This window comes from Anaerotignum faecicola, assembly GCA_024460105.1.
Classification (GTDB): domain Bacteria; phylum Bacillota; class Clostridia; order Lachnospirales; family Anaerotignaceae; genus JANFXS01.
In genome coordinates, this window is the sequence record JANFXS010000003.1 from 57,672 (window position 1) to 173,014 (window position 115,343).

General features: G+C 37.0%; 105 protein-coding genes (2 of these 105 cut by a window edge). 21 read left to right on the plus strand and 84 right to left on the minus strand.

Annotated features, from left to right (window positions below):
• The 4 genes from NE664_05270 to NE664_05285 form a co-directional block, all read right to left on the minus strand.
• Nucleotides 1–147 carry the 5' portion of a MobA/MobL family protein gene (locus NE664_05270; GenBank protein MCQ4726069.1) on the minus strand. The gene continues 1,575 nt to the left of window position 1, outside the view, so only the first 147 of its 1,722 coding nucleotides appear in the window; it begins with the start codon at nt 145–147; its stop codon lies off the left edge, out of view.
• A complete protein-coding gene (locus NE664_05275; protein MCQ4726070.1) occupies nt 123–428 on the minus strand; it encodes a hypothetical protein in 306 nt (101 codons plus the stop codon). The genes NE664_05270 and NE664_05275 overlap by 25 nt, the downstream gene beginning before the upstream one ends.
• Nucleotides 428–742 (minus strand): DUF3847 domain-containing protein, encoded by a 315-nt coding sequence (locus tag NE664_05280; protein ID MCQ4726071.1) that lies wholly within the window; start codon nt 740–742, stop codon nt 428–430. The genes NE664_05275 and NE664_05280 overlap by 1 nt, the downstream gene beginning before the upstream one ends.
• A 263-nt stretch (nt 743–1,005) precedes the next feature.
• Nucleotides 1,006–1,236, minus strand: a complete 231-nt coding sequence (locus tag NE664_05285) for a helix-turn-helix domain-containing protein (protein MCQ4726072.1) — start codon at nt 1,234–1,236, stop codon at nt 1,006–1,008.
• 174 nt (nt 1,237–1,410) lie between these two features.
• On the opposite strand from NE664_05285, the gene NE664_05290 reads away from it, so the two are divergent.
• Both NE664_05290 and NE664_05295 read left to right on the plus strand, forming a co-directional pair.
• Nucleotides 1,411–2,040: a helix-turn-helix domain-containing protein gene (locus NE664_05290; protein MCQ4726073.1), complete on the plus strand. Its 630-nt coding sequence runs from the start codon at nt 1,411–1,413 to the stop codon at nt 2,038–2,040.
• Nucleotides 2,041–2,126: 86 nt separating this feature from the next.
• A complete protein-coding gene (locus tag NE664_05295; protein MCQ4726074.1) occupies nt 2,127–3,422 on the plus strand; it encodes a site-specific integrase in 1,296 nt (431 codons plus the stop codon).
• Nucleotides 3,423–3,463: 41 nt separating this feature from the next.
• Here NE664_05295 and NE664_05300 read toward each other — a convergent pair whose 3' ends face one another.
• Entirely contained in the window at nt 3,464–3,859 is a 396-nt protein-coding gene (locus NE664_05300) for a hypothetical protein (GenBank protein MCQ4726075.1), read from the minus strand.
• A 377-nt stretch (nt 3,860–4,236) separates the two neighbouring features.
• Here NE664_05300 and yajC point away from each other — a divergent pair, with 377 nt between their 5' ends.
• Complete coding sequence (yajC, locus tag NE664_05305) at nt 4,237–4,707, plus strand: preprotein translocase subunit YajC (protein MCQ4726076.1); 471 nt, start codon at nt 4,237–4,239, stop codon at nt 4,705–4,707.
• Nucleotides 4,708–4,802: 95 nt separating this feature from the next.
• On the opposite strand, the gene NE664_05310 is transcribed toward yajC, so the two are convergent.
• The 4 genes from NE664_05310 to NE664_05325 form a co-directional block, all read right to left on the minus strand.
• Nucleotides 4,803–5,012, minus strand: coding sequence for an alpha/beta-type small acid-soluble spore protein (locus tag NE664_05310; protein MCQ4726077.1), 210 nt, complete (start codon nt 5,010–5,012; stop codon nt 4,803–4,805).
• Nucleotides 5,013–5,184: 172 nt separating this feature from the next.
• Nucleotides 5,185–5,529 (minus strand): phBC6A51 family helix-turn-helix protein, encoded by a 345-nt coding sequence (locus NE664_05315; GenBank protein ID MCQ4726078.1) that lies wholly within the window; start codon nt 5,527–5,529, stop codon nt 5,185–5,187.
• Nucleotides 5,530–5,587: 58 nt separating this feature from the next.
• A complete protein-coding gene (locus NE664_05320) occupies nt 5,588–5,992 on the minus strand; it encodes a hypothetical protein (GenBank protein ID MCQ4726079.1) in 405 nt (134 codons plus the stop codon).
• Between the two features lie 19 nt (nt 5,993–6,011).
• Nucleotides 6,012–6,296 (minus strand): helix-turn-helix domain-containing protein, encoded by a 285-nt coding sequence (locus NE664_05325; protein MCQ4726080.1) that lies wholly within the window; start codon nt 6,294–6,296, stop codon nt 6,012–6,014.
• A 179-nt stretch (nt 6,297–6,475) separates the two neighbouring features.
• Here NE664_05325 and NE664_05330 point away from each other — a divergent pair, with 179 nt between their 5' ends.
• Nucleotides 6,476–6,847 carry a helix-turn-helix domain-containing protein gene (locus NE664_05330; GenBank protein MCQ4726081.1) on the plus strand — a complete coding sequence of 124 codons (372 nt, stop codon included), beginning with the start codon at nt 6,476–6,478 and terminating at the stop codon, nt 6,845–6,847.
• A 30-nt stretch (nt 6,848–6,877) separates the two neighbouring features.
• Here NE664_05330 and NE664_05335 read toward each other — a convergent pair whose 3' ends face one another.
• The 5 genes from NE664_05335 to NE664_05355 form a co-directional block, all read right to left on the minus strand.
• The gene (locus NE664_05335) at nt 6,878–7,447 is read right to left on the minus strand and encodes a nitroreductase family protein (protein ID MCQ4726082.1); all 570 of its coding nucleotides are present in this window, start codon (nt 7,445–7,447) and stop codon (nt 6,878–6,880) included.
• Nucleotides 7,448–7,466: 19 nt separating this feature from the next.
• Nucleotides 7,467–9,086, minus strand: a complete 1,620-nt coding sequence (locus NE664_05340; GenBank protein ID MCQ4726083.1) for an ATP-binding cassette domain-containing protein — start codon at nt 9,084–9,086, stop codon at nt 7,467–7,469.
• Nucleotides 9,087–9,312: 226 nt separating this feature from the next.
• Complete coding sequence (gene nrdR, locus NE664_05345) at nt 9,313–9,777, minus strand: transcriptional regulator NrdR (protein MCQ4726084.1); 465 nt, start codon at nt 9,775–9,777, stop codon at nt 9,313–9,315.
• 228 nt (nt 9,778–10,005) lie between these two features.
• Nucleotides 10,006–10,311 carry an NAD(P)H-dependent oxidoreductase gene (locus tag NE664_05350; protein MCQ4726085.1) on the minus strand — a complete coding sequence of 102 codons (306 nt, stop codon included), beginning with the start codon at nt 10,309–10,311 and terminating at the stop codon, nt 10,006–10,008.
• Nucleotides 10,312–10,456: 145 nt separating this feature from the next.
• Complete coding sequence (locus tag NE664_05355) at nt 10,457–10,717, minus strand: YlmC/YmxH family sporulation protein (GenBank protein ID MCQ4726086.1); 261 nt, start codon at nt 10,715–10,717, stop codon at nt 10,457–10,459.
• Between the two features lie 199 nt (nt 10,718–10,916).
• On the opposite strand from NE664_05355, the gene NE664_05360 reads away from it, so the two are divergent.
• Together NE664_05360 and nrdG are read left to right on the plus strand one after the other, a co-directional pair.
• Entirely contained in the window at nt 10,917–13,247 is a 2,331-nt protein-coding gene (locus NE664_05360; protein MCQ4726087.1) for an anaerobic ribonucleoside triphosphate reductase, read from the plus strand.
• Nucleotides 13,247–13,744, plus strand: a complete 498-nt coding sequence (nrdG, locus tag NE664_05365) for an anaerobic ribonucleoside-triphosphate reductase activating protein (protein MCQ4726088.1) — start codon at nt 13,247–13,249, stop codon at nt 13,742–13,744. The genes NE664_05360 and nrdG overlap by 1 nt, the downstream gene beginning before the upstream one ends.
• Before the next feature lie 58 nt (nt 13,745–13,802).
• On the opposite strand, the gene NE664_05370 is transcribed toward nrdG, so the two are convergent.
• Together NE664_05370 and NE664_05375 are read right to left on the minus strand one after the other, a co-directional pair.
• The gene (locus NE664_05370; GenBank protein ID MCQ4726089.1) at nt 13,803–14,543 is read right to left on the minus strand and encodes a DUF2161 family putative PD-(D/E)XK-type phosphodiesterase; all 741 of its coding nucleotides are present in this window, start codon (nt 14,541–14,543) and stop codon (nt 13,803–13,805) included.
• Nucleotides 14,533–15,756: an aminopeptidase P family protein gene (locus NE664_05375; protein MCQ4726090.1), complete on the minus strand. Its 1,224-nt coding sequence runs from the start codon at nt 15,754–15,756 to the stop codon at nt 14,533–14,535. Before NE664_05375 ends, NE664_05370 begins: the two co-directional genes overlap by 11 nt.
• Before the next feature lie 158 nt (nt 15,757–15,914).
• Between NE664_05375 and NE664_05380 the strand changes: the two genes are divergently transcribed.
• Entirely contained in the window at nt 15,915–17,018 is a 1,104-nt protein-coding gene (locus tag NE664_05380; protein ID MCQ4726091.1) for a DUF362 domain-containing protein, read from the plus strand.
• A gap of 143 nt (nt 17,019–17,161) precedes the next feature.
• Here the strand turns inward: NE664_05380 and dnaJ are convergent, their stop codons facing one another.
• From dnaJ to NE664_05410, 6 genes are all read right to left on the minus strand, one after another.
• Nucleotides 17,162–18,289 carry a molecular chaperone DnaJ gene (dnaJ, locus tag NE664_05385; GenBank protein MCQ4726092.1) on the minus strand — a complete coding sequence of 376 codons (1,128 nt, stop codon included), beginning with the start codon at nt 18,287–18,289 and terminating at the stop codon, nt 17,162–17,164.
• 97 nt (nt 18,290–18,386) lie between these two features.
• Complete coding sequence (gene dnaK, locus NE664_05390) at nt 18,387–20,225, minus strand: molecular chaperone DnaK (protein ID MCQ4726093.1); 1,839 nt, start codon at nt 20,223–20,225, stop codon at nt 18,387–18,389.
• Nucleotides 20,226–20,299: 74 nt separating this feature from the next.
• The gene (gene grpE, locus NE664_05395; protein ID MCQ4726094.1) at nt 20,300–20,854 is read right to left on the minus strand and encodes a nucleotide exchange factor GrpE; all 555 of its coding nucleotides are present in this window, start codon (nt 20,852–20,854) and stop codon (nt 20,300–20,302) included.
• Nucleotides 20,855–20,894: 40 nt separating this feature from the next.
• Entirely contained in the window at nt 20,895–21,971 is a 1,077-nt protein-coding gene (gene hrcA, locus NE664_05400; GenBank protein ID MCQ4726095.1) for a heat-inducible transcriptional repressor HrcA, read from the minus strand.
• A 128-nt stretch (nt 21,972–22,099) separates the two neighbouring features.
• Nucleotides 22,100–23,236 (minus strand): radical SAM family heme chaperone HemW, encoded by a 1,137-nt coding sequence (gene hemW / locus NE664_05405; GenBank protein ID MCQ4726096.1) that lies wholly within the window; start codon nt 23,234–23,236, stop codon nt 22,100–22,102.
• A gap of 454 nt (nt 23,237–23,690) precedes the next feature.
• Nucleotides 23,691–25,457 carry a FapA family protein gene (locus tag NE664_05410; protein ID MCQ4726097.1) on the minus strand — a complete coding sequence of 589 codons (1,767 nt, stop codon included), beginning with the start codon at nt 25,455–25,457 and terminating at the stop codon, nt 23,691–23,693.
• A gap of 203 nt (nt 25,458–25,660) precedes the next feature.
• Between NE664_05410 and NE664_05415 the strand changes: the two genes are divergently transcribed.
• Together NE664_05415 and NE664_05420 are read left to right on the plus strand one after the other, a co-directional pair.
• Nucleotides 25,661–26,110: a chemotaxis protein CheX gene (locus tag NE664_05415; protein MCQ4726098.1), complete on the plus strand. Its 450-nt coding sequence runs from the start codon at nt 25,661–25,663 to the stop codon at nt 26,108–26,110.
• 35 nt (nt 26,111–26,145) lie between these two features.
• Nucleotides 26,146–26,508, plus strand: a complete 363-nt coding sequence (locus NE664_05420) for a response regulator (GenBank protein ID MCQ4726099.1) — start codon at nt 26,146–26,148, stop codon at nt 26,506–26,508.
• A gap of 193 nt (nt 26,509–26,701) precedes the next feature.
• Here the strand turns inward: NE664_05420 and NE664_05425 are convergent, their stop codons facing one another.
• The 3 genes from NE664_05425 to yaaA all read right to left on the minus strand — a co-directional run bounded on the left by NE664_05425 (nt 26,702) and on the right by yaaA (nt 32,485).
• Nucleotides 26,702–30,889 (minus strand): S-layer homology domain-containing protein, encoded by a 4,188-nt coding sequence (locus NE664_05425; protein ID MCQ4726100.1) that lies wholly within the window; start codon nt 30,887–30,889, stop codon nt 26,702–26,704.
• A gap of 386 nt (nt 30,890–31,275) precedes the next feature.
• Nucleotides 31,276–31,734 carry a thioredoxin-dependent thiol peroxidase gene (bcp, locus tag NE664_05430; protein ID MCQ4726101.1) on the minus strand — a complete coding sequence of 153 codons (459 nt, stop codon included), beginning with the start codon at nt 31,732–31,734 and terminating at the stop codon, nt 31,276–31,278.
• Nucleotides 31,727–32,485 carry a peroxide stress protein YaaA gene (gene yaaA / locus NE664_05435; GenBank protein MCQ4726102.1) on the minus strand — a complete coding sequence of 253 codons (759 nt, stop codon included), beginning with the start codon at nt 32,483–32,485 and terminating at the stop codon, nt 31,727–31,729. Before yaaA ends, bcp begins: the two co-directional genes overlap by 8 nt.
• A gap of 301 nt (nt 32,486–32,786) precedes the next feature.
• Between yaaA and NE664_05440 the strand changes: the two genes are divergently transcribed.
• Both NE664_05440 and NE664_05445 read left to right on the plus strand, forming a co-directional pair.
• Complete coding sequence (locus tag NE664_05440) at nt 32,787–34,754, plus strand: methyl-accepting chemotaxis protein (GenBank protein MCQ4726103.1); 1,968 nt, start codon at nt 32,787–32,789, stop codon at nt 34,752–34,754.
• Between the two features lie 63 nt (nt 34,755–34,817).
• Nucleotides 34,818–35,255: an FMN-binding protein gene (locus tag NE664_05445; protein MCQ4726104.1), complete on the plus strand. Its 438-nt coding sequence runs from the start codon at nt 34,818–34,820 to the stop codon at nt 35,253–35,255.
• Between the two features lie 87 nt (nt 35,256–35,342).
• On the opposite strand, the gene NE664_05450 is transcribed toward NE664_05445, so the two are convergent.
• From NE664_05450 to mltG, 12 genes are all read right to left on the minus strand, one after another.
• A complete protein-coding gene (locus NE664_05450; protein MCQ4726105.1) occupies nt 35,343–36,110 on the minus strand; it encodes a phosphonoacetaldehyde hydrolase in 768 nt (255 codons plus the stop codon).
• Nucleotides 36,110–37,204, minus strand: coding sequence for a 2-aminoethylphosphonate--pyruvate transaminase (phnW, locus tag NE664_05455; GenBank protein MCQ4726106.1), 1,095 nt, complete (start codon nt 37,202–37,204; stop codon nt 36,110–36,112). Before phnW ends, NE664_05450 begins: the two co-directional genes overlap by 1 nt.
• Before the next feature lie 31 nt (nt 37,205–37,235).
• The gene (locus NE664_05460) at nt 37,236–38,243 is read right to left on the minus strand and encodes an extracellular solute-binding protein (protein ID MCQ4726107.1); all 1,008 of its coding nucleotides are present in this window, start codon (nt 38,241–38,243) and stop codon (nt 37,236–37,238) included.
• Complete coding sequence (locus tag NE664_05465) at nt 38,230–39,879, minus strand: ABC transporter permease subunit (GenBank protein ID MCQ4726108.1); 1,650 nt, start codon at nt 39,877–39,879, stop codon at nt 38,230–38,232. The genes NE664_05460 and NE664_05465 overlap by 14 nt, the downstream gene beginning before the upstream one ends.
• A gap of 2 nt (nt 39,880–39,881) precedes the next feature.
• Nucleotides 39,882–40,649: an ABC transporter ATP-binding protein gene (locus NE664_05470; protein ID MCQ4726109.1), complete on the minus strand. Its 768-nt coding sequence runs from the start codon at nt 40,647–40,649 to the stop codon at nt 39,882–39,884.
• A 678-nt stretch (nt 40,650–41,327) separates the two neighbouring features.
• Nucleotides 41,328–42,293 (minus strand): succinylglutamate desuccinylase/aspartoacylase family protein, encoded by a 966-nt coding sequence (locus tag NE664_05475; protein MCQ4726110.1) that lies wholly within the window; start codon nt 42,291–42,293, stop codon nt 41,328–41,330.
• A gap of 628 nt (nt 42,294–42,921) precedes the next feature.
• Nucleotides 42,922–44,958 carry a thioredoxin domain-containing protein gene (locus NE664_05480; protein MCQ4726111.1) on the minus strand — a complete coding sequence of 679 codons (2,037 nt, stop codon included), beginning with the start codon at nt 44,956–44,958 and terminating at the stop codon, nt 42,922–42,924.
• A gap of 211 nt (nt 44,959–45,169) precedes the next feature.
• Nucleotides 45,170–46,282: a copper amine oxidase N-terminal domain-containing protein gene (locus NE664_05485; protein MCQ4726112.1), complete on the minus strand. Its 1,113-nt coding sequence runs from the start codon at nt 46,280–46,282 to the stop codon at nt 45,170–45,172.
• 113 nt (nt 46,283–46,395) lie between these two features.
• Entirely contained in the window at nt 46,396–46,566 is a 171-nt protein-coding gene (locus NE664_05490) for a hypothetical protein (protein ID MCQ4726113.1), read from the minus strand.
• A 113-nt stretch (nt 46,567–46,679) separates the two neighbouring features.
• A complete protein-coding gene (locus tag NE664_05495; protein ID MCQ4726114.1) occupies nt 46,680–47,918 on the minus strand; it encodes a U32 family peptidase in 1,239 nt (412 codons plus the stop codon).
• Entirely contained in the window at nt 47,911–48,597 is a 687-nt protein-coding gene (locus NE664_05500) for an O-methyltransferase (protein MCQ4726115.1), read from the minus strand. Before NE664_05500 ends, NE664_05495 begins: the two co-directional genes overlap by 8 nt.
• Before the next feature lie 13 nt (nt 48,598–48,610).
• The gene (gene mltG, locus NE664_05505) at nt 48,611–49,702 is read right to left on the minus strand and encodes an endolytic transglycosylase MltG (protein ID MCQ4726116.1); all 1,092 of its coding nucleotides are present in this window, start codon (nt 49,700–49,702) and stop codon (nt 48,611–48,613) included.
• Nucleotides 49,703–49,879: 177 nt separating this feature from the next.
• Here mltG and NE664_05510 point away from each other — a divergent pair, with 177 nt between their 5' ends.
• Nucleotides 49,880–51,316, plus strand: a complete 1,437-nt coding sequence (locus NE664_05510) for an MATE family efflux transporter (protein ID MCQ4726117.1) — start codon at nt 49,880–49,882, stop codon at nt 51,314–51,316.
• A gap of 152 nt (nt 51,317–51,468) precedes the next feature.
• On the opposite strand, the gene NE664_05515 is transcribed toward NE664_05510, so the two are convergent.
• Nucleotides 51,469–52,050: a TerD family protein gene (locus NE664_05515; protein ID MCQ4726118.1), complete on the minus strand. Its 582-nt coding sequence runs from the start codon at nt 52,048–52,050 to the stop codon at nt 51,469–51,471.
• A 164-nt stretch (nt 52,051–52,214) separates the two neighbouring features.
• Nucleotides 52,215–53,552: an MATE family efflux transporter gene (locus NE664_05520; GenBank protein MCQ4726119.1), complete on the minus strand. Its 1,338-nt coding sequence runs from the start codon at nt 53,550–53,552 to the stop codon at nt 52,215–52,217.
• Between the two features lie 412 nt (nt 53,553–53,964).
• Between NE664_05520 and NE664_05525 the strand changes: the two genes are divergently transcribed.
• Nucleotides 53,965–54,423, plus strand: a complete 459-nt coding sequence (locus tag NE664_05525) for an Lrp/AsnC family transcriptional regulator (GenBank protein MCQ4726120.1) — start codon at nt 53,965–53,967, stop codon at nt 54,421–54,423.
• Nucleotides 54,424–54,563: 140 nt separating this feature from the next.
• On the opposite strand, the gene NE664_05530 is transcribed toward NE664_05525, so the two are convergent.
• Both NE664_05530 and NE664_05535 read right to left on the minus strand, forming a co-directional pair.
• Complete coding sequence (locus NE664_05530; protein MCQ4726121.1) at nt 54,564–55,550, minus strand: diaminopimelate dehydrogenase; 987 nt, start codon at nt 55,548–55,550, stop codon at nt 54,564–54,566.
• Between the two features lie 478 nt (nt 55,551–56,028).
• On the minus strand, nt 56,029–56,688 hold the full coding sequence (locus NE664_05535) for a hemolysin III family protein (GenBank protein ID MCQ4726122.1): 660 nt from the start codon (nt 56,686–56,688) through the stop codon (nt 56,029–56,031).
• A 180-nt stretch (nt 56,689–56,868) separates the two neighbouring features.
• Between NE664_05535 and NE664_05540 the strand changes: the two genes are divergently transcribed.
• Nucleotides 56,869–57,015, plus strand: coding sequence for a hypothetical protein (locus NE664_05540; GenBank protein MCQ4726123.1), 147 nt, complete (start codon nt 56,869–56,871; stop codon nt 57,013–57,015).
• Nucleotides 57,015–57,596, plus strand: coding sequence for a DUF1836 domain-containing protein (locus tag NE664_05545; GenBank protein MCQ4726124.1), 582 nt, complete (start codon nt 57,015–57,017; stop codon nt 57,594–57,596). Before NE664_05540 ends, NE664_05545 begins: the two co-directional genes overlap by 1 nt.
• Nucleotides 57,597–57,693: 97 nt before the next feature.
• On the opposite strand, the gene pyrE is transcribed toward NE664_05545, so the two are convergent.
• The 8 genes from pyrE to NE664_05585 are packed head-to-tail and all read right to left on the minus strand — an operon-like array spanning nt 57,694 to nt 67,467.
• Complete coding sequence (pyrE, locus tag NE664_05550) at nt 57,694–58,356, minus strand: orotate phosphoribosyltransferase (GenBank protein ID MCQ4726125.1); 663 nt, start codon at nt 58,354–58,356, stop codon at nt 57,694–57,696.
• A gap of 12 nt (nt 58,357–58,368) precedes the next feature.
• On the minus strand, nt 58,369–59,280 hold the full coding sequence (locus NE664_05555; protein MCQ4726126.1) for a dihydroorotate dehydrogenase: 912 nt from the start codon (nt 59,278–59,280) through the stop codon (nt 58,369–58,371).
• Nucleotides 59,273–60,046: a dihydroorotate dehydrogenase electron transfer subunit gene (locus NE664_05560; protein ID MCQ4726127.1), complete on the minus strand. Its 774-nt coding sequence runs from the start codon at nt 60,044–60,046 to the stop codon at nt 59,273–59,275. The genes NE664_05555 and NE664_05560 overlap by 8 nt, the downstream gene beginning before the upstream one ends.
• A complete protein-coding gene (gene carB / locus NE664_05565) occupies nt 60,043–63,258 on the minus strand; it encodes a carbamoyl-phosphate synthase large subunit (GenBank protein ID MCQ4726128.1) in 3,216 nt (1,071 codons plus the stop codon). The genes NE664_05560 and carB overlap by 4 nt, the downstream gene beginning before the upstream one ends.
• Complete coding sequence (gene carA / locus NE664_05570) at nt 63,251–64,324, minus strand: glutamine-hydrolyzing carbamoyl-phosphate synthase small subunit (protein MCQ4726129.1); 1,074 nt, start codon at nt 64,322–64,324, stop codon at nt 63,251–63,253. Before carA ends, carB begins: the two co-directional genes overlap by 8 nt.
• 11 nt (nt 64,325–64,335) lie before the next feature.
• Entirely contained in the window at nt 64,336–65,259 is a 924-nt protein-coding gene (gene pyrF, locus NE664_05575; GenBank protein MCQ4726130.1) for an orotidine-5'-phosphate decarboxylase, read from the minus strand.
• Nucleotides 65,249–66,547 carry a dihydroorotase gene (locus tag NE664_05580; protein ID MCQ4726131.1) on the minus strand — a complete coding sequence of 433 codons (1,299 nt, stop codon included), beginning with the start codon at nt 66,545–66,547 and terminating at the stop codon, nt 65,249–65,251. The genes pyrF and NE664_05580 overlap by 11 nt, the downstream gene beginning before the upstream one ends.
• Nucleotides 66,547–67,467, minus strand: a complete 921-nt coding sequence (locus NE664_05585) for an aspartate carbamoyltransferase catalytic subunit (protein ID MCQ4726132.1) — start codon at nt 67,465–67,467, stop codon at nt 66,547–66,549. The genes NE664_05580 and NE664_05585 overlap by 1 nt, the downstream gene beginning before the upstream one ends.
• A 512-nt stretch (nt 67,468–67,979) precedes the next feature.
• Between NE664_05585 and NE664_05590 the strand changes: the two genes are divergently transcribed.
• Nucleotides 67,980–69,566, plus strand: coding sequence for a peptide chain release factor 3 (locus NE664_05590; protein ID MCQ4726133.1), 1,587 nt, complete (start codon nt 67,980–67,982; stop codon nt 69,564–69,566).
• Between the two features lie 3 nt (nt 69,567–69,569).
• Complete coding sequence (locus NE664_05595; GenBank protein MCQ4726134.1) at nt 69,570–69,986, plus strand: DUF523 domain-containing protein; 417 nt, start codon at nt 69,570–69,572, stop codon at nt 69,984–69,986.
• A 68-nt stretch (nt 69,987–70,054) separates the two neighbouring features.
• On the opposite strand, the gene NE664_05600 is transcribed toward NE664_05595, so the two are convergent.
• The 25 genes from NE664_05600 to tgt all read right to left on the minus strand — a co-directional run bounded on the left by NE664_05600 (nt 70,055) and on the right by tgt (nt 98,860).
• Nucleotides 70,055–70,648 carry a DedA family protein gene (locus tag NE664_05600; protein MCQ4726135.1) on the minus strand — a complete coding sequence of 198 codons (594 nt, stop codon included), beginning with the start codon at nt 70,646–70,648 and terminating at the stop codon, nt 70,055–70,057.
• A 47-nt stretch (nt 70,649–70,695) separates the two neighbouring features.
• Nucleotides 70,696–72,225 carry a YifB family Mg chelatase-like AAA ATPase gene (locus tag NE664_05605; GenBank protein MCQ4726136.1) on the minus strand — a complete coding sequence of 510 codons (1,530 nt, stop codon included), beginning with the start codon at nt 72,223–72,225 and terminating at the stop codon, nt 70,696–70,698.
• 901 nt (nt 72,226–73,126) lie between these two features.
• A complete protein-coding gene (locus NE664_05610; protein MCQ4726137.1) occupies nt 73,127–73,543 on the minus strand; it encodes a GtrA family protein in 417 nt (138 codons plus the stop codon).
• Between the two features lie 99 nt (nt 73,544–73,642).
• Entirely contained in the window at nt 73,643–74,212 is a 570-nt protein-coding gene (locus NE664_05615) for a hypothetical protein (protein MCQ4726138.1), read from the minus strand.
• A 5-nt stretch (nt 74,213–74,217) separates the two neighbouring features.
• The gene (locus NE664_05620) at nt 74,218–76,830 is read right to left on the minus strand and encodes a glycosyltransferase (GenBank protein MCQ4726139.1); all 2,613 of its coding nucleotides are present in this window, start codon (nt 76,828–76,830) and stop codon (nt 74,218–74,220) included.
• On the minus strand, nt 76,827–77,861 hold the full coding sequence (locus NE664_05625; protein ID MCQ4726140.1) for a glycosyltransferase family 4 protein: 1,035 nt from the start codon (nt 77,859–77,861) through the stop codon (nt 76,827–76,829). Before NE664_05625 ends, NE664_05620 begins: the two co-directional genes overlap by 4 nt.
• A complete protein-coding gene (locus tag NE664_05630; GenBank protein ID MCQ4726141.1) occupies nt 77,858–78,847 on the minus strand; it encodes a hypothetical protein in 990 nt (329 codons plus the stop codon). The genes NE664_05625 and NE664_05630 overlap by 4 nt, the downstream gene beginning before the upstream one ends.
• Nucleotides 78,844–80,658, minus strand: a complete 1,815-nt coding sequence (locus NE664_05635) for a DUF4214 domain-containing protein (GenBank protein ID MCQ4726142.1) — start codon at nt 80,656–80,658, stop codon at nt 78,844–78,846. Before NE664_05635 ends, NE664_05630 begins: the two co-directional genes overlap by 4 nt.
• A 9-nt stretch (nt 80,659–80,667) precedes the next feature.
• A complete protein-coding gene (locus tag NE664_05640; GenBank protein MCQ4726143.1) occupies nt 80,668–81,417 on the minus strand; it encodes an ABC transporter ATP-binding protein in 750 nt (249 codons plus the stop codon).
• Between the two features lie 14 nt (nt 81,418–81,431).
• On the minus strand, nt 81,432–82,226 hold the full coding sequence (locus NE664_05645) for an ABC transporter permease (protein ID MCQ4726144.1): 795 nt from the start codon (nt 82,224–82,226) through the stop codon (nt 81,432–81,434).
• A 17-nt stretch (nt 82,227–82,243) separates the two neighbouring features.
• Complete coding sequence (locus tag NE664_05650; protein ID MCQ4726145.1) at nt 82,244–83,353, minus strand: DegT/DnrJ/EryC1/StrS family aminotransferase; 1,110 nt, start codon at nt 83,351–83,353, stop codon at nt 82,244–82,246.
• Between the two features lie 10 nt (nt 83,354–83,363).
• The gene (locus NE664_05655) at nt 83,364–84,002 is read right to left on the minus strand and encodes an acetyltransferase (protein MCQ4726146.1); all 639 of its coding nucleotides are present in this window, start codon (nt 84,000–84,002) and stop codon (nt 83,364–83,366) included.
• A gap of 59 nt (nt 84,003–84,061) precedes the next feature.
• Nucleotides 84,062–84,772, minus strand: coding sequence for an acetyltransferase (locus NE664_05660; GenBank protein ID MCQ4726147.1), 711 nt, complete (start codon nt 84,770–84,772; stop codon nt 84,062–84,064).
• A 6-nt stretch (nt 84,773–84,778) separates the two neighbouring features.
• A complete protein-coding gene (locus NE664_05665; protein MCQ4726148.1) occupies nt 84,779–85,693 on the minus strand; it encodes a GDP-mannose 4,6-dehydratase in 915 nt (304 codons plus the stop codon).
• Between the two features lie 13 nt (nt 85,694–85,706).
• On the minus strand, nt 85,707–86,729 hold the full coding sequence (gene gmd, locus NE664_05670) for a GDP-mannose 4,6-dehydratase (protein ID MCQ4726149.1): 1,023 nt from the start codon (nt 86,727–86,729) through the stop codon (nt 85,707–85,709).
• A gap of 13 nt (nt 86,730–86,742) precedes the next feature.
• On the minus strand, nt 86,743–88,278 hold the full coding sequence (locus NE664_05675; GenBank protein MCQ4726150.1) for a hypothetical protein: 1,536 nt from the start codon (nt 88,276–88,278) through the stop codon (nt 86,743–86,745).
• Nucleotides 88,279–88,473: 195 nt separating this feature from the next.
• Nucleotides 88,474–89,691: an MBOAT family protein gene (locus tag NE664_05680; protein ID MCQ4726151.1), complete on the minus strand. Its 1,218-nt coding sequence runs from the start codon at nt 89,689–89,691 to the stop codon at nt 88,474–88,476.
• Between the two features lie 17 nt (nt 89,692–89,708).
• Complete coding sequence (locus NE664_05685; GenBank protein MCQ4726152.1) at nt 89,709–90,779, minus strand: sugar phosphate nucleotidyltransferase; 1,071 nt, start codon at nt 90,777–90,779, stop codon at nt 89,709–89,711.
• A 16-nt stretch (nt 90,780–90,795) separates the two neighbouring features.
• Nucleotides 90,796–91,764 carry a class I mannose-6-phosphate isomerase gene (locus NE664_05690; GenBank protein MCQ4726153.1) on the minus strand — a complete coding sequence of 323 codons (969 nt, stop codon included), beginning with the start codon at nt 91,762–91,764 and terminating at the stop codon, nt 90,796–90,798.
• Between the two features lie 3 nt (nt 91,765–91,767).
• Nucleotides 91,768–92,868, minus strand: coding sequence for a glycosyltransferase (locus NE664_05695; GenBank protein MCQ4726154.1), 1,101 nt, complete (start codon nt 92,866–92,868; stop codon nt 91,768–91,770).
• An 11-nt stretch (nt 92,869–92,879) separates the two neighbouring features.
• Complete coding sequence (locus tag NE664_05700; GenBank protein MCQ4726155.1) at nt 92,880–94,028, minus strand: glycosyltransferase family 4 protein; 1,149 nt, start codon at nt 94,026–94,028, stop codon at nt 92,880–92,882.
• Nucleotides 94,029–94,490: 462 nt separating this feature from the next.
• Nucleotides 94,491–95,207, minus strand: coding sequence for a hypothetical protein (locus NE664_05705; GenBank protein ID MCQ4726156.1), 717 nt, complete (start codon nt 95,205–95,207; stop codon nt 94,491–94,493).
• A 193-nt stretch (nt 95,208–95,400) separates the two neighbouring features.
• Nucleotides 95,401–95,778: an SdpI family protein gene (locus tag NE664_05710; protein MCQ4726157.1), complete on the minus strand. Its 378-nt coding sequence runs from the start codon at nt 95,776–95,778 to the stop codon at nt 95,401–95,403.
• A 650-nt stretch (nt 95,779–96,428) separates the two neighbouring features.
• Nucleotides 96,429–97,394, minus strand: a complete 966-nt coding sequence (locus NE664_05715; protein MCQ4726158.1) for an MBL fold metallo-hydrolase — start codon at nt 97,392–97,394, stop codon at nt 96,429–96,431.
• 308 nt (nt 97,395–97,702) lie between these two features.
• Nucleotides 97,703–98,860, minus strand: coding sequence for a tRNA guanosine(34) transglycosylase Tgt (gene tgt, locus NE664_05720; GenBank protein MCQ4726159.1), 1,158 nt, complete (start codon nt 98,858–98,860; stop codon nt 97,703–97,705).
• A gap of 174 nt (nt 98,861–99,034) precedes the next feature.
• Between tgt and NE664_05725 the strand changes: the two genes are divergently transcribed.
• Nucleotides 99,035–100,177 carry a class I SAM-dependent RNA methyltransferase gene (locus tag NE664_05725; protein MCQ4726160.1) on the plus strand — a complete coding sequence of 381 codons (1,143 nt, stop codon included), beginning with the start codon at nt 99,035–99,037 and terminating at the stop codon, nt 100,175–100,177.
• 490 nt (nt 100,178–100,667) lie between these two features.
• On the opposite strand, the gene NE664_05730 is transcribed toward NE664_05725, so the two are convergent.
• From NE664_05730 to NE664_05760, 7 genes are all read right to left on the minus strand, one after another.
• Nucleotides 100,668–102,023 carry a tetratricopeptide repeat protein gene (locus NE664_05730; GenBank protein MCQ4726161.1) on the minus strand — a complete coding sequence of 452 codons (1,356 nt, stop codon included), beginning with the start codon at nt 102,021–102,023 and terminating at the stop codon, nt 100,668–100,670.
• 12 nt (nt 102,024–102,035) lie between these two features.
• On the minus strand, nt 102,036–102,218 hold the full coding sequence (locus NE664_05735) for a hypothetical protein (GenBank protein ID MCQ4726162.1): 183 nt from the start codon (nt 102,216–102,218) through the stop codon (nt 102,036–102,038).
• Nucleotides 102,215–103,513 carry a bifunctional folylpolyglutamate synthase/dihydrofolate synthase gene (locus NE664_05740; protein ID MCQ4726163.1) on the minus strand — a complete coding sequence of 433 codons (1,299 nt, stop codon included), beginning with the start codon at nt 103,511–103,513 and terminating at the stop codon, nt 102,215–102,217. The genes NE664_05735 and NE664_05740 overlap by 4 nt, the downstream gene beginning before the upstream one ends.
• Nucleotides 103,514–103,575: 62 nt before the next feature.
• The gene (gene ligA / locus NE664_05745; protein MCQ4726164.1) at nt 103,576–105,525 is read right to left on the minus strand and encodes an NAD-dependent DNA ligase LigA; all 1,950 of its coding nucleotides are present in this window, start codon (nt 105,523–105,525) and stop codon (nt 103,576–103,578) included.
• 7 nt (nt 105,526–105,532) lie between these two features.
• A complete protein-coding gene (pcrA, locus tag NE664_05750) occupies nt 105,533–107,770 on the minus strand; it encodes a DNA helicase PcrA (GenBank protein MCQ4726165.1) in 2,238 nt (745 codons plus the stop codon).
• A 108-nt stretch (nt 107,771–107,878) separates the two neighbouring features.
• A complete protein-coding gene (locus tag NE664_05755; GenBank protein ID MCQ4726166.1) occupies nt 107,879–108,181 on the minus strand; it encodes a YerC/YecD family TrpR-related protein in 303 nt (100 codons plus the stop codon).
• 349 nt (nt 108,182–108,530) lie between these two features.
• Complete coding sequence (locus NE664_05760; protein ID MCQ4726167.1) at nt 108,531–108,761, minus strand: hypothetical protein; 231 nt, start codon at nt 108,759–108,761, stop codon at nt 108,531–108,533.
• A gap of 107 nt (nt 108,762–108,868) precedes the next feature.
• Here NE664_05760 and NE664_05765 point away from each other — a divergent pair, with 107 nt between their 5' ends.
• The 3 genes from NE664_05765 (at nt 108,869) to tyrS (ending at nt 112,673) form a co-directional block, all read left to right on the plus strand.
• Entirely contained in the window at nt 108,869–109,786 is a 918-nt protein-coding gene (locus NE664_05765; GenBank protein ID MCQ4726168.1) for a radical SAM protein, read from the plus strand.
• 2 nt (nt 109,787–109,788) lie between these two features.
• Nucleotides 109,789–110,991 (plus strand): peptidase T, encoded by a 1,203-nt coding sequence (gene pepT, locus NE664_05770; protein ID MCQ4726169.1) that lies wholly within the window; start codon nt 109,789–109,791, stop codon nt 110,989–110,991.
• Nucleotides 110,992–111,446: 455 nt separating this feature from the next.
• Nucleotides 111,447–112,673 (plus strand): tyrosine--tRNA ligase, encoded by a 1,227-nt coding sequence (tyrS, locus tag NE664_05775; GenBank protein MCQ4726170.1) that lies wholly within the window; start codon nt 111,447–111,449, stop codon nt 112,671–112,673.
• Between the two features lie 250 nt (nt 112,674–112,923).
• On the opposite strand, the gene NE664_05780 is transcribed toward tyrS, so the two are convergent.
• The 3 genes in view from NE664_05780 to NE664_05790 are tightly spaced (at most 16 nt apart) and all read right to left on the minus strand, a layout consistent with a single transcriptional unit that may run on beyond the window.
• Entirely contained in the window at nt 112,924–113,964 is a 1,041-nt protein-coding gene (locus NE664_05780; GenBank protein ID MCQ4726171.1) for an alcohol dehydrogenase catalytic domain-containing protein, read from the minus strand.
• Nucleotides 113,965–113,980: 16 nt separating this feature from the next.
• A complete protein-coding gene (locus tag NE664_05785; protein ID MCQ4726172.1) occupies nt 113,981–114,256 on the minus strand; it encodes an antibiotic biosynthesis monooxygenase in 276 nt (91 codons plus the stop codon).
• Between the two features lie 13 nt (nt 114,257–114,269).
• A protein-coding gene (locus NE664_05790) for a TRAP transporter large permease subunit (protein MCQ4726173.1) crosses the window boundary here: on the minus strand, nt 114,270–115,343 show its 3' portion. It continues 213 nt past the right edge of the window; the window shows 1,074 of its 1,287 coding nt (coding positions 214–1,287); its start codon lies beyond the right edge, outside the window; it ends in the stop codon at nt 114,270–114,272.

Consider the following 115,343-nt stretch of genomic DNA (forward strand, 5'->3'; position numbering starts at 1 on the left):
GACGACTTCCTTTTTGGAAGTATAGTAACTGATTCTGCCTGTTTCCTCATTCTTCATCACATCTCCATTAAGATATGCCGATGCGGATATGACAGATTTTCCTTTACTGCGCCCGACAATCTTTACTGTAAAGTGAAATATCGCCATGATACGATTCCCCCTTTCTGCCGTATCCGGCATTGATTTCCGACAGCATCTTCTTCTGGTTTGGCAGAAGTGAAGCTGTCGGAACGCCCTCTGCGCAAGAGTGCCCCCTGCGGCATGAGCAGGTCTGGCTGAAAGCCCCGCCGACGGAACGAGCCCGGCAAGCGTAAGCGCAGACCGGTTGCCACTTGTGGCAAACTTATAAGGACGACCTCTGGTTGTCCATAAGTGCGCCCTTCATTCAAAGGCAATGAAGGGAATGGAAAAACCACTCCCTCCGCCATTACACTTCCTCCATATCTGTAAGTGGCTCTTTCTGCATCGCCTTTGAGAAAAACTTTCCGTTTGTTTCCTGCCTTTTTAAGAAGCCTATCAACTTTGGTAAATCTTCCTCCTCAATCGGACAGCCAAGAACCGATTCCACCGCACCGCCAATCTGACAGAGCCTGTGGGTTCGTTTTTTACTTTCCTCGGCTTTCTTTCTCTTTTCCAGTTCCTTTCGCTGTGCAATGAGCTTTTTGGTAGCTTCGATGCTTTCCTGTTCCTTTTTCTCTAATGCACGTATTCTTTCTTCATAAGTCTTTGTTGATTTCGCCATATCGTCTTCATCCTTTCTCTTATAATCAAATCTTGCTCTGCTAAGATTTGGCACACGATTCTGGTCAGCTCTGTTGACATAATTCCAATCAGAATCGTGGTGCATCCTTGCGGAGCATTATCTTGTCGATGTTTTTCCGACAAGATAAACATTAGTTCCCGGTTGCATATCAGGAGAAGCACATGGTATAATCCTCTTGCGTGTAGGTATATCATGGCTTCGGTCTGATAGAACCTTTGGCGGTTTCGTAGGAAGCCGCCTTTTTAAGTTGCCACATTTCTTGTGACAGTTTTTACATTTCCTTTATCCCTCAGATCTCGCCCCTCGTTGGCTTCCATGAACTTTTCCAGAATGTCAGTTTTAATAAGGACTTTTCTTCCGACTTTTAATACCGGAAGTTTCTTCCATTCAACCAGCTTTCTCAAAGTGTTTCTGCCAATTCCTGTATAGTCGGCTGCTTCCTCGATGGATAATGCAATCTTTCTTTCCGTCATCTTGTCACCTCCTTATGAATTGCATTATGCAATTTCTGTTGTGCTGTTAGTATAGCGGTTTTATATTGTGTTGTCAAGCGTTATGAAATTTTAAAAATAATTATTATATTGCATATTGCAATTATGTGAGGTACATGCTATAATTCATACATACCGAAAAAGGAGGCAATCAGCATGAAAGATAAAGAACTACGCAAGCTGATAGGCAGCAGGGCAAAACAGCGTCGTCTGGAATTAAATCTGACACAGCCTTATGTTGCAGAGAAGATGGGAGTTACCGCTTCCACAATCCTGCGTTATGAGAATGGTTCGATTGACAATACCAAAAAGATGGTGCTGGAAGGTCTTTCGGAAGCACTTCATGTATCTATTGAATGGCTCAGAGGGGAAACCGATGAATACGAAACCGATATTACGGATAAGAAAGAATTACAGATTCGTGATGCAATGGGCGATATTCTCAAACAGTTACCTCTCGACCTTAGTAAAAAGGAAGATGCTTTTTCCAAAGATTTACTGCTGTTGATGTTAAAGCAATATAACCTGTTTCTGGAATCATTCCAGTTTGCCTGCAAGAATTACAAGGGCAACACGAATGAAGCTGATATTGCAAAAGTAATGGGGTTTGAATCGAATGATGAATATAACGAGATTATGTTTCTCCGGGAGATCACCCACACTGTTAATGCCTTTAACGACATGGCAGATATCGTAAGGCTTTATTCCAAGAAACCGGAAATGGCAGAACAAAGGCTTGAAAATCTTTTATCAGAAGTTTTGTATGAGGATTCCGATTCGGTATAGAACGACAACCGGAGTTATGATATACTTACACGCAAGAAGCATTTCATCAGTTCCGATTGTCTGATATCGAAAGGAGACACACGATTATGGCAAAAGGATCTGTAAGAAAAAAAGGAAAGAAATGGTACTACCGCTTCTATGTAGAAGATGCAAGCGGCAATCTGGTTCAGAAAGAATACGCTGGAACAGAAAGTAAAAGTGAAACGGAAAAACTGCTCCGTCAGGCAATGGATGATTACGAAAGCAAGAAATTTGTCGCAAAGACAGATAATCTTACTGTAGGAGAACTTCTTGATATGTGGGCGGAAGAAGAACTGAAAGTCGGAACACTCAGCAATGGTACAGTGGAAAATTATCTTGGTGCAATCCGTTGTATCAAGAAACATCCGATTGCAGAACGCAAATTAAAAACCGTTACTGCTGAACATTTACAGGCATTTCTCGATCTGCTTACATTCGGTGGGGAATTTCCAGATGGAAAAGTGAGAAAAGGATACAGTAAAGATTACATCCATTCCTTTTCAGCAGTATTACAACAGGCTTTCCGGTTTGCAGTATTTCCAAAACAGTTGATTACTTTTAATCCTATGCAGTATATTAAGCTGAAAAAACAGGCAGAGGATGTGGATTTATTCTCAGATGATGAGGTAGAAGAAGGCATACAGCCTATTTCCCATGAAGATTATGAGAGACTGATAGAATACCTCAAAGTAAAGAATCCACCTGCAATCCTGCCAATCCAGATCGCATACTATGCGGGACTTCGTATCGGTGAAGTTTGCGGATTGACATGGCAGGACATCAATCTTGAAGAACAATGCCTGACCATTAAAAGAAGTATCCGCTATGATGGCACAAAACATAAAAACATCATCGGACCGACCAAGCGAAAGAAAGTAAGGATTGTTGATTTTGGCGATACTCTGACTGAAATACTGAAAACCGCCAGAAAAAAACAGCTTAAAAGCCGGATGCAGTATGGTGAACTTTACCACCGCAATTTCTACAAGGAAGCACAGGACAAAAACAGAGTGTATTATGAATATTATCATCTGGACGGAACCGAAGAAATCCCGGTAGATTACAAGGAAATCTCCTTTGTCTGCCTGAGACCGGACGGATGTCTGGAACTGCCAAGCACACTCAGCATTGCCTGCCGATCAGTTGCAAAAAGGCTGGACGGATTTGAGAATTTCCATTTCCACCAGTTGCGACACACCTACACAAGCAACCTCCTCTCAAACGGAGCTGCCCCAAAAGATGTGCAGGAACTGTTAGGGCACTCTGATGTCAGTACCACAATGAATGTCTACGCCCACTCTACAAGAAAGGCAAAGCGGAACTCCGCCAGACTTCTTGATAAAGTGGCAGGCAACGACTAAATAAAAAATTCCCTTATTTCCCTTGCTGATTCCGCATAAGGTCAAAAATAAGGGAAAATACATATCATTTCACTATTTAAGGGGCTGGAAAGCCCGTAAAATAAGGAAAGTTCAAGAAATCTCTCCACAAATTCCGATATAGGAATATCGTATACGCCTTTGGCATTGCAGTAAACAACTCCCATTTCTTTTAATTTACCCATATCTATGGTATCAGTTCCAACCATTCTTGCCTGTATAAATTTAAGGTTCCTAAATTTCTCTGGCGGATTGTTCCTCAAAGCGTCTATCGTAACAAGCACTTCACAATTTAGTTCATCTTCGTTTAACGGTATCTTTTCATCTTTATGTGTAATAACGTTATATCCCAATTTTCTGATTCTTTCCATGTTTTCATCCGTGTTTGTATCCTTTCCGGTGTAAAGAAGTTTGACCATATACAACAACGCTCCCTTGCTTTTAAATAACTATATTGCTAAATTGCAGCTCCAATCAAAAACAAATTTATGTAAATAAGATTGCGCGTCTATAGCTTCGGTTTACAACACGCAATATATTTCCAATCTACAAAATTATTATATAATGCAGTATATGACATCATTAACAAATAGACAAGCCGTTTTAATTTAATAATTAAAAAATTTTTATATAATAACGATTAAAATATACATTGTAAAATACAGTTCAATAAGTATTGACTAGGCGAAGTATATTCTATATAATTGTATAATATGCAATAAACTAATTTCATCATAACATCGTATATATCAGCATAACGGATGTTTAAATTTTTTATCACAAAGGAGAGAAAACAATGAATCTGGCTTTCTTATCAACAGTAGTAGACGGAACAGGCGGCGCCGGGGCGCCGGCAGGAGCGGCAGGTGAAGGCGCAGCGGCAGGAGGCATGAACCCAATAGTAATGATACTTTTATATTGTGTTATTATTTTTGGAGTTATGTACTTCTTTTCAATAAGGCCGCAGAAAAAAAGAAATGCAGAAATGCAGAAAATGAGAGAAAATATCAAAATCGGCGATCCCGTACTCCTTGCAAACGGTATGTTCGGTAAAGTAGTAGACATTACTGCTGAATGCTATGTTATCGAATTTGGAACAAACAGAGGCGTAAGAATACCTGTAATTAAACAGGAAGTTTATGCGAAGAAAGAGCCTAATCTTTCAAACAAACCTGAAGAAGAACCGGTTCCCGAAAAGAAACCGTTATTCGGAAGCAAGAAGAAAGATGAAGAAAATAAAAAAGACGATATTGCCGAAGAAAAATAATTAACTTAAACCATCCGTTTCTATAGGAGGTTTATTTAGCGATAAAAAGCCCAAAACAATATATGTTCTGGGCTTTCTTGTTTTTAACTATTAAATTACAGGCTGCTTTCTCCGGCCATTTTTCTTTCCTGCGCCTCAATCATTTTTTTAACCATATATCCGCCTACATAACCGTTCTGAGCAGATGTTAAATCACCGTTATAACCTTTTTTGAGTGGAACACCGATTTCATTAGCAACCTCGAATTTAAACTGTTCCAAAGCGCTCATTGCTTCGGGTACAGCTTTTCTGTTTCTTGACGCCACTGAAAACACCTCCAAAGATTTTTTAACAATTTATATAAAACAGCATTACTGCTGTAATAATATTATCGTCTATAATAAAATTAAAATCCATGAAGTTAATGGCCGCTGTGTTACTATTTTCTTTAAAGACTAAAGATGTTTTGACGAATTTTTAAATATTTAATCAGATATTTCATTTTTTTGCAGGTATATCGTCTGAAATTGTAACATAATTTTTTGATGAAGATTTTTTCTCTTTGTTTTTAAGATCGAAATATATTTTAAGCGCTGTTGAATTGCCTTTAACGCACTGTTCAATTAAAGATTTAATAACCTTTGGATTTTCTCCTGTTATATGTATTGCAACAGCTTCTTCCATGTACTTCTCAAATTCGTCGTTTTTAAGCCATTTATAAAAAGTATTTTCATCAATTCCACAATCATAATAAAAATTGTTATCTTCGTTGAAATTATAGTTTAAAAGCATCTCAACAAATTTTTTCTGTTTTGCGCTTACTCCTTTTTTAACTTCCGCTATTTAACCACCTCCTATGTGTTTCACCCCATATAATATATCATAAACTAAACTTCTGTGGTTACCCATTTATAAGCTTACGTCTCTTCATATACAGTATACAAAAAAACAGTTTTCGTTTTTCATAAAACTGCCGCCGTCCGCAAGGCACATCCATGTATTCATATAATATCTTTTCGGTTACATTTCTAAGAATATAACCATAGATATTGCTGTCTGCCTCAATGGCAGATTGCTCAATCATTTCTATGTCTTTTTTAAGAGAAATAGCTTTTTCTGCATTTGACAAAGTCGTGTTGCTTATTTTTCTGTTGCCGGGCCTGAAACCATACTGAATTGAACTCACGCCATAACAGTTATTTATTTCCTGTTTCTTTTCTTTGTATTGAAGACAAAAATATTCCAGTTCTTTATAAGCATATTGAGATATGTTAAGTTCTTTATATAATTCGTCAATTATACTCAAATATAAATCCTCTTCCTTTTTATATTATTTTTCTCTTTTTATTGTCCGGATATTCATATATACTTTCGTATTGCGTTAAGCAACATGCGGGGAAAAAATATATACTTATATCATTTTTATCTATTCCAAGGATATGTACAATTTTATCTGCTTCCTCAAGATTAAAATATGAATATCCATTTAATTTGTTTGATAACGCATCTGTACTCATTGAAAGCCTTTTTGCAAATTTTCGGTACGAATAGTTTTTCTTTTTCATAAGCTTTTTTAATTCTGTCAGCTCACAGTATTTTTTCTCTCTCATTTCCCCATTCCTCCTAAATTATGTCTTTTTATGAAAATTTTATTCAACATAAAGTTATCACATAAAATACAAACTGTCAACACGTTTCGACACGTTTCGGCAATCATGTCACGCTTCGTTATTGTCATATCATACAAATTCTGATATAATTACCTCATAATTAAAGGGGGCAAAAACAAATGAAAGCTGTAGAAAAAAGTGAATTCTCAAAAAGGCTTAAATCTCTTTTAGAAGAACGCGACGAATCAATTTATAAAATAAGCGATATACTGCATTTAAACCCAAGCACAATCTCAAGGTATAAAAACGGCATTTTGACGCCTAAACTTATTGTTATAGAAAAACTCGCCGAATATTTCAGTGTTAATCCTGTGTGGCTTATGGGATATGATGTGGACAAAGTTCCTGAATATGAAAGCAGAGGTGTGCGTATGGAACACGAAAATAAAACCGCAGAAGAAATAATAAAATTATATGCAAATCTTCCAAAAGGTTTGCAGGATTATGTTCTGGACAAGATAATGAAAATTAATGATAAAAATATTATATAAAAAACGGCAGGAAGAACCTGCCGTTTCTTATTAAATAACCGTTACTCTTCCTTCTTTCCTTTTTGGAGCTTTTGTTTCGGCATCACTATAACCAAGCGTGATTGCGGCAATCAGCCTTCCCTTTCCCGGAGCAAAAGCTTCTCTCAGTTCATTTTCAACATGAAGAGGGGCTGTAAGCCAACAGCTTGATATGCCTTTTGAATAAGCAGTCAATACAATATTCTGCATTGCTGCCGCTGCGCTTTCTACAGCCGCAAGCTCCTCATCATAATGTTCCTGCTGCAAAAAAGTCAAAATACATACCTTAGCTCCCCCAAGGCTTTTCACAAAATCCACCGTTTCGTTTATTACTTCTGGATGGGATTTAAATCTGTTATTAAGAACCTTTTTAAGCCCAAATATACTTCCGTCCATAATGCGGCTTAACTTCTTCATACTTTCGCTGCTTCTGCATACAACAAAATACCATGGCTGCAAATTAACGGCAGAAGGAGCCCAGCATGCCGCCTCCATTATTTCAGAAATGTCAATATCGCTTATAGGCTTATCATTATATCTGCGAACGCTTCTTCTGCCATAAATAGCCTCTTTTAAATCCATATTTAACACCGCCTGTTTATTACATAAATTTTTCTCTGAGACTGTCTACAACTTCGTCTTCAATATACTCGTCGAATGTTTCAGCCCTATCAATAATTCCGTTTGGAAGTATTTCAATGATTCTGTTGGCTATAGTATGCACAAACTGATGGTCATGGGAATCAAAAAGCAGAGTACCTTTGAAGTCTATAAGTCCTTCATTTAAAGCGGTAATACTTTCGAGATCGAGATGGTTCGTAGGCTCGTCAAGTATTAAGACATTTGCTCCGCTAATCATCATTTTACACAGCATGCATCGTACTCTCTCGCCACCACTCAATACTTTTGCGCTTTTTGTGGCCTCTTCACCGCTGAAAAGCATCCTTCCAAGCCAGCCGCGAATATCGGCGTCATATTTTTCGCCGTCTTTTGCATATGGCCTTAACCATTCAATAAGCGAATCCTCGCAATCGTCAAAATACTCGTTGTTATCTTTAGGGAAATAAGCCCGGCTTGTAGTTATTCCCCATTTGAAGCTGCCTTCGTCCGGCTCAATTTCTCCCATGAGTATTTTAAATAATGTTGTTCTTGCAATTTCATCGGTTCCGACAAAAGCTACTTTGTCATTAGGATTTATTATAAAACTAACATTATTAAGAACTTTTCTGTCGCCTATAGTTTTACTTATCCCTTTAACTTCAAGAAGGTCGTTTCCAACTTCCCTGTCCTGTTTAAAGTTAACAAATGGGTATCTTCTGGAAGAAGGCTTTATATTGTCAAGTTGAAGGTTGTCAAGAAGTTTTTTTCTTGACGTAGCCTGTTTGCTTTTTGACGCATTTGCGCTGAACCTCTGTATGAACTCCTGAAGCTCTTTCATTTTCTGTTCGGTGCGCTTGTTTTGGTCTTTAAGCTGACGCTGCGTCATTTGAGTGTATCCATACCAGAAATCATAGTTTCCCACAAACATTGTAATTTTTCCATAATCAATATCTGCAATGTGCGTACAAATTTTATTCAAAAAGTGCCTGTCATGCGATACGACTATAACAGTGTTTTCAAAATCCATAAGGAAATCTTCAAGCCATTTGATAGACTTTAAATCCAAATGGTTTGTAGGCTCGTCCAGAAGCAGTATATCAGGGTTTCCGAAAAGAGCTTGGGCAAGCAGCACTTTAACTTTCTGATTTCCTGTAAGTTCGCTCATTTGAGCATAATGAAATTCGTTTGTTATTCCAAGACCGTTAAGAAGTATTTCCGCATCGCTTTCAGCCGTCCAGCCGTCCAGCTCCGCAAATTCCGCCTCAAGTTCCGAAACTCTTATCCCGTCGTCATCATTAAAATCGGGTTTTGCATAAAGCGCTTCTTTTTCCTGCATAATTTCATAAAGCCGTTTATGTCCATACAATACTGTCTGAACAACAGAAAAATCATCAAATTCAAAATGGTCCTGTTTTAAAACCGCAAGCCTCTCGCCAGGAGTAATGGAAACATACCCCTTATTAGGCTCAATTTCACCTGACAGTATTTTAAGGAATGTACTTTTTCCCGTTCCGTTTGCCCCTATAAGCCCATAGCAGTTCCCTTTTGTGAAATTAACATTAACATCTTTAAATAATGTTCTTCCTCCGTATTGAAGTGTAACTGAATTTGCACTAATCATATTTCGAATTCTCCTTCGCAGTAATTAAATTATTTAAAAATTCGGCTTTATTTGAAAATCTGCTTTTATATTTGCAGTTTGCTTATGCAATATACGTCAATGCCCATATTTAGGTATTGTATAATAATTACAGCTTTATTGCAATACTTACCGAAAACATAAAGCATTCCGAAAACAACAGAATTAAAAATTTAAAGCCGGTAATTAATACCGGCTTTAAATATTACTATTTTATATCTTTTTCGCTGAGCATTTTGGCAAGTTCATCCATAAATGTATTGATATCCGTAAATTGCCTGTAAACCGATGCAAACCTTACATATGCAACTTCGTCTATATTCTTAAGCTTATCCATTACCATGTTTCCTATATCTTTGCTTGAAACTTCTCTGTCCATGCTGCCCATAACGGTATTTTCAATACTGTCGCAAAGTTCTTCAATCTGCTTAACCGTTATAGGGCGCTTATTGCAGCTTTTCATAATGCCGCCCATAAGCTTCTGTTTGTCGAAAAATTCTCTTGTCCCGTCGTTTTTTATAACCGTCATGGGGATTGTGTCGATACGTTCATATGTCGTAAATCTTTTTCCGCATTTTTCGCATAATCTCCTGCGCCTAATGGTTGTATTATCGTCTTGGCCTCTCGAATCAATAACTTTTGTATCGTCGTTATTACAAAAAGGGCATTTCACAAATATTCCTCCCCCCAAATACTTATATATAAAAAAGTATAATGCACAAAATGTTACAGGTCAACATAAAATATTAGTTTTTTGGCAATTATTGTTACATACCGATATATTTTATATATTCTTTTGAAGTCATAAGATACATTTTAATCTCTTCATTTGTTTTTTCCGTAATATGCATAAGTTACGCCATTTAATGTCCCGCATCGTCAACAAAGCAGAGATGGCGTTTCACAGCATGCCGCCGTTCCTGTATATCTCAAGTACATGGCTGCACGGAGAAAACATGGTTTTCATTATTCTAAAGTTATTTTCGCCCGGAAATCTATGATTTGAAATTACAACAAACTTTTGTTTCCTATTCTTAATATCAATTAGATCAAAACTTCCTTTATCCCTGATAATTTGCGGTATTTTAAGCGGCGCAAGCCTGTCGATAAAATTTTTAATGGCGGCGGTCATACTTGATGTATATACCGGCGTTGCAAAACAAACAACGCCATCTGCGCCGCTTTTCCTACGGCAAGCATATTGCAATGCCCAAATGCGGAAAATTTTTCTTGTGAGTCGCGTATCACATCGTAAAGCGAAGCTAAACGCAATTCAACAAACGCACTGTTGACACATTTCCAATCCATATGAAAGTATAGTTACAGTTTAAAATTTCATCAATTTTTATGGACTATTCCGGCACAAACATCATCTCGTCCAGTATAATATCGACAAGTATAACATCATCGCCGATGCGCCTGATACAATCCCATGGGATCCTAAACTCCCTTTCACGGCATAATACTCCGAAAAATCTGTTTCCTTCAGGAACAATTATCTTGCATATTTTCCCGCTCCTCAGATCCAGCTCAAGGTCACATACATACCCCAGCCGCATTCCGTCACATACGTTTATTACTTCTTTTTTTCTAAAACAGCTAAAGGTTTCCATGCAAATTCCCCTTTTTATCTATTCTTACTAACATATGTAAGTAAAGTTAAGAACAGACCACATTTATTTTTATTTAACATTTACATTGACGAAGTTAAATTTTAGATATACAATATGTATGCATGTTTATTATATCAAAACTACTATATATTGTGTTTTAAATAAAAATTAGGGACAAATTGTCAAGGGGGATAAAATAATGATGGTAAGTATCAAAAAAAGGGACGGACGCGAAGATAAATTTGATATATCTAAAATAGCGGCTGCAATCAATAAGGCCTTTGCCGCTACAACCGGCGCAAAGCCGGAAAGCGTGTGCATGGCTTTGGCTGAGGAAGTACAGCAGACATTCGAACTTGCCGGCAACACTTCTCCGAATGTAGAACAGGTTCAGGATATTGTCGAAAAAGTGCTTATCGACCATGGATATGTAAAAACGGCAAAAAGCTACATACTTTACAGGGCTGAACGCTCACGCATAAGGGATATGAACAACCGCCTTATGAAAACATACGAGGATATTACATTCAAAGATACAAACGAAAGCGACATTAAAAGGGAAAATGCAAACATTGACGGCAATACGGCAATGGGTACAATGCTTAAGTACGGCTCGGAAGGTGCAAAACATTTTTATGAGATGTTTGTTTTAAAGCCTGAACATTCAAAAGCCCATGCGGAAGGCGATATACATATTCACGACCTTGATTTCTATACTTTAACTACCACATGCTGCCAGATTGATATTATAAAGCTGTTTAAAAACGGTTTTTCAACAGGGCATGGGACTTTAAGGGAACCGAACGATATATCAAGCTACGCCGCACTTGCCTGTATTGCAATACAGTCAAACCAAAACGATCAGCATGGCGGACAATCAATTGTAAACTTTGACTACGGCCTTGCTCCCGGAGTTAAAAAAACATTTAAGAGATTATATTTCTCATCAATGGGAAATGCCCTTGAACTCTTGTGCGGCGCTGATCCGGATGCAGTTACAGAAATATTAAAAGCCGAGCTTGAATCAAAAGGATTTGTGCCGGAACTGGAAGAAAACGCCGAATATAACGAAAAACAGTTTGAGACGCTTATTTCAAAGGGATATAACGAGGACGCCGTTTTAAAAGCTCAGGAGTTTGCAAGGGAAAAAGCTGTAACAGGTACAGACAGGGCTACATATCAGGCAATGGAAGCTCTTATACATAATTTGAACACAATGCATTCTAGGGCCGGAGCACAAACACCTTTTTCATCTATAAATTACGGAATGGATACATCCCCTGAAGGAAGAATGGTTGTTAAAAATATGCTTCTTGTAACCGAAAAAGGGCTTGGAAACGGCGAAACGCCAATTTTCCCAATACAAATTTTCAGGGTTAAAGAAGGCGTTAATTTCAATCCGGGAGAACCAAACTATGATCTGTTCCAGCTTAGCTGCCGTGTAAGTGCAAAAAGGCTTTTTCCTAACTTTTCATTTCAGGACGCTCCATTTAACCTTAAATATTACAAAGGCACTCCCGAAACGGAAATTTCGTATATGGGCTGCCGTACAAGAGTTATGGCGAATGAGTATGACAAAACAAAAGAAATTTCCAACGGCCGCGGAAATTTAAGCTTCACAACAATTAATCTCCCCCGTCTGGGCATATTGGCAAACAAAAATATAGAATGGTTCTATAATGAGCTTGACAGAAAAATTGACCTTGTAATCGATCAGCTTCTTGAAAGATTTGAAATACAAGCTAAAAAAAGAGTTAACAACTTCCCTTTCCTTATGGGCGAAGGCGTTTGGATTGACAGCGAAAAGCTAGGCTACAATGACGAGGTACGGGAAGTTCTTAAACATGGAACGCTTTCCGTTGGGTTTATCGGCCTTGCAGAATGTCTCAAAGCCCTCATAGGCGCGCATCATGGGGAAAGCGAAACAGCCCAGAACCTTGGCCTTGACATAATAAGCCATATGAGAAAACGTACCGACGAAGCCACGAGGAAATACGGCCTTAACTTTACTCTTCTTGCTACTCCTGCAGAGGGATTATCCGGAAGATTTATAAGAATAGATAAAAAGAAATACGGTATTATAGAAGGCATTACCGATAAAGAGTATTATACTAACAGTTTTCATGTTCCCGTATACTATCCTATAAGCGCGTTTAAAAAAATACAGATAGAAGCCCCATACCATAACCTTACTAATGCCGGACATATATCGTATGTTGAGCTTGACGGCGATCCAAGCGAAAACCTTGAAGCTTTTGAAAAAATTGTGCGTTATATGAAAGAACAGGGAATCGGCTACGGCTCTATTAATCATCCCGTAGACCGCGATCCATGCTGTGGATTTAACGGAATAATCGGCGATACATGCCCTAAATGCGGCCGTCACGAAGATGAAGGCGATATAGGGTTCCAGCGTATAAGAAGAATAACCGGTTATCTCGTAGGTACGGTTGAAAGGTTTAACAATGCCAAAAGAGCTGAAGTAAACGATAGGGTTAAACATTCTGTTATTGAAGATGGTGCATTATAATGAAAATACGCATTTCGCAATTAGTCAACGATTCCATTGTCGACGGCACGGGCATACGCCTTGCCGTCTTTACACAAGGCTGTATACATAACTGTCCGGGCTGCCACAATCCTGCCACACACGATGTTAACGGCGGAATTGAAAGCGATACCGACAAAATTATATCCATTATGAAAGAAAATCCGCTTCTCGACGGCGTTACACTAACAGGAGGAGATCCGTTTGTCCAGCCGAAACAGTGCGGTTTAATAGCGGCGGCGGCTCATAAGATCGGGCTTAATGTATGGACGTATACTGGATATACATTTGAAGAAATACAGGAAATAAACGATCCCGATTTTAACAATCTGCTCGAAAATACGGACATACTTGTAGACGGACGTTTCATAGAATCACAAAGATCCCTTGAATTAAAATTCAGGGGAAGCCGTAATCAAAGAATTATTGATATGAACAAAACTCGTGAAACCGGGGTTCTGACGACAATTTATAATTAAAACAAGAGCGCTTTCAAAAACTATAATGTTGCCGAAAGCGCTCTTTATTTAATACTGTTTAGTTTATTCCTTCCATTGCCTTAATTTTGTTTTCTGCCTGCAATGAATAAACCTCTACAAGCCTGCTGTATTTTTCCTCGTTAAGAGCAGTTTTTCCCTTATCTGAAACTGTATATTCCGCTTTGCCTGTTTTTAAAAACCATCCGTAATAGTTCTTGTAAAGTATGCTGATATTTTTGTTCTCATATCCTGCCTGCTTTAACATTTTGTTTGTTATAGTTCCTATTTTGTCAGTCAGGCATAGTAATTCAATGCTTTTTTCCCTGTAGGCTGTGACAATCTCAGTCCGGTTTACGCCTCCATTATTTAAATTTTCACTCCTGCCGTTGAGCTCTATTTTTAACATACGTTTTTTTTGTCCGCTTTTGCATTTTATGGCTTTGGGTTCCAATATGACGTCAACGGTTTTAACAGGGCTGTCCATTGCAACTGTAATCAGCCCTATATCAAGACGTTTTAGGAGTTTTATCATATTTTTGAAACTGCTGTCCCTCATACCTTTTTCGCTTCTTCCGACAGCAACATAAACCAAATCTGAAAGTTCCTGACGATTTACGGCTTGATAAACAAGTTTAAGGCAAAAAGCCTTCTTAAGTTCAACAATTATCATTTCATCGCTTTTTTTTGCAATAAGATCGCATCCGTTTACTTCTCCGAACACATTGTATCCAAGATTTTCAAAAAAATCTGAAACAGGAGGAAATAAATCTTTTTCCAAAAAATCAAAACTATTTGCCATTTGCCATAAATTCCTCTATTTCTTCAACCGTTTTAATCATATCTTTTGATAAATTCTCGCATCCGTCTTTGGTAACAAGCACGTCGTCCTCTATTCTTATACCTATTTCCCATTCGTCTATATAAAGCCCCGGTTCAACGGTTAATACCATCCCTTCCTTAAGCTCCTGATTCCTATTGCCGACGTCATGAGTTTCTGCTCCTAAAAAATGGCCTACATTATGAAAATAGTATTTAAAAACGTCATCCCTTGTTTGAACAAGACCGATTTTTTTTAATTCACGAAAATAATAATCCTTTAACTTTTCATTAAGGCTCGGCATAGGAACGCCCGGCTTTATTGCATCCATTATAAGCTTTTGCCCGTTAAGCACAATATTATAAATTAATTTCTGACGTTCGGTAAATTTTCCGTTTGCAGGAAAAGTCCTTGATATATCCCCGTTGTACCATTCACGCTGCGCGCCTGCATCTATAAGTATAAGTCCGCCGTCTTTTGTTTTAGAATTATTATCTGTGTAATGAAGCACAGTTCCGTTTTTTCCTGAAGCTATAATTGTATTGAAAGCTTTATCTTTCACGCCGTTTTTAGTTAAAATATAATTATAATACGCCTCTATTTCATATTCCATCATTCCAGGCTTTGTATTCTTCATCATTTCTTCAATAGCCATGCGCGTTACATTAATTGCATTTTTAATACGTCTTATTTCTTCATCATCTTTTATAACGCGAAATTCGGAGATTATATGGAAAACATTTTCCACCGACGCTTTAGGGAATATTTCTTCCAACCCCTCCGGCGTCTGGCTGTACATAAGATCTGTCCGTTCGCAGTCAATAAATAGCCGTTTTACATCTTCTTTATAATGCTCCGTATCGCTTTCAAATTCATCTGTAAAACTTATATCCGAAATTCCGCTTGCTTTTTCTGCCTCAGCAGGCGTTATATTGGCTCCCACCCATTTTGCCTGATGTCCGTTATCCGGTTCTATATAAAGACGTTCAATTCTCACCCCATTATTTTTGGCAAGCATAAAAATGCACCGTTCCCGCTCGACTCCTGTCATATAATAAAAATTTCTGTCAGGAGAAAACAAGTATTTTTCATCACCGCGCTTAACAGGCGCCTCGCCGGCAAACAGAAAAACAAAATCGCCATCTTTTAAAATATTATAAAGTTTATTTCTGTTATTAACAAAAAAACTATTCATATATAAACACCCCTTTTTAGTTAGTATATCACAAAATTAATATTACATATAGTTATTACAGGAATTTAATGATAGAATAATAAAGTTAAAATTATTTATAAAAGGGGCGGATCAATATTTTAGTTTCTGTTTCAAAATGCACTGAATATAATTGTGAATTGCTAAAAGAAAAACTCCTTGAAACATTTAAAAATCTAGGAGGAATTGAAAAATACATAAATAAAGGAGAAACAATACTTCTAAAAGTAAACCTCGTAATGCGTAAAAAACCGGAAGAAGCGGCTACCACACATCCTGCTTTTGTAAGAGCCCTTTCCGAAATACTGGTAAATTACGGATGCAAAGTTATAATAGGCGACAGCCCAGGCGGCCCGTTCAACGAACTTCTTTTGAAATCCATATACAAAACTACCGGTATGGAAGAAGCCGCCAAATTAAGCGGCGCTTCATTAAACTATTCGACGGAAACGCTGACGGCTGAATATCCTGAAGGTAAAATTATAAGAAAATTGACCGTAGCAAAATTTATTATGGAAGCAGATAAAATAATATCGGTTTCAAAACTTAAAACGCACAGCATGACAAAAATGACGGGGGCTGTAAAAAATATGTTTGGCATAATTCCGGGAACGGTAAAAGCAGAATACCATTTCAGCTACCCTGATGTAGACGCTTTTTCCGATTGCCTGCTTGATATTTGCGGATATGCGTCGCCCATACTTTCATTTATGGACGGCATAACGGCTATGGAAGGACATGGTCCAACGGCGGGAACCCCACGAAAAGTCGGCGTTATACTGGCTTGCGAAAACCCATATGAACTTGATTTGGCCGCTTCAAAGATAATAAATTCTCCTATAAATGAAACTCCGTTAATAAGGCATGCAATAGAGCGCGGGTTATGCAGCAAAAACACGGATGAAATAAAAACTGTCGGCGATAACTTGAATTATTTTGTTCAAAAGAATTTTATTTTGCCAAAGACAGGGAGTATGCATTTTCTTGGCGATAATCCCCCAAAATTCCTTGAGGGATTTGTTAAAAAAAATTTACAGCCGAAGCCTGTTTTTAATTCAAAGCTTTGCGTAGGATGCGGAGACTGCGCCCTTAATTGTCCCGCTAAAATAATAGAAATAAAAGAACGCCTTCCTCATGCCGATCTTGACAAATGTATTAGATGTTTCTGTTGTCAGGAGCTTTGCCCCATGAAAGCAGTTTCGATTAAAAGGCCTTTAATTTTAAAAATGCTTTCAAAATTTTAAATAATTTATAATATGCCATAATCTAAAAAATTTGTATCTCCGCTGTTAAAAAAGCGTACTGCAATTTTAACAAGTATTAACCACAGCATAAATCTTCTATGTAGTAAGGATAGCTTGTTTTAATATTAACAGTACGCTTTTTGTTATTCTTCGAATTTCTCTTTAACTTTATTCCAAAAGCCCTTCTTTTCGCCTTCTTCCGAAGCAGACGATGTATTTCCGTAAAATGCCCTAAGCAGTTCTTTCTGTTTAGACGTCAAATCAGTCGGTATTTTAACTTTAAATGTTATAACCTGGTTTCCTCTTTGGTTATTATTTCTGAGGTTCGGAACTCCAACGCCTTTTATAACGGCAGTTGTTTCAGGCTGAGTTCCCGGTTTAACAGTATAGTTCATTTCGCCATCAACAGTCCTGATTTTGATTTCATCACCCAAAGCCGCCTGAACAAATGTAATCGGCACGTCGCAGTATATGTCCATACCCTTCCGTACAAAATACCTGTCAGGCTGCACATATACCGTTACCATTAAATCGCCGTAAGGGCCGTTATTAATACCGGCTTCACCTTTTCCGGCAAGGCGGATTGTCTGTCCGTGGTCAATTCCTTTTGGAATATTTACATCGAATTTCTTAACTTTTTTAACCCTGCCTTTTCCACGGCAAGTCTGGCATGGGTCTTTAATAATTTTTCCCGTGCCGCCGCAAACGGAACATGTGCGCACGCTTGTCATAGAGCCGAAAATAGATTGCTGTATAACCCTTTCCTGCCCTGTCCCGTTACATTTCCGGCACGTTTCGGCATGACTGCCCGGTTTTGAGCCGGTACCGCCGCATGTATCGCATTTGTCAACAACATTAACCGCAATCTCTTTTGTAGCGCCAAAAATCGCTTCCTCAAATGTTATTTGAATTGTAACGCCTACGTCGGCTCCCCTCTGCGGACCCGTTTTTCTTGAAGAAGAGCCTCCGCCGAATCCAAACATGCTGAATATATCGCCCATGTCAAAATCCATACCGCCGCCGTAAAAGCCGCCGGCCCCGCCCTGTTCAAATGCCGCGCTGCCGAATTGATCGTATTTTGCCCTCTTGTCCGCATCGCTCAATATTTCATAAGCTTGGTTTACTTCCTTCATTTTTTCTTCTGCCGCTTTATCTCCCGGATTATTATCAGGATGATATTTCTTAGCCATTTTACGATATGCCTTTTTTATATCGCTCTCGGAAGCATTTTTATCAATTCCAAGCACTTCATAATAGTCCTTATTTGCCAAATTAAATCACCGCCTGTTATAAAAAGGCATAACGCCTGAATTATTTTTTCACAGACAAAGGGTGAAGGTTACACCCCCGCCCTTTGCCGAACAAATATTATTTTTCTTGGAAATCTCCGTCTACAATATCAGGGTTTCCGTTTGGCGCTTCTCCGGCTGCTCCTTGTGCGGCCTGATTTTGCTGATAAAGTTTTTCGCTGATTTTGTAAAATTCCTGCGTTAAAGCCTCTGTTGCGCTTTTAAGATTTGCAACGTCGCTCTCTGTCATTGTATCCGGCTGCATACCTTCCACAAGACCTTTTAATTTAGAAAGTTCGCTTTCAACCGCCGCTTTTTCACTGTCGTCAATTTTTCCTTCGAGATCTTTGAGTGTTTTTTCAGTCTGGAATATTAATGAATCCGCTTCATTCTTTGCATCTATCGCTTCTTTGCGTTTTTTGTCGGCTTCAGCAAACTGTTCGGCTTCCCTTACTGCTTTGTCTATTTCCTCATCGCTTAAATTTGTGCTTGCAGTAATCGTGATTGCCTGTTCTTTGCCTGTGCCAAGGTCTTTTGCGCTTACATGCACAATGCCGTTTGCGTCAATATCAAATGTTACTTCAATCTGAGGAACGCCCCTCCTTGCCGGAGCTATGCCGTCAAGACGGAACATGCCGAGCTCCTTATTGTCTTTTGCAAGAGGCCTTTCACCCTGTACGACCCTTATATCTACGGCAGTCTGATTGTCTTCAGCAGTTGAGAACACTTGTTTTTTGTTTGTTGGAATTGCAGTATTTTTTTCAACAATTTTTGTAGCCACGCCGCCGAGAGTCTCAATGCTTAATGAAAGAGGTGTAACATCAACAAGCATAATATCGCCGGCGCCGCTTTCGCCGCTCATTTTGCCGCCCTGAATAGCGGCGCCTACTGCAACACATTCATCAGGGTTAATACCTTTGAAAGCTTCTTTGCCCGTAATCTTTTTAACAGCTTCCTGAACGGCTATAATACGCGTTGAACCGCCGACAAGAAGTATCTTGTCAAGTTCGTTTGCCTGAAGCCCGGCGTCTTTAAGCGCAACCCTTACAGGCTCCATAGTAGCGTCAACGAGGTCTGATGTGAGTTCATCAAATTTTGCCCTTGAAAGCGTTACGTCAAGATGTTTAGGGCCATCCTGGTTCATTGTAATGAAAGGAAGGTTTATATTAGTTGAAGTAACTGTTGAAAGTTCTTTCTTAGCTTTTTCAGCCGCTTCTTTAAGTCTTTGCATAGCCATTTTATCAAGGCTTAAATCCATATTTTCGGCTTTTTTAAATTCCTGTACAAGGTAATCGATAATTCTCTTATCAAAGTCGTCGCCGCCGAGACGGTTATTTCCGCTTGTTGCAAGAACTTCGATAACGCCGTCTCCTATTTCAATAACAGAAACGTCGAACGTACCTCCGCCCAAGTCATAAACAAGTATTTTCTGCTCATGCTCATTATCAAGACCATAAGCGAGCGCTGCCGCCGTAGGTTCGTTTATGATACGTTTTACGTCAAGCCCTGCTATTTTCCCCGCATCTTTTGTAGCCTGCCTTTGCGAATCCGAAAAATATGCCGGAACAGTTATAACTGCCTCTGTTACCTTTTCTCCAAGGTAATTTTCAGCGTCTGTTTTCAATTTCTGGAGTACCATTGCCGATATTTCCTGAGGCGAATAGCTTTTTCCTTCAATTGTAACTTTATAATTTGTGCCCATTTCCCTTTTGATAGAGCTTATTGTATTGTCTGGATTTGTTATAGCCTGTCTTTTTGCCGTTTCGCCTATAAGCCTTTCGCCGTTCTTAGCAAAACCGACAACAGACGGAGTTGTCCTTGCGCCGTCAGTATTTACAATAACAACAGGAGAACCGCCTTCCATAACTGCTACGCATGAATTTGTTGTTCCAAGGTCAATACCTATAATTTTTCCCATTATATATTCCTCCTAAATATCTCTGATTTAATTCTATTTTTATATTTTATTTTTAATTTGTTTTCAAATAACTTTTAATTTGCAACCTGAACCATACTGTACCTGATTACTTTATCTTTGAGTTTATAACCTTTCATCATCTCTACGGTTATTTCGTTTTCACCAAAATTTTCATCTTCAATATGGCTCACCGCCGAATGAAGGTTTGGATCAAACTTTTCGCCTTTAGCGGGAATTTCCTCAACGCCCATACCGCTTAATATTTCTTTAAATTGTTTAAGCGTCATTTCAACGCCTTTATACAATGCGTTTTCTTTATCAGGCTGTGCCGAAACCGCTCTTTCAAGGTTATCGATTACAGGCAGTATCTTCTCAACGGTATCCCTTAGCCCATCGTTATACATAGCGGCTTTTTCTTTGGAAGTACGTTCCCTGTAATTATAATATTCTGCAAGTACCCTTTGGTATTTATCAACGCACTCATTCAGTTTTTTTTCAGCTTCCATAAGTTTTTCGGCCGCCTCGTCGATTATTTCGCCTTCGGCTTCTTCGGAATGGATTTCTAAATCGCTTTCATTTTCTTCATGGTTTACTTCCATTTCATTTACTTCTTTTTCATTTTCGTCCATTGACCCTATCCTCTTTTCTAATTTAATCAAATACTTAAATCTATGAATCGTCGTTTCCGTCTGTTTTTTTAAGTTTTTTATTATTATTCAGAGCATTAACCATTTGCTCTATATTCTTAGCCATATCGCTTAAAACGGATACAACCTGCGAATAGTTCATCCTCGTAGGCCCGAGAATACCGATTGTACCGGTTATATTATCGGAAAATTTATAGCTTGTGGTTATAATGCTGCAGTCTTTCATTTCTTCTATACCGCTTTCATTTCCGATATATATCTGCACGTCGCCTCCGTCATTTTTGGGATTGGCAAGAAGAGTTTTCAGGGATTCTTTTTCCTCTAGCGACTGCATAAGATTTTTAGCTTTTTCAACGTCGCTGAACTCCGGAAATGTAAGTATATTGTTTGTTCCGCTTAAATGGAACTGTATGCTTTCGGTGCTTTTAGCTGTTTTTTCAATGGCTTTAACCGTAAGCCCTATAATTTCACCGTATCCTGGAAGCTCTTTATTAAGCCTGTCAATAACAGATCTGTCTATTCCGTCCATAATATTTCCGGATATAGCTTTATTTATGACATTCGCCGCGTAAAACAGCTCGTCGTCGTTTGGCATATATTCCACATTAAACGTATAATTTTTCACAATAGCCCCTTCCGCCGCAACAATAATGACAAGCGTGCTGCTGTCAAGCGACAGATAGCTTATTTTATTAAGCTTTGTGCTTTTTATAATAGGCTCTGAAATAATTGAAGTATAATTTGTCATTGCCGACAAAACTTTTGCCGTTTGATCCATAAGATAATCAATCTGGTTAATATTTCCCTGAAGCATGCCCATTAAAAGACCTTTTTGATTTTCGGCTATTTCTGTCTGCTGCATAAGGCTGTCGACATAGAGCCTATATCCCAAATCCGACGGTATACGCCCTGCGGAGGCATGCGGCTGTATAATAAAGCCCATCTCCTCTAAATCGCTCATTTCATTTCTAATGGTTGCGGAACTAAGCCCAAAATCATATTTTTTTGCAATGGTTCTGCTGCCAACAGGTTCTGCCGTCGCAATGTAGTCATTTATAATAGCATGCAATATTTTCATTTTCCTATCGCTTAATGACATACCTGCAACCTCCTTTGTTCTTGTTAGCACTCACTTAACTTGAGTGCTAATTTACTACTAATAAAATATCACTCGTCAACAGGTATGTCAAGTGATATTTGAAAATTTTTGTTAATTTTATATGAGTTTTAAAAAATAAACTTTTCAAAAACGTAATTGCTTAAATCTGTCCCTAACTTTGTAAGCCGCAAAAATTCCCCTGATTTCTCTAAAAGCCCTTCGTATAAAAGATCTTCAATAGCTTTTTTATAAACGCTCCAAACATCGGCGCCGAATCTTTGTTTAAAATCATTTATATCTACACCGCGTTTTAGCCTGAGGCCCATGAACATAAATTCTTCCATTTTTTCTTCCAAAGATAAATTTTCCGTATCTTCCCTAAGTTTTATTATATTCCCTTTTGACGAAATATATTTTCCTATATCGTAAGTATTATGAAACCTTTTTCCATTATTATACGAATGTGCCCCAAGACCGAATCCAATATACTCTTTTGTATTCCAGTAAGCCAAGTTATGCCTGCTTTCAAATCCGGGTTTTGAAAAATTGCTTATTTCATATCGGCCGTATCCGCTGCTTTCAAGCATTTCTTCCGCCATATAATACATTTGCCTATCCGTATTTTCATCGGCTTCGGCAATCTTTCCTTCCATTGCCATTTCTTTAAACTGCGTCCCGTCTTCTATTATAAGGCTGTATGCGGAAATATGTTCCGGATTTATTTTTATAATATTTCTAAGGGTTTCTTCCCATTGCTTAACCGTCTGACCCGGAAGAGAAAACATAAGATCGCAGTTTATATTATCAAACCCAGTTTCCCTGGCTTCATAGTAATTGGCAACAAAATCTTTAACAGTATGTATCCTGCCAAGCTTTTTAAGCAGATCGTCCTGCCATGCCTGAAGCCCGAAACTCAGCCTATTGACATACATCGACTTCAATTCTTTTAGATAATGTTTATCTATAGCCCCCGGGTTTGTTTCAACTGTAAATTCTGCTCCGTTATCAACATTATATTTTTCAAAAACCGCGTCTATTATATTTCCCATCAATTTAGACGGCAAAACGGTAGGCGTTCCGCCTCCGATAAACACAGTTTTAACATTCATATGGCTGTATTCATGCCTATTTTCACAAATTTCCCTTAAAATGGAATTTGTATAATCCTCATATATGCTTTCAAGCCCGGCAAACGACGGAAAATCACAATATAGACACTTTTTTTTGCAAAACGGAATATGTATATATAAACTGATGTCTTGCATTGTAATTTCAAAACCTCCTTATAATCCAGTATATTTACTGTAAATTCAGCAATCAAATATTCATTATCAGGCTTTATGCGCTTATCTTTATGATAAACGGTAATTATATCGTTTTTCAGACAAATCCCTTATGCCTTCAATTCAATAATCGTTTCTTTGGAAAGCTTTTTTTACAGTTATTTCAGTCAGCGCCGTAATTTCAGGCAACAGCCTTTGCTTTCTCCAATGCGGCTGTCGAAGTCACTCTTTTTCATGAAGGATATACAGTAATCCTGCTGTCAAACATATCATGGACTGCAATTCCCTTTTATCCCAAAAGCAGTTTTTCACTGCAAATTTTATCTGCGCTGATTTATCCCACATATTTCGATATTTCGCAGATCGCATCAGCCGCTAAAACAGATGTTTAACTGTTGAAGGATACGGTCATGCTTTATTTCATAAAATTTAACAATTACGTAAACTCAATTAAAGAAGAAACAACAACCTCATTTTCTTTTGATAAAAATATTTTTGCATTTTTGCTCATTTCATCAATATTTTTTATCTGGCCGTTAATATTTATCCTGACCGGAGGATATATAACGCTGCAAGTTATAGTTGCCTGTTCTGCCAATCCCATTTGATTTTTAATCATTTCAAGCTGTTTTAACATGCTTTCTTTCTTTTCCGTATAAAGTTTAAATTGTTCTTCTGCCTGGCTTAATATAACGGTTTTCTGCTTTGACAGTTCGTTCAGCCCTCTAAGATAAGTTATATTTTTATGAAGTACAGATAAAACCTCGTCAATATTTTTAATACTGTTTTTAAGTTCTTCACATTCATTAACAATATGCGGCAATGTTCCAAGCGTTATTTCAGATTTTCTGTTCGCCTTAGTTCCAATAATTCGCGCCTTTACAGACTGCATTGCCATTATGCTTCCGCCTATTATAACGCCGAGTCCGTCCTCAACAAAAACCGAACGATCGCAAAATACTTTGCAGCATACAAGGCTGTTTACAATAATATCGCCCTCGGCAAATATCGTAGTATTTTCAAGGAATGTACAACGTATATTGCCTTTGGCATGAAGTTCGCCGTGATGATTTCCATTCATTCCCTTATGTATCGTTATATCTCCGCCGGAATTTAAAAATGAATCTTCGACCATTCCGCATACAATTATATTTCCGTCTGCATTAATTTTAAATCCTCCATGCACATCGCCTCTGATTACAATATCCCCGTTAAAGTTGAGATTTCCGACAGATAAGTCGACATCTCCCGATATTTCAAGTACTTCCGCAATTCTGAACAATCCGTTCTGAAAAGATATATAACCGTCGATTCCCGCCAATAGTTTAGTGCCGTCTTCTGATAATACAGTATTTATGCCTTTCGGTACAAATGCATTTTTCCCTTTTTTGGCGGCTATTATATTGCCCTTGACATCAACGCCGTTCTTGCCTTCAGTAGGAAGTATAATATCACATATCAAGTCGCCTTTGGAAATTTGTTTAAACAAATCCATTTCTTTAAAATCAACGTTTCCGGACTCATCTTCGGCGTATAATATCTCAATTTCACGCGGTATATGTTCAATTACTTTACCATCTTGGCCATCCTCGCTTAGTTCACCTTTAGCGGCTGCAAATAACCTCATATATTCCCTGTTTTCAGCTATTTTATGTATTAATTTGTCGTTTATTCCGTTTTTTATTCCCTCCTGCTTTAAAAAGTCCATCAACAATCCATATTCAACATGTTTCCCACCGCCTATTGGCGGAAATATAATCATAACTGCAATTTCGTTTTTCTTTGAAAAATATATTACAGGCTTAAAATCAAGGGAAATTTCCAATGCCGAGCTGTCTTCTTTATCCGATTCCAAAATAAGTTTATTTCTTTCTTCAATCCTTTTTTTTGCGAAGTATTTTAATTGAAACAGAAATTTTTTTATATTTAAATCATATGCAAACAACTCTGCATCCTCAATATCATATGCGTTTTCGCTTAAATAATCGGAAACAGGCCTGTATAAGATTTCTTTACCGGTTTCTTCAGCCCATGTATTGAAAATAATCTGCAATGGCTCCGCTAGTATTTCTTCATTTTTTTTATTTTCTTCTTTTACCGTTTCAGAAAGAGCAGGGTATTCTTCCGGCAGGTCCTGAACATCCGAAATATCTCTCTTTTTTCCAAAGATATTTTTGAAAATATTTTTATATTTTTCTCCCATAATAAAAACCCCATATAAAATAAAATTATTTATGTTACCTAACTATATAATTAATTATAAATATAATAAACTTCTATGTCAATTTTGAACTGTTATTTATTTAACGCTTTTTATTTTATTTGTTGATTATTATTGAAAAAAATTAATTTTATTATTATAATATGAGTAATTATTACTTTACATTTTAACTGGGGGGATTGCATATGCTTCCGGCCTTCGACATATCTGAAATTATTGATAAATCGGTAAAAGATATATCAAAACGAGTAGCAAAAATCGACGTATCTAAAGAAAAAATTAATTTGTTAGGCAAGTTGGAAGCCCCGTACACAATTTTTTCTGCAATAAACGGCGATTATCAAATTATACTTTCCTTTTGCACAGATAGGGCTGTTTTAAAAGCAATAGCGGAAAATATGATGCATGGAAAAGAATTAAATGAAGATGAAGTTTTAATTTATACAAGCGAGTATTTTAATATACTATGCGGCCATGTTGTTTCATCAATCAACAGGGAATTTTATTTAAAATCATCTTTTTCCGTTCCAAAAATCGTAGAGGGAGTCGATATTCCAATTTCTCACAGTCATGTGCGTCATCAAATGTTTTATGACTACAGCTATGGAACGGCAAAAATCGAAGCGCTTCACTAATAACATAAAAACATAATAGATATATGGAGGATAATATGAGCAAAAAAATATTAATAGTTGACGATTCGCTTTTTACTTTTGAAGAAATGAAAAGTATGCTTTCAGGCACAGATTATGAGGCTTCAGCCCACGCAAAAAACGGTGAAGAGGCTTTCAAAATGTATGCGCAGCTTATGCCCGATATTGTGACAATGGACATAATACTTCCCGGTCTTTCCGGGCTCGAAACTTCAAAGCTCATTTTAGGCAAATGGAAAGACGCCAAAATAGTTATAGTAAGTTCGCTTGCATATGATGACACAATTAATAAAGCCGCTGAACTTGGAATAAACAATTTTATTTTCAAGCCTTTTGAAAAAGAAGAATTAATTAAAGCGCTTGACGACGTATCCAAATAATTTATTAAAGTATAAAATCTTAATTTTATTTTCTTTTCCGTTTTGGAAAATATTTTGATATTTTCTTATAAACATATATTCTTTTAATTCTTTTAGAAAAAAGCTGAACTTCTTTGATTAAAGTTCAGCTTTTTCTTAATTCAGTCTAATATTGAATATTTAAGATTGAAATTGTTATTTCTGATAAATGTATTTATGATGTTACCGCAAAGGAATATGTCTTATTGATAACTTTAGAAGGATCTGTTTTATTTGTCATCTGCGCATTAATAAGTATTGTTCCTACAGCGTTTGCTGTAAGCTCTTGAGCCGCATTATTTATAGAAACGCTGTTACTAGGCGCAAACTTAACAGACCAAACTATATTATTACTTTTTTCCTCCTCGCCGATTAAAGTCGAAAGGTTAAATTTCTGCCCAACAGCTATGTTATATGTCGGAGCTGCAATATCAATAGCTATATCCTGTTGATAATTGCCGTCAATTAAACCGTTTTCAACAGTTACAGTCAATTCGACTCTGCCTGGACTAAGAGCCGTCAGTACATTTCCTGTCAATACCGCTGACGTAGTACCGGGATTTTTTATAATAAAATCAACTTTTCCTTTATTTGTTGCGTTTTCAGGTTCAATAGAAGCTGATAATGTCAAAGGAACTCCTGCAACTTTCTCGGCAGGTTCTGTAAGTAAATTTACGTTTGAAATATTTACAAATCCAGGCTGCTTTATGTTTATTACTATGTCCTTTGTGTACGCTCCCGACTTCAAGCCGCCTTCTACTTTCGCCGTAAGCGTTACGGTTCCCGCCGCCGTTGTTGTAAGCGTACTGCCTGATACCGACGCTCCCGTTGTGCCCGCATCTTTTACCTCATACGTTACTGTTTTATTTGTTGCGTTTGACGGCTCAACCGTTCCCGTAAGCTGCAAAGGTTCCCCCGCCGTCCCTTCAAGCGGGCTTACGTTTATATTTGTTACCTCTATTATTTCCGGTTCTTTTGCTTTTATGTTTATTACTACATCTTTCGTGTATGCTCCCGACTTCAAGCCGCCTTCCACTTTCGCCGTAAGCGTTACGGTTCCCGCCGCCGTTGTTGTAAGCGTACTGCCTGATACCGACGCTCCTGTTGTGCCCGCATCTTTTACCTCATACGTTACTGTTTTATTTGTTGCGTTTGACGGCTCAACCGTTCCCGTAAGCTGCAAAGGTTCCCCCGCCGTCCCTTCAAGCGGGCTTACGTTTATATTTGTTACCTCTATTATTTCCGGTTCTTTTGCTTTTATGTTTATTACTACATCTTTCGTGTATGCTCCCGACTTCAAGCCGCCTTCCACTTTCGCCGTAAGCGTTACGGTTCCCGCCGCCGTTGTTGTAAGCGTACTGCCTGATACCGACGCTCCCGTTGTGCCCGCATCTTTTACCTCATACGTTACTGTTTTATTCGTTGCGTTTGACGGCTCAACCGTTCCCGTAAGCTGCAAAGGTTCCCCCGCCGTTCCTTCAAGCGGGCTTACGTTTATATTTGTTACCTCTATTATTTCCGGTTCTTTTGCTTTTATGTTTATTACTACGTCTTTCGTGTACGCTCCCGACTTCAAGCCGCCTTCCACTTTCGCTGTAAGCGTTACGGTTCCCGACGCCGTTGTCGTAAGCGTACTGCCTGATACTATCGCTCCCGTTGTACCCGCATCTTTCACCTCATAAGTTACTGTTTTATTCGTTGCGTTTGACGGCTCAACTGTTCCCGTAAGCTGCAAAGGTTCCCCCGCCGTTCCTTCAAGCGGACTTACATTTATATTTGTTACTTCTATTATTTCCGGTTCCTTTGCTTTTATGTTTATTACTACGTCTTTCGTGTACGCTCCCGACTTCAAGCCGCCTTCCACTTTCGCTGTAAGCGTTACGGTTCCCGACGCCATTGTTGTAAGCGTACTGCCTGATACTATCGCTCCCGTTGTGCCCGCATCTTTTACCTCATACGTTACTGTTTTATTCGTTGCGTTTGACGGCTCAACCGTTCCCGTAAGCTGCAAAGGTTCCCCCGCCGTTCCTTCAAGCGGGCTTACGTTTATATTTGTTACCTCTATTATTTCCGGTTCCTTTGCTTTTATGTTTATTGCTATGTCCTTCGTATACTTTATTCCTTGCCCCAATCCATTTGCAACTTCTACGGTAATAATTACCGTTCCTGCATTTGCCGCAGACAATATATCTCCGTTTAATACTGCTGCCGTTGTGCCGGCATTCTTTAAATTAAATGCCACAGCTTTATTCGTAGCGTTTGAAGGTTCTACATTTGCCGTTAACTTAAGCGGTATTCCAACTGTTCCTTCAAGAGGGTTCACAATTACATTTGTAACGCTTACAAACGAAGAAGAAATATTGTCCACCTTTACATTTACTTCTTTAGAGATATTGTTTGCGTCGTTTGTTATAATATTGCCTACATTGCCATTTCCCGTTAAATAAAGCTTGGAATTTGTATTAATATTTTTTACTAATGAATTTCCGCCTTCCAAAGCAACCCTAACATCTGTAAGTCCGTCGGCAGTTGAAAAATTATTAATTGTTTTTCCGCTTGATAACGTAATAATGCAATTTCCGTTTACTGTAAGCGTATTTACGTCAGCCCTTAAAATCAGTCCCCTGTCAAAAGCATTTTCAACAGTGATGCCGTTAATAGTTATATCTTTACCGGAAGGATAAGCCTCAACAGAAGTATTGCCTTTAACTCTAAGCCTTCCTGCAAACTTGGTATCCTCATCAAATCTTATTTTAACAAACTCGTTTTTAGCGCTCCTTGATTTGACGTCCCTGTCCGACGTATCTGAAATTATGTCTTTCCTTATATTGCAATTTTTAAAAGTTATATGATCCTGCCCGCCGTATATATAAATATTACCTCTGACGTCAATATCCGTTAACGTAACAGAACTTGTTCCAACACTCTTTTCAATAGTTAAATCGCCGTATACGGTAAAATCGCTGATATCAGCCCCTGATGATGCCGTTATTTTAACATCGTCGTATTTTCGACCGTTTCCGTCATAATCGTTATTGCTGTTTTTTATAGTTAAATCTTTATAACTTGAACCGGAACTTGAATCATCGTCGTCATCAGACGAACTTGTGTATTTCGGCTTGCTTGCGCCGTCTTTTGTTTTAACAGTATCAGGACGTATATCACTTTCCACTCCCGAAACATAAACTGTCATCGTATCTATATCGCCTTTGCCTTTAATTTTGATTTTATCGTAAATATCGAAATCTTTAACTTCCGCTCCCTTGACAAAAGTAACGGTAGCGTTGTCCGCATTTTTTGTTGCCTCAAGCGTTTTAATAAATGCATCTGAATTAAGCTTCAGCTTAACGTCTGCGTCAAGTTTAACTTTATCTACAGACGCATCTATCGTTACTTCACTTATATCCTCGTCGTCAATTAAAACATCTTCATACCCTTTGCCGGAAATCCTGCCGTTAGAATTGAAGCTCGTTTTCTTTACAGTTGTATTTCCTTCGGCTTTAAACTCCGCAGACGACTTATCTATAACAAGCTTATTAACGTCACAATCGTCTGCATAAATTGTCCCGCCTCCGTACACATATAAAGCGCCTTCCACGGTTATATCATCAAGATTTATTGTTTTGCTGCCCAAATCTTTTGAAATTATTAAATCGCCTTTTATTACCTTGCCGCTTAATGATGTTTTTTCAAGCGTATAATTTTCAAGATCTTCATTGCTGTCAACAGGAGGTTTATTTTGCTGACTTCCTCCATATGGTACATTCAAAAGGTAATTAAGCGCTGTTACTGCCTCGGCTCTTGTCATCACATTAGACGGTTTAAATGAACCGTCGGGAAAACCTGACAGCACTCCTTCATTTGATGCGGCTCCGACATAGCCTTTGGCCCAATCGGCTATATTATAATAGTCGCTGTATTTTGACGCCCCGGAAACGTTGCCGCCGAGATTTCTTACTTGAGCCATAATAACCGCCGCCTCCTGTCTTGTCACAGGGCTGTCCGGCCTGAATGTGCCGATGCTGTCGCCTTTGATATATCCGGCGGCAACGCCTTTTTGAATTTCTCCGTAACCCCAATAACTCGGGCTTAAATCGGTAAAATAAATATTTGACTTGCTGTTGAAGTTGAACGCTTTGTTGACAAGAACAACAAGCTCCGCACGGGTTATCGAATTATCCGGCTTAAAACTTCCGTCGGGATATCCCTTTATATATCCCATGTTTATCCATTTGTTGATTGTGCCCACAGCCCAGTGCCCGGCCGTATCATACGGCGACGCCGAAACGCTGAAAGGGACAGACGCCGTCACCAATGCGGTCAAAGATATTAATGCCGCAGCTTTTTTTACCAGCTTCTTCATATATGCTCCCTCCTCCGCTGCCTAAATATAGGCAAATAATAATACATCCAATGTTTTACAGAAACTTATTAATTGCAATGCTGAACTTTTAAATCTCCAGCTAAATATTTGAATTTGTTATTTCCAAAAGAAAATAATGATAAAATAAACATATATTATCTTTTATATTCTCATTCTATTACTGTGATTTTATAAATTCAATCAATTTAACATACTTGAAATAATATTTTAAGATTTGTAATATAAGACAAATAAGAAAGATTTTTTGTTCCGGAAAAATCAATTTTTTAAAAAAATTCATAAAAATAAAAATCCGGCGTAAAAACGATTTAATTAACCGTCCTCGCCGGATTCTTAACCGAAAAGTCTAAATCCTGTAAAATCTTTTAATTTTTCAAATATTCAAGTATTTCAGCCGCATTTGTATCCGGTTTAACTTTCGGCATGGCTTTCTCAATAATACCGTTTTCATCTATAATATATGTTGAACGTACAACCCCCATGCCAACCTTTCCATACAGCTTCTTTTCTTTCCAGACATCATAATCCTGTATTGCCTTAAGCTCAGGATCGGAAAGAAGTATAAACGGCAGTTTGTATTTATCGGCAAATTTCTGATGTGAAGCCGAACTGTCTTTGCTTATGCCAATTACAACTGTGTTAACAGCTTTAAAATCATCATACGCTCCTGCAAAGGCACACGCTTGTTTTGTGCATCCCGGCGTGTTGTCTTTGGGATAGAAGTATAAAACAACTTTCTTCCCAATGAAATCAGAAAGGCTTACATTGTTTCCGTCTTTGTCAGGAAGCGTAAAATCAGGAGCTTTTGTTTGTTCGTTAAGCATCATATTCATCCCCTTTTATAAATATATATTTATGTTCCGAAGAATATTTTTCGGAAAATTTAAATCCCATTCTGTCAAAACTTTTAATATCCGAAACATTGTTTATATTGTTTTCGGCCATATAACGCACCATTTCTCCACGTGCCATTTTGCATTGGGTGGCCTTTTCAATTACCTTGCCGTTTTTTATTTCTCCGAAAACGCAGCTTATAACATTTACGTCGGCCGATACATTATCCAATACAACTTTGCTGTATTCTTTAGAAGCAAGGTTAACAATTATATCAGTCTGCGCCGTAATATTATCCGCCAATTTACTGCCCCAAAATTCATAAAGCGATGAAAAACCGTTTCCCGAAAGTTTTGCCTGCATTTCCAGCCTGTACGGGACAACGCCGTCAAAAGGCCTCAGAATTCCGTAAAACCCCGATAAAATTAATAGGCTCTTATCTATATAATTAAATTCGTCATATGTAAAAACCGACGGAGCCATATATTGAAACTGTATGCCCTCATAGGCGAGGATTGCAGGCGTTAAATTATTGTACAATTCCATTTTCTCTAAACGCGCTTTATTAACAGAAGCTATTTTATCGCTGCATTTCCATAATTTTTTAAGGCTGTCATAATCCATTGATTTTAATAACTCTTTAAGCTGTTCTGTCTTTTCCATAAATTGAGGAACTGAACGTGGAACCAATGAGCAGTTATCAATATTCATCTTTTTTGCAGGCGAAATAATTATTTTCATATATAACTCCATATGTATCAAAATATTTTATATATTATAACATAAAAATCATTTTTTTCAAAACATTTAACTTCAAAATACTTATTTTTACATTGTATCCGGCGCTTTATAAATACTTTTTAATATCTTTGTTATTTTAACATATTTAATAAAATAATCTGGTAATATCTACATATATGTGTTAAAATAAAAACATCGCGTGTTTAAAAAAAGTTGTTAAATCCACGAGTTTATGACAACTTTTTCATTTACGCATAAAATAAACAGTCCGACTGTTTTATTTCTATAGGAGGTATTATTGATGAAGAAAGTAAAAAATTTAAAACATAAAATTATATTTTATGTCATGTCTGTATCGATATTTTTATCGGTATTGATAATCGCTATCATGTCTGTCGGAAGCTTGCGGTCAACTAATTCAATCTTGTTGGATAACATGCAGATAACGTCCAGAATTGCTGCACAAAGCATAAGCTCCAACCTTCATTTGCTTTCGGAACGAATTTATAATCTTTCAATAGAAGAAGTTTTTATTAATAAAGATTCAAGCGCAGCCGAAAAAAAGGCTCTTTTAGACAATACAAAACTGCAAATTGAATTTGTTTGGCTTTCGGCATACGATCTTAACGGCAAAAAGCTCTTCGGCGACGAAACTTCTCCTGCATCCATTTCCGATACAAAATATTTTTCCGACTTAAAAGAAACTGAAAACACAGTGATAGGAGAACCCCATTATGAAAATGAAGTCCTTCAGCTTTGTATTGGCTCCCCCATGAAGGAAAACGGCGAGATAGTCGGATATATTGTCGGAAGTTATAAATATGATTTGCTAAATGATATAATAAGCCTTTTAATACTAGGCGATACGGGAAGCGCATGTATTTTAAATGAGGATGGAAAAATAATAGCCGATCAAAATTTACAAAATATAGTAAATGAAATAAGCATATACGATCTTTATACGACAGATGAAAATGCTGCCGTTATAAAAAAAGCATTGGCTTTTGAAACCGGCTCTAGTCTAATGGCTTCAAATAATCGAAATTACTATATAGGATACGCTCCCGTACCGGGGACTAACTGGGCGCTTTTGGTCAATGCGCCTCAAAATGAATTTATGGAACCGGTTCTGTTTTCTATTGCGGTGTCTGTAATTTTGGCAATTATACTTCTGATAATTGCGGCGGCAATAATAATCCCGGTTTCCGGCAAAATTTCATCTTCAATATCCGCAGCAACAAAACGTTTGCAGGGACTTGCCGAAGGCAACCTTACAGAAGAAGTCGTCCTCTCAAACAGCAACGATGAGGCCGGACTTTTAACAAACGCGCTTTCCAAAACGATTAAAAGCCTGAATCATTACATACAGAATATAGAAAGCTGCCTTGGCGCATTATCATCAGGCGATTACACTATAGAAATACCTGACAGCTTCTATGGCGATTTTACTTCAATCAAGCATGCGTTGGAAAATATAACCGTGTCGTTAAATAAAACAATGACACAGGTTAATATTTCATCAATAGAAGTCAGCAAAAATTCAAAAGAAGTATCGGGATATGCAAAACGGCTTTACGACGGATCGGAAAATCAGGCCGTGCTTCTTGAACAATTACAGGAAAGCATGGAATATATAACTTCTACCATAGAACAAAACAAAGAAAATGCGCTTCAGATTGTACACTGCTCTCAAAATGCAAGCGAAAAAACGTCTCTCGGAGACGGCTATATGCAAAGCATGTTAAATACAATGAACGATATACATTCCGGCATGCAGGAAATATCAAAAATAAGCAAACTTATTGAAGATATTTCGTCACAAACAAGCATCCTTTCGCTTAACGCTTCTGTAGAAGCCGCAAGAGCCGGACAAGCAGGAAAAGGGTTCGCAGTAGTAGCGTCGGAAATCGGAAGGCTTGCAAAGCAAACGTCCAACGCATTAAAACAGACAAGCGAAATAATAGAAAAATCTTCAACTACAATACAAAAGGGCCTTGATACTGCCGGACATACTGCTAAAGCATTCCATGCTATACAAAATGTTACAAGCGAATATGAAGAAATTTCTTTAAAGCTTACAAACATAGTTGAAAACCAAATAAACGCAATAACAAATGTAAATGAACAGCTTAATTCCCTCCGTAATATTGCAGACGAAAACAGGAGCCTTGCTGAGGAAACGGATCATATGGCGGAAGGTTTCTTAAATCAGTCCGAAAGGCTTAAAGACTTTGTGCTTCAAGTTAAATTAAAGAAAAATATACTTTAGTTAAAATTTGCAGCGTCTTATAATATTTAATTACTTTTTCGACCAAAAAGAGGTGTCCAAAATATGAAGAAAAAAATTATATATTTTTCATTTGTTATTATAGCTCTCCTTTTAGGCGGCTGTAGTTCGGAAACAAAAATGCAGGACGGTTTTTATACCGCTGAAATGTCAGAATATTCCCATGGTTGGAAAGAATATCTTTGTATAATGGTAAAAAATGATAAAATAGTTTATGCAGAATTTAATGCTAAAAATCCCAGCGGATACATTAAAGCCTGGGATAATGCATATATGCAAAGTATGAATGCTGTTCAGGGAACATATCCGAATGAATATACAAGGGAATATGTGGCTCGTCTTATCGAATCGCAAAGCCCCGAAGAAGTTGATATAATTACAGGGGCTACAACTTCAGGCGATAATTTCTTAAAACTTTCCGCGGCAGTTGTCGAACAGGCAGTTGCCGGAAATACTGAAATTGCTACCGTTCAAGCCCAGTAGCCATTTAAATACACAAATACATAACAAAAAATACCTTCCATAATCTCATAAATTATGGAAGGTATTTTTTACTGTTCTGTATTTTTACTATTCTATAATATCTAATATTCCTCGTATATCATCAATTACAAAATCCGCGCCGGCATTGATATATATATCGGCCGCCTTTTTTGCCGTTTCCCTTTTTCGTTCGCTTGTAAGCGCATTAAATTCATTTTCTGTGAGTCCGACAACCGAGCTTCCTTCAATAATGCCGACTGTAATCAGTCCTGCATTTTTTCCCTCTTTAATATCCGCAACAGTGTCTCCCACTTTAATAACCCTTTGGACGTTGTCAAGCTTAAGTACCTCCATATTCCTGAATATCATGTATGGATAAGGCCTGCCGTAATTTCCGACGTCGTCGGGACTGCACCAATAATCCGGCGAATACCCAAATTCATTTGCCTTAGGAACTACAATTTCCATCATTTCCCTAGTATAACCTGTTGTGGAACCTATTTTCAACCCAAGTTCCCTAATCTTTCTAACAGTATCAACTACATATGGTTTTGGATATGCAAAATTGCTCACAATCTCCAAAATCTTCTTTTCACTTAATTCATATACTTTCAATACGTCTTTTTCCGTCCATTTGACGCCGTGTTTTTCTATCCATAATCTGTTAATCCTATCCATTGTCATCATTGTTCTTACATGATCAATTTTCAACATTCCCATAGGTTTTCTTACTTCTTCAAGCGAAGGCGTTATGCCAAATGCTTCAAAGGCTTCAATAAATGCCTTTACCGGCGCAAAACTTCCATAGTCTACCGTTGTCCCGGCCCAGTCGAATATAATACCGTCAAATTTCATTATCTTTTCTCCTCTAAATAACTTTTAAATATATTACAAAGTTTTTCCATATCCTCCTGATATATCTCGCCTATGTTTCCTATCCTGAAAGTTTCGGCATTTGTCAGCTTTCCGGGATATATAGCGTATCCTCTTTCTTTAATATAATTGTACATTTCATCAAAATCACACTTTATATTTTCAGGATAATAGAATGTGGTTATTATAGGCCCCTGAATACTTTTGTCTATGTAAGTTGAAAATCCCATTTCAGCCATATGCTCAATTAAGTATCTGTTGTTGTTTTTGTATCTTTCATATCTTGCTCCGACTCCGCCTTCTTCATCAAGTTCCTCAAGCGCTTTCCAAAATGCCAAGACAACATGCGTCGGAGAAGTAAAACGCCATTTACCGTCTTTATGCATCGTATTCCATTGGTCATATAAGTCGAGCGACAAACTTCTTGCTTTGCCCTTGCTTTCTTCCAATTTATCAGTACGGCAAATTATAAAGGAAAAACCCGGTACGCCCTGAATGCATTTATTTGCACTGCTTATTATAAAATCAATGCCAAGTTCGCCTACATTTATATCAACGCCGCCAAAACTGGACATTGCGTCAACAATAAATGTTTTTCCCGCTGATTTAACTACGTCGGCAACCGGCTTAATATCATTTAAAATACCCGACGTAGTTTCGCTGTGCACCATAGAAACATGTGTTATTTGCGGATTATCATTTAATATTTCTTTAATCCTACTTGAAGACGGCATTTTATTATATTCTTCACTGTAAAGTATATAATCTATTCCTGCATGCATAGCTATATCTGCCATGCGTTCTCCATAAGCTCCATTAGACGCTATCAGTAAAACATCTTTTTTTCCTACAACGCTTGTAATAACAGATTCAACGCCAAATGTGCCGCTGCCCTGAATCAGAACCGACGTATATTCAGGCTCGCTGACATGGGCAATTTCGAGCAGTTTTGCGCAAATTGAGCGGGTTATTTTTTTATAGTCTTCATCCCATGTACAGTGATCCTCAAGCATCTGTTCTTTTACAGCAGACGTTGTTGTCAACGGTCCCGGCGTAAGTAATTTATAATTCAGCATAAAAATTCCTCTCCTTTAATACTTTAAATATTTATTTGCAGCTTTCCGATAATTCCTGATGTTTTTTTAACAGCTCAACAGTCAAAGGTTCCGGAAAAGTTTTTGGATATAATGACGCATTTACGGAATCCGTTTTTTCACCTTCATATATTGAATTCGGATAGTATTTTTGAAGTTCACTCCTGCCATTTTCAATTATACATTTCGCCATTTCCTGTGCAAGAGGATTTGTTTTGTCTCCCTTATCGACAACCGCAACTGATTCTGTAAGGGAAAAATTGCCTTCCGTTGGATCTACATAATCTATCGGCAAACCGCTTTCTTTATCGGCAACAGCCTGCTGCCTCAGGCCAAAGCCAACCGCAACCTCTCCGGCCCGTACTTTTTTAAGCGGTGCGGAACCTGAACTTTCGATATGCGGCCCCGCATTTTCATATATCGCAGTCAACACTTCTTTTGCCCCTTCTTCGCCGTATTCGCTCACAAGGGCTTGTATTAAGAGCCATGCTGTAGACGAACTTTGAATATCTGTTACAGAAATCATATCCTTATATATAGGATTTGTCAAATCTTTAAGACTGGCAGGAGTAGGCAATCCGTTTTCCGAGAGCATTTCCGTATTGATAATAATTGCCCCTTCCTGTGAGGTGATCGGAGCACAGTATGTTTTTTCGCTTCCATCTAATAATTTATATTCAAAATTTAAATTCTGGAACATATTTTTTTGCTCCTGCGCGCTGTCGATGTAGAATGTACTTAATGTAATCAAATCGGCTTCTATGTCGGAACCTTCTGCAAATACTTTGCCGCCAAGTTCCGACGTGCCGAACGTTTGAAATATATATTTACCGTCGTATCCGCCGGCGTCAAGAGCCGCCTTCATGGCTTCAATTGCTTCATCATCTGCATTTGAGTATATCACAACCTCATTTTGGGCGTCTGAAGAAGTTTCCCCGGAGCCGCCGGCACATCCTGAAGATATCAAAGAAAACGATAACGCCCCTGCCAAAATAATTGAAAAAATCCTATTCCTTTTCATTTTTAATTCCCCTTTTAATATTTTCTCTTTTTATTAAATATCCAAGCGCCGTTTTTACAACAAGGTTTGTAACAAGTATAAACAATGACAATATGAATACCTCATTGTATTTAGTGTAATATTGAAGTTCTTTAATTTTTGTCGTCATTACCATTGTCCTTGCTCCCGCTATGAATATGACAGCGCTTACAGTAACCATAGCATTAATAAAATAGTAGCTTAAAACTTCCAAAATTGTTGTTTTCATATTGGGAGTAACAATCCTTATAATCGTTTTCGCCCAAGTATCGCCCATAAGCAATGCAGTTGTTTCCCATGAGTTGTTAAGCTTCTCCAAGGAATTTTTCATCATCAAATACGGAGTTGAGAAAAAATGGACTACATTGCACAGTATAATCAGCCAAAATGTATTTTGTAACGGCGTGCCGGAAAAAATCAGCATATATGCGATTCCTATAACCATTCCAGGTATTGTGTTTGTTACAAGCGCGATACCGTTAATACAAGTTTTAAGCCTGTTGTCAATACTGCTTCTTGCAGTTATTAAGGCGGCGCCATACGTTATTAAAAGACCGGCCAAAGCAGTTCCAGCTGCAACAATAATAGAATTCCTGCATACCATCACAAGACTGCTGTCACTTAGCACCGCTTGAAAATGTTCTAACGTAAATTCAATTTTATATGGCCATTCACTTACAAACGGCACAACCGCTATAACAATAAAAACGGAAAGAATACATATAAGTATCAACGCCGAACCGATACCGAAAAACAGATCCCTTGCCTTATTTTTATTTATTTCAACTATCGAAATTTTGCTGTAACGTATATTATACTTTTCCAGATATTTCATAACGATTATACTTATTACCGATGGTATAAGCATAATCATTGCTACAACAGCCCCTTGATTAAAATCCGGTATGCTTCCAAGCATTTTGTTATACAGCACAGTTGCAACAACCTCGTATTTCCCACCAACTGACGCCGGAATTCCATAATCAGTAAAGCAGAGGAAAAAGCATTGTACCATTGACGCTGCCACAGCCCCCAATAAAGGCCTGAAAACCGTTTGCATAAATGTTCTGACTCTACTGTCGCCCATAACCCTTGAAACAATCATAAACTTTTTATCAATGAATGTCATGGAATTAAGTATAAGCATGAAAGAAATCGGCATTGTATAAATAACATAACCAAACAGAAGCCCGTTAAAGCCATATATTTCAAAAATCTGCCGTCCAAATATTTTGGTTATAAGCCCCTGTTTTCCAAATGAATATATAATTGCAAATCCATACGTTATAGTCGGAAGCAGCATAGGCAATACGGCTAAAGTATGTATAAGCTTTTTTACTTTATCCGGCAGGTTAGTATACTGTATGCTATATGCCATAAAAAAAGCCAGTGCCGTTGAAATAACAGCCGCTGTCAGCGACACAACAGCGCTGTTATACAATGCAGAAGAAAATCCCCTGCCGGCAACAACGTCAATATAGCTTGCTAAACTTATTTCACCGCTTTTTACAAATGATTCAATCAACAACCTTATAATAGGCACAGCCATAAAAGCGGAAAATACAATTATTGTTAATGCATATATAAATTTAATTTCTTTTTCTTTTCTTGTCACCATAATTATACCGCCTGAACTTTGCCTGACTCCCGTTTAAACAAAGTAAATATATTGTCCCTTTTAATTTCCAACTGGTTTAATATAAATTCCTTAATAAAAGTGTTCTTAGGGGCAGTAATAATTTCATCGGGAGAACCAAACTGCGATATATTGCCCTCATTAACTATTAAAACTTTATCCGATAAAGTCAAAGCTTCTTCGGGATCGTGAGTCACTATTATTGTTGTCAAATGATAGTCCCTTGCAATTTCTTTTATTTTTTGTTTAATTGATTCTTTAATCACTCCGTCCAAAGCGCTTAACGGCTCATCTAAAAGCAATATTTTAGGTTTCATAACCATTGTCCTTGCCAAAGCGACTCTTTGCTTCTGCCCGCCCGAAAGCTGTTCAATTTTTTTGCTTAAATGAGGATTCAAACCTAAAATACTTATAAGTTCATTTACTTCTTCTTTTGTTGAAATGTCAGGCCTATTTTTTAAGCCATATGTAATATTTTGGTATACGTTTAAATTCGGAAACAAAGCATAATCCTGAAAGACTATATTGAATCCTCGTTTTTCCATAGGAACATCTGTAATATCTATGCCATTAAAAATTATGCTTCCGCTGTCGGCGTCTGTAAGACCCAAAATCAAATTCAGTAAAGTCGTTTTTCCACAGCCTGACGGGCCGAGTATCGATATTATCTCTCCATCAGAAATACTAAGATTAATGTTTTTAAGAACTTCTACCCCATCGTATGATTTTTTTATATTTTTTAATTCCAACATTTTATTTCCTCCCATATTTTCAGCCTTTTGATAATAATTAAAACATTATTTCATAGATATATCTATCAACCCTCTGTAATACGTTTGTAAAATATAAACAAATTAAATTGTCTGATTTGTAAAATTTAAACAATGCAAATGGAGTCTTTGAAAAGCGGGCTTCTTTAGTAATATTTGTATTTTAATGATTTTTTCCAACAATGCCGGTTGTTAAAAAATTTACATTTATTTTACTTTAATAATTGTCTGCTGTCGGGCAGCTTTCGATATTGGCTTCCGTATCATTGTACAATACAAATAAATAACTTATTTAACCGCAAAAAAACATAAAACTAAGCTATTTTAAAAGAAAGCTTCTGTATAGGCTATACGTCATAATTTATAACAAATCAGAAATAATTTGGCTATATCTTCATGTTGCTACATAAATTTAAGAAATTTTTACTGAAAATATCAGTTTCGGTTTACAAGGTCACATATGCTTCAAAAGGAAAAATTTCCGCATTTCTGTGTTATATACGCTTGACGCACAGGATTTGCTGCTTCTGTGCAAATGCGCCCTGAACAGCAAAATTTTTATAAACAGTCGTAAAAACAAGGGCAAAAAGCTTGAATTTGCTTTTTGCCCTTTATTTACCATAAAAGCGTTTATTTAAAATTTTTTCAAATTATCGCGTTTTATTCTTCTATCTCACCGTAAGTAATTAAATCGTCTCCGACATTAACGCCAAGGGTATTTGAAACAATAACAACATGTCCGTCAAATTTAGCATGAATTTCTTCTATAAGATTTCCGAAGAAATCGCGGATCTCAAAAAGTTTCTGCCCTTTTTTTATGTCATCGCCAACATTAACAAACCTGTACAGCATACCTTTATTTGTCGACTCCGTCCATTCATGCCTTTTAAAAAACTTCTGTTCTTTATTCGGTTCGGCTTTACCTTCAGCAATACCAAGGCATTTCATAACAGTTTTTAAATCTTCTTTGTCGTCGTCAACTTCCTGTCTTAAACAGAGCCCTGCTCCGCCCCTTTCAAACAGCATGGAAGGAACGCCTTTATCAATGGAACTTGAATTATAACACTCTGTTCTGCCTCCGGAATTCATTCTATATTTAAATTTAAGGCATTTAGCTATTTCTCCTGAAAAACGGTTATTTTCAGATTCTTTAGGAGCACAGACAATTGCGCACGCTTCAAGATCCTCAACAGCATCGCCGCTGTGGATGTCAACATGAAAATCACATTTTGCAACAAACTCATCGGAAATGAAAGCACATATTTTTTCTGAAAAAGTGCCTTCACTGTTTCCCGGGAACAACCTGTTAAGATTTCCACGGATTGGATCGTTAGGGACAATATATGTTTGGCGCTGATAGAAACCTTCAATATTTATACACTGCACTAATATTACGGCTCCGCTTATATCATCAGGATTAATTTCCTCCGCCAGCTCAACAACAGCCTGAATCCCCGGATATTCGTAACCATGGATACCTGCCGTTACAAGAAAAACTTTTCCGTCATTTTTTCCGTTTATTATAGTCATAGGAAACTCATGATCTATTCCGGGTACTTTTACAAACTGGGATTTTTTCTCTCCGGAAGCTGCCGTTACTCCCGCAACTGTAATACTGTTTTTCATATTTAATCCTCCTTAACCGACTTTTATGTTAATAGTTTTTAAGGAACAGGGCTGGGGCTAAAACACTTTTCTCCAAACCGATATAATCCTCAGTTTTAATAATAAACCCTATCGCGGCTATATAGTCAAGAAAAATCGCTGTATTGCTTCAAAATACATTCTTACTTGCAGGACATGTAAATAATTAAAGCCATAGCAATATTTTTGCCATGGCTTTCCATTTACTATCAAAAATGTTGTATATATTATACAATTATGCATATCAAACCCAAATACCCTCTGCCGTCACATTCAAATTCAGTCAATTATATGTTGCCGTGTAAAATATGCGTACTGCTAAAACATTTATATTAAAAAATATAAAGGCTTGTTCAAAACTTTTGATTTTGTTTTAAACACATTACAATCCCACTTAAATTATTATTTTTATTTTAATTGCGCAAATACATAGAATTATGTTTAATAAATTATAATCTAAGAATTTAGAAAAGGCGGTATCATAAGAAACAATATATTTAGGTCTTAATCATCTTTAAGGAATATTTTCAAATGCCTATACAATAAGCAGAACTGAATTTTATGCCTATAAAGTCAGTAAATTTAATTCTTGATTTTAAAAATATAAACTTCATTCGAATACTGATGCTCTAAGCTTTTCCAATAATTCATTAAGTTCTTCAATGTTTTCTTTTGGTTCGTAACAGGTATTTCCGGAACACAAATAATACATGTTTCCTCTTTCCGGTATTGGATATGATGCTGTAAAAGGAGCAGTTTCTTCAAGAGCGTCCTTATTGGCTCTGCATTTAAATACTGCCGTTAATTCAAAGCCGTGATATCGTTTCACAAAATCAAAAAAAACTTCCGGCACAGTATTTTCAGAAGATACGCATACAATTTCAAACGTAGGGTAAATAGCCTGGCACATTGCAAATAACGCGAAACTGTTCCCTAAATATACTGAATCTGATACTTTAGCAAGAAATTCAAACTGTTTATTTGCTTCTTCAATCCATTCTGCCTTTCCTGTAATTGAAGCAAGTTTCGAAAATACATACCCGGCCGCTGAATTTGAGGACGGAATTGCGCCGTCAAAAATTTCTTTAGGCCTAGTAATCAGCTTTTCCGCATCATCCGCATACATATAAAATCCGCCGCCGATTTCATCATAAAATAACTCCGTCATATAACGGGCATATATTTCTGCTTTTTTTAAATATTCAATCTCAAAAGTTGCTTCGTAAAGTGACAATAAAGCAAATGAATAAAATGCATAATCGGAAAGCTGTCCTTTAAATGCCGCTTCATTTTCCCTGTAACGTATAAAAAGCCTTTCATTTTTATCTTTTAAATTTTTTTCGGTAAAAGAATATGCGTTTATTGCCGCTGAAAGATATTCGGTTTTTCCACACGACATGTATCCCTTCGCCAGAGCTGATATCATAAGCGAGTTCCAAGACGTAAGTATTTTATCATCTAAATGAAGTTTTGTTCTTTTTTTTCTATATTCATTTATTTTTTTGCAAAGCGGCTCAATACTTGCATTATTGCATTCCTCTTTGTTTTTGTTAATACGGTTTGGTATGTTTTGTCCCTCAAAGTTTCCGTCCTCAGTTATATTGAACCAGCGGCAGAAATATTCTCCGTCGTCTTTTAAAACAAATTTTATTTCTTCAGGAGAAAATACATAATATTTCCCTTCAACTCCGTCGCTGTCGGCATCCTGGCCACAATAAAATCCTCCTTTGCTGTCAAGAAGTTCACAAAGTACATATTTAACTGTTTTTTCAGCAATATATTTATAAAACTTTATTCCGGTGACGTTATATGCACTAAAATATGTGTATGACAAAAGAGCGTTATCATACAGCATTTTTTCAAAATGCGGAACAAGCCATTTTCTATCAGTTGAGTATCTTGAAAATCCGCCGCCTATCTGATCGAATATTCCGCCGCATGCCATACAATCAAGAGTTTTTATTACGGCATCAATACTTGCTTTACTGCTTTGAGCCGACGCATATCTCATCAAAAAGAGCAGATTATGCGGCGATGGAAATTTCGGCGCTTGTCCGAACCCACCCCAAACTTTATCGAAACTGTTCAAAAGCCCTTCTGCCCCTTTTTCAATAATTTCTTTTCCGGGCATAATATTGCTGCATTCGTTTTGCTTTTGAAGAAATTCTGTTGTCTGGTTACCAGCTTCCAAAACTTTATGCCTTTTATTTTTCCACATATTGTTTATATTAACTATTAGATCATAAAATCCTATCAATCCTAAACTGCTTTTATTAGGGAAATATGTTCCTGCAAAAAACGGTCTTTTATCAGGAGTCAAAAAAACAGAAAGAGGCCATCCGCCCGAGCCTGTCATCATTTGGCATGATTCCATATATACGGCGTCAATATCGGGCCTTTCTTCCTTATCGACTTTTATAGACACGAAATATTTATTCAAATAATCGGCCGTGTTCTTATCTTCAAATGATTCATGCGCCATAACATGGCACCAATGGCATGTTGAATATCCGATACTCAAAAATATCGGCTTATCCTCTTTCTTAGACTTTTCAAAAGCTTCGTTTCCCCAAGGCATCCAATTAACGGGATTATTTGAATGTTGCAAAAGATACGGCGACTTTTCGTACTGCAAATTATTTGGCATTTTAAATCTCCCCTTTCAGTATATTTTTATAATTTTTACAAAAGGGATTTTATTATTCCTATCAAATATTTAAATTGTAATTTATTTATATTTTTATGATTTGAACAAATACTGCGCTTATTAATACTTTTATTGAATTGTTTGCACAGCCTGAAAATCTAACTAAATAAATCAAAAATCCCCATGAACAAGTCATGGGGAAAATTATAAATTATTTTAATACATCTGATAATTCTGTTGATATTACAACCCTGTCGCCGTCAAGCTTAGTTTCAAGCGAAAGTTCTTTAGCTTCGCCGTCAATTACTATGCTGCTGCTTCCAATTTCTACAGATATCTTTTCTCCGTCTTTTTCTATCGAAATCGGCTCGTTATTTGATACCCAATCAATTGTATATCCAGCTTCTTCAGCTAATTCCCTAAGGGAAACATATTTTGCTTCTACCGTATTTGTTCTCACTTCTGCCGCCGGTTCGCTTGCAGTTTCAACATTTCCATTATCTTTATTAAGTATCATAACCATTGACGGCGTTGTTTGAGCCGGGATACTTCTTGTCGTTACCGTATAAAAAACGAGCAGTTCTGAATTCTTTATATCATCTTCGGTGTATACTTTTTTCGTGCCCTTAATGTCTGTAATTACAGTATCATCGCTTATGTTGAGTTTCAGCATTGCCTCTTCGCTTAACAAATCATTATCAAACTTTGAAACTGTAAAATAAGAATTTTCGCTTTCCAGTACAGCAACCGCTACGCTTCCCGTGAAAGGAGGCATACTTAACCCCATAGGAGCATTTGACGGTATAATAAATGTTATTTCCATGCCTTTTTCAATATCATCAAGACTTTTGTATTTACCATCCTGAAGAATAGTTGTATTTTTGTCTATAGAAGCTATAAGGCCGCCGTTATCATTAGAAATCATAACTGTAACAGAACCTTTTTCTTTGTCGACTTCGATAGATTCAACAGTACCTTCGTGTGTAACGAATCCGTCTGCACCGATATTCACAATTCCGTCATTATCGTCCATATCGTCTAAATCGTCATCATCGTTCAAATCGTTATCGCTGTCGTCTTTGTCATCATCGTCATCATATTTGTCATCTAAATCATTGTCGTCCCTATCGTCGTCATTATCATATTTGTCATCTAAATCGTCGTCGTCCCTGTCGTCGTCATTATCATATTTGTCATCATCCGACGTTACCGCAGCTGTATCTTTGTAACCGTTGATACTTGAAGCAAAAACCGATGTGCCCATAATTGCTGCAACAGCCATTGTAGAAACTAAAACTCTTTTTAAAATTATATTCTTTTTCATATTCGTATCCTCCTAAAGTTTAATTTTTATTGTTTTGTGCTTTACACTTATTTAAACGGAAGATAATTTTATTTGTTCCACTAAATAAAAAAATAATTTTATTTTTATTAAAATTATATGCCCGACTTTGATTTATAAGGGCCGCGTATGGTTTTAACATGCCGCGGCGCAATAGACGTATTGAAGCCGTTCGCCGCCATGTTTGCCGCTCCTGCGCATTTCTGCCTTACTTGTTTTACGCTGCTCTCTACGACCATCTCAATAGAAAAATTTTTGCTGTTCAAAGCGTATATGCCTAGGCATAACGGAACCTGCGCAACGTATTACACCGAAATGCGGAAATTTTTTATTGTGAAACGTGTACAACCTTTCAAACCGAAACTATATGCAATATATACTAATTTAAAGACTTTCTGAGCATATCAAACTTTTTTACAGGCTTTGGAAATTTAACTTTTAATATTTGCTGTGGGTGAGGCGCTGTTTCAATGGGAACCCCGTCTTCGTTCCACATATTTTCAACCGTCATTTCCCACGACGTGCCTTTCGTAGGCATAACCTCTATTTTATCGCCGACACTGAATTTATTACGCTGCATAACAACGGCGCATCCGGTATCTGGATCATAGTCCTTTTCAATCATTCCGATAAAGTCATATTCCCTGATATAAGAATTATTAGTATATACCTGCTGGTTGCCGTCAGGTTTTCCATAATAAAAAGCAGTCGTATAATCCCTATGGCTGGCTTTGCTGACCTCTTCAATATAGTATGCAAGTTTTCTGCTGTAGAGATTCGGATCTTTCAAATAATCATCGATAGCTTCCCTGTACGCTTTAACAACTGTTCCGACATAGAAAGGAGTTTTCATCCTTCCTTCTATTTTAAAACTGAATATACCTGCATTTATCAAATCCGGAATATGGTTAATCATACATAAATCCTTTGAGTTATAAATATATGTTCCTCTTTCATTTTCAACAACCGGCATATATTCCCCAGGCCTTGTTTCTTCCACCAGGCTATACTTCCAGCGGCATGGATGCGAACATTCCCCTTTGTTGGCGTCGCGTCCGCTTAAATAGTTGCTTAAAAGGCATCTTCCGGAATATGAAATACACATTGCGCCATGAACAAAAGCTTCAATATCCATGTCTTTCGGAATACTTTTCCTGATTTCGGATATTTCATCAATCGATAGTTCCCTTGCAACAACAATCCTTTTAGCTCCAAGGTTACGCCACATTAACGCGCTTTTATAGTTTGTATTATTGGCTTGAGTCGAAATATGTATTTCCATATTCGGCACAGCTTCTTTTGCAACGGAGAAAACGCCCAGATCGGAAATAATCAGCGCATCTGCGCCAATTGTTTCAATTTCCTTAAAATATTCCGCCATTCCTTCAAAATCATTATTATGCGCATATATATTAGCCGTTACATAAACTTTAACATTGTGGCTGTGTGCAAATTCAATGCCTTCTTTCATCTTATTTATGTCAAAGTTCTTTGCTTTCGCCCGCAGTCCATAAGCCTCGCCGCCTATATATACCGCGTCAGCCCCATATAAGACTGCAATTTTAAGTTTCTCCAAATCCCCTGCTGGGGCAAGAAGCTCGGTTTTAATATCAGTCATCACTAAACTCCCCTTCTGTCGCTACATATTCCTTAATTTTATGGCAAAGCACAACACCATCGCCAATAGGTATAATACAGCTTTCCAGACAATCCAAATGCGAAATATCCCACAGGAAATTCCTCATGCGCTTGTGTATTGTCCTCTGCCTTCTCGGAACAGAAAATCTCGATTTTGCAATGTCCCCGTTTTGCAGCACATCGTCAGCTATAAGTATTCCTCCTATAGGCAAAAGCCTAAGTATATGCGGCAGAAACTGTATATACTGCCCTTTTGCCGCGTCAAGGAAAATAACGTCGTAAGGTCCCGAAAGGCGAGGAAGTACGTTTGCCGCATCGTCTTCAATTAAATTTATAGTTTCTTTAAGGCCAAGTCTTTCTATATTTATCCTTGCCTCTTTAAGCATAATTTCATATCTGTCTATAGTCGTAATATGTCCGCCCGGCTGAATATATCTGCTCATGAGCCCTGCCGAAAAGCCAACGGCCGTTCCTATTTCCAATATTTCCTTTGGCCTTTTAATAGAAAGTATCGTACTTAAAAAACGCGCTACCTCGTGAGGTACTATAGGAATTTCATTTTCCTGTGCTTCCTCTTGTATTTTTCCTAGTGTTCCGTCATATTTTGGCTGTATAAGTCTTAAATATCCATGAAGGTAATCGTCCGTTACATATTTCATAATTTGCTCCCTGTTAGTTAAAGCTGTTTTTATACGCTTCTTTTGCTTTCAAAAATTCATCATATGTTTCGGCAAAAACATGTTCGCCGCTGCCTCGCTCTTTCACTACATAATAAAGGTAGTTGTTCTCATCAGGGTTTGCCGCTGCCATAAGCGAGCTTTCGCCCGGGTTTGATATTGGACCAAGAGGGAGGCCTTTGTATTTATATGTATTATATTCCGAATCAACCTCCAGATCATCATAAGTGACAACCTCGTTTCTCGTTGAAAGCGCATACTGCACAGTAGAATCAATTTGTAAAAGCATACCGTCTTCAAGCCTGTTATATATAACGCCCGCAACAATAGGCCTCTCGCTTTCAACTTGTACCTCGCTCTCAATAAGGGACGCTATAGTTACAAGTTCATCGGTTGAAAAATCAGAAGGAGCGTTTTTAAGTATATTGTCATATGCAATTTGGAACCTGTTGAGAAACATTGTTATAATTGTATGCGCGTCTGCATTTTTATCAATATCATAAGTGGCCGGAAAAAGATATCCTTCAAGATAATTGTCGCGCTTCGGTATGCCTTCAAGAAAATCATATTCAAAATCTCCGGTATTCATTTCGTTTATAAATTCGTCGGCAGTAACAAGCCCATTTTCTTCAAGCCTTTTCGCAATCTGCCAAGCAGTAAACCCTTCCGGTATTGTTACCTTTACGCTCTCGCTGTATACTACGCCGCTTTGCAAAAGTTTCATTATATCTTCCTCGCCCGTTCCTTTTGCAATTAAATAATCCCCTTGATGATATGTACCGTCATATTCGCCCAAACGGCTGTTAATCCTGAACATAATAACGCTGTCAATCAGCCCGTTTTCATGCAGTATTTCCGCTATGTCCTTAGTTGACGCACCTTCGGGGATAGTTACCAGAATTTCTTCCCCAAGCTCCTGTTCTCCGTTTCCGCTCGCTTCGGACATAACGCCCATGCCGGCACTGAAAGCGGCATTAAACGCCTTATACGCCAAAAAAACCGCTAGCAACAAAACCGCCGCTATAACAATATATATTGCAAACGAATTTGATTTCTTTTTCTTTTTTCTTCTTCTTTCTCTTTCCAAAAAACCAACTTCTTTCCGATTTATTCGTATATTTTTAATGCAAGATACATTATACAGGCAAAAACAAAATTTAACAACTAAATTCATAATTATTTAATATATGTTATTTACTTTTAAAAAACAAGCAAATATAATATCGTTTATGTGCAAATTATAGTATTTAATGGAGGTAATCAAATGGAGGATTCAAAAAATCAATCAAACCTTGGCACAGAGAAAATCGGAAGGCTTTTATTTTCGATGGCTTGCCCGGCAATTATAGCGCAAATAATTAATGTGCTTTATAACCTTGTAGACAGAATGTATATAGGCCATATCGAAAATATCGGAACAGCCGCTTTAACAGGCGTGGGCGTTACATTCCCATTAATAACCTTAATTTCAGCATTCAGCGGGCTGATAGGTATGGGCGGCGCTCCGCAGGCTGCCATAAAAATGGGAAAAGGAGATAATGACAGCGCTGAAAAAATACTGGGCACATGTACTTTTGCCTTAGTCGTAATTTCAATAATACTTACGGCTGTCATACTTATATTTGAAAGGCAGATATTGATGCTTTTCGGAGCCAGTGCAGACACCATTAAGTACGCTATGGATTACATGAGAATATATTGCTGCGGAACAATTTTTATACAGCTTGTTTTAGGGCTTAATCCTTTTATTACATCCCAGGGATTTGCTTCCATAGGTATGAAAACTACAGTTATAGGAGCAGTTCTTAATATTATATTGGACCCGATATTTATATGGGGATTTAATCTTGATGTAAAAGGAGCTGCATTAGCTACAATCATTTCACAGGCGGTTTCGGCAGTTTGGGTTTTAAAATTTCTAACAGGAAAAAAGACAATTCTAAAGATAAAAAAGGAAAATTTCGGGTTAGATCCAAAAATACTTGCAGTAGTTCTTGCATTAGGGGTTTCCCCGTTTATAATGCAGTCGACGGAAAGCATACTAATTGTATGTTTTAATACGTCGCTTCAGCGTTATGGGGGCGATTTGGCAGTAGGCGCAATGACAATTCTCTCAAGCTGTATGCAGTTTGCAATGCTTCCCCTAACCGGGCTGACGCAGGGGGCGCAGCCCATAATAAGTTTTAATTACGGAGCGGGAAAAAAGAAACGGGTTATGGAAACATTCCGCCTTTTAATGATTTCTTCACTTACATTTACATTCCTTATTTGGGTCATGGCTGTATTTATTCCTCAAATTTTTATCGGCATGTTCACTGACAGCAGCGAACTAATGGAAGTAACAAAATGGGCGCTTCGTATTTATATGGCCACATCATTAATACTAGGAGCGCAAATTGCCTGCCAGCAGACATTTATTGCTTTGGGAGAAGCAAAAATATCGGTTTTTCTAGCTGTATTAAGAAAAATAATTCTCCTTATACCATTAATTTTTATATTCCCGGCAATTATACCTGAAAGCTTTGCGGCCGCGATTACTCCGGAAAATATTTTCGGCCTTATACCCGAAGTTACAAAAACATTCTCCGTATTCCTTGCAGAGCCGGTTGCCGATATTATAGCAGTTTTATTTACTGTCATTATGTTCAAACTAAATTATAAGAAAATATTGTCAAGGATACCAGACAGTGCGACAAAGTGATATAACATAAAAAAATAGAACTAATTGTACATTTTATAGTTATTATACATTTTCTATTTTAACTTTGCAGAAAAATCGAAAAATCCGGATTTCAAATAGGGATTGTTCTCCCTCAGAAATCCGGATTTTTATTAAAAATACGATATATTTACTTATGCAACATCAATACCATAGTGCGCGCATAAGGCCGCAAGCCCGCCTTGGAAACCGCTGCCAATAGCGTTAAATTTCCATTCCGAGCCATTTCTGTATAATTCGCCAACTACAACGGCAGTTTCGATTGAAAAGTCCTCGCCTAAATCGTATCTTATTAATTCAGTGTTATTAGATTCGTCAACAATCCTTATAAAGGAGTTTGAAACTTGACCAAAATTCTGTTTTCTTGTTTCTGCATCGTAAATAGTTACTGTAAAAGCAATCTTAGATATATTAGCCGGAATTTTGCTCAGATCGATTTGAACTTGTTCGTCATCGCCCTCCCCTTCTCCGGTAAGGTTATCTCCTAAATGTTTAACGGATTCGCTTGAGTGGCAAAGGTTTCCGTAAAAAATAAACTCTTTGTCCGTTGGGCATTTTCCGTCATCGCCTAACATAAATACGGCGGCGTCAAGGTCAAAGTCTACTCCTGAATCAAATGCATTAACATCCCAGCCCAAACCTACAATAATATTTTTCAATCCGGGATTTCCTTTTGTTAAATCAACCTTCTGGCCCTTTGATAAATTAATCGGCATATTATCTACCTCCTGAAAATCATATTAAATTTTTAAATACAATAACTGGTATAAATATACCAAATTTTATACTATATTTCAAGCATAACATAAAAAATTAAGATATATATCATAATTTTACATAATTTTTTTACAATATTTTAAAATATTTTTTACATTTTCTTTTAAAAACGCTGTTTCCGTACTACATACTTAAAATAATATAAAGTTCCGGTTATATCCGCCAATATCCAGCCTATGGGAACGGCAACCCAAATCCCTATAACTCCTACCGACGGTATTTTTGACAGAGTATATGCTAAAAATACCCTTGTGCCAAGTGAAATAACAGTTAAAACTACCGACATCCCCGGCATTTTTACTGCCCGGTAAAAACCGTAAAGCAAAAACAGCAGACCGATCCCAAAATAACATGACGCTTCAATTCTCAAATAATTAACTCCAACGGATATAATCTCGGCTTCACTTTCATTTACAAATATTTTCATAAGCTGGCTTGGGAAAATACAGACAATTAAGCTTATTGCCGCACAGAATATAAACGAAACAACAACGGCAGTCCTTATGCCTTTTTTAATACGTTCCGTTTTGTTTGCTCCGTAATTTTGCGCAATAAATGTTGAAAAAGCATTTCCGAAATCTTGTACCGGCATATAGGCAAAAGAGTCTATTTTTACCGCAACTGCAAAAGCGGCCATAACGACAGCTCCAAAGCTGTTAACAATCCCCTGAACCATAAGTATGCCAAAATTCATTACCGACTGTTGGACGCACGTTAAAAACGACATGTTCGTTATATCCTTCAACACAGCGCCATTCCATTTCATATTTTTTCTGCCAATCCTGAACTGTGGAAATTCAACTACAGTATATAATAATATTCCTATTCCGGATATAAACTGGGATATAACCGTTGCAAAAGCGGCGCCACCTACACCCCATTCAAATTTAAGCACAAATATTAAATCCAACGCAATATTCAATACGGCAGAAACGCCAAGAAAAATCAATGGAACAACAGAATTTCCTATAGCCCTTAAAAGAGAAGTAAAATAATTATATATAAATGTTGCCGATATTCCGCAGAATATAATAAGCAAATACTCGCGCATTGACGAATATATTTCAGCAGGCACATGCAGAAAGACCATAATTTCATCAATCAATAAAAAAACAGCGGCATTCAATACAACCGTTACAACTGCTATAAGTATAAATGAAAGGAATATGCTGTTTTTGAGGCCTTCACTGTTATTTTCACCGTATCTGATAGAAAAAACCGCCCCACTGCCCATGCAAAGGCCAAGAAGTATCGATGTTATAAATGTCATAAGAGTATAAGAGGAACCAACCGCTGCAAGAGCGTTTGCACCAAGATATTTACCCACTATTAATGTATCGGCCACGTTGTATAATTGCTGGAGCATATTGCCAAGCATCATAGGCAGTGCAAACATAAGAAGGTTGCTTGTTATTTTTCCATTGAGCAAATCCGGCTTCATTATAATTCCTCATTTCAAAAGTTAATTATATTTTTTCTTTTTGTATAATATTATACATATTTAATTACAAAAGTCAATTTAATCATTTACTAATAGTAATTTTGTGATATACTATAGATAGCTTTAGTTTACAAGAGCACGCTCGGTTTTAACGGACGTCAGCGGCGCAATAGCTGTATTAAAGCCGCTTGCCGTAGGAACCGCTATACCTGCTTGTCTTTGCCTTGCTCTTGCGCCTCTAACATTCGCTAAAACTCTCCGCTCTCACAAGGAAAAAATTTTTTGCGGTTTAAGGCGCGTATGCGCCGGCATAGCAGATCTTATGACAAGCGTATGTAACACGGAAATGCGGAAAATTTTTCCTTGTGGGGCGTGTGTGCCCTTTTAAACTGAAGCTATATGGAGGTATAATATGTTTTTAGATGGATTAGATACGACAGATCAAAAAATTTTGAAGCTTTTAATTGAAAACGCACGTCTTTCATATTCGGAAATAAGCGAGAAAGTCGGACTGTCAAGGGTGGCTGTCAAAATGCGCATTAATGCAATGGAAGAAAGAGGAATAATAGAAGAGTACACTACAATTATAAATCCTCAAAAAATAAGCGGCGCTATTTCATGCTACTTTGAGATAGAAACCAAACCGGATGCGCTTGACGATATAATAAAACATTTATATGACAATAAAACCGTAACGCAAATTTATAGAATAACCGGCGATTGCAGGCTTCATGTCCATGCAGTTGCAAGCTGCAATGATGAAATGGAAAATTTTATCAGAAATGAAATAGATAACTTAAAAGGTGTTGTAAAAGTCAGCAGTAACGTTATACTTTCTCGTATCAAAGATGTTAAAGGACTGAGATTATAATATATAATTATTAAAATAACGGTTACGGCTAATACGGCGTTATGCCGCATATAAAAATCATTTTCACTATGCACAAACGCCGTAAAGCCAATTTAATCAAAAATCTTAATGAATTTCTTCTTAAATCGTTTCCCTTATTATTAAAGCAGATGTTTGCGAAGCTCCGCTCCGTCGGCTGAAGAAAGATATGCCGGGGCAATGTCAAACACTGTTTTGCAGCCATTTTGCCCTTCTTTATTAAGCCTGTATGCCGCTCTCGCATATGCGGCAATCACCGATGACGTAAATTCCGGATTGGAATCCAATTTTAAGCTGTACTCAATTATATGCGTATTTTCATTGTTCCAGCCTGTTTTTCCGCTCCTTATAACAAAACCGCCATGAGGGATACCGCTGTGGTTTTTCAAAAGTTCTTCCTCACTGATGAAATGAACCGTCGTATCATAATCAGAAAAATAGTTAGGCATGTTTATAATTTCACTTTCGATCCTTGCTTTGTCGGCACCTTCTTCTACAACTACAAAACATTCGCGGGTATGTTTCTGACGTGTCGTAAGTTCAGGATTTTCACCGTTTCTAACAGCTTCAAGGGCGCTTTCAACCGGAATTGTGTACTGTTTTCCGTTTTTAACGCCTTCAATTCTTCTTATAGCGTCTGAATGTCCCTGGCTTACGCCTTTACCCCAAAAAGTATAATCCTTGCCTTCAGTTAAAATAGCATTCGCGTAAAGCCTGTTGAGAGAAAACATTCCCGGATCCCAGCCTACAGAGATAATTGCCGTTTTGCCGCCTTTTTTTGCCGCTTTGTCGACAGCTTCAAAATGTTCTGGTATTTTTGCATGCGTATCGAAACTGTCTACAACATTAAACATTTCGGCAAACTGAGGAGTTTGTTTCGGAAGATCCGTAGCGCTTCCGCCGCAAAGTATCATTACATCAATATCGTCCTTCATATTAACTGCTTCTTCAATGCTGTACACATTAGCAGTTTCGGTTAAAATCTCTAATGACTGTGGTTCTCTTCTTGTAAATACGCCGACAAGCTCCATGTCCGGATTATGTTTTACGGCACATTCTACACCGCGTCCTAAATTGCCATATCCTACAATACCTATTCTAATGCTCATATTTTTTCCTCCGTATAAAAATTAAATCTTAAAAAAGATTTTAAAATTATTTTAACGTGGATATAAAATTATATCAATAAAAAAATAAAATATTTTTACAATATAATTTTTTCATCCACCCTAAGTTTCTTATTTAAAACGCGAAAAATAAAATATGATTTTAAGCTTATTTTGTCAGCAATACTTTTTATGTTTCATACGGAATATTAAATTTAGTTCAATAAAACAACATAAGCTCTATGCAAAATCAAATAACCGAGGATGATATTAGAGGTTTAAAAACATAGAAAAAGCGTGCGGTTTAGCCAAAGCTGTATCAAATGTTTTTGATGTCACCGACAGGACTCTAAACCGTTTATTACCTTTATAAAATTTAAGATATAATTTTATAATTCTAATTTCATGTTAGTTAAAAAGAAACAATCAATGCCGAAAATATGAAAATGCCCGTTTCTTATCTAAAACCGGGCATTTTTTATTAAAGTACATATATAAACATAAACGCTATATGAAACGCTGAGCCTGCCATAACAAATAAATGGAATATTTCATGGAATCCAAAATTTTTAAAATTAAGCTTAGGCCATTTTACTGCGTAAATAACAGCTCCGAAAGTATATGCCAGGCCTCCGGCAAGGAGCATTAATATTCCGCTTAACGGCACCGCTCTGCCAAGAGGATAGAAAGCGATAACAACAAGCCAGCCCATAACTACATATATAGCTGTTGAAAGCCATCTAGGCGCATTAAACCAAACGGCTTTTAATATTATGCCGCCAAGGGCAAAGCCCCAAACAAGAGCAAGAAGCGTCCATCCCCATACGCCATGCAATGAAATAAGGCAGACAGGAGTATAAGTCCCCGCAATCAATACAAATATCATCATATGATCAATACGCCTTAAAACCGCGACGGCTTTAGGTGAAACAGGAAGCGCATGGTATATCGTGCTTGCCCCGTAAAGCATAAGCAGCGACGCTCCAAATATCGCAAAGCTTACAACATGATATATTGAAGCCTCGTTATAAGAATAAATCATAAATATCAAAATAACCGGTATGCAAGCTAAAAATCCTATGAAATGTGTTAATGCGCTTATAGGTTCACGCAACCTGTGTTTACTTACTGTGTTGTACATATTCATGCCTCCGAATCAAATATAGTTTTTAAAACTATGTTTTATTATATTCATATCCTAACATAAATATTCTTAAATTACAATAATAATATTGTAAAATTTTTGTTTATAACTTGATACATAGTTATAAATACTATATAATAAATAAAAACAATTAATATCAGCCAAGGAGGCGTTAACATGGAAAATCAAAATAAAAACAATAATAATGCTGAAAATAACAACAGCATGGATAACGAATATGTAAGTATACCGATGTTTGAAGAATTTGAGGATCAAGATATGTATCCGGGACTGTGCAACGACTTGTTTGGAGTGATAAGTTAATGGATTTTAATGAAAAAATAACAGATATATCTGAGGAAGTATGTAATTTTGAAACGGTGGAATTAAGCGATATACCGGATATCGAATTATATATGGATCAGGTAACAACATTTATCGATGCAAAATTATCATGCTATAAACGTAATAAGGACGATAAAATCCTTACTAAAACAATGATTAACAACTACGCTAAGGGAAAATTATTTCCGCCGCCGCAAAAAAAGAAATATAACAAAAATCATCTTATGCTGCTTATTATAATATATCATTTAAAAAGCATACTCTCCATAAACGATATATATCTGATATTAAGCCCGATAACAAATGAACTTAACGACAATTCAAATTCAAAAATATTAGAAGACGTATATTCATGTTTTTTAAAAATACAAAAAAGCGTTAAATCCTTCGAATTAAAATCCGCATTAAATTTTGAAGAAATTGCAAATACCCTTGAAATACCTGAGAATATTAAAAATACTGAAAAAATAAAAAATATTCTTTACATTCTCACTTTAGCTTTTTTTGCCAATACGGAAAAACGTCTGTCCGAAAAAATAATCGACAGCAGTTTCAGATGAAAATTTTATCGAATATAAAAAACCGAACGTATCTATCATGCAAAATACGTTCGGTTTTTTATATCTTTTATAATACCGGTTAACATACTTGGATAAATTAAAGTACGCAATATTTATCCATATACCCTTCCATTTTTACAAGCATTTCCTTATAAATTCCCGTTTCTTTTAAATATTCGTATATATCTTTAACGGTTATAATAGAATGTACTTCAATTCCAAATTCATCCTTAACTTCCATAACTGCCGTTTTATTACTGTTCTGCCCTATTTCACAGCGGTTAACAGATATAAACATATCCTTAATCTCTATCTCAGCCGTACTTTTAAGAACGGGCATAGTTTCCCTTATCGCCGTTCCGGCGGTAATAACGTCCTCTATTATTATTATATTATCGCCGTCTGCCGGTTTATATCCGACAATATTGCCCCCCTCGCCATGATCCTTTGCTTCTTTCCTGTTAAAAAAATAAGGCTTGTCAATTCCATATTCCAAAGCAAGATTAGCCGCTGTGGCCGCCGCAATGGGTATTCCTTTATATGCCGGGCCGAACATAGCTGAAAAATTGCTTCCTACAGTCTCTTTAATCAGCTTGGAGTAAAATTTGGCTAAAGTTGCAATCTGCATTCCCGTTTTATAATTTCCGGTATTAATAAAATACGGCGTATTGCGGCCGCTTTTTGTAACAAAATCTCCAAAACGGAGTACGTCTGCACTCATCATAAATTCGATAAATTCTTTTTTGTCAGAGCTAATCATATCTAACCTCCGCTATTCAATAATACCTCTTATTTCACTTAAATCTTTTATGCCGTTTTTAATCATAAAATTTTCAATACCGTCCGCAATTTCCACCGCTGCAAAGGGGTTCATAAAGTTTGCTGTGCCGACTGCGACAGCCGTTGCTCCTGCCATAATAAACTCAACCGCATCTTCCCATGAAGAGATGCCGCCCATTCCTATAATAGGCAGATTAGTAACTTTTGAAACCTGATAAACCATTCTTACAGCAACAGGTTTTATTGCCGGACCGGAAAAACCGCCCACTTTATTTGCAAGCACAGGCTTTCTTTTATTTATATCAATCTTCATTCCCAGAAGCGTATTTATAAGGGAAATTCCGTCTGCTCCGCCGGCTTCAGCCGCACGGGCAATTTCCGTTATATCGGTTACATTAGGCGTTAACTTTACAATCAACGGTTTCTTTGCGTACTTTTTGACCTCGTTTACAACTTTAAAAGCCATATCCGGCTCTGTGCCGAAAGTTATGCCGCCGGCTGAAACATTCGGACATGAAATATTAAGCTCAAACAAGTCTACGTCGGCTTTGCTCATTTTTTCAGTTACGCGGCAGTATTCCTCTACTGTATGTCCGCATAGATTTACAATTATTTTCGTATCAAAACGCCTTAAAAAAGGTATATCGTTTTCTATAAAGTAATCGGCCCCCGGGTTTTGCAGCCCTACCGAATTAAGCATGCCTCCGTATGTTTCGGCAATACGGGGAGCATTATTGCCTTTCCATGGTTCGTCTGCAACGCCTTTTACAGTTATTGCTCCCAAGCGGCTGAGATCGAAAAACTCTGAGTATTCCCTCCCCGATCCGAAAGTCCCGGAAGCAGTAGTAACAGGATTTTTCATTTCTATGCCTGCAATATTAACAGAAGCGCTGACACTATTCATCCCATACCACCTCATTTCCCATAAACACAGGTCCGTCCTTACATACTTTAAGGTTCTGCCATTCGCTTTCGCCCGTTTTCCTTATTTTAACGGCGCAGCCTACGCATGCGCCAATCCCGCATGCCATACGCTCCTCCATTGATACTTGTATAGGTATTTTGCGTTCTTCCGCCCACTTTGATATAGATTTAAGCATAACTTTTGGACCACATGTATAAATCATTTCTCCGGAAGGCTTTACCGATTCAATAAGTTCAATAACGTTGCCTTTAAATCCTGCCGAACCATCGTCCGAAGATATGTATACATCAGCTCCGAGCTCTTCAAACCTTTTTGAAAGTATAGGAGCTGATTTTGCTCCCAAAAATACGGAGACATTTCCGTCAAGCTTTTTGACAAGCTCAACAAGCGGAGGAATTCCAATGCCTCCTCCTACAACAATGTGTTCTTTTATTCCTCCACGGATATCAAAACCGTTTCCGAGCGGTCCCAGTATTTTAATTTCCTGCCCGCTCGCTAATCCGCTGAAAAATTCAGTGCCTTTTCCGATAACTTGATATACAACGGTTACTGTGCCTTTTTCAATATCAATTTCATTTATGCTTATAGGCCTGGGAAGTATATACTCCCCAAGCCCTGTATAGATATTTATAAATTGACCGGCCTTAGCTTCTTTTGCAACATTAGGGGCAAAAAGGCACATTTCAAATATTTGGCTGCTTATTTCATTATTGTATAAAATCTCCGCATACTCAACAGATTTCATTTTATATCCTCCAAAGCAATTACTTCAAGCTTATCAGGCGTTACATTGCTTTCCATTACATCAAGGAGCGCGTTCATTGTATCAAGCGAAGTCATAAGGTTAACGGAACTTTCAGCAGCGGCGCGCCTGATTTTAAATCCGTCGCTGATATAGTTGTTTCCTTTATTAGGCGTATTAATGATTATGTCAATCATACCGCTTCTGATAATATCAAGTACATTAGGAACGCCCTCGCTTATTTTACGGACAACGCTGACATTATCAATCCCGTTTTCCTTGAGAAATTCAGCCGTGCCCTGAGTAGCCAAGAATTTATATCCCAAAGCCTCAAGACGCTTTGCCGTTGAAAGGAAATCAGGCCTGTCATACGGTTTTATTGTAACAAGCGCCGTGCCGTTCCTTTTCGGAACGATAGTATTAGCGGCAATAAAACCTTTATAAAGTGCGTTTGTAAGGTTTTTGCCGACGCCGAGTATTTCCCCGGTAGAACGCATTTCAGGTCCCAGACTTACTTCAACCTGAGGAAGTTTCTCCGTTGAAAAAATTGGAACTTTTATGCATACCATATCAGGCGTTGGGCAAATTCCCGATTCATAGCCAAGTTCTTTGAGTTTTGATCCAAGCATTACTTTTGTTGCAAGATCAATTATAGGAACTCCCGTAACTTTGCTGATATATGGTACTGTACGGCTGCTTCTGGGGTTAACCTCGATTATATTCAATTCTCCCTTATATTCAATGAACTGTATGTTTATCATCCCGATTACTTCAAGGGCTATTGAAATTTTCTTTGTCACATCCATAATCTCATTAATTATCTTTTCAGATAAGTGCTGAGGAGGATAGATTGAAATTGAATCCCCGGAGTGTACCCCTGCCCTTTCAAGATGTTCCATTATGCCCGGAATAACAACGTCTGTGCCGTCGCAGATAGCGTCAACTTCAATTTCACGCCCAAGAAGGTATCTGTCAATCAAAACAGGATTTTTGCTGTCCTTTGCAAACGCAGCTTCAAGATATTTTATAAGCTGTTCCTCTGTGTACGTTATTTCCATACCTTGGCCTCCGAGTACATACGACGGCCTTACAAGTACAGGATATCCCAGTTCATTTGCCTCGTCTACGCCTTCTTCAACACTCCAAACGCCTTTTCCTTTTGGACGTTTGATATTAAGCTTTTCGAGAAGTTCATCAAATTTTTCCCTGTCTTCGGCCGCGTCAATCTGCTCGGGTTTCGTACCGTAAATAGGAATATCCATTTCACGGAAGAATTTTGCAAGCTTAATCGCCGTCTGTCCGCCAAACTGGAGTATTACGCCGTTCGGCTTTTCCTTTTCAACAATATTTAACACATCCTCCTCGGTAAGAGGTTCAAAATAAAGCTTGTCCGAAGTATCAAAGTCTGTTGAAACGGTTTCCGGGTTATTATTTATAATAATCGTTTCAATTCCCGCTCTTTTAAGGGCAAGTATCGAATGAACGGAACAATAGTCAAATTCTATGCCCTGACCGATCCTGATTGGTCCTGAGCCTATAACAATTACTTTCTTATTATCGCTTACGACAACTTCATCATATTCGTCGTATGTAGAATAGTAATAAGGAGTAACTGCTTCAAATTCGCCGGCGCATGTATCAACCATTTTATATACGGGAAGTATATTAAATTTCTTGCGCAGTTTGTATATTTCAGGAGGTTTCACTCCAAGTATATCTGCAATACCCTTATCTGAAAAACCGATAACTTTATATTCTCTTAAAGTTTCTTCATCAAGATTATCTATATCGAGCTGTTTGAGCCGTTCTTCCATATCGACAATCTTTTTGATTTTGTGGACAAAGAATTTGTCCATACCGGTTATTTCGCAAACTTTTTCAACCATATATCCGCGCCTTAACATCTCGGCAAGGTCAAAAAGCCTTTCGTCATCAGGAACGACAACCCTCTTTTTAAGCTCGTCCATTGTTTTGGACTTACTGTAATCCCTTTCAAGAGTATACTGGCCTATTTCAAGCGAGCGTACGCCTTTTAAAAGCGCCGATTCAAAGCTGTTGCCTATAGCCATAACTTCGCCCGTTGCCATCATTTTCGTTCCGAGGTTACGTTTTGCGCTTTTAAACTTGTCGAAAGGCCACTTAGGTATTTTACATACTACATAATCTATTGTAGGTTCAAAGCATGCATACGTTTTCTTTGTAACCGCATTTTTAATTTCGTCAAGCCTATAACCTAAAGCAATTTTTGCCGCAACTTTAGCAATAGGATATCCCGTGGCTTTTGAAGCAAGCGCCGACGAACGGCTCACTCGCGGGTTAATTTCAATTACGGCATAGTTAAAGCTGTTTGGATCAAGGGCGAACTGTACGTTGCAGCCGCCTTCGATTTTAATTGTGTCAATAATATCTATGGCCGCTTTCCTGAGCATTTGATATTCTTTATCGCAAAGAGTCTGCGCCGGGGCGACAACAATGGAATCGCCTGTATGAACGCCTACGGGGTCTACGTTCTCCATTGAGCATACTGTTATACAATTCCCCGCCCCGTCGCGGATAACTTCAAACTCTATTTCCTTCCAGCCTTTAATGCTCCTTTCAATAAGCACTTGGCCCACGCGGCTTAAATGGAGCCCTTGTGTCGTTATTTCCCGCAGCTGATCCTCATTTTCAGCTATGCCGCCTCCTGTTCCTCCAAGAGTATATGCCGGGCGGACTATAACCGGGTATCCGATTCTTTCGGCAAATTCAATAGCGCCTTCGACTGTTGTTACAATATCGCTTTCAACAATCGGCTGATTGGTTTTTTCCATTAACTTTTTAAAAGAGTCCCTGTCCTCGCCCTCCTTAATCGATTCAATGGAACTTCCGATAACCCGTACGTTATATTTGTCAAGAATTCCTTTGTCATAAAGCTCGCAGCTTAAATTAAGGCCTGTCTGTCCGCCCATGCCGGCAATAAGACTGTCAGGCCGCTCTTTTGCAATCACTTTTTCTATAAAATCAACCGTAAGCGGTTCAATATATGTATGATCCGCCATATCCCTGTCAGTCATAATTGTCGCGGGGTTGCTGTTGATAAGCACAACCTCAATGCCTTCTTCTTTAATTGCCTGAACCGCCTGAGTTCCCGAATAATCAAACTCAGCCGCCTGACCTATAACAATAGGGCCTGAACCTATAACAAGCACCTTTTTGATTGTATTGTCCTTAGGCATTATCTCCACCTCTTTCTATAACTTCTAAAAACCTGTCGAATAAAAATGCGGCGTCTAAAGGCCCCGGGCTTGCCTCCGGATGAAACTGCACGCTGAATATAGGCAGCTTCTTATGCCTTATGCCCTCGATTGTATTATCGTTTATATTAATAAACGACGCTTCAACGTCTTCCGGCAGATCGCACACTACATATTCATGGTTTTGGCTTGTAATGTAAACTCTTCCGGTTTTTAAATCTTTTACAGGGTGATTTCCGCCATGATGGCCGAATTTCATTTTAGTTGTATTTCCTCCAAGGGCAAGGTTTATAATCTGATTTCCCATGCATACGCCAAGCAACGGCTTTTTGCCAATAAGCTGCTTAACGGTTTCAATTATTTCCGGAACATCTTTCGGGTCCCCCGGTCCGTTTGAAATAAACACGGCGTCAGGATTAACCGCAAGTATTTCTTCCGCTGAGGTAAATGCCGGAAGCACAGTAAGCCTACATCCTCTTGACTTAAAATCCCTGATAAGTCCTGTTTTTGTTCCCAAATCAAGGTAAGCTATATGTTTTCCTGAGCCTGCAATTTCATATTTTTCTTTAATTGTACATTCCCTTATAACATTCTTATTGTTAAGGCTTTCAAATTTTAAAGCAATCTGATTTTCTGAAAGGTCCTTTCCTCTTGTTGTTATAATGCCTTTCATGGTTCCATGGTCGCGCAGTATTTTGGTAAGAGCCCTGGTGTCTACGCCTTCTATCCCCATTATTTTGTTTTGTTTGAGGTATGCGTCAATATCCATTTCACATCTCCAGTTATTTGGATAGTCGCACTTCTCCCTGACAACAAAGCCTTTTAACTTAGGGCCGTCGCTTTCCATATCGTCAAGGTTAATACCGTAGTTTCCGATAAGCGGGTATGTCATTGTAACAATCTGTCCAGCAAAAGAAGGATCTGTCAATAACTCTTCATAACCTGTCATACCGGTGCTGAATACAACTTCTCCGACGGTTTCTTTAATATATCCGAAAGCTTTTCCTTTGAAACGCACACCGTTTTCAAGTATCAGCTCGGCTTTAATAGTTTTTTCCATTATATACATCTCCTCAAATCTGCTTTCATATCATTAACAGCGTCCCTTGCGGCAAGCGCAAAATCTTTTTCACTGTATTTATTTTTATACTGTTCTTTCTGATGCGCCGCTATAATTCCTCTGGAACTGTTTACAATAGCCCCAAGTCCGTCTTTGTCAAAACAAACGGCAAGATCTTCGGCTTTTCCTCCCTGAGCCCCGTATCCCGGCACAAGGAAAAAGGTATCCGGCATAAGCTTTCTGAGCTTCTCGGCCTGCTCCCTGTGTGTAGCTCCAACTACCGCGCCAACGGAAGAATAACCGTATTTTCCTACAAGTTCCTTTCCCCATTCGCTTGTAAGCTCTCCGACTTTTTGATAAAGCGTTTTCCCGCCGACGTCAAGATCCTGAAGCTGTCCGCTGTTTGGATTTGACGTTTTAACAAGTACAAACATACCTTTATCATAGTTTCTGCAGTTTTCCATATATGGTTCTATTGAATCCCAGCCGAGATATGGGTTAAGAGTTATAAAATCTTCGTGATAAATTTCAAACTCGTTTCCTTCAATATTTATTCTGCCAATATGGCCGTCTGAATACGCTTCTGCCGTTGAAGCAATATCCCCTCTTTTCACATCGCCTATTACAATAAGCCCTTTTGACTTTGCATACTCTATTGTCCTTATATAGCTGTCAAATCCTTCAGGCCCGAGCATTTCATACATAGCTACCTGAGGTTTCACTGCCGGTACGAGATCAAATGTTTTATCAATTATTTCTTTATTGAACATATAAAAGCTTTCAGCCACAGCTTTAGGAGTTTTCCCGTACTTTTCAAGACATTCGTTTTTTATAAAGTCAGGAACATATGAAAGCCTTGGATCTAACCCAACAACCGTAGGATTTTCGGTTTCTTTTATTTTATCAATCAGCTTATCTATTATCATTAAAAAGTTCCCCTTCCAATACTTTTATATCTCCTCCGACCAATGTATAAAGTATCCTGCCTTTTGCCTTAAATCCGTTAAACGGCGTGTTTTTACCTTTTGACGCAAATTTTGAAGAATCGATTTCAAACTCCTCGTCGGGATCCAAAATTGTAATATCCGCGTCTTTTCCTACTTCAATCGAGCCTTTATCAATACCCAGCAGTTTTGCCGGATTAATTGTCATCTTTTCAATAAGTTTGTCAAGCGTAATATATCCGCCTTCAACAAGAACTTTATTTCCGAGGCAAAATGCCGTTTCAAGGCCCACTATTCCAAACGCGGCTTTCTCATATTCACAGTTTTTCTCGTCAATACCGTGCGGAGCATGATCTGTCGCTATAATTTTTACTGTATCGTCTTTTAACGCTTCCCTCAAAGCTTCAACATCTTCAATGCTTCTGAGCGGCGGGTTCATTTTAGTATTTGCATCATAATCAGTTACATCTGCATCAGATAATGTAAAATGATGTGGGCATACTTCCGCGCTTACTTCCTGTCCACGCCTTTGCGCATCCCTTATAAGCTCAATGCCGCCTTTTGTGCTGACATGGCAAAGGTGCAGTTTAGCGCCTGTGCTTTTGGAAAGAATAATATCACGCGCAATAATTACGTCTTCGCTGTCGTTTGAAATGCCTTTAAGCCCTAAAAGTTGGCTTTGGATACCTGCATTCATAACGCCTCCGCCAACAAGGCTGTTGTCTTCACAATGGCTTAAAACAGGTATATTAAACATCTTTGAGTAATTCATTGCGGTTTTAAGAAGCCCGCTGTTGAGAACGCTTTTTCCGTCCTCGCTTATAGCGCATGCCCCGGCGTTTGCCATTTTGCCTATATTTGCAAGTTCCTCTCCTTTTTGGCCCTTTGTAATGGCCCCTATGGGAAGAACATTACATTCTGCTTCTCTAGCGGCTTTAAGTTTAATATATTCAACCATTATTTCGCTGTCAATAACAGGGTTGGTGTTAGGCATACAACATATCGTTGTGAATCCTCCCTTAACGGCCGCCCTGCTTCCTGACGCAATCGTTTCTTTGTATTCAAAACCGGGTTCTCTTAGATGCACATGAACATCGATAAATCCCGGAGCCACAACCTTTCCTTCGGCATTTATAACTTTATCGGCCGGCTCTTCAATATTTTTTTCGATTTTAGCAATAATTTTGCCGTCAATTAATATGTCGCAGATTTCATTTTTATTTGTAGCAGGATTAATCAGCTTTCCTTTTTTAATGAGGGTTTTCATCAGCTTTTACCTCCGTTCGCTAAAAGTTTGAGTATGGCCATTCTAACTGCCACCCCGTTTTTAACCTGTATATTTATAACCGAGTTTCCACTGTCGACTACATCCGTCGAAAATTCAACGCCTCTGTTTACGGGACCCGGGTGCATAATCAGCACGTCCTTTTTAGCATGCTTTATTATTTCGCTGTTTATTCCAAAAAGCTCCCTATATTCTTCAATTCCCGGAAAACTTATAGTTTTCTGCCTTTCAAACTGTATCCTTAGCCCCATAACTACGTCTGCATCTTTTACCGCTTCTTTTATATTTGAGGTAGCTTTAACGCCAAGCTTGCTTAATCCTCCAAGAAGGGTTGACGGACCGGCAAGCATAACCTCAGCCCCAAGCTTGCTCAGCCCAAACACATTGCTTCTTGCTACACGGCTATGCGAAATATCGCCTATTATAGCAACCTTAAGCCCCTCAAAATCCTTTTTATAGTCCCTTATTGTAAATAAATCCAACAAAGCCTGGGTCGGATGTTCATTGCTTCCGTCGCCGGCGTTTATAACATGCGCGTTGACATTTCGGGCAAGAACATGCGGCGCGCCTGTTAAAGAATTCCTCATTATCATAACATCAACGCCCATTTGATCAATGGTTTTGCCCGTATCAATGAGACTTTCACCCTTATTGACACTGCTTGTCGAAATACCCAGATCCTGAACTGTCGCCCCAAGGTATTTGCCGGCCAAAGCAAACGATGTTTTTGTCCTTGTGCTGTTTTCATAAAATAATGTAACAACACTTGTGTGTTCAAGTTCGTTTACCCTAAGCTCAGGATTATTGATGCGTTCCTTCATCACTTTAGCTAAGTCGAGGATCTCAATAATTTCTTCCCTGCTCATGTCCCGCAGGCCCAAAACATCTTTCCTGTTTAACATTTTCTCATCCTTTCCGGCAAATGCCAATATATTGAAATTGCTTTTTACAAAAGAAAAGGCAATAAAAAGGGTATCTTTTTATTGCCAACGCCAATATTTAAACCAATAGGAAAACCGCTTTTAAAAATGCATAAACTAAAATTGCCGAAAAAGCAAACACTAAGGCTGTTAATCTTGATAGAACTAATTTTAACAGCTGTTAAATGCATCATAAAAGGTATCCTCCTGTTATATTTGTACAACAAAGTTTAAATTATTTGTTTACATTGACAAATATTCTAGCACATTATTAGTAATTATGTCAATAGAAATATGATTTAAAATGCTAAATAAAAATATACGGATTGGGGTATAAAAAAACCGTCTGCAACTTAAACGATTTTAGTTTAATTTTACATAATTTATATAACATTTTCAATATATATAAATCTAAAAGTTGCAATTTATTTATTATCTTAATATAATATATGTTAGCTAAAATTTAGGAAACTTATATACGAAAGGATATTTATATGTCACTTGATAATTTGGAAGCCATAAATAAAAGAAGGATATTCGGAATAATCTCCCATCCAGACGCCGGAAAAACAACATTAACAGAAAAACTTCTTCTCCACGGCGGAGCCATTAGGGAAGCAGGTACAGTTAAAGCAAGGCGCAATTCAAAGTTTGCTACAAGCGACTGGATGGAAATAGAAAAACAGCGCGGTATTTCCGTTACTTCTTCGGTTATGCAGTTTGAATATGAAGGTAAAATCGTTTCAATTATGGATACGCCGGGACATAATGATTTCGGCGAGGACACATACAGAATTTTAACGTCTGTCGACAGCGCAGTTATGGTCATTGATGCGGCTAAAGGTGTTGAAACTCAAACGAAAAAACTTTTCAAGGTGTGCAGTCTCAGAGGCATACCAATATTCACCTTTATAAATAAACTTGACAGACAGGCAAAAGAGCCGTTGGAAATACTTGAAGATTTAGAAGAAGCGTTAGGCCTTCCTTCCGTCAGCGTTACATGGCCTATAGGCAGCGGCCTTACATTTGAAGGCGTTTATGACAGGCTTAAAAACAGCGTTTATATATACCGTACCGATTACGAAATAAAGCTTGGTGAAAACGGCGTTTTCGGTCCCGAACTTGAAGGCGTTATTTCACAGGCAAACCTTGACATACTGAGAAATGAAATCGAACTTATCGACGGGGCGGGAAATGAATTTGATATGAACCTGATACTTAAAGGTAAGCTGTCACCGGTATTTTTCGGAACTGCGCTTGCCGATTTTGGCGTTACTCAGTTCCTTAACCATTTTCTTGAAATGAGCCCGGCTCCCGGAAACAGAAAAACAACTACGGGAGAAGTTGAACCTACAGACGATTTTTTCAGCGGTTTTATATTTAAAATACAAGCTAATATGAACCCTGCCCACCGTGACAGACTCGCTTTTATGCGTATCTGTTCAGGAACATTTGAACGCGGTATGAACGTTACGCTTTCGCGGACAGGCAAACAAATAAAGCTCAGCCAAAGCACAATGCTTATGGCAAACGAACGAGAAACGGTAGATCATGCAATTGCCGGAGATATAATCGGCGTCTATGATTCAGGCAACTATCAAATAGGCGATACTTTAACAACCTCCAAAGAAAAGCTGTTCTTTGAGCCGCTTCCAACATTCCCTCCTGAACTTTTCAGGCGCGTCCGTCCGGTCAATTCCCTTAAAGCAAAACAATTTCAAAAAGGGATTGAACAGCTTGCCCAGGAAGGTGCAATACAAGTTTATACAAATGAATATAATGAAGTAGTTCTCGGCGCCGTAGGAGAACTTCAATTTGAAGTTTTTGAGTACAGGCTTAAAAACGAGTATAACTGTGATATAAGGATGGATTATTTAGACTTCAGCGTTGTGCGCTGGGTTAAAGACAGTTCTGCCGACGCTTTAAAACAACTTGAAAACTCTCGCTGCATGCTTGTTTTCGACCATTTTATGCGTCCGCTCCTGTTATTTGCAAACCAATATACTTTGAATACTTTTATGGACAGAAATGAAAATATAAAGCTCGTTGAAGCTTTAGACATCGAAAGCGAGTTAAATTAAAATATGAATATAATAGTAAGCGCATGCCTGTTAGGCATAGGATGCCGTTATGACGGCAATATTAAAGAGTATCCGAATATAACTGCATTATCAAAAAAACACACGTTAATACCGGTCTGTCCAGAACAGCTTGGCGGACGGCCAACTCCAAGGATGCCTGTAGAAATACTGAACGGTAAAGTAATTGATAAAAATAATAATGATTTTACTGAAGAATTTGAGAAAGGCGCAAATGAAGCGCTTAAAATCGCCGCCTTAACAGGCTGTCATTTGGCCATACTAAAAAGCAAAAGCCCTTCCTGCGGCTATAAGAAAATATATGACGGTACTTTTTCCGGTACTCTTATTGAAGGAAATGGAATAACAGCCGAAGTTTTAATAAAAAACGGTATAAATGTTAAAAATGAAACTGAAGTATAATAATTTTATGTGCCGAAAATAGTATTAAAGCCATGTTTCACATTTTTAATGCGGACATGGCTTTTAAATTAACATTTTTTCCTTCTAAAGCATAGAAAAATTCCTACAAAAATAAATACTAAAATCAAAATTAAATTCTTGTTTTCTGAAAAAAACACAGAAACACTTTCCCAGTGTTCCCCCAGCGCAAACCCAACAGATACAAGCGCGGTATTCCAAATCATCGCTCCCATAACTGAAAACATAAAGAATCTAGGAAATCCCATTTTTGCCATTCCGGCCGGGAAAGAAATATATGTACGGACTATGGGCATAAGGCGGCCATAAAAAACAGACTCATTCCCCATTTTATCAAAATATCTCTCCGCTTTTTCGATTCCCAAATATACGGCTCCGTTTTTTTTAAACAGTTTCTCAATAATTCCACGCCCAAACCTTCCGAGAAAATAACAAAAACTGCATCCAACCCCTCCGCCTATTGTGCTTGAAATAATGGCTTTAAACAGAGAGAGCTTTCCAAGGTAAACAGAATATCCGATAAATGGCAAAAGAATTTCGCTTGAAATCGGAAAACATGCATATTCAAGCGCCGCCGCTAAAAAAATCCCTATATATCCTAATGAATTTATTATCCCAGAAAAATAATTTATAAAACCGGCCATACAGCATACCTCCTTATTTTTATGGTATGCTTAACGGCTTTTATAAATTACATCAGATATTTTCTGTCTAAATTTCTATATTGGATAACTTCGGCTATATGCTTTGCCGTTATGTATTCACTTCCCTCCAAATCCGCTATTGTCCTTGCCACTTTAAGTATCTTATGATATGACCTTGCACTTAATCCTAGTCTGTCAAAAGCAGATTTAAGCATAGCTTGTTCTTTCTTTCCAAGAACACAGTATTTATCTATTAAATTTGGGGGCAGCTGGCTGTTAAATTGTATATTGTCGTTTTTATATCTTTCGAGCTGAAGTTTGTGGGCTTTGACAACCCTTTCTTTAATTTCTTCCGAAGTTTCAGAGCTCCTTCCATCTTTAAGATCCTCATATTTAATTGCCGAAGCTTCAACCTGAATATCTATCCTGTCTAAAAGAGGTCCGCTTATTTTGCTTGTATATTTAGCTATTTCGTTTTGAGTACATCTGCATTTATCACCATCACCAAGATAGCCGCACGGGCATGGGTTCATTGCTGCAACAAGCATAAAATCTGCCGGGTATGTAACAGTACCATTAACGCGCGCTATAGTAACTTGCCCATCCTCCAACGGCTGGCGCATAACTTCTAATACATTGCGCGAAAATTCAGGCAGTTCATCTAAAAATAAAGCGCCTTTATCTGCAAGTGAAATTTCACCGGGCTTCGGGATTCTTCCTCCTCCGGTCAGCGCAGATGCAGAAACTGTATGATGCGGAGCCCTAAACGGACGTTTGTTTATAAGCATGTTTTTATTTTTCAACAGACCGCTGACACTGTAGATTTTAGTTATTTCAATACATTCATCAAATGTTAAATCAGGCATTATTGAAGGCAGACGTTTTGCCGCCATTGTCTTTCCCGATCCGGGAGGGCCTATAAGCAGGATGTTGTGCCTTCCCGCGGCGGCAATTTCCATTGCCCTCTTAACATTTTCCTGCCCTTTTATATCGGAAAAGTCAAGCATTTCTCCATTTGTTGAGTTAAATATATTTTCGACTTCAACCGTATATCGTTTAATCTCTTCTTTTCCGTTTAAGAAATCACATAAATGCCTTAATGACCTGACAGGATAAATTTCAGCATCTTTTATCAGCGCGGCTTCATCACGATTATCATACGGTACAATAAATTTTTTTATGCCATTTGTGTAAGAGCTGTAAACCATAGGCAAAACTCCATTTACTCCTCTCACACTTCCGTCAAGGGATAATTCGCCTGTAAACATATATTCTTTTGAAACTTCAAATGGCACAATTTGAAGACATGACAGTATTCCAACTGCAATCGGCAAATCAAAAGAAGGCCCCTCTTTTTTAATGTCGGCAGGGGCAAGATTTATGGTAATCCTTTTTGCCGGGAAAGGAAATCCGCTGTTTTTTATTGCGGAACGCACTCTTTCTTTAGATTCTTTTACAGCAGAATCCGGAAGGCCGACAATATCTATCATCGGAAGTCCGTTTCCGAGATCCACTTCCGCATCTATTAAGCAGCCGTCAATCCCGGATATTGAGCAGCTTATTATTTTTGAGAGCATATTAATCATCCTAAATAAATTAATTATAAATCATTATATCACAAACAGCAAATTTTGACAAACAATATTAAAAGTTTTATCAAATTTTTTAATAAAAATATTGTTTCGTACATATGAAAATATAGTATTATACAAAAGCAATTAAATATTAATTGACAATAATTATTAATAAATTGTTTACAAATTATCTATATAGCGTTAATAATTATTTGCTATATTATTATCTGTAAACAAGATACACAAACCCAAAAAAATTCATAATACCTTCCTTTTAAAAGCCGGGCTGACCACCCGGCTTTTACCCATAATAATAAAATTATATGATGTTAATAATTTATTTACAATTTTTCAATACAGAGTTAATAATTTAAACTTATACTAGATTTGTAAACAAGATACACAAACCCCAAAATAAAACTTCATAATACCATCCTTCTAGTAAAAAGCCGATTTAAAAAATCGGCTTTTTAACATCTTATTTCCATTATTTTTTGATACGCTCAGTATATAAAGGTCTATACGCTCCATATAGCAAATTTTTCTGTTTTTCGACGTTTCAAATACTTACCTGTGAATTCTCGAATTGTCCTTTGGAAAACGCTACGTGTCGCGACTCACACGTAGTTAGCGCCCTTGCCTCTGGGGTAAGTCTGCTCATTTCTGCTTCGATTAACAAAAAAATTCCATATATATAGTCAAATAGTTGAGGACGGCATTAGCAGTTTAATGGCAAGGAAAAAGCAAAGCTACGTCAAATGCTTTTGACGCCGCTATTAGGGCGCTAATGCCATCCTCAACCATATATACCGGTAAAATTAATTTTTAAATTAAGCTTTATAAATTAATTTCACATAATTTATTCTTGCCCCAGAAGATTATAAGCATCCCTAAGCGCCTTAAATCATTTGAATGCCCAAAATTTATTTAATATAAAATTCAAAGGAATCGTTACAGTTAATCCTATTATAGGAGCCAGCTTATTTGATATATTCATATATTCAACCATTATAAAAAGCATAGATGTACTCAAAGCAAATGTAAAACTATAGGAAACAAATGTTTTTAAAAATGTTTTTATTTCTCTTTTGCCCGTATCTGCAAATACGTATTTCCCGTTCCAATAGTATGAATTAATAATCCCCGCTACAAGTCCGACTGCATTGCCAATTAAATATAAATCATCACTAATAAATATAAATATATAATAAACCGCAAGTGAAATTAAAGTATTCAACGCTCCTACAATTCCAAATTTTATAAATTGAACAACTAATTTAAACAGATTTTCATTGTCATTTAAGCCTAATTTTTTCAGCATATTTTCCAAGCCCACGCTAATTTACATTTTTAACAACAAACTGCCCCATCAAATTCCAATGATATAATAATATATAATAAAGCATCTTTTTCTATATTATTATACAAATTCATGTTTATATTTATAAGCAAGATATATAAATATAAAAATTCCAACTATATTAAACAAAAATATAATTTTCTGTTCTCCAAACACCTTGCTCCAATTAGTTTTAAAGATATTCAAAATATTGTATTCATATGAAATACTGTCTGTAACAAAATCTAAATTTGTATTTGCAGAAAACCAGTACACATTTTGCTCGTCAACTAAGTCAAATACAATTTTAAATTCTTTTAAACCTTGGACGGCTTCAACCGCTTTTTTGTCAAAATTAAAAGGAATTACAGCCTTGTTTCCCTCCAATACAAGCGGCGTCCTCTCGTTTTCAAATAAAATATCATTTCCGTTTTCATCCTGTATGTGATATGAAAATTTAACATTTTCATTATAAAGATTCATATTATTAAATGTTACGGTAACATTACCAGATATTATATCTTGCGCCTGAATTTCTTTTATATCGGTTTCAATTACTGTATCGTGATAATCTTCAGCCAATACAGGGATAATAAGATTTAAACTTAAAACGACAGACAGAACAAATAATAAAACCAATTTTTTAATCATCGATCTCACCACTCTTTATCAAAAAGTATTTTATAGTACTGACCCGCTGCCTGTTTCCAATCCCAACTGAGAAGCGCAGAAGAAAATTTTTCCTGTCGGTTAAGATATTCTTTTTTATTATCAATAGCTTCGCTGATACATTCTGAAAGCGATAAATAGTCCGTAGGCTCAAAAAGTAATATCTGACTGTTTTCACCAGAAAAACCACAGCTTTTCATACGTTCTTCAACAACATCAATATTGCTAAGCACTAATGGAACTTTCATAAAAAGCGCTTCACATGCCTGCCACGGGAATCCGCCTTCAAATTTAGAAGTTACCGGAACTACCGAAGCATATTTATAAACACTGTAAAGCTCACTTTCAGAAATATTTCCTAAAGTAACAGTTCTATTATATAAATCAAAATTTTTAAGCAAATCATCAACTTCAGGCATGTCTTTTGGATTTCCGGTTAAAACAAGTTTAAGATCCGCATATTTGTTTTTAAGTTCATTAAACGCTCTTACTAAAGTCGATATGTTCTTGTAAGGCCTAACCTGAGTAGGATAAAAAAGGTATCTCCCGCTTATATTAAACAGTTCCCTGACTTTATCCTCAGGCATAATTTTATTTTCTATATTGTCAGGTATATTTACAGGAAGATATACATAATAAGCATCTTCAGGCTTTAAATTCCTGATATATTTTAGTATTTGATTTTCCATTACTATTTTGCAGTTAGATGAGAACTTTGCACCATTCCTAACTAAGTTTTCAGCCCTGTATAGTATGTCCAAATGCCGTGATTTATAAAGTTTATCTCTTTTTAAAAAATCATCATAATGTCTGGCAACGGCCATATCATGCGCAGGAACAAGTATCTTCTTTCCAGTAAAAACTACATTGTCAAGATAAACAATTAACGGCATAAAAATATCTGCTTTTGAAAATTCTCTTGCAACTAATGATAGATTATCTTTTACTTCATTAATATCTCCCATTTGCAATATATCCTTTTCGGAAACTTCAAATATATCCATGAAATTTTTTTCGTGTATTAACTTAATTTTTTTACAAAATTCACAATTATTCAAAATTTCAGAAAAGCAATTTTCCATTTCACTTTCATTAAAAGAATATGACCAAACTTCAATATCTACATTAAAATGCTTTACAAGGTTTTCACACAAAAAAGAAATAAATCTTGCAATTCCTTCTCTATGCAAACCCGGAACATGATATAAAAATCCAGCCCATATTCCTAAAGTTCTGTTATTATCATCTGTTTTACTTTGACCATTAAGGATATCGCTAACTTTATTAATAATATGTTCAGTCGTAGCAGGAACTGAACTTTCATTTATATTCATTTCGCACAAATATTCCGACAACGAGTCTAAGATACTATCTTTGAATTCTGCAATATTATGCTCTGAATCAGCAGACTTGCAAAAATCCAGCAATCTTCTTACATATTCCTCAACAGAGCATTTTTCTTTAACAAAAGTTCCTGCCGCTGCGCCTTTATCAAAGTATAAATTTAAATCGTTTTCCAGTACTTTTTTTAGTTCGTCTTTAACCATATCTTTATTGATTTTAATAACAACATTATCTGGCATCTCGCCATATATTCCGCTGTTAATCACGATAACAGGTTTTGAAAATGACATTTGCTCCAATAATGACAATGAGCAGACTTCCGAATTCGGATAACGCATGTTAATGCATATATCGGCATTACTAATTGCATATTCCATAACTTCTTGCGGCTGGTAACCCAATAAATGCAAACAACCTTTCAATTCATTCCTTGATAAATTTTCAAGTTTGTCTCCATATTCGCCGCCATACGAACCAATGACAATATAACAAAATTTGCTTCTGAGTTCAGGACTTTCGCATAAAATCTCTGTTACTTTATCAATGTTTTTAACAGGATGAACTATACCGGTTGTTACAATTATACTTTTAGAATCATTTCTCGCATTTTCTACTATACTGATAATTTTTTCATCAGTACAGACAGGACTTTTTTTCTGTTTGCAAGGCAAATATGAAACACCAACAGGACCAGAGAAATTATCTTTGATTTTATCCGCAAAAAAATAAGCGTGAGTGAAAACCCCTTTGGCGTTCTCCAACAACGGTTCAATTAACTTATACTCACCTAAATATTTATATGCAGATATTGGATAAGTTCCTGAGTCGTATGCTTCTTGACAAAGCTGTTCAGCTTTTTGTCCATAATATTTTTTAAACATCAATTTATATGGCTCAAATCCGCTTGAAGCATTTCCTCCAAATTCAGGAAAAAGATAATATTGCTCCCAAAATCCAGACATAGTCTGATCGTGTATTACAACATATCCGCTTTTTTTAGAAAGCAAATCATATACCTCTCTATGGTAACCGGCAAAATTCCCCATATTATAAAAAATATGGTCATACTTATCTAATCTTTTAATGTCTGTGCTGCTGTTAAATTGTATCACATTTACAGAAGTTTCAATCAAATCTTCCGTTTCAAAAGCCCATATGTCTATATCACATTCTTTTGAAAGCTCTTCACATATTTCCCGTCCTACCATTCCAATGGCGCTTTTATTTGAAAAAGGAGTAACCCATGCTATTTTCATAACAATAACCTCCGTATCGTTTCATCCCAGGTAATATTCCTGCTAACAATTTCATTTCTAGCAGCTTTTCCCATTTTTTCTGTATTTTTTCTTTCGTAATATAGTTTGTCCATTGCAGCGGCAACTGATATAGGTGTTGGCTCCACAAAATATCCGGTAACACCGTCTTCAATTAATTCAACTGTGCCACCTGAGTCATAACACGTTATAACCGGCTTAGATGAATAAAAGCTTTCCATAGAAACAAAACCATATGAGTCCTCTTTATATGCAAGATAAAGACATCCCAGACATTTTGACATTTTATTTATTTTTTCTTCATCTGAAACCCAGCGATTTTCCATTATTATCTTATCGCTAAGATTATTATCTTTGATAAATTTATTTAAAGAATTCAAATATTCCGGTTCATTGCATTGACCGTCAATTATTAATTTAATTTCGCTTTTAACATATTTCATAGCCTCGACTGCCAGATGTTGTCTTTTAAGACTTGTTATCCTGCTTGGATAATAAATAAAATCCCCATATTCTTCACAAAAATATTTTTCCCATTCTTTAAGTGGAGGCGGAAGAACAACTGAATTTAAATCGTTATATTTTTTAAGCCTGTTTGTTACTTCATAAGCATTTGTATATACCAAATATGAGTTGCTTATATATTTTGTATCACAAAATGTGATTATATCTTTTAGTGCAATTCCTATATTGTCATTTATGATACCATATTCTTTGTTATAAAGCTCATACACTTGACGAAATTGATGAAAAAACCACAACACTTTTTTACGATGAACAACATAAAATGCAGGAAATTTAAAAGCAATAACCCTGTCATAGTCGCTAAAATCTAACAGTCTTGACGCTAAAATCGTATTAATTAAAGGAAGTTTAAAGTCATCAGGAAAAGGTATCCTAAATAAAGTGACCTTATTTTCTCTTTTACACAATTCATTATATAAATCATCAACCAATATTTCAGCGCCACCCCTAACAAAAGGCGACATTGTATTTACAAGTGCAATTTTCATAATAAAATCAGCCTTTCAGCAAAAATCCCTAATTCATTTGGCCTGTATGCATTTTTATTTCGTTTTAAACCAAAAATTAATTTATCTGTTATTAAATTATACTCATTAATATCTACACATTTTCTGTTATCATAACTATTTAATAATTCAGCAGAGCCGCCACAGTCCTCCATGTAAATAATCGGAATACCGTTGCCCATTCCTTTTATTATTCCATTAGAAATTCTTCTCATTTTATAATCTGTAACAATATAAGCCAGAGAATTTTTATAGTCCTCTATTGACGCTTTAGAATATATAATTTTAATTTTATTCTCTAATCCATCTTCCAAAATCCATTTTTCAAATGTTTCTTTATAAACAATATCGGTATCAGGAATAAAAACTTTTAATTTAATATCTTTAAGCTTTGTCATTAATTGAATTAATAGTTCCGGCCTTTGGAACGGCAAAAGATTTGTTTCAGACATAATATATTTTTCACCTGTTAATTTTTCTATATTATTATTTTCATAATCTAATATAGGACAATATAACGTCTCGGCCTTTATCCCAATTCGTGCAGACAAATCTTCAGAGAGAATCTGGGAATTACACACAATTTTTTTTGCAGAAGAAAGAACTTCTGTATCAATTTTATGTATCGTATCTCTTATATTAAGATACTGGTTATTACATAAAATTCCAAATTCACTGTCCCAGTATTCCCAATAATGCGGCACAATATCAAACAGATAAGATATTTTATTATTATGTTCCAGCATACAAGCGGGATAACCAACAGTTATAAGCATATCACAGCTATGAACATCCAATAGCCTGTACGCAAGTATTTGATCAGGCAACGTAAGAAAATTTCTTGAAAATGGCAAAAGAAAGGTGTCCACTTCATGTTCCTTTTTAAGCTCATTTTCTAATGCTTTTACAAGCGCCCATTCTTCATAGCCTTCGCTTCCAATAACACTTCCAGCTATTAAAATTTTCATTTATGACCTCCTTGCTTTTTTGCTATTATACAATAGCCTTCATAACTGCATAATATATTCTGAGTTTTTTCCCCATTGCCCAATGGCGCGTAAAATTCTAAAACTATATCCGTAAATCCGCACAGTTCCAGCAATAACTTGTATGCATCAGGTGCGGGTAATTGAATATGCGAGGGATCTACTTTAATAGTGCCCAAACGAGAAAAACAATATGGATTAACAGTTTCCATAACAAAACAGCCATTTTTATCAATTTTTTTATAAATAAGAAAACAAAGATCAAACATTTCCTCAAAAGGAATATGTTCAACTACTTGAAACATTGTAACTCCAGATAAAGAATTGTCTTCTAATGTGCTGAGATAATTCTGCGCACTGTCTATTACTACATTATAATTAAGATCTATAGCTGTCTTTACACTCGCCGAATTATAATCTACACCAATCGCTTTCATATTTTTCTCAGCCATTATTTCTAAAAATTCACCCCTACCGCATCCAATATCTACAAATGGCTTTTCGCAACAATTTTTATATGCTTCTTCAATATATTTTATATACGGCTGAATACTATTTTTAACAGCTTCACGACTTCCTCTAAATAATTCTGCCATAAAATAATAATATTTATCTTTTTCAGAAAAAGCACTTATATCATTTTCATTCACATTTTCCATGGCTTTGTCTAAGTATGATTTTAAATCTAAGCTTCCGTTCGTAATCAGTCTGTCGGGGATTTTCCTATTAATATATTCTAAACTTGAAAAATTTACAGATAATTTATCAAGTTTTTCATGCAAGCTGGTTATATACTCAGCTTCTTTATCAAGCTTTTCATGTAAACTGATTATATACCCAGCTTCTTTATTAATTTTCTCTTCCAAAGTAATTCTATGCTCAATCTCATTGTCAATCTTTTTATACATATTAGCAATATTTTCAGTTTCAAATTTAATTTTTTCGTTTAAAGCAGAAATATTATTTGCCTGCTTATCAAATTTATCATGTAAATCATTTAATAAATCCTGTATTACTATCTTTAATTTAATTTCGTTATTATACAATTCATCATATAATAAATAGTATTTTTTATTTTCTAAATATAAACTATCAAGCCTTTTTATGATATCAATATTAACTCCCAAACTTTGGGCATTAGCGAATTTAAAAGTATTCTCCAACTCACCAATTCTATCATATACTTCACTAACTTGCCCGTAAATAGTAAATACCGAAAAAAAACGTCCAATAATTGGAACTTTCCTTATCTTGTTTTTATTTACATAACGCTTAAATTCGCTCCTATATTTTTCCAAATTAAGGATCTGTATTCTATTATTAAATTCAGGAGAACTTGCAATTATATACACTATAGCCCCTCTGCTAGCGCCGTTACGCATTGCAGCCATACATGACGCCATTCCTTCATCGTCGACATGCCTTCCAAGCATAACCTCATACATTTTCGCAATAAAATCAGCTTTATAATATCCAAAATAAGGTGTCAGATCCAGTGTATTTTCAATATTATTAATAGCCTCTTTTAACATACGATTTTTAGTTTTTATAATTCTATCTCCCAAAAACGGTATTTTTTTTAAGGTTTCTTTATTTTCAAACGCTATTTTTACAAGTTTTCCTTTTAATCCATGTTTTGTATTTAAAATATACCTTTCAGCATCGGAGGACGAAAGTCCCCTAATTTCAATATGCTTTTTTTGGAATTGTTCATGGCAATATATGTCGTCATTTAAATTATGATTGGCTAATAACTTATTTCTTATATATTTCTTGCTTAAATTATTTCCCATACTCTTCTCCTAAATTCCCATGGCTGTATTATAGGCGTTTATTACTTCTTCAACGTTACCGTCCATTTTAATCAATCCATGATCCATCCAAATTACCCTGTTGCACAATTCCCTTACTGCCGAAAAATCATGAGATACAAACACAAGTATTTTTGCGCTTTCAACAAGTCCGGTAATTCGATTTTTAGCTTTTTGGGCGAATTTTGCATCCCCGGCGCCAAAAACTTCGTCAAGTAAAAGTATATCTCCTTCAACCATTGTCGATATAGCAAACGCAAGCCTTACAATCATACCCGATGAATACGACTTCACAGGATAATCTATAAACTCCCCAAGTTCGGCAAAATTAATGATATCATTTGTTTTTTCCTGTATGCTTTTCGGCGTTTCCCCAAGCAAAAGTCCCCTATAAGCAATATTTTCACGCCCTGTTGCATCTATTTCAAAACCAACCGATAAATCAAACAGGCTTTGTATATTGCCGTTTACGGAAATTTCTCCTCCCGTAATGGGATATATTCCTGATAAAGCTTTTAACAAAGTGCTTTTACCCGCCCCATTATGCCCTATAACACCTATACGGTCGCCTACTTTTGCTTCAAAGCTTATTCCCCTTAAAGCATGTACATCGTGAAGAACTTTCTGAGGCTTTTGTAATTTTATAAGTTCAAATACAGTCTGCTTTAATGTCTTTCGGTTATAAACAGTAGACGGATAATCCAAATATACATCTTTAACAGACATACTGATTTCTTCCATAAATTCCTCCACAATTACAAATAATAAATCACAGATTTTTCATATTTCTTATTTACCGACCATGCCGCAATCAACAGCAGCAAAGAAACTCCGGCGCAGTATACATAACTCTCAGCGTTTGCAAAATACCCGTTTAAAAACGGTTCCCTTATTAACAGCAAAAAGTGTGTTATGGGATTTACAAGGAAGAAGGTATGCAGCAGATCATTGCTTAAAAACATTTCTTCTTTGAAAAATACAGGCGATAAGTACCATAAAAACTGCATTACCAAGCTCATTACATAAGGATAATCCCTATACCTAACATACAAATGGCTTGAAATAATTGATATAGACCAAGCGGCTACAAAATAAATTATTGAAGTTAAAGGGATTGAAACAACAGCAATAACAATATTTTGCGGATACACAAAAACAGTCCATATAATCAGTCCTAAAGAGGCTATAACAAAGTTTATAATAGAAACAAGCGCAGCCCTAATAGGATAAATTATAATAGGGTGTGAAAACTGCTTAATATAAGATTCGGCCTGCATAAACGAACCTCCGTTCCCTATAACCGCCGCTGAAATAATATCCCATACAAGTATACCGGAAAGAATATATGGGGCATACGTCTTTATGTCCTGCTTAAATATATAACTGAATACAAACGCTATTATAGCAGTAAGCAGGAGAGGCTGAAGTATAGTCCATAATAATCCGAGAACTGAACGCCTGAATTTAAATTTAACGTCCCATCTGACAAGATGAACCAAAAAATATCTTGCCTTGTACATTCTTTTTAAATATTCTTTAAAGTTTTCCATAAAAACATTCAATCCAATCACATTATAATACTTTTTAAAGTATCACAAATATATTTAATATCTTCCCTTGAAAGAAGGGCATGAGTCGGCAAATTTATTCCCCTGGACGCAACATATTCGCTCACAGGGCATCCAGCGTTTTTATCCTCATAAACGGGCATTATATGCATAGGATAAAATACCGGCCTTGTTTCAATTCCTTCTTCATCCATTTTTAACATAATATCATCTCTTGATATTTTTACATTTTCCTTTAAAAGTATAGAGAACATCCACCAAGCAGAATCAGCGCCCTTTGTAACATGCTGAAAATCAATATATTTTTCCATGCCTTTAAGTTCTTCAAAATAATACGACGCAACTTTTTTTCTTTCATTTATATGCTCATTAATATTTTCAAGCTGCCCTAATCCTATTGCGGCTGCGATATTCGTCATCCTGTAGTTATATCCTACTTCTGTAAACCAATATCTCCTGTTTGGATCTTGTCCCTGCCCTTTCAGCTGCCGCATATGTTTATCCAATTCATCGTCATTTGAAATAATCATACCGCCCTCCCCGCATGTGATTATTTTGTTTCCGAAAAAACTGAATATACCGGCGGTCCCAATGGTTCCGGCCTTTTTCCCGCGGTATTCTGCCCCGTGGCATTCTGCAGCGTCTTCAATTACAAATAATCCATGTTCTTCAGCAATTTCCATAATCGGATCCATATCGCATGGATTACCGTATAAGTGTACCGGTATAATGCCTTTTGTTTTGTCCGTTATCTTTCTTTTAATATCTTCCGGATCAATATTCCATGTGTCCCTTAAGCAGTCTGCGAATACCGGCGTTGCGCCGCAGTACTTTACGGCGTTTGCCGTTGCAATATATGTTAAAGACGGAACTATAACTTCGTCTCCAGGCCCAACTCCCAAGGCAATAAGAGGCACATGGAGCGCAACAGTTCCGTTGCAGCATGCTATTGCATGTTTTGCGCCTACAAAATTTGAAAATTCCTCTTCAAATTTATTTACATACTTTCCATTAGAAGATATCCAAGTTGTGTCAATACAATCAACTACATATTTTTTTTCATTTCCTGACAAATTTGGTACTGCTACCTGAATTTTTTTATTGCCCATAGCCTAACACTCACCTTTTATATTTTATAATTTTTGCCGGTACCCCAACAGCCGTACAGTAATCGTCCAAGTCTTTTGTTACTACAGCTCCGGCCCCTACAGAAACGCCGCTTCCGACTTTTTTCCCCGGAAGAACCTGGGCTCCGGTACCAATTTCAGTAATATCGCCTACAGTTACATATCCCAAAAGGTTTGAATTGGGATCAAGCGTAACATAATTTCCTATGATGTCATCATGAGATAAAACGCATGACATATTGCACAATAAAAAATCACCTATAACAACATCAGTGTTTATAACTGTTCCCGGACATACTATACATCCTTTGCCAAAAACAGTTTCATTGTTAACAACCGCTTTTTTTGATATTATATTCGGAAAAATGATGTTGTCTTTCTCTATAAATTTATCGGTAATTTTTTTTCTTAGTTCTGGGTTTCCAATTCCGCATGCAACATTAATTATGCCTTTATAATTTAATAACCATTCGTCGTTTCCAAGAACGGGATATTTCAATTTGCTATCTTCAACCGGTTCTGTAATATATCCCAAAATGTTCCATTCTTTTTCAATTTTATTGTTTTCTTCTATTATCCATGTCAATTCTCTTGCAAAACCACTGCCGCCAATAATAACTATATCTTCCATTTATTTTTATCCCCTTTACAAATCGGAATTGTCAAACATAATGAAATCAGTAATTATACTTACAGTGGATTGCAAAATATATAATTATTAACCCTAAAGCGCTTAATTAGAACTATATCTGTTATTAACCTTATTAACTTTAGCAGGAACTCCATATGCAATAACATTGTCTTCAATGTTATTAATGATGACCGCCCCCCCCCTACAAATGTATTTATGCCAACTACAACATTGTCTATTACGTTTACACCGGTTCCTATATGCGTATAATCTCCTATTGATACCGTTCCGGAAATCGCCGCTCCGGGAGCAATGTGTACGCTCCGGCCAATTCGGCAGTCATGGTCTATACTGCTGTTAGTGTTTATGATACAATTATCCTCAATAACCGTATTAACATTTATACATGCTCCGGCCATAACGCATATTCCTTTTTTAAGTTTTGCCCTTTCGGAAATATAAGCTCTGCGGCTTATTACGTTTACTGCATTAAATCCAATGTCTGAAACCTTTTTAAAAATTTTATCCCTAAGCTTATTTTCTCCAATAGCAACAAAAATATTTTTTACTCCCGAAATAAAAAACTCCTCAAGCATATCGTCATTACCAATGATAGGAATATCATCCATGCCGCTTACAGTATTAGCTGTTCCGTATGATTTATCAATACAGCCAATCAAATCATACTCGTTATTTTGAAGTATAATATCTATAACGCTTCGGGCATGTCCGCCTGCACCGACAACAATAAGTTTTTCTTTTTCTTTCAAGCCGTATTACCTCCTAAAGCTTTCAAGCACATCAAAAAGGCTGTCCTTAATATCAAATTCCGGTTTCCAGCCGGTGTCTTTCATAAGCTTTGTGCAATTGCATCTAACCAAAGGCGTATCTGATTTTCTCATTCTTGAAGGGTCTATTTCCACATCAATTTTGCATTTAGCCATGGAAATCATCATTTTCATCAAATCCTCAATGCAATATGCCTTACCGCTGCCAACATTATACACTGTATTCTTATTTCCTTTTTCAATAATCATACGATAGGCTCTGACAATATCCCTAACGTCGGAAAAATCCCTTTCGGCCTTGAGGTTTCCTACGAACAGCTTTTCGGAAATTCCTTTTTCAACATCTACAATGCCGCCAGCCAAATCCGGTATAACAAATCCTTTGTGCTGTCCGACGCCGATATGATTGAAACTTCTTGTCAGATAAATGTTCATATCATATGCTTTTGCATAAAGCAGTGACATTTGCTCCTGGGCACATTTAGAAACGGCATACGGCGTTGCAGGGTGCAGTGGCATACTTTCATCAACAAAAGAATTATCGTCAGAAAGTATTCCATATTGATCCGACGAACCAATAACGAGTACCTTTATTGAGTTATCAATTTTCTTAACCGCATCCAACAGATTTATTGTTCCTTTTACATTTAAATCCATAGTGAAACCCGGTTTTTTCCAAGACAGCCCCACATCAGCCTGTCCTGCCATATGAAATATAACGTCAGGCTTTATTTTTCTGACAACCCTTGATACGCTGTCGGCATCAAGTATATTCAGTTGCTCGGTTTTATCATTATTTCCACATTCAAGGGAAGTGCCATAGACGTCATACCCATTATCCTCAAGTTCCCTTTTCAGATGTCCGCCGACAAAACCGTCAATCCCAATTATAAGCGACTTCATATTTCACCCCAAATTATTTTTCAAGCCCATTGCTTAATAAATAAATATCGTTTTTCACCATTCTTTCAACAAGCTCGTTAAAAGAAATTTCCCTGCGCCAACCAAGCTTGTTTTCAGCCTTGGCAGGATCCCCGATAAGTATATCAACCTCTGCAGGCCTAAAAAATTTAGGATTGACTTTTACAATAGTTTTACCCGTAGCTTTATCCTTTCCAAATTCATTAATACCGCTTCCATTCCATTCAATCTCAATTCCGGCGCAATTAAAAGCCGCGTCTACAAATTCCCTTACAGTCCTTGTTTCGTTAGTAGCTATAACATAGTCGTCAGGTTCATCCTGCTGGAGCATAAGCCACATTGCTTTTACATAGTCCATAGAATGTCCCCAGTCGCGTTTGGAATCAAGGTTTCCAAGCTCAAGGCAATCAAGTTTTCCGAGTTTTATTTTTGCAACCGCATCGGTTATTTTCCTGGTAACAAATTCTTTGCCCCTTCTTTCACTTTCATGATTGAACAAAATTCCGGAGCATGCATATAAGTTATAGCTTTCACGATAGTTTTTTGTAATCCAATGCCCATAAAGTTTTGCAACGCCATAAGGGCTTCTCGGGTAAAAAGGAGTTGTTTCTTTTTGAGGGATTTCCTGCACAAGTCCAAACATTTCACTTGTTGAAGCCTGATAAAATCTTGCATCAGGTTTAACGGTTCTTATTGCTTCAAGCATATTCGTAACGCCAAGAGCGTCTATGTCGGCAGTTGCCAAAGGCTGTTCCCAGCTTGTTGCCACAAACGACTGTGCCGCAAGATTATACACTTCGTCTGCCTGTGAAATTTTCATAGCGTTTATAAGTGAAATCACATCCGTCATATCTGCATAAATAAAATTTATTTTATCTTTTATATGTTCCACATTTCCGTAATCAACAACGCTTTTCCTTCTCATAATACCGTAAACTTCATATCCCTTTTCTAACAGAAGTTCCGATAAATACGATCCGTCCTGTCCTGTAATACCTGTTATTAAAGCTTTTTTCATTTTAAACACTCCCTTAATATTCACTTAAAATAATTTTTTCAAAGGCTAAAGCAATCTCTCTATCTCCAACTAAAACAGCATCCGGGTATTTTAATGTAATCTTATTCATACCGCTAATCAATAAATCAGAATTAATCTCTAAATCAAAATACAAATCTGTTGGCGTTAAAATAATATTATCAGCCAGAACATCATTTACGTATAGTTCAACATTTTGCACGTTATTATTACCTGGATAAACCATATTTAAAAATACGCTTAGTTTTAAATTGTTTTTAAAATATTCATTCAAATTAATATAAATATCTGTTTCTTTACCTAAAGACCATGTAAAGTCCCCTTCGCAAACGGATATACCGTTTTTAATATAATCTGATGAGTTTCCGCCTGATGTAAATAATATCTCATCTCCCAAATTATATATATCCGTTCCAATACACTTTTCACTAAGCAGTTCAAGATTACTAGATACATATTCTCTTATAACAATATCAGGTTCTTCAATTTTTACAAGTTTTAAATCAATTGGCGTTCCATAATAATGGTATCTAATATATTTAAAAAAACTTTCCTGCATAAAAATATTCAGATTCCAATAATTTGTATACTTTTCATGCCAACCAGCAAAAGAGTCGGCATACATCATTAAAACCGGCATATCTTTATTTTTATCATTTTCTTTTATAATCATTCCGCATGTTTCTCCAATTGGCGATTGTTCAGGATATGAAGCCTTCAAATCCTCAGCTTCACTTTGAATTTTCGGAGTATATATCGGAATATCCTCCTCATTTATATTGTCAGATAAATAGGCTAACGAAGATAAGTTCTGCCCCGTAGTATTTACATATTCAATATTATAATCATCTTTTTCCATCATTGGAAGCTGTGGATAATATTGCCTTAGATATTTAATGATTTCTTGATATGCCCTAAAAGAACCGTTATAATTCCAGTGTGAGTCCGTTTTCATATATACTCGATTATTCTTGCTTTCATCGATTAACGCTTCGGTTAAATCGAGTATTTCGACATCCGTATTTTCTCTTAATGCATTTATAATCTGCTCCTGCCTTGAAGGATATAGCCTTCCTGCGTTTATATATCTGCTGAAAAGCTTATCCCTATAAACCGCGCTTTTATCCGGGCATACTACAATTAAATACCGGCTTCCTAGCTTTTTTAATTCATCGCTTATTTCCTGCTGTGCTTCGCATATTTCATTAAGCTTTTCCTTTGTAACAAGATATTGTCCTGCTACATCCTTTTCCATGTTATCGCCAGCATAAAAAAATTCATCTTCTTTACCTATATATACGTTCTCAGCGATTGCCTCCTTAAAAAATTTATAATTAAAATCCGCATATAAATTCATAAAGATAGTTTTTGTTGAAAAATTATCTGCCATATCTTTTCCATAACTTGCAATATTCTTTATACTATCAATGTTCAAGACATAATTTTTTATAAATTCTTCACTAACAAGTCCACTAAATACCATCGGAAAACATATTATAATAAAGAACAGCATATTAAAAAATTTTTTCATAAGTTCATCACCTCTTAAAACCTAAAATAGATAAACGGATTATATGCGCTGGAACTCATAACTATCATTGAAACACAAAGTATAGAAATACATGCAATATCCGTTATAATGTAATTAAATTTACATTTTTCTATCAAATTTTTAATAGGAAATGAAAATACAAACGCAAGCGCTAGTATAAAGAATATTTTAAATTCAGATATGCTGTAAAGGGTATGTATGCCCCCCCCCACTGGAAATATTTGGCATTAAATTTCGAATATATTTCAGGCCATACTGAGCGTTTTCTGCTCTAAAAAATACCCATCCAAACATAACAATAAAAAAAGTTACAGCAAAATTAACATATTCCGGCAATTTTTTCTTTATATTTTTTATTGTATTAAATTTTTCAATAATTATAAAGAAACCGTGGTATAATCCCCAAATCAAAAATGTCCACTCCGCACCATGCCAAAAACCACATAAAGCAAATACAATTAAATTATTAATATAAGTTCTGTATACACCTTTTCTGTTTCCACCTAATGGTATATATAAATATTCCTTAAAAAAAGTTGATAATGAAATATGCCATCTTCTCCAAAATTCCTGTATTGATTTTGATATATATGGATAATTAAAGTTTTCCATAAAATGAAATCCTAAAATACGGCCTATACCAATAGCCATATCAGAATATCCTGAAAAATCAAAATATATTTGCAGCGTATATGCAAACATTCCAATCCATAAATCAAATGTATTTACAACCGATGGATCATATGAAAAAACAATATCTGCAATAACCGCAGCTTGATTTGCAATTATCACTTTTTTACCCAATCCAATACAAAACCTCTGTATACCGTAATGTATATCATTTGAAGATATCCTTCTTTTGCAAAGTTCCGTATCAATTTCTTTATATTTGACAATTGGCCCAGCAATTAACTGTGGAAATAGAGAAACATAAAGACACAGCTTTAATGGATTTTTTTGTACGCTAACTTTTCCCATATATAAATCCGCTATATAGCTCAAAGTTTGAAAAGTAAAAAACGATATTCCTATTGGCATTATTATGTTTTTGAAAAATTCAGGATTTTCAAACGTAATTCCTAAATTGCCAATAGTTTCCACAAAAAATCCTGAATATTTATAATAAAAAAGAAATCCTAAATCTAATATTATTGTCATCCAAAAAATACTTTTCTTTCTTATTCCAGTTGTATAATCAATTAATATAGCCAATACGTAATTAATAAGCATAAACCCCAAAAAGAAAAAAATATATTCAGGTTCGCCAATATAATAGAACAGTAAACTGAAACCAAGCAATAATATATTTGAATATTTTTCCTTTATAATAAAATTCAATAACAAAACAGATGGAAGAAAAATACACAAAAATTCCATTGATGAAAAAACCATTTTGCTCCTCCAATATTTTAAATATACTCATTTCTATTACATATTTTAAGGTTTTCCAAAACTTTTTTTATATCTCCGGCGCTGTCTTTAGCGCATATAAGTATAGCGTCGTCTGTATCAACCACAATCAGGTCGCGCAGTCCAACTGCAGCAATGAGTTTATCAGTACCCTGTATAATCGAACTTTTAGTATCTACGGTTATTATATTTCCTTTAATAACATTTCCAAATTCATTGGGTGAATTAATTCTTTCAACGGCAAGCCAACTGCCGACGTCATCCCAGCCGAATGTGCCTGAAACGACATAAATATTTTCGGCTTTTTCTAAAATTCCGTAGTCAATAGATTCAGATTCAAAGTTCCTAAACTCTTTTTCAAGCACAAAGTCTTCGTTTTCACAACCCAAAGAATCTTTTATATTCATAAGCCCATTATACATATTAGGCAAATGTTTTTTAAAGTTATTAAGTATGGAAGAAATTTTCCAGATAAACATGCCGCTGTTCCACAAATATTGTTCAGAATCCAAATATTCCCTTGCTTTTTCCCTGTCAGGCTTTTCAACAAATTTTTCAACTGCAAAAGCCCGTTTATTAACTTTTTCCGGTTGGAATTTAATATATCCATATCCTGTTTCAGGATAATCAGGCATAATCCCTATAGTGAGCAAAGCGCCGTCCTCAGACGCAACGTCAATCGCATCTTTAAGCGTATTGATAAACATAGCGTTATACGTTATAAGATGGTCGCTTGGAAGAACAATCATAATAGCGTCATCATATTTATTTGAAATATGAACTGCCCCGAGGCCGATACACGGAGCAGTATTCCTTCCGACAGGCTCGCAAAGTATGTTTTCTTCCGGGATCTGAGGAAGCTGTTCCATAACAAGTTTTTTGTAATCTTTATTCGTTGAAATATAAATATCTTCAAAGCTTACTAAATCCTTTATCCTTTCAACTGTAAGCTGTATCATTGTACGCCCGTCGTTTGTAAGCGACAAAAATTGTTTTGGCATATTTTTCCTGCTTTTCGGCCAAAACCTTTCGCCTTTGCCTCCGGCCATGATTAAAGCCGTATATTTCATAAATAATCCCTCCAACTTAAACAGTAGTCAGCAAAATATTAAACTTTCCGTCAACTTCATATGCCCCGCTTCCAGCCGGAATAAAATAGCTGTCTCCGGGCGAAACTTCATATTCTTTGTCATTATAAACTATTTTTCCGAACCCTTCAAGAAACAAAAGAGAGTGGAAACTGTCGCTGCCGCAATTAAGAATAACCTTTTTGCTGCTTTCAACCTTTGCCACCTTAAAATAATTGCACTGAAAAATATTTGAAAAAGAAAAATCTTCTGTTTCGATCCTGTTGTTATCGCAAATATTTTCAGGAACAATCGGTTCAAAATCTATAACTTCAACAGCCCTTTTAATATGAAGCGGCCTTTTTTTTCCATCTTTATCAGTCCTGTTATAGTCGTACACTCTAAAAGTTGTATTTGAATTTTGCTGTATTTCCGCAATAACTATACCTTTTCCGATAGCATGGATTGTGCCGGGAAGTATATAATAAATATCGCCTGCATTTACTTTAACCTTGTTAAGCACATTGCAAATGCTCCCGTTTTCGGCCATTTCAATCATTTTTTCTTTCGTTATGATGCTGTTAAGACCATAATATATAAACGCCCCCGGTTCGCTTTTAACAATATACCACATCTCCGCTTTGCCTTCTTCATTTTCAGATTTATCGGCAGTTTCATCCGACGGGTGAACTTGTATCGACAGTTCTTTTGATGCGTCTATAAACTTTATTAAAACAGGGAGTTTTTCATATTCAATATACTTCCTGCCTATAAAACCAGGATTTTTCTCCAAAAGCTCTTTAAGGGACATCCCTTTAAATTCGCCGTTTTCTATATAACACATTCCATCGTCACGATCCGAAAGCTCCCAGCTTTCGGCAATAATATCAAACTCGCTGTTTTTATTATAGATATATTTCAGGTTTTTGCCTCCCCATAGATAATCTTTGAAAGAGGGCTTTAATTTTATTGGATACAATACTATCATCCTTTAACTTTTATATATCTTAAGTATATTTTTAAGCATCTTATCTTCCGAATAATGCTCCAATGCATATTTCCTTGCAAAATTTCCCATGCGTATTCTTTCATCCCGGTTTAGTGCAAGCCTATTCATAGCGTTTGAAAGTTCCGCTGCATTTCTCGGCTCCACAGTAATACCGGTCTTGCCGTTAATACCGACATAAGGCACGCCGCTTTTAAGATTTGTATTTATAACGGGCTTTCCGTAAATCATTGCTTCAATCTGAACAATTCCGAAAGCTTCGCTTTTTTCAACAGAAGGAAGTACAAAAACATCGCATTTGCAAAATTCTTCCGATAATTCAGAATCGTTTAACCCGTTTTTTATCTCTACCCTTCCGGACAGGCCTGATTTTTCTATACGCTCTGTAACTTCCTGTTCAAGAGGACCTTTTCCAACTATTGTAAGCGCTGAATTGTCCACGTTCTTCATAGCCTCAATCAGGTAATTTAAGCCTTTATAATAAACAAGCCTTCCGACAAACAGAAATTTTACAGGGCCATAATTTTGCTCCGTAATTTTGTTTTCTGCATTTTTTGCTATGTTTTTATCAACACCATATGGTATTATCACACATTTGCTTTTAAATTCTTTAATATACTCGGAATATTCAACATGCCCCTCCGTTGCGGCAACAATAACATCGGCACGCTTTAAAAATCTATGCATAATCGGTTTATAAAAAAGCATAATTTTTTTTTGCTTAACTATATCGCTGTGCCACCAAACAACGACTTTGCCATTATAGCCGGATAAAAGGCATGCAAGATCCCCCAATGGAAAAGGCATATGAAAATTTATAACGTCATATTTTCTGCAAAGTTTAAAAAAGTTAATAAAAAAAGAAAAAGATACCGGCATTGAGAACAAAACTCCCATACTTCCGGATTTAATAACGTTTACACCGTTAATATTTTCCTTTGCCTGCCGTCCTTTTTTTTGACACACCAGTACGTCTATGTCAACTTCGTCTTTAAGGCCTTCTGAAATTTGCTGTACTACCCTTTCAATGCCGCCTGTGACAGGGAAATACATTTTATTAACTTCCAAAACTTTAATCTTATTCATAAAATAACCTCTTAGTTTTCCAACTCTTCAAATACTTTTTTTATAATATCAGAGGATTTTTTCCATGTAAATAACTCGCCCCTTTTTAGGCCTTTTAAAACCGATTCTTTGTAAAATTCATTATCCGACATATACTTATACATTGCATCTTTGATCTCGTCAACAGAGTATGGATCAACCAAAATTCCGGCGTCCCCCACAACTTCCGGCAACGACGACACTTTAGACGTTATAACCGGAGTGCCGCACGCCATAGCTTCCAGCGGAGGCAAGCCGAATCCTTCATATAAAGAAGGAAACAAAAAAACTTTCGCTTCTCTCATTAGCCATGGCACATCTTCATTTTTTACATAATCTGTAAATATAACATCATTATCCAGATTCAGCTGTTTTACAATATCAAATATTTCATCATACATCCAACCTTTCCTGCCGGCTAAAACCAATAACGGAACCACACCATTCTCTTCTTTAAGTTTAGCGTATGCCGAAACAATCCTTGTTATATTTTTCCTTGGTTCAAGCGTTCCCAGATAAAGAAAATAATCTCTTTTTATTCCGTAATTTTCAGCAACCTTCCGGCTGTAATCGCTGCTGTCGTAATAAAATCTTTCCCTGTCAACGCCGCACGGCATAACTGTTATTTTTTCCTCCGGAACATTCAGATGTTTTATGATTTCAGATTTTGAAAATTCAGATATTGTTATTATTCTATCGGCTGTTTTGCAGCTTCTTTCAACATTTAAATCCAATATTATTTTCGTTTTTTTTCTTACGGTTTCAGGGTAAACCTTGTATGCCATATCATGAATAAACGTTATCTTTTTGCCTTTTACGCCGGGCGGGATATAATAATTAAAAAAAACAGTTATATCCGTATCTTTTCCAAAAAAAGAAGAATACGGAATAGGCACAAAGCTCCAAAGCATCTTATATACCGCATAGCTGAACCATTTGCATCTTCTGAGCCGAAATCCCATATCTTCATATCTGTCCATATAAGGCTGATATAAGTTATACTTGTTTTTCAAAAGAAAATAATTCAAATAATATTCATGTTCATTATCTTTAATAAGTTCTTTAAGCAGGCTGTCCGCAACCCATGCAATACCGGTTTTTTCCTTTTCCTGCAATAACTGTGATTCAAATGAAATCTTCAAATGTATTTACCCCTTAAAACAATATTATCTAAATTTTTACAACAATTTTATTATACACACAAAATTTGGCAATGTCCATTTTTTTATCATATTTGTTGTTATAACCTCAGAAGCTGCCTTACAACCTGCCCAATTTACAACTATTTAATTTAAAAAATCACTTAAATATTTGCCGTGCTTTTGCTTATAAAATTTATTATCATATTTATTTGATTTAATATACGTTTTTCATATACCGTGCATTATATTTTTAAAATCATAATACAAATAATACAGACTGAAATCTTCATAGTGTAACCGTTCCTTTTTTACTCTGTAATCTTTTTCTAATGCTAACATAGTTATTGTAATATTAAAAAGGCAGGATAAAATCCTGCCTTTTTATACGTTTATATGAAATTTTTACCGTCAAAATCTTTAATTCTGTCTAAAAAGTTTTCATCGAAACAATGGCTCTAATATTTAAGCCCACCTTATACACTCATCTTCGCCAACCAACAGTATATTATGATGTATTCCATGCAGATCATCAGCTATCGCTTGATCCACATGCATATGCCCAAAATACCATTTTTTAAATCTTTTGCCGTTTTGAATTATTCGATACCATTCTTCAAAAACTGTCGGAAGCATATAATCCGGATCAATCGGCTTAGATCGTGAGATATGCAGCCTTGCAAACCGAGGCGTTTCATGTGTAATCACATAATCAATTTTATCAATATTTTGACATAGCTGATTCTTCCCGTATTCAAGTTCTTCCTTCGTCGGTTCTTCTTCGCTCCACCAGCTTGTGCCTTCCACACGCCTGTCTTTGTCTACAGAACGGGCGCCTCCGAATACAAAAAACTGTCTGCCATATATCGAATATATTTCCCCTCTCATAAGGTGATATATCCTTTCTCCAATTTTATGCACTTTCCCGCCGTTCCAAAATCCTTCTTCCATGCTGTTAATAAGTTGATGGTTTTCGTGATTTCCGTCTACAAAAGCAATCGTTCCCGGAAATATCTGCTCTAAGCTTTCTACGGCATATTTGTAATTCTCATCCCAAATATACCCCGCATCCCCTGCAATAATTAATATATCCGTATCGTACAATTCTGTTTTTTCGGCAAACCCAAATAACGGAACAAAAGTTCCATGCTTATCCCCTGTAACAAAAACTCTGCCCGACATCCTTCTCTCCTATCATATAATTCTGTTTTTATTAACTGTCATAACTCTAAAAAACTATTTTCTTTTTAAGCTAAGTTCCGTCATCATATTTTAATGATATACCATTTCGGCAATTATGGTATTATTTCTACAATATCCCTAATAACTAAATGACACCGTTGTCAAATCGCCGTAACGCTTGTCGAACAAGAAACTATCTTCGCTTACCGGCTTTATCAAAAGTTTTATTGAGAGCTTTCTCTGTAGAAAAAAACGAACCTATAAACGGTATCATTTGAATACCGCAAAGAATACCCCCTATACTTCCTACAGTATCTTCCGTCTTACCCAGCAAAAGCGCCATTACAAAAATTGTAACGGGCACAAATATTAATCCGCATGTATACCATATGTTCCCGCAATATTTATGAGCAAAACTCCATGTATCCTTATTTTTCATAGACATAGCCGTTCTGTATCCAAATACGGCGTTTATTTTTTTAGGAGTTTTTTCCATAAAGCGTTTTCCAAAACCAATCATAGTAAATGGAATAAGCAAATCCATTAACAACATAAAAATCCAAAACCCCAAAACAGTATCTCCTTTATATAAATTACTATTTATATGGATTTATCAACTTAGAAACGCTTTTTCCCTTTTATCCTTTGGACTGATTTAGGCTTTTCTAACAATTCGATCGTTGAAATGGCAAAGATACTCTCATTGCCGCTAGCAGTTAATCAATAATCACCAAAACCAATGGAATGGGTTAAGCGCTTCAAAGAACCATGCCCAGAACGTTTTTTGAAGTTCTGTTTCTTAGTACCTTTTTGCGAAAGTATTGACCGTATGCCAGCGATGATAAGGCACAGAACAGCATATATGAACACGCAAAAAAACTGCTCCCAGATACTCCATACATCATGCTCCTCTGTAGAATAATTATATCTTTTGATACCAGTTTTTAATTTATTTTATCATATTTTCCCGCTTTATTAAACGCATAGTAAAATTGATGAAGTTAAAATCTATCAGTCCAAATATAAAAATGGAGAATTCTTTGCCGCATTGTTGCTATTGTTTGTTTCATATTTTAATATAATATTTTAGAATATGTTTTAAAACGGCTCCATATATAATTCCAGACAGTTCCTTTTTTTCATAAATATGCCGAAACCCATATGATATGCACATCGTTCCTGACGACAAACTTTTCTTGATAAAAAATAAAATTATTAATTTTATTTTCTGTAATAGTACACGCCGTTTTTCTCTTCCCGGAAAATTTTACCTTCAAAGAATAAATACTGAAGATGCGAAATTGCTTCTCCAGTTGCAAACCATTGCTGGGGCTTAGGAAAATCGCTCCAGCCTTTGCATGGAATTTCCCATTTCATACGGCTTGCCACATGATATGCCGTTGTCCATTCATTATCTAAAATACATAAAACTTCATTTAACCGCTCATTATGATGACGGTAAAGCTCGTTTATTCTACCCCGCATATCGTCAATAGCCGTTCCATGCGCAGTTAAAAGCAATTCCACGTCAAGTTTTTCTACTTTCTTTAAGCTGTCCAAATAATCGCGCAAAGGGTTTTCCGCATTTAAGTCAATACAAATATTAGGCGTAATGGTTCCCAAAATGTGGTCGCCGCAAAAAAGAATTTTTTTGCCGCGATCATACAGGCACATATGCCCCGGCGTATGGCCCGGCGTTTCAACCGCCTCAAGCCTATACCCGCCGTATTCCAATATATCGCCTTCTGCAATATATGTAAAATCAAGACGCTGTTCATGGCAGTATTTACGTCCCGGATGAATATCCGTATTCCTGCCGAAATCGGCTTTAGGAAAACCATATTTTACAAACAGATCGTCAAGCATTTTCCAATACAGGTTTCCAACTTCAAAATTAATAAGTTCGCCGTCTGTTTCTCCTGCATACACCGCGCTTGATTTTTGAGCAAACTTAGGAGCAAGGCCGCAGTGATCCGAATGAAGATGGGTTATGAACAAATCTGTTTTGCTTATACCAAGTTCGTCAAAAGCGCTTTTCAGCGCTTCCTCACATTCAATCCTGTTAAATCCTGTGTCAATTAATAAGTTTTTTTCGCCTGTAATAATATATGCATTTATCTCCCTTAAAGGGTTATTGGGTAATGGAACTGCTTTTTTATATATATTTTCCGCTATTTTTGTTAACATATATATTTTTCTCCTTATTCATACAAATTCCAATAAAGCATATGTAAAAATTATTCATATTAAAAGCCGATTTCTTTCCGCATACCTTTAGCCTTGCCTACCATTGTTAAAGCTCACATTATCTCTTACGTCAATAGCTCTCCCGCTATGCATACATATTATCGGCGGCAGCCGCTTTTGTCAATACTTATGCACCGACGGAAAATATACTGCCCAGTTTCCGATATATTTAATTAATACAAACAAGCGAGACGGTTATTTCTCACACTCCATATACTTAAAACATATTTTGTTTATAAGCCTTTTTATTACCTTCGTTTATTTTGAGGTTTTCCTTCAACTCCGCGCTTAAATCCTTCAAGTTTTTCAGTTTTATACTGCATAAAATGTCCTTCGTCAAGCGCGAGCCTTATTTCCTCCATAAGAGTATTGAAAAAATAAAGGTTATGAAGCACACAAAGCCTCATTGCCAGCATTTCTTTTGCCTTAAACAAATGCCTTATATACGCTTTCGTATATCTCCTGCACGCCGGGCATTGACAAGCGCTGTCAATAGGCGTATCGTCAAGCTCAAACTTAGAATTTAACAAATTTATTTTACCGAAATTTGTATATACATGAGCATGCCTTCCATTTCTTGCCGGCAATACGCAGTCAAAAAAGTCAACTCCCCTTTCAACTGCTTCAAGTATATTTTCCGGCGTGCCCACTCCCATTAAATACGTCGGTTTATTCTGCGGAAGGAAAGGAACTGTTTCCTCTAATATATGATACATTTCCTCATGCGTTTCGCCAACCGCCAAACCCCCTATGGCATATCCGTCGAGGTCAAGTTCGGAAATTATCTTTGCATGCTCTTTTCTTATATCGTCATATATAGCTCCCTGATTTATTCCAAAAAGCATCTGCTCCTTATTTATTGTATCGTCAAGGCTGTTAAGCCTTTTCATTTCTTTTTTGCTTCGTATAAGCCACCGTGTAGTACGTTCAACTGAATTTGACACATAACTCCTGTCAGCTTTGGCCGGGGCGCACTCGTCAAATGCCATGGCTATTGTTGAGGCTAGGTTCGATTGTATCTGCATGCTTTCTTCCGGCCCCATAAATATTTTTCGTCCGTCTACATGAGAGGAAAAATATACGCCTTCTTCTTTAATTTTTCTTAGAGAAGCAAGAGAAAAAACTTGAAATCCGCCTGAATCTGTTAAAATAGGCTTATCCCAAACCATAAATTTATGAAGCCCACCCAACTGCTTTATAATTTTATCCCCAGGGCGCACATGAAGGTGATATGTGTTTGAAAGTTCAACCTGGCATTTGATATTTTCAAGATCCTCTGTACTTACCGCGCCTTTAATAGCCGCCGCCGTACCCACGTTCATAAAAACAGGTGTTTGAATAGTTCCGTGCGGGGTTACAAATTCCCCTCTCTTGGCCCTGCCGCAAGTTTTTAATAATTTATACATTATATTTCTCCTTAAATTGTTTTTTTACAGCACTGTCATCATCAGCAACAGGCAATTTTACTTGGCTTTTAATAATATTACAGTAAAATTAAACAAAGTACAAGTTTTTAGAGAATTATGATAAGATTTATGTTATACTTAGTCTTAACATATTGAAAGAATGGAGAACTATCTATGGAAAAAATTAATTTGATTGCAACCGCCGCTTTCGGGCTTGAAGCATGCGTTAAACGCGAAGTCCTCAAACTCGGATTTGAAAACGTCAGAACTTACGACGGGCGCGTTGAATTTACGGGAAACGAAGCCGACATAGTAAAAGCCAACCTCTGGCTCAGGTTTGCAAGCAAAGTGCTGATTAAAATAGGAGAATTTAAAGCAACAACATTCGACGGCCTTTTTGAGGGAGTAAAAGCGCTCGACTGGGGGAAATGGATAACTGAAGACGGAAAATTTACAGTTACCGGAAAATCAGTTAAATCGGCGCTTTTCAGCGTTTCCGACTGCCAGGCCATAACAAAAAAAGCCGTTGTGGAAAAATTAAAGCAAAAATATAAAGTTTCATGGTTTGATGAAACAGGCCCTGAATATACAATTCAGGTTGCTTTGTTAAACGATATAGCAACGCTTACAATAGATACCTCCGGCGGCAGCCTTCATAAAAGGGGTTACAGGGAAACGGCAATGGTCGCTCCTCTTAAAGAAACCCTCGCCGCGGCAATGATTGATTTAAGCTATTGGAACAAGTCAAGACCGTTTTTAGATCCGTTATGCGGTTCGGGCACAATACCCATAGAAGCCGCTATGATCGCAAGAAATATAGCCCCGGGGCTGAACCGCAAGTTTGCATGCGAACAATGGCCCCAGATAGATAAAGCTATTTGGAAAGAAGCGAGGATCGAAGCTTATAAAGCTATAGATTATGATTGTGAACTTCAAATTTACGGAAGCGATATTGATGCCGAAGCTATAGAAGTAGCAAAAGAAAACGCGGCGAAAGCAGGTGTTGACGACTGCATTGAATTTTCCGTTAAGCCATGCCAGGAAGCTGTGCTTATAGGCGATTACGGATGTATGATTACAAACCCGCCCTATGGCGAACGTATAGGAGATCTAAAGCCCGTTGAAAACCTTTATAAGGATATGGGCAGCCTTATGGCCTCAAACCCCACATGGGGCGCATATGTTTTAACATCTATGGAATATTTTGAAAAGCTTTTCGGGCGGAAAGCGGACGCCAAAAGAAAAATATTTAACGGCCGAATAAAAACCGATTACTATCAGTTTTATGGCCCAAAGCCTCCTAAAAAACAGCGGTAACAACAAAATTCAAACCGTATGCACAATACAAAATAAGCCCCGTGTCAATGCAGGGCTTATTTATTATTCATTAAATCCAGTTTTAAATTGTTTTAAAAAGCAAAATATATGTTTCTGTCTCCGTTATCTTCGTACTTCATGTTTAAAGCTCTGATAAATCAGCTTGAAAATAGCTTAAGCTATACAATTTATTTAAGCGGATAAAAATATAAAGCCATATCAACGCATATAAAATTTGTATGTTCTGCATATTAGAATTATACTGATTTCAAATTTCCTGAATAAATTCTTTTATAATAATTAAAGAATACCCCCGGTTCCTTTTATATAACTATATAAATAAAATTCCACTCAAAAAATAAATCGTTTTCTTGAGCGGAATTTATGCAGGCTACAATATCAATTATAAGGCCCGCAGAATTAATATTAAATTCATAAATTTCATCTTTAATAAAACCCTTATAAAATTTTATAATATCCGGCCGATATTCTATGCTCCGCTTGAAAGCAGTTCATTAAGCTTGTTCTCCGACTGTTCAAACACATTTGAATCCGAAAACTCATTTATAACACGGGCATAATATTCTTTAGCCCCTTCTGTATCGCCCTTATTTTCACTTATACTTCCAAGCAGATACAAAACGTCATCCATGAAATTCTCTTTTGAGCCATATTCAAGCGCTGTTTTCAGTTCAACTTCAGCTTCATCGATATTGCCTGCCGAAAATAGACTCTCGCCTTCATTATAATAATATTCGGCTGCAAAAGGATATGTTTTTTCTTTCAATGCTTCTATACGCGATTTATCTTCTTCTTCGAATTTTTCAACGTCAAGTTTTTTCAAAAGTTTAGCCGCTTCTATATTCTCTCCCGAAGCGCTGTAGTTAAGCGCAAGCTGAAAGCTCTCAGCCTGCTCCTTGTTTGCTTCAGCCGCTTTATATTGCTCGTTTTCAGCTTTCAAAGTTTCATTTTCTTCTTCCAGCTGTTTATATTTCAGCGCAAAAGTAGACGTACCGTTGGTATTTTCATCTTCTAACTGTATTATACGTTCTTCAAGAGTGTCTATTTTTTTTAAAAAACCGCTTTCAATTCCCGGCAGCGCCAATGCTGCCGCAATAGCGCCGGTAATGATAACGCCTGCAAAAAAAGTTACAATTTCCCACCTTACTTTTATTTTTTTAGGCGCATTTTCATTATATCCTGTGCCCGTAGTATTTTTATCGTCAGACTTCTTGTTTTCGGAGCTCAGATCAGCAAGATATTCCAACGCTTTAGGGTTTCGTTTGTCTATTTCCAAAACCTTATCAATATATGTCCGGGCCTTCTTTTTATCGCCTTTTCCAACATAATAAGCGGCTATAAGGTTATATGCATCAACAAAATTAGGATTAAAATCAACAGCTTTTTTAAGCCCTATTAAAGCCAAATCATCGCTTCCCGCCTTAAACTGTCCGATAGCTTTATTGTAAAAAACAATGGCGTCGTTGCATTTTTCTAACATTCTCCCATTTTTTTGAAGCGCGGCAATATATTTTGTTGCCGGGTTTTTTTCATTTTTCATGCTTTCGCTGATTATCCACTGTTTAAGCGCGTCGCCTACCATGCCTATCTGGTAGTATGATATTCCGAGCAGGTTTCTTGCAACATAATTTTTTTTATCAAACATGACGCATTGGCTCAAAGAGATTATAGCCGCCGAATAGTCGCCTTCACGGGCATAATAAACGCCTTTATTATATTGCTTAAGCGAAATCGTTCTTACCTTATTCAATAAAACTACATCGCTTTTACAGCGGGGGCATATATTTCCATTTCTAACTTCTTCTCCGCATTTCTGACAAATCATTTCATACCGCCTTTATTCCCATTTGCTCCTGTGGGCTCTCTCGTTTGAAGCATATTTTGTTTCTTCCCTGTTTTTTGAAATGTAATTAAGCATGTCCATTATATCCTTCAAATCTGTCGAATGTATAGACTGTTCGATATCTCCGACTTCGAGTATCGGTTCATACTTTTTTATTTCGTTTTTGAAATCAATCATTTTTTACCACCTGCAAGTTTGTATAATTCGCCTATAAGGTACAGGCTTCCCGCACAGCACAAAACATCTTCCTCGGCCGTAATTGATTTTGCCAGATTATACGCTTTTTCAATATCTTTTTCCCTTAAAGTTTCAACTTGATATTTAGATATAGTTTCAGTTAATTTATCAACATCCCATTTACGGGAATTATTCGGCTCTGTTAAAACAATCCTGCTTGCCAGCGGAACAAGCGTATCCATCATTTTTTCATATTCCTTATCGCCAAGGATGCCTACAAGCAAAGTGATTTTTTTATCCGAAAAATACTTTTTAAGCGATTCCGCAAGCATATGTATTCCGTCAATATTATGGGCGCCGTCAAGTATAACGGTCGGATTTTCTTCTACAATCTCCATCCTGCCGCTCCATCTTGCTTTGCTTATACCCTTTAATACCGCATTTTCGGACAATTCAACCCCCGCATCCTGAAGCGCCCTGCATACAAGCAGGGAAGCGGCGCAGTTATTGATTTGATAATCTCCAAGCAATTTTATTTTAACATTTTCATAGTCGATATATTCATTGTGTATGGAAAATTCCGTTCCATTAATATTCTGCGAAATAACATGTATTCCTTCATCTTTTACAAAATAAAGTTCAGAGCCTTTTTCATCCGAAATACTTTTTATAATATTATAAACTTCATCTGTTTGCGTATATAATACTACGGGGCATCCTTCTTTTATTATGCCTCCTTTTTCATAAGCGATTTCTTCAATACTGCCTCCAAGGTAATCCATATGATCCATGCTTATGGACATAATAACTGATACTATAGGCTTTTTAACAACGTTTGTAGCATCGGACTTTCCTCCAAGGCCAACTTCCAAAACAAGAAAATCAACATTCTTTTCCGCAAAATATGAAAACGCAAGAGCAGTAACAACCTCAAAAACCGTCGGCTGCGATATTCTTCCGGAGCCGACAAGGCTGTCGCATTTTTCCTTTACTATTTCCATGTGACTTGCAAAATCCTCATCGGTGATCTTTACATTATTTATTGTATACCTTTCATTATAATCTTCAAGATGCGGCGATGTGTAAACGCCCACATTGTATCCCTGTGCAATGAGCGCATTTGAAACCATAGCACAGCAAGATCCCTTGCCGTTTGTGCCGGCAACATGTATAACTTTAACTTTATCCTGAGGGTTTCCAAGGCTCTCCATTAAAACCTGCACTCTTTCAAGCCCCAGATCAAACCCAAGGCAGTAAATCCCGTCAATATATTCAAGCGCTTGTGAGTAATTCATCTTATACCTCTATTCATATATAAATTCTACAAAAAACTACAAAAATTCATTTAAAGTATATACTATACGACTCCATTTGTAAACCGTTCTATAAATTCAGCTTCAGTTAAAATTTCAACGCCAAGTTCCTTTGCCTTTTTATTTTTTGAAGATGACGAATCCGGGTTATTATTTATTAAAAAGTTGGTTTTTGAAGTTACGCTTCCCGTAACTTTTCCTCCCATTCTTTCTATTTCCGTTTTAAGTTCCTTTCTGTTGTTATAGCGTGTTAGATCTCCGGTTATTACAAACGTAACGCCGCTTAAAGAATTATCTCCGCTTTCTTCCTCCTTTTCAAAATTTAAAAACCCAATAGCTTCATTAAAAAGCTCGATATTTTTACTGTTTGAAAAGTAGCTTACGATACTGTGCGCTATAATTTGGCCAAATCCATCCACGTCTACAAGCTCTTCTTCCGTAACATTTTTTATTTTTTCAATATCAAAATCAGTATTTCTGCATAGAAGCTTAGCATTGTTAAGCCCAACTTGATTTATTCCGAGGGCGTATATAAAATTTGCCAATGGCACTGTTTTTGACTTCTCCACAGCATTAATTAAATTGCTGTAGCTTTTCTCGCCGAAACCGTCCATTCCCTTTATTTCATTTTCAAACTTTTCAAGTTTATATATATCCGTATAAAATTCAATATATCCCTTATCTACAAACTTGCTTAATGTTTCTTCGGATAGTCCTTCTATATTCATAGCATCTCTTGAGGCAAAATGCGCAAGGCTTCTGACAACCTGCGCCCTGCATGTCGGATTTGTACAGTAAAGAGCTTCGCCGTCCCTAAGTTTTTTTACAGCCGTTTCCCCGCCGCACACGGGACATTTTTTTGGGATCTCAATATTTCCGCTTTGGGTTATATTTTCAGCGATCTGCGGTATTATCATATTGGCTTTATAAACGCGTATTATATCTCCTATGCCCAATTTAAGTTCTTTTAATATGCTTAAATTATGAACGCTGGCCCTGTTTACAGTGGTTCCTTCCAGTTCCACCGGTTCAAATACTGCAATGGGATTTATAAGCCCCGTCCTCGAAGTGCTCCAATCTATTTCGCGAAGTACGGTTTCCGCCGTTTCATCCGCCCATTTGAAAGCAATAGAATCTTTTGGAAATTTAGACGTTTCTCCGAGGCTTCTGCTGTATGAAATGCTGTTAAATGTTAAAACAAGCCCGTCGGAGGCAAAATCGTTTCTGTTTATGCGGCTTTCAAAATATTTTACTGTTTCGTAAATATTATTTTTATTTACAAGCTTGTTTTCCACAACATCAAAACCGAGCTCCTTCAGCCATAAAATATTATCGGACTTCAAATCGCTTATTTCTTTCCCTTCGGCGCTAACAAGGCCGAATATATATATCATTACATTGCGTTTTGCCGCAATCTCGCTGTTAAGCTGCCTTACAGTGCCGCTGCACAGGTTTCTTGGGTTTTTATACTTTTCCTCATCGGGAAGTTCATTATTTATACGCTCAAATTCACTGAATGTTATAATTCCCTCTCCCCTAAGCACGAGGGAACCTTTAAAATCTATTTTAACGGGAAGATTTTTAAAAAACCTCGCGTTATGAGTTATATCCTCGCCGATTTCACCGTTGCCGCGCGTAACAGCCTGCAAAAGCTCTCCGTTTTCATATTTTAAAACTATTGTAAGACCGTCAAGCTTCCATGACAAAATGCCTTCGCTGTCGCCAAGCCATTCCGAAAGTTTCCCTATATCCTTTGTTTTGTCAAGAGAAAGCATACGGCTTTCATGCCGAACCTTCTCAAGCCCGCTTAGAACAGTATACCCCACGCTTTGAGTCGGACTGCCGCTTAAAACAATGCCCGTTTCCTTTTCAAGCCTTAACAGTTCGTCATAAAGTTTATCATATTCATAATCTGACATTGTACTGTCGGCAAACTGGTAGTAATGCTTTGACGCATTATTAAGTATTTCTATAAGTTCCTTCATGCGATCCATTTTTATATCAATCCACCTTAATCAGCTTGGATAATCTAGCCATAAATTTTTTGCTGCCTTTATCTTTAAAATATACCTCAACTTCAAAATCTGCCCCTGCAGCTTTTATACTTTTTACCGTTCCGATTCCGTATTTAGGTGCGCGTACGCTGTCGCCTTCCTTAAAATTAAGCTTAAAATCCGTTGGCGCCGGTATCTCGGGCTTAGACACCGAAACTCCGTAAGCTTTATTAAGTCCCTCTCCTCCAGCCATATTGTACCCTGCTTTCGGCCTTGCGTTTATTCGAGGCGAAGTCGGCGTAAATACAACATTGCGTTTTTGCTGTTCCAAAATATTTTCCGGTATCTCATTTAAAAATCTTGAAGGCTGATTATACTGTGTATTCCCATTTGTCATCCTGCAACGCGCGTAGGTTAAATAGAGTTCTTTTCTGGCCCTTGTTATTCCCACATAAAAAAGACGCCTTTCTTCCTGTATTTCCTTTTCACTGCCATATGCAATGCTTCTGTAACTCGGGAACATGCCTTCTTCCATTCCGCATATAAATACATACGGAAACTCAAGCCCTTTGGCAGAATGGAGCGTCATAAGAACGACAGCTTCTTCTTTATCCGAATAGTCGTCAATATCAGCCACAAGCGCGACTTCTTCAAGAAAACTTTCAAGCGTGGGATTAGAAGCGGTGTTGCTGAACTCGGCCGCTTTTGAAATAAACTCTTTTATATTTTCCTTCCTTCCTTCAGCTTCGTCCGTTCCTTCTATGTCAAGAGCTTCGAAATATCCTGTCCTATTAGCCACTTCTTCAATAAATTCCGGAAGGGTAAGCAAATCCTTTTTAGATTTAAGGATTTCTATCATTGCATAAAATTCTTCGAATTTTTTTGCCCTGGGACCGAAATTCTTATTATCCTCAAGGCTTGATATGCTTTCATAAATACTGATTTCCAAATCCTGCGCAAAATTAGAAAGCTTTTCAACGGATGTATCGCCTATGCCCCTTTTCGGAACATTAACAATACGTTTAAAAGCCACATCGTCATTCGGATTTGCCATCAGTTTAAGGTACGCAAGTATATCCATAATTTCTTTACGGTCGTAAAATCTCGTCCCGCCGCAAAGCCTGTACGGTATGCCCTTTTTAACAAAAGCCTCCTCAATAGCCCTGGACTGGGCATTTGTTCTGTAAAGCACAGCAAAATCTTTATAATTCCTTGAAAGGCCGGTCAAATTCTCAATCTTGTCGGCGACATATTTTCCCTCGTCATATTCATTATCGGCTTTATGCAGCCTTATTATACTTCCGTCGCCGTTTTCTGTCCAAAGCGACTTGTCTTTGCGTTCATCATTATTCTTAATAACTGAGTTAGCCGCTTCAAGTATTGTTTTGGTTGAACGGTAATTCTGCTCAAGCTTTATAACCTCGCATCCGGGAAAATCTTTTTCAAAATCCAGTATATTTCTTATGTTCGCACCTCTCCAGCCATATATGCTCTGGTCGTCGTCGCCGACTACGCAAAGGTTTTTATACTTATCCGCAAGAAGCCTTATAAGCTGATACTGCGACGTATTAGTATCCTGATACTCGTCAACCATTATGTATTTAAAACGTTCCTGATATTTTTCAAGCGCTTCCGGATTTGTCTGGAAAAGAAGAACCGTATTATAAATAAGGTCGTCAAAGTCAAGAGCATTACTGCTTTTTAATTTTTTCTGATACTCCCTGTAACACGATGCAATTCTTGCCTTCCTGAAATCCTGTTCCGCTTCCTGACTGTATTTTGACGGGGAAATCAATTCCTCTTTTGCCCTGCTTATTTCGGCCATAACGCCTTTCAGCGGAAACGTCTTATCCTGGAGGCTTATACCAAGACGCGTAAAACAGTCTTTCATAACTTTCTCTGCATCTTTTGTGTCATATATGGAAAAATTCCTGTCATATCCTAATTTGTCAATTTCCCTTCTTAAAATTTTTACACAAGAAGAATGGAACGTACTTATCCATATATCCTCCGATCCGCTTCCAACAAGAGAATCTATCCTTTCTTTCATTTCTTTTGCCGCTTTGTTCGTAAATGTGATAGCCATAATATTCCAAGGTTTAACGCCTTTTTCTATAAGGCTTGCTACCCTTACGGTAAGAGCCCCTGTTTTTCCGCTCCCGGCCCCTGCAAGTATAAGCACGGGTCCCTCGGTTGTGTCTACAGCTTTTTTCTGCATCGGGTTTAATTTATCATAGCCAATCATCTGTATTCTCCTTATATAAAAAATTATCTTTTCCACACAAACGCACATAAGCCCATACCGGAAATTTACCGGCGGGCTTATGTGCGGGATATATTGCCTTAAATTAACTTATTCGCTTTTATGTTTCTCTGCAACCCTGTCTATAGCGAGCTTATATCCGTCCGTACCGTAAATCAGGGCCCTGTTAACCCTGCTTATAGTCGCTGTTGAAGCTCCTGTTTTTTCCGCTATTTCTATATAAGTACATTTACGGTCAAGCATTTCAGCAACAGCCATCCTCTGCGCAATGGCATTAATCTCATGGACAGTACACAGGTCCTCGAAAAGCTGATAACATTCTTCTATGTTTTCCATAACAAGCACACATTCAAAAAGCTTGTCCGTAATAGGGCTTTTTATCTTTGGATTCAAATTTATCACCTTCGCTGGATTATATATTATTGTAATTTTAACATTTTACAGCATTAAAGTAAAGTAATAAATTCTTAAATAAACGGTAAAAACAAAGCTCTTGCTATTTGAATATAAAAATATATAAAAACAAAAGCCGTTGTAAAAAATAAAATCCCATTTCAGCAAATATAATTATACATTCGATGAAACGGGATCACAACGCCGAAGTAACTGAACTTCGCCGCTCAGAGTATGAAATTCTCAAAAAACAAAAAATTTTCGTATATAAACTCAGCGGCATCCCTTAGTATTTAATGCCAGCCTATTTATAAAAAGCCAAAAACACCGAAAAGTTTTCTATTGGGAATCAATCTGTTTTTATTTTAAAATTTTCAACAATATCGTTCCAACATCTTTCGCATATATCGGCTTTTTGTGTTTCTCCGTCCCTGCCTGAAAAATAGTTCCATGTTTTTTCTATGTGCAAAAAGTCAGGATAATACCCCAACGCATCCGGCTTGATTTCCCTGCCGCATACATTACAGTAAACTTTTGAAATAACTTCTGTTTCTTTCATCTGTATTTCTGTTTTTATCAAAGCTCTCCCCCCTTGTATAAAAAATTTTATCATATTATAGGGAAAAAACATATACAAAATTTATTGTATTAATGGTAAAATATACGATAGAAACGGAGGAAAAACAAATGAACCTTCTTAATGAACCAGAAAGCTGCACATTATGCCCTCGCGAGTGCGATGTTAACCGCACCCTGTCCCCCTCGGGCTTTTGCAATAATTCATTAAATATAAAAGCCGCCCTTGCATCCGTTCATTATTTTGAAGAACCGTCCGTCAGCGGTACAAACGGCTCCGGTACAATATTTTTTTCGGGCTGTAATATGAAATGTATATTCTGCCAAAACTATGATATAAGCCAATTTAATAAAGGAATTGCCATTTCTGTTTCGGATTTGGCAAAAACAATGATTCTGCAGCAGGAAAAAGGCGTACATAATATTAATCTCGTTTCCGGAGGCCATTTTATTCCGCAGATAAAAGAAGCCCTTAAAACAGCTAAAAGCATGGGCCTTGAAATACCTATCGTATATAACTCCAACGGATATGAAAAAGCCGAAACCCTAAAATCTCTCGACGGGCTTATAGACGTCTATCTTCCGGATATTAAATATTTCAGCGACGAATACGCTGTAAAATATTCCTCGGCGCCAAACTATTTTGCCAATGCCTCGGCCGCCGTACTTGAAATGTACAGGCAGGCAGGAAAAAATATATTTTCACCCGACGGTTTAATTAAAAAAGGCGTTATAATCCGTCATCTCGTTCTTCCCGGCCTAAAAGAGGACAGTAAAAAAATTCTTTTGTGGATCAAAGAAAATATCGGGCATAATGCTTATATATCCTTAATGAGCCAGTATACTCCTATGTATAGAGCTTTAAATACCAAACCTCTTAACAGGAAAATTACAACATATGAATACCAAAATGTAATAGACTATTTTTTTAAAATAGGCTTGAAAAACGGGTATATGCAGGAGCGTTCTTCCGCAAATAAAATATATACGCCAAACTTCGATTTTTCCGGCCTTATAAAAGGAGATTGAATATGAAAACGGTTACAGAAAGATTTTTGGAATATGTAACGCACAACACAAAAAGCGATGAAAATTCAAAAACAACGCCAAGTTCAAAATGCCAGCTTGATTTTGCCGATTTTATTGCGGGCGAATGTCGAAAAATCGGTTTAAAAAACATAACCGTTGACAAAAACGGCTATGTTATGGCATTTCTTCCAAAAACAAAAAACAATATGCCGAAAATAGGATTTATCGCTCATATGGACACCAGCCCCGAAGCTTCCGGCGAAAACGTTAGGCCGGTTATAACAAGAAATTACAACGGCACAGATATAAAGCTCAACGGCGTCACCCTTTCGCCGGAAGCATTTCCCGAGCTTTTAGAATATAAAGGCGGCGACATAATATCTTCTGACGGAACAACTCTCCTCGGCGCTGACGATAAAGCCGGAATTGCTGAAATACTTACCGCAATGGAATATATTATAAACCACCCTGAAATAGATCACGGTGAAATCGGCATAGCGTTTACTCCCGATGAAGAAATAGGAAGAGGCGCCGACTTTTTTGATGTAAAATCTTTCGGCTGTGATTTTGCATATACTGTAGACGGCGGAAAAATCGGAGAATTGGAATATGAAAACTTCAATGCAGCGCGTGCAAAAATAAGTATAACCGGTATAAACGTCCACCCGGGAACAGCAAAAGGCCTTATGAAAAACGCATCGCTTATAGGATGCGAACTTGCATCTATGCTGCCTCCGTCGGAAACCCCTTCAACTACCGGCGGGTATGAAGGATTTTACCATCTCGTATCATTTAACGGCAACGTAAGCAAATGCACAATGGCGTACATTATAAGGGACTTTGACAAAGAAAACTTTGTCAAAAGGAAAGCTGAAATGGAACGTGTTGTTTCATATATAAACTCAAAATACGGCAACGTCGCATGCCTTGAAATGTATGACGAGTATTATAATATGTTTGAAAAAGTATCCCCACACAAAGAAATTATAGATTTAGCAAAAAAAGCTATGGAATTAAGCGGCGTAACCCCTCTTATTAGTCCGATAAGAGGCGGTACTGACGGGGCAAGACTTTCATATATGGGTCTTCCATGCCCAAATATTTTTGCAGGCGGCCATAATTTTCACGGTATTTACGAGTTTATACCCGTTAACAGCATGGAAAAGGCCGTTCAGGTTATTATAAACATAATTAAGCTTTCATAATTTTTCAATAATTTTATTTTTTTTAAAATTGTCCTTGATTTTATTTATAAAGTATGATAGTATGTAGAAAAATTAATATTTCGCTATGACTGAGTTGATGGTTTTCCATTGGGCTGTTGTTGGTTGAAAATTCAGAGAGGGGCTGTTTGGTGAGAAGCCTTCAGTACAACATCAGTAAATTACCGCTCACAGCTTCCGGATTAATACCCGGCGGGTTTGCCCGATATAGCTTTGAGAGGCGCTTTTGCGTAAATTAAGGTGGTACCACGGGCTATCCCGTCCTTTGGACAGGATAGCTTTTTTATATGGGATTTAACTGCAACAAAACACTTCAAAAATATAAAAATTTTAGACAACCTAACCGGCAGTTAAATCCCGCCTATTGCCGCTATTTTAAATTTACGATAGAGCACACGGAAAATCCATATTTTTATATTTGCAAAGGGGAAATAAAAATGAAAAATGCATTTGAAATTCTTGAAGAAAGAGGATTTATAGAACAGCTCACCCATGAAAACGAAATCAAAGAACTTTTTAAAAATGAAAAAATAACTTTTTATATAGGATTTGACCCAACGGCAGACAGTTTGCATGTCGGACATTTTTTAACAGTTATGGCCATGGCGCATATGCAGCGCGCCGGTCACCGTCCTATCTGTCTTATGGGCGGCGGCACAGGAATGATCGGCGACCCTACCGGAAAAACCGATATGCGTAAAATGATGACGACTGAAATAATAGATCATAATGTCGCATGTTTTAAAAAGCAACTGTCTCGATTTATTGACTTTAGCGATGATAAAGCAATAATTGTTGACAACGGAGACTGGATCCGTAAACTTAATTACATTGATTTTCTTAGGGATATTGGCGTACATTTTTCTGTTAACCGCATGATTAAAGCGGAATGTTTTAAAACAAGAATGGAAAAAGGCCTTTCTTTCCTTGAATTTAACTATATGCTTATGCAGGCTAACGATTTTTTGGAACTTAACAAAAGATATGGCTGTATTATGCAGCTCGGCGGGAATGACCAATGGAGCAATATAATCGAAGGCGTTGACTTGATAAGACGAAAAGAAGGCAGACCGGCTTACGGCATGACATTTAAGCTCCTTACTAACAGCGAAGGCAACAAAATGGGAAAAACCGAAAAAGGCGCCGTTTGGCTTGACGCCGATAAAACTTCACCATACGAATTCTTCCAATACTGGAGAAATATCGGGGACAAAGACGTTGAAAAGTGCCTTGCTCTTTTAACGTTCCTTCCTATGGATGAAGTCCGCCGATTAGGAGCGCTTGAAGGAAGCGAAATAAATCATGCTAAAGAAGTGCTTGCATATGAACTTACAAAGATTGTACACGGCGAAGAAAACGCCGAACAGGCAAAACAGGCGGCACGCGCCCTTTTCAGCGGCGGAGCAGAAGGCGGCTCGATACCTGAAACCGAGATTTCAAAAGCTGATTTTGCAGAAGGAATGGATATACTTTCTATCCTTACAACTGTCGGCCTTTCATCTTCACGGGCTGAGGGCAGACGCCTTATACAGCAGGGCGGCTTAAAAATGAACGAAAACAAAGTTGAAAGTTTTGACCTTAAAGTAACCGAAAATGACTTTAAAGACGGTAAGCTAATGCTTCAAAAAGGTAAAAAAGTATTCCACCAGGTTAAGCTTGTTTAATCCAACATATATAAAGTTTTAAGGCAGGTTTTTATACCTGCCTTATATTTTTTTCTTGGATTAGCGTATTTAAACAACATCAAACCAAATACGGCGTTAAATGAGATTAAAATATACTTTACCGTATTACAGACAAATCCCATATGAAACTGCTGTTTTTTCATTCCTAACCGTATAATAGAAAAAACACTGCTTAATAAAAAGCAATGTTTTTCCCAGAGAGTTTTATATTAATATTATTTTAGGGCCTTTAAGGAATCATAACAACACGGCCTGTAGCTGTTTTAACAGCTTCAAAAGCTTTTTCAAAATCTTTAAGCGCATAAGGGCCGCTCATTAACGGGCGTAAATCAAACCCGCTTTCAAGCATTTCATTACATTCATCCCATGTTTGGTACATCAAGCGTCCTGTAACTCCGTAAACAGCAGCTTCCCTGTAAATTATATCATTTGTAAGATCAAGGGATGTATCGCCGCTTGTCAAACCGACCAATACCATGGCGCCCCCTTTCCTTACAAGCTGGAAGCCTGCTTTTATTGCAAATTTATTGCCGGTATAGTCAATTACAACGTCGGCTCCCCTGCCGTTTGTTTCTGCTTTCACTATCTCGAGATCCTTTTGTGTTTTGCTGTTTATAACAACGTCGGCTCCGACTTTTTTAGCCATTTCAAGTTTATCATCAACAACATCAACGGCTATTATTTTTTTTGCGCCTTTAAATTTAGCGCATGCAACAGCCATTAATCCGATTGGGCCGCATCCGTAAATTACCGTAATTTTATCTTTAACGTCGCCTTTTGAAACGCCGTGCATACCGACTCCCATAGGTTCTAAAAGAGCCCCTATCTCATAATCGATTTTATCTGCAATTTTATAAGCGCAGTCGGCCGGAAAAGCAATATACTCCGCAAAAGAACCGGCAGTATGTACTCCGATAATTTTCATATTTTCACAGTTATGGCGATTGTCTGAAAGACACATTGAGCAATGGTTGCAGGGGATATGCGTTTCTCCCGCTACCCTGTCGCCTTTTTTAAATTCTGTTACCTCGCTTCCGACTTCGACAATATCTCCTGCAAATTCATGTCCGAATACATAGGGAACCGGACACCTTTCCTCAGCATATGCTCCCCATGGATAAATATGTCCACTGTCTGTTCCACAGATAGCAGTAGCACGAACTTTAACAAGAACATCCCTGGGCCCGCACTGCGGTATCGGAAGATCCTCCCTCCATTCAGCCCCGGGAGCCGGTTTTGATTTGTATATGCCCTTCATTGTACCTGTCATTAAAATCTCCCCTTTATCAAAATAGTTTTTCCATTACTATTGTTTCGCCGCTTGTACGCAATGTTTCCATTTTAGGCACACATTCAGTATAATGCGAAGTTTTTTTATGTTTTTCAAGAGCTTCCTTACTCTCCCAGCGTTCAAAGAAAATATAGCTGTCATCCTTTACGCACAATTCATAAGTGATGCATCCTTCTTCTTTAACCGATTCATCTACAAGTTTTTTTGCTGTTGACAAAAACTGCCCTTCTTTATAATACGGTACTTTATTGGCTGCAAAAACACAAACCATTTCTATCCCCCCCTTATTTGGCGCCTAAAAGATTTGGTATCAGCAACGATAAATCCGGAACATATGTAACAATAAGAAGCACTATAAGTACAGAAAGTATAATTGCCCCAATATCTTTCATCATATCCTTTATGCCTATCTTTGCAATTCCGCATGCAACATAAAGGTTTACGCCTACAGGCGGAGTTATAAGACCTATTGCAAGGTTAACGCACATCATAATTCCAAAAGCCGTTATATCATAACCTAAATTCAGTGCAACCGGCAGAAGTATCGGCACAAATATGTAAAGAGCCGAAACAGCGTCCATTACGCACCCCGCCGCAAGAAGTATTAAATTGCTTAAAAGAAGAAAAAGTATCAAGTTTCCGTTTGTTACATCAATAAGCCAATCGCCTATAGTTACTGTAAGCCCGTCTACGGTAACAACCCACGCAAATAATGTCGCGCATATGATAACATACATAACTACGCCCGTTTGGCTTGCAGAGTTTATAAAAAGCTCGCTCAGGCTCTTAACTTTAATTTTCTTATAAATAAAAATGCCTACAAAAAGCCCATATATGGCAGAAACGGCTGCCGCCTCCGTTGGTGTGAAAACTCCGGAATATATGCCTCCCAATATAATAACAGGCATCAAAAGTCCCCAGAATGCGTCTTTAAAAGCATGCCATTTTTCAGCGCCGGAAGCTTTCGGCAGTTTTTTGAGGTCTGCTTTTCTTGAAAGTATCATAGAAGCAATTATAAGCGCAATGCCCATTAATATTCCAGGCACAACTCCGGCAAGGAACAGCTTGCCTATTGAAGCGCCGGAAATTGAACCGTAAACTATATATGTTACGGAAGGCGGTATAATAACGCCTATCGCTCCGCCCGCCGACATAAGCGAAGCCGAGTATGTATTTGTATATCCCGCGTTAACCATTGCAGGTATCATAATCATGCCAAGAGCCGCGACAGTTGCGGGCCCGCTTCCGGATATAGCCGCAAAAAAACAGCAGACAATAACGCATACCATTGCAAGCCCTGTCCTTCTGTGGCCAACCATTGTTTTGGCAAATTCTATAAGTTTTTCAGATATGCCCGC

What these genes read in the sequence shown, in the direction of transcription:
- NE664_05715 (MCQ4726158.1), bottom strand. Translation starts at nt 97,394, where the DNA reads ATGTTAACAAAAATAGCGGAAAATATATATAAAAAAGCAGTTCCATTA.
- NE664_05360 (MCQ4726087.1), top strand. Translation starts at nt 10,917, where the DNA reads ATGATGGTAAGTATCAAAAAAAGGGACGGACGCGAAGATAAATTTGAT.
- NE664_05785 (MCQ4726172.1), bottom strand. Translation starts at nt 114,256, where the DNA reads ATGGTTTGTGTTTTTGCAGCCAATAAAGTACCGTATTATAAAGAAGGG.
- NE664_05600 (MCQ4726135.1), bottom strand. Translation starts at nt 70,648, where the DNA reads ATGGCCGGTTTTATAAATTATTTTTCTGGGATAATAAATTCATTAGGA.
- NE664_05465 (MCQ4726108.1), bottom strand. Translation starts at nt 39,879, where the DNA reads ATGGTGACAAGAAAAGAAAAAGAAATTAAATTTATATATGCATTAACA.
- NE664_05335 (MCQ4726082.1), bottom strand. Translation starts at nt 7,447, where the DNA reads ATGGATTTAAAAGAGGCTATTTATGGCAGAAGAAGCGTTCGCAGATAT.
- NE664_05330 (MCQ4726081.1), top strand. Translation starts at nt 6,476, where the DNA reads ATGAAAGCTGTAGAAAAAAGTGAATTCTCAAAAAGGCTTAAATCTCTT.
- NE664_05535 (MCQ4726122.1), bottom strand. Translation starts at nt 56,688, where the DNA reads ATGTACAACACAGTAAGTAAACACAGGTTGCGTGAACCTATAAGCGCA.
- NE664_05460 (MCQ4726107.1), bottom strand. Translation starts at nt 38,243, where the DNA reads ATGAAAAGGAATAGGATTTTTTCAATTATTTTGGCAGGGGCGTTATCG.
- NE664_05585 (MCQ4726132.1), bottom strand. Translation starts at nt 67,467, where the DNA reads ATGTTAAACAGGAAAGATGTTTTGGGCCTGCGGGACATGAGCAGGGAA.
- NE664_05525 (MCQ4726120.1), top strand. Translation starts at nt 53,965, where the DNA reads ATGTTTTTAGATGGATTAGATACGACAGATCAAAAAATTTTGAAGCTT.
- dnaK (MCQ4726093.1), bottom strand. Translation starts at nt 20,225, where the DNA reads ATGGGAAAAATTATAGGTATTGACCTTGGAACAACAAATTCATGCGTA.
- NE664_05555 (MCQ4726126.1), bottom strand. Translation starts at nt 59,280, where the DNA reads ATGAATAGTGTCAGCGCTTCTGTTAATATTGCAGGCATAGAAATGAAA.
- hrcA (MCQ4726095.1), bottom strand. Translation starts at nt 21,971, where the DNA reads ATGTCATTAAGCGATAGGAAAATGAAAATATTGCATGCTATTATAAAT.
- NE664_05415 (MCQ4726098.1), top strand. Translation starts at nt 25,661, where the DNA reads ATGCTTCCGGCCTTCGACATATCTGAAATTATTGATAAATCGGTAAAA.
- NE664_05595 (MCQ4726134.1), top strand. Translation starts at nt 69,570, where the DNA reads ATGAATATAATAGTAAGCGCATGCCTGTTAGGCATAGGATGCCGTTAT.
- NE664_05645 (MCQ4726144.1), bottom strand. Translation starts at nt 82,226, where the DNA reads ATGGAAAACTTTAAAGAATATTTAAAAAGAATGTACAAGGCAAGATAT.
- NE664_05560 (MCQ4726127.1), bottom strand. Translation starts at nt 60,046, where the DNA reads ATGAAATCTGTTGAGTATGCGGAGATTTTATACAATAATGAAATAAGC.
- NE664_05485 (MCQ4726112.1), bottom strand. Translation starts at nt 46,282, where the DNA reads ATGAAAAAGAATATAATTTTAAAAAGAGTTTTAGTTTCTACAATGGCT.
- NE664_05780 (MCQ4726171.1), bottom strand. Translation starts at nt 113,964, where the DNA reads ATGACAGGTACAATGAAGGGCATATACAAATCAAAACCGGCTCCCGGG.
- NE664_05340 (MCQ4726083.1), bottom strand. Translation starts at nt 9,086, where the DNA reads ATGATTAGTGCAAATTCAGTTACACTTCAATACGGAGGAAGAACATTA.
- NE664_05480 (MCQ4726111.1), bottom strand. Translation starts at nt 44,958, where the DNA reads ATGCCAAATAATTTGCAGTACGAAAAGTCGCCGTATCTTTTGCAACAT.
- NE664_05580 (MCQ4726131.1), bottom strand. Translation starts at nt 66,547, where the DNA reads ATGAAAACCCTCATTAAAAAAGGAAAGCTGATTAATCCTGCTACAAAT.
- NE664_05410 (MCQ4726097.1), bottom strand. Translation starts at nt 25,457, where the DNA reads ATGGGAGAAAAATATAAAAATATTTTCAAAAATATCTTTGGAAAAAAG.
- hemW (MCQ4726096.1), bottom strand. Translation starts at nt 23,236, where the DNA reads ATGCAAGACATCAGTTTATATATACATATTCCGTTTTGCAAAAAAAAG.
- NE664_05655 (MCQ4726146.1), bottom strand. Translation starts at nt 84,002, where the DNA reads ATGGAAGATATAGTTATTATTGGCGGCAGTGGTTTTGCAAGAGAATTG.
- pyrE (MCQ4726125.1), bottom strand. Translation starts at nt 58,356, where the DNA reads ATGATTAGCTCTGACAAAAAAGAATTTATCGAATTTATGATGAGTGCA.
- NE664_05620 (MCQ4726139.1), bottom strand. Translation starts at nt 76,830, where the DNA reads ATGAAAATAGCATGGGTTACTCCTTTTTCAAATAAAAGCGCCATTGGA.
- NE664_05685 (MCQ4726152.1), bottom strand. Translation starts at nt 90,779, where the DNA reads ATGAAATATACGGCTTTAATCATGGCCGGAGGCAAAGGCGAAAGGTTT.
- yajC (MCQ4726076.1), top strand. Translation starts at nt 4,237, where the DNA reads ATGAATCTGGCTTTCTTATCAACAGTAGTAGACGGAACAGGCGGCGCC.
- pepT (MCQ4726169.1), top strand. Translation starts at nt 109,789, where the DNA reads ATGAAAACGGTTACAGAAAGATTTTTGGAATATGTAACGCACAACACA.
- NE664_05615 (MCQ4726138.1), bottom strand. Translation starts at nt 74,212, where the DNA reads ATGATTAAAAAATTGGTTTTATTATTTGTTCTGTCTGTCGTTTTAAGT.
- NE664_05530 (MCQ4726121.1), bottom strand. Translation starts at nt 55,550, where the DNA reads ATGAGCATTAGAATAGGTATTGTAGGATATGGCAATTTAGGACGCGGT.
- NE664_05630 (MCQ4726141.1), bottom strand. Translation starts at nt 78,847, where the DNA reads ATGAAAATTTTAATAGCTGGAAGTGTTATTGGAAGCGAAGGCTATGAA.
- NE664_05500 (MCQ4726115.1), bottom strand. Translation starts at nt 48,597, where the DNA reads ATGAAATATGTAACGGACGATTACCTTCATGGATATTTAAGACTTATA.
- NE664_05295 (MCQ4726074.1), top strand. Translation starts at nt 2,127, where the DNA reads ATGGCAAAAGGATCTGTAAGAAAAAAAGGAAAGAAATGGTACTACCGC.
- NE664_05680 (MCQ4726151.1), bottom strand. Translation starts at nt 89,691, where the DNA reads ATGGTTTTTTCATCAATGGAATTTTTGTGTATTTTTCTTCCATCTGTT.
- tgt (MCQ4726159.1), bottom strand. Translation starts at nt 98,860, where the DNA reads ATGTATAAATTATTAAAAACTTGCGGCAGGGCCAAGAGAGGGGAATTT.
- NE664_05765 (MCQ4726168.1), top strand. Translation starts at nt 108,869, where the DNA reads ATGAACCTTCTTAATGAACCAGAAAGCTGCACATTATGCCCTCGCGAG.
- NE664_05640 (MCQ4726143.1), bottom strand. Translation starts at nt 81,417, where the DNA reads ATGGAAGAAATCAGTATGTCTGTTAAAGATGTATATTTGGATTATCCG.
- NE664_05475 (MCQ4726110.1), bottom strand. Translation starts at nt 42,293, where the DNA reads ATGAAAAACAGTATTACAGTTGCGGGAGTAACGGCAGCTTCCGGAGAG.
- NE664_05440 (MCQ4726103.1), top strand. Translation starts at nt 32,787, where the DNA reads ATGAAGAAAGTAAAAAATTTAAAACATAAAATTATATTTTATGTCATG.
- NE664_05520 (MCQ4726119.1), bottom strand. Translation starts at nt 53,552, where the DNA reads ATGAAGCCGGATTTGCTCAATGGAAAAATAACAAGCAACCTTCTTATG.
- NE664_05730 (MCQ4726161.1), bottom strand. Translation starts at nt 102,023, where the DNA reads ATGATTTGTCAGAAATGCGGAGAAGAAGTTAGAAATGGAAATATATGC.
- NE664_05510 (MCQ4726117.1), top strand. Translation starts at nt 49,880, where the DNA reads ATGGAGGATTCAAAAAATCAATCAAACCTTGGCACAGAGAAAATCGGA.
- NE664_05665 (MCQ4726148.1), bottom strand. Translation starts at nt 85,693, where the DNA reads ATGAAGTCGCTTATAATTGGGATTGACGGTTTTGTCGGCGGACATCTG.
- NE664_05590 (MCQ4726133.1), top strand. Translation starts at nt 67,980, where the DNA reads ATGTCACTTGATAATTTGGAAGCCATAAATAAAAGAAGGATATTCGGA.
- NE664_05675 (MCQ4726150.1), bottom strand. Translation starts at nt 88,278, where the DNA reads ATGAAAAAATTTTTTAATATGCTGTTCTTTATTATAATATGTTTTCCG.
- NE664_05425 (MCQ4726100.1), bottom strand. Translation starts at nt 30,889, where the DNA reads ATGAAGAAGCTGGTAAAAAAAGCTGCGGCATTAATATCTTTGACCGCA.
- NE664_05285 (MCQ4726072.1), bottom strand. Translation starts at nt 1,236, where the DNA reads ATGACGGAAAGAAAGATTGCATTATCCATCGAGGAAGCAGCCGACTAT.
- NE664_05370 (MCQ4726089.1), bottom strand. Translation starts at nt 14,543, where the DNA reads ATGGCAAATAGTTTTGATTTTTTGGAAAAAGATTTATTTCCTCCTGTT.
- NE664_05280 (MCQ4726071.1), bottom strand. Translation starts at nt 742, where the DNA reads ATGGCGAAATCAACAAAGACTTATGAAGAAAGAATACGTGCATTAGAG.
- NE664_05540 (MCQ4726123.1), top strand. Translation starts at nt 56,869, where the DNA reads ATGGAAAATCAAAATAAAAACAATAATAATGCTGAAAATAACAACAGC.
- NE664_05740 (MCQ4726163.1), bottom strand. Translation starts at nt 103,513, where the DNA reads ATGAATTACTCACAAGCGCTTGAATATATTGACGGGATTTACTGCCTT.
- bcp (MCQ4726101.1), bottom strand. Translation starts at nt 31,734, where the DNA reads ATGCTTAACGAACAAACAAAAGCTCCTGATTTTACGCTTCCTGACAAA.
- NE664_05450 (MCQ4726105.1), bottom strand. Translation starts at nt 36,110, where the DNA reads ATGAAATTTGACGGTATTATATTCGACTGGGCCGGGACAACGGTAGAC.
- NE664_05515 (MCQ4726118.1), bottom strand. Translation starts at nt 52,050, where the DNA reads ATGCCGATTAATTTATCAAAGGGCCAGAAGGTTGATTTAACAAAAGGA.
- NE664_05735 (MCQ4726162.1), bottom strand. Translation starts at nt 102,218, where the DNA reads ATGATTGATTTCAAAAACGAAATAAAAAAGTATGAACCGATACTCGAA.
- nrdG (MCQ4726088.1), top strand. Translation starts at nt 13,247, where the DNA reads ATGAAAATACGCATTTCGCAATTAGTCAACGATTCCATTGTCGACGGC.
- grpE (MCQ4726094.1), bottom strand. Translation starts at nt 20,854, where the DNA reads ATGGACGAAAATGAAAAAGAAGTAAATGAAATGGAAGTAAACCATGAA.
- pcrA (MCQ4726165.1), bottom strand. Translation starts at nt 107,770, where the DNA reads ATGATTGGCTATGATAAATTAAACCCGATGCAGAAAAAAGCTGTAGAC.
- gmd (MCQ4726149.1), bottom strand. Translation starts at nt 86,729, where the DNA reads ATGAAAAAAGCTTTAATAACAGGTATTACAGGACAGGACGGATCGTAT.
- NE664_05725 (MCQ4726160.1), top strand. Translation starts at nt 99,035, where the DNA reads ATGGAAAAAATTAATTTGATTGCAACCGCCGCTTTCGGGCTTGAAGCA.
- NE664_05695 (MCQ4726154.1), bottom strand. Translation starts at nt 92,868, where the DNA reads ATGAATAAGATTAAAGTTTTGGAAGTTAATAAAATGTATTTCCCTGTC.
- NE664_05650 (MCQ4726145.1), bottom strand. Translation starts at nt 83,353, where the DNA reads ATGGGCAATAAAAAAATTCAGGTAGCAGTACCAAATTTGTCAGGAAAT.
- carB (MCQ4726128.1), bottom strand. Translation starts at nt 63,258, where the DNA reads ATGCCTAAGGACAATACAATCAAAAAGGTGCTTGTTATAGGTTCAGGC.
- NE664_05275 (MCQ4726070.1), bottom strand. Translation starts at nt 428, where the DNA reads ATGGCGGAGGGAGTGGTTTTTCCATTCCCTTCATTGCCTTTGAATGAA.
- NE664_05705 (MCQ4726156.1), bottom strand. Translation starts at nt 95,207, where the DNA reads ATGTCGGGCAGAGTTTTTGTTACAGGGGATAAGCATGGAACTTTTGTT.
- NE664_05355 (MCQ4726086.1), bottom strand. Translation starts at nt 10,717, where the DNA reads ATGGAAACCTTTAGCTGTTTTAGAAAAAAAGAAGTAATAAACGTATGT.
- ligA (MCQ4726164.1), bottom strand. Translation starts at nt 105,525, where the DNA reads ATGGATCGCATGAAGGAACTTATAGAAATACTTAATAATGCGTCAAAG.
- NE664_05690 (MCQ4726153.1), bottom strand. Translation starts at nt 91,764, where the DNA reads ATGATAGTATTGTATCCAATAAAATTAAAGCCCTCTTTCAAAGATTAT.
- tyrS (MCQ4726170.1), top strand. Translation starts at nt 111,447, where the DNA reads ATGAAAAATGCATTTGAAATTCTTGAAGAAAGAGGATTTATAGAACAG.
- NE664_05610 (MCQ4726137.1), bottom strand. Translation starts at nt 73,543, where the DNA reads ATGCTGAAAAAATTAGGCTTAAATGACAATGAAAATCTGTTTAAATTA.
- phnW (MCQ4726106.1), bottom strand. Translation starts at nt 37,204, where the DNA reads ATGCTGAATTATAAATTACTTACGCCGGGACCGTTGACAACAACGTCT.
- NE664_05545 (MCQ4726124.1), top strand. Translation starts at nt 57,015, where the DNA reads ATGGATTTTAATGAAAAAATAACAGATATATCTGAGGAAGTATGTAAT.
- NE664_05375 (MCQ4726090.1), bottom strand. Translation starts at nt 15,756, where the DNA reads ATGAATAGTTTTTTTGTTAATAACAGAAATAAACTTTATAATATTTTA.
- NE664_05470 (MCQ4726109.1), bottom strand. Translation starts at nt 40,649, where the DNA reads ATGTTGGAATTAAAAAATATAAAAAAATCATACGATGGGGTAGAAGTT.
- NE664_05445 (MCQ4726104.1), top strand. Translation starts at nt 34,818, where the DNA reads ATGAAGAAAAAAATTATATATTTTTCATTTGTTATTATAGCTCTCCTT.
- NE664_05300 (MCQ4726075.1), bottom strand. Translation starts at nt 3,859, where the DNA reads ATGGTCAAACTTCTTTACACCGGAAAGGATACAAACACGGATGAAAAC.
- NE664_05625 (MCQ4726140.1), bottom strand. Translation starts at nt 77,861, where the DNA reads ATGAAAATTGCACTTGTAAATACAATGTCGCCTTTTGTTAGGGGTGGC.
- NE664_05605 (MCQ4726136.1), bottom strand. Translation starts at nt 72,225, where the DNA reads ATGCTCTCAAAAATAATAAGCTGCTCAATATCCGGGATTGACGGCTGC.
- NE664_05290 (MCQ4726073.1), top strand. Translation starts at nt 1,411, where the DNA reads ATGAAAGATAAAGAACTACGCAAGCTGATAGGCAGCAGGGCAAAACAG.
- NE664_05495 (MCQ4726114.1), bottom strand. Translation starts at nt 47,918, where the DNA reads ATGACTGATATTAAAACCGAGCTTCTTGCCCCAGCAGGGGATTTGGAG.
- NE664_05325 (MCQ4726080.1), bottom strand. Translation starts at nt 6,296, where the DNA reads ATGAGAGAGAAAAAATACTGTGAGCTGACAGAATTAAAAAAGCTTATG.
- NE664_05635 (MCQ4726142.1), bottom strand. Translation starts at nt 80,658, where the DNA reads ATGGGAAATAATTTAAGCAAGAAATATATAAGAAATAAGTTATTAGCC.
- NE664_05420 (MCQ4726099.1), top strand. Translation starts at nt 26,146, where the DNA reads ATGAGCAAAAAAATATTAATAGTTGACGATTCGCTTTTTACTTTTGAA.
- yaaA (MCQ4726102.1), bottom strand. Translation starts at nt 32,485, where the DNA reads ATGAAAATAATTATTTCGCCTGCAAAAAAGATGAATATTGATAACTGC.